The organism is Methylomonas sp. MgM2 (assembly GCF_054172045.1).
The window spans coordinates 229,792-345,134 of the sequence record NZ_JBSYXO010000001.1 but is presented as its reverse complement, the minus strand read 5'-3'; the positions used below and the strand labels follow the sequence as shown (position 1 = coordinate 345,134).

At 52.0% G+C, this 115,343-nt stretch carries 103 protein-coding genes (1 of these 103 running past the window's edge); 46 read left to right on the top strand and 57 right to left on the bottom strand.

From position 1 onward, the window contains the following. The 3 genes from ACW73I_RS01555 to ACW73I_RS01545 form a co-directional block, all read right to left on the bottom strand. On the bottom strand, positions 1-4,523 hold the 5' portion of the coding sequence (locus tag ACW73I_RS01555) for an RHS repeat-associated core domain-containing protein (RefSeq protein ID WP_458027435.1). 496 nt of this gene lie to the left of the window's left edge; only the first 4,523 of its 5,019 coding nucleotides appear in the window; the start codon lies at positions 4,521-4,523; its stop codon lies beyond the left edge, outside the window. Positions 4,524-4,623: 100 nt separating this feature from the next. Next, positions 4,624-5,415, bottom strand: a complete 792-nt coding sequence (locus ACW73I_RS01550; RefSeq protein ID WP_458027434.1) for a hypothetical protein — start codon at positions 5,413-5,415, stop codon at positions 4,624-4,626. A 637-nt stretch (positions 5,416-6,052) separates the two neighbouring features. Continuing rightward, positions 6,053-6,646 carry a DedA family protein gene (locus ACW73I_RS01545; protein ID WP_458027433.1) on the bottom strand — a complete coding sequence of 198 codons (594 nt, stop codon included), beginning with the start codon at positions 6,644-6,646 and terminating at the stop codon, positions 6,053-6,055. 115 nt (positions 6,647-6,761) lie between these two features. On the opposite strand from ACW73I_RS01545, the gene ACW73I_RS01540 reads away from it, so the two are divergent. Together ACW73I_RS01540 and ACW73I_RS01535 are read left to right on the top strand one after the other, a co-directional pair. Continuing rightward, a complete protein-coding gene (locus tag ACW73I_RS01540) occupies positions 6,762-7,277 on the top strand; it encodes a hypothetical protein (RefSeq protein ID WP_458027432.1) in 516 nt (171 codons plus the stop codon). 29 nt (positions 7,278-7,306) lie between these two features. Beyond that, positions 7,307-8,572 carry a cation:proton antiporter gene (locus ACW73I_RS01535; RefSeq protein WP_458027431.1) on the top strand — a complete coding sequence of 422 codons (1,266 nt, stop codon included), beginning with the start codon at positions 7,307-7,309 and terminating at the stop codon, positions 8,570-8,572. Here the strand turns inward: ACW73I_RS01535 and ACW73I_RS01530 are convergent. The 4 genes from ACW73I_RS01530 to ACW73I_RS01515 all read right to left on the bottom strand — a co-directional run bounded on the left by ACW73I_RS01530 (position 8,554) and on the right by ACW73I_RS01515 (position 11,909). Further along, the gene (locus ACW73I_RS01530) at positions 8,554-9,132 is read right to left on the bottom strand and encodes a YqaA family protein (RefSeq protein WP_458027430.1); all 579 of its coding nucleotides are present in this window, start codon (positions 9,130-9,132) and stop codon (positions 8,554-8,556) included. The two genes, ACW73I_RS01535 and ACW73I_RS01530, sit on opposite strands and share 19 nt — an antisense overlap. A 440-nt stretch (positions 9,133-9,572) precedes the next feature. Further along, positions 9,573-10,106, bottom strand: a complete 534-nt coding sequence (locus ACW73I_RS01525; protein WP_458027429.1) for a hypothetical protein — start codon at positions 10,104-10,106, stop codon at positions 9,573-9,575. A 35-nt stretch (positions 10,107-10,141) separates the two neighbouring features. After that, a complete protein-coding gene (locus tag ACW73I_RS01520; protein WP_458027428.1) occupies positions 10,142-10,873 on the bottom strand; it encodes a hypothetical protein in 732 nt (243 codons plus the stop codon). A 79-nt stretch (positions 10,874-10,952) separates the two neighbouring features. Continuing rightward, positions 10,953-11,909: a hypothetical protein gene (locus tag ACW73I_RS01515; protein ID WP_458027427.1), complete on the bottom strand. Its 957-nt coding sequence runs from the start codon at positions 11,907-11,909 to the stop codon at positions 10,953-10,955. Between the two features lie 571 nt (positions 11,910-12,480). On the opposite strand from ACW73I_RS01515, the gene ACW73I_RS01510 reads away from it, so the two are divergent. Beyond that, positions 12,481-12,648, top strand: a complete 168-nt coding sequence (locus ACW73I_RS01510; protein ID WP_458027426.1) for a hypothetical protein — start codon at positions 12,481-12,483, stop codon at positions 12,646-12,648. 60 nt (positions 12,649-12,708) lie between these two features. Here the strand turns inward: ACW73I_RS01510 and ACW73I_RS01505 are convergent, their stop codons facing one another. Beyond that, positions 12,709-13,524: a YEATS-associated helix-containing protein gene (locus tag ACW73I_RS01505; RefSeq protein ID WP_458027425.1), complete on the bottom strand. Its 816-nt coding sequence runs from the start codon at positions 13,522-13,524 to the stop codon at positions 12,709-12,711. Between the two features lie 337 nt (positions 13,525-13,861). On the opposite strand from ACW73I_RS01505, the gene ACW73I_RS01500 reads away from it, so the two are divergent. After that, positions 13,862-14,122 (top strand): hypothetical protein, encoded by a 261-nt coding sequence (locus tag ACW73I_RS01500; protein WP_458027424.1) that lies wholly within the window; start codon positions 13,862-13,864, stop codon positions 14,120-14,122. A gap of 19 nt (positions 14,123-14,141) precedes the next feature. Here ACW73I_RS01500 and ACW73I_RS01495 read toward each other — a convergent pair whose 3' ends face one another. The 10 genes from ACW73I_RS01495 to ACW73I_RS01450 form a co-directional block, all read right to left on the bottom strand. Next, positions 14,142-14,360, bottom strand: coding sequence for a hypothetical protein (locus tag ACW73I_RS01495; protein WP_458027423.1), 219 nt, complete (start codon positions 14,358-14,360; stop codon positions 14,142-14,144). A gap of 391 nt (positions 14,361-14,751) precedes the next feature. Then, the gene (recD, locus tag ACW73I_RS01490) at positions 14,752-16,761 is read right to left on the bottom strand and encodes an exodeoxyribonuclease V subunit alpha (RefSeq protein ID WP_458027422.1); all 2,010 of its coding nucleotides are present in this window, start codon (positions 16,759-16,761) and stop codon (positions 14,752-14,754) included. 17 nt (positions 16,762-16,778) lie between these two features. Then, a complete protein-coding gene (recB, locus tag ACW73I_RS01485) occupies positions 16,779-20,471 on the bottom strand; it encodes an exodeoxyribonuclease V subunit beta (RefSeq protein ID WP_458027421.1) in 3,693 nt (1,230 codons plus the stop codon). Beyond that, positions 20,468-24,010, bottom strand: coding sequence for an exodeoxyribonuclease V subunit gamma (gene recC, locus ACW73I_RS01480; protein WP_458027420.1), 3,543 nt, complete (start codon positions 24,008-24,010; stop codon positions 20,468-20,470). The genes recB and recC overlap by 4 nt, the downstream gene beginning before the upstream one ends. 190 nt (positions 24,011-24,200) lie before the next feature. Next, a complete protein-coding gene (locus ACW73I_RS01475; protein ID WP_458027419.1) occupies positions 24,201-25,208 on the bottom strand; it encodes an NAD-dependent epimerase in 1,008 nt (335 codons plus the stop codon). Positions 25,209-25,210: 2 nt separating this feature from the next. Beyond that, the gene (gene tviB, locus ACW73I_RS01470; RefSeq protein ID WP_458027418.1) at positions 25,211-26,482 is read right to left on the bottom strand and encodes a Vi polysaccharide biosynthesis UDP-N-acetylglucosamine C-6 dehydrogenase TviB; all 1,272 of its coding nucleotides are present in this window, start codon (positions 26,480-26,482) and stop codon (positions 25,211-25,213) included. A gap of 51 nt (positions 26,483-26,533) precedes the next feature. Then, positions 26,534-27,136 (bottom strand): TetR/AcrR family transcriptional regulator, encoded by a 603-nt coding sequence (locus tag ACW73I_RS01465; protein WP_458027417.1) that lies wholly within the window; start codon positions 27,134-27,136, stop codon positions 26,534-26,536. Between the two features lie 64 nt (positions 27,137-27,200). Beyond that, on the bottom strand, positions 27,201-27,764 hold the full coding sequence (gene pgsA, locus ACW73I_RS01460; protein WP_458027472.1) for a CDP-diacylglycerol--glycerol-3-phosphate 3-phosphatidyltransferase: 564 nt from the start codon (positions 27,762-27,764) through the stop codon (positions 27,201-27,203). Then, the gene (uvrC, locus tag ACW73I_RS01455; protein ID WP_458027416.1) at positions 27,748-29,595 is read right to left on the bottom strand and encodes an excinuclease ABC subunit UvrC; all 1,848 of its coding nucleotides are present in this window, start codon (positions 29,593-29,595) and stop codon (positions 27,748-27,750) included. The genes pgsA and uvrC overlap by 17 nt, the downstream gene beginning before the upstream one ends. Continuing rightward, positions 29,592-30,236, bottom strand: coding sequence for a uracil-DNA glycosylase (locus tag ACW73I_RS01450; RefSeq protein WP_458027415.1), 645 nt, complete (start codon positions 30,234-30,236; stop codon positions 29,592-29,594). Before ACW73I_RS01450 ends, uvrC begins: the two co-directional genes overlap by 4 nt. Before the next feature lie 348 nt (positions 30,237-30,584). Here ACW73I_RS01450 and ACW73I_RS01445 point away from each other — a divergent pair, with 348 nt between their 5' ends. The 4 genes from ACW73I_RS01445 to ACW73I_RS01430 all read left to right on the top strand — a co-directional run bounded on the left by ACW73I_RS01445 (position 30,585) and on the right by ACW73I_RS01430 (position 32,770). Then, positions 30,585-30,989, top strand: coding sequence for a gamma-glutamylcyclotransferase family protein (locus ACW73I_RS01445; protein ID WP_458027414.1), 405 nt, complete (start codon positions 30,585-30,587; stop codon positions 30,987-30,989). Between the two features lie 139 nt (positions 30,990-31,128). After that, a complete protein-coding gene (gene dtd / locus ACW73I_RS01440) occupies positions 31,129-31,569 on the top strand; it encodes a D-aminoacyl-tRNA deacylase (protein ID WP_458027413.1) in 441 nt (146 codons plus the stop codon). 83 nt (positions 31,570-31,652) lie between these two features. Continuing rightward, positions 31,653-32,126 carry a transcription elongation factor GreB gene (gene greB, locus ACW73I_RS01435; RefSeq protein WP_458027412.1) on the top strand — a complete coding sequence of 158 codons (474 nt, stop codon included), beginning with the start codon at positions 31,653-31,655 and terminating at the stop codon, positions 32,124-32,126. Between the two features lie 236 nt (positions 32,127-32,362). Continuing rightward, the gene (locus tag ACW73I_RS01430; protein WP_458027411.1) at positions 32,363-32,770 is read left to right on the top strand and encodes a DUF2750 domain-containing protein; all 408 of its coding nucleotides are present in this window, start codon (positions 32,363-32,365) and stop codon (positions 32,768-32,770) included. Between the two features lie 105 nt (positions 32,771-32,875). Here ACW73I_RS01430 and ACW73I_RS01425 read toward each other — a convergent pair whose 3' ends face one another. Together ACW73I_RS01425 and ACW73I_RS01420 are read right to left on the bottom strand one after the other, a co-directional pair. Continuing rightward, complete coding sequence (locus ACW73I_RS01425) at positions 32,876-34,957, bottom strand: carbon starvation CstA family protein (RefSeq protein WP_458027410.1); 2,082 nt, start codon at positions 34,955-34,957, stop codon at positions 32,876-32,878. A 567-nt stretch (positions 34,958-35,524) separates the two neighbouring features. Next, a complete protein-coding gene (locus ACW73I_RS01420; protein WP_458027409.1) occupies positions 35,525-36,061 on the bottom strand; it encodes a YgjV family protein in 537 nt (178 codons plus the stop codon). Positions 36,062-36,204: 143 nt separating this feature from the next. Here ACW73I_RS01420 and ACW73I_RS01415 point away from each other — a divergent pair, with 143 nt between their 5' ends. Further along, positions 36,205-36,861, top strand: coding sequence for a DUF1614 domain-containing protein (locus ACW73I_RS01415; protein WP_458027408.1), 657 nt, complete (start codon positions 36,205-36,207; stop codon positions 36,859-36,861). Positions 36,862-36,998: 137 nt separating this feature from the next. On the opposite strand, the gene ACW73I_RS01410 is transcribed toward ACW73I_RS01415, so the two are convergent. Both ACW73I_RS01410 and ACW73I_RS01405 read right to left on the bottom strand, forming a co-directional pair. Then, complete coding sequence (locus ACW73I_RS01410; RefSeq protein WP_458027407.1) at positions 36,999-37,280, bottom strand: DUF5710 domain-containing protein; 282 nt, start codon at positions 37,278-37,280, stop codon at positions 36,999-37,001. A gap of 102 nt (positions 37,281-37,382) precedes the next feature. After that, positions 37,383-37,535, bottom strand: a complete 153-nt coding sequence (locus ACW73I_RS01405) for a hypothetical protein (protein WP_458027406.1) — start codon at positions 37,533-37,535, stop codon at positions 37,383-37,385. Positions 37,536-37,742: 207 nt separating this feature from the next. Here ACW73I_RS01405 and ACW73I_RS01400 point away from each other — a divergent pair, with 207 nt between their 5' ends. Further along, complete coding sequence (locus ACW73I_RS01400; protein ID WP_458027405.1) at positions 37,743-38,057, top strand: non-heme iron oxygenase ferredoxin subunit; 315 nt, start codon at positions 37,743-37,745, stop codon at positions 38,055-38,057. A 69-nt stretch (positions 38,058-38,126) separates the two neighbouring features. Here the strand turns inward: ACW73I_RS01400 and ACW73I_RS01395 are convergent, their stop codons facing one another. The 6 genes from ACW73I_RS01395 to ACW73I_RS01370 all read right to left on the bottom strand — a co-directional run bounded on the left by ACW73I_RS01395 (position 38,127) and on the right by ACW73I_RS01370 (position 47,223). Beyond that, complete coding sequence (locus ACW73I_RS01395; RefSeq protein ID WP_458027404.1) at positions 38,127-40,331, bottom strand: diguanylate cyclase; 2,205 nt, start codon at positions 40,329-40,331, stop codon at positions 38,127-38,129. A gap of 16 nt (positions 40,332-40,347) precedes the next feature. Further along, positions 40,348-42,456, bottom strand: coding sequence for an ATP-dependent DNA helicase RecG (gene recG, locus ACW73I_RS01390; RefSeq protein ID WP_458027403.1), 2,109 nt, complete (start codon positions 42,454-42,456; stop codon positions 40,348-40,350). A 35-nt stretch (positions 42,457-42,491) separates the two neighbouring features. Then, the gene (locus ACW73I_RS01385) at positions 42,492-42,893 is read right to left on the bottom strand and encodes a RidA family protein (protein WP_458027402.1); all 402 of its coding nucleotides are present in this window, start codon (positions 42,891-42,893) and stop codon (positions 42,492-42,494) included. Further along, positions 42,890-45,070, bottom strand: a complete 2,181-nt coding sequence (locus tag ACW73I_RS01380) for a RelA/SpoT family protein (protein ID WP_458027401.1) — start codon at positions 45,068-45,070, stop codon at positions 42,890-42,892. The genes ACW73I_RS01385 and ACW73I_RS01380 overlap by 4 nt, the downstream gene beginning before the upstream one ends. 9 nt (positions 45,071-45,079) lie before the next feature. After that, positions 45,080-45,319, bottom strand: a complete 240-nt coding sequence (gene rpoZ / locus ACW73I_RS01375; RefSeq protein WP_458027400.1) for a DNA-directed RNA polymerase subunit omega — start codon at positions 45,317-45,319, stop codon at positions 45,080-45,082. 455 nt (positions 45,320-45,774) lie between these two features. After that, positions 45,775-47,223, bottom strand: a complete 1,449-nt coding sequence (locus ACW73I_RS01370) for a M48 family metalloprotease (RefSeq protein ID WP_458027399.1) — start codon at positions 47,221-47,223, stop codon at positions 45,775-45,777. A 128-nt stretch (positions 47,224-47,351) separates the two neighbouring features. On the opposite strand from ACW73I_RS01370, the gene tusD reads away from it, so the two are divergent. The 9 genes from tusD to ACW73I_RS01325 all read left to right on the top strand — a co-directional run bounded on the left by tusD (position 47,352) and on the right by ACW73I_RS01325 (position 56,006). After that, positions 47,352-47,741 (top strand): sulfurtransferase complex subunit TusD, encoded by a 390-nt coding sequence (gene tusD / locus ACW73I_RS01365; RefSeq protein WP_458027398.1) that lies wholly within the window; start codon positions 47,352-47,354, stop codon positions 47,739-47,741. Positions 47,742-47,746: 5 nt separating this feature from the next. After that, positions 47,747-48,103, top strand: coding sequence for a sulfurtransferase complex subunit TusC (gene tusC, locus ACW73I_RS01360; protein ID WP_458027397.1), 357 nt, complete (start codon positions 47,747-47,749; stop codon positions 48,101-48,103). Positions 48,104-48,158: 55 nt separating this feature from the next. Then, positions 48,159-48,743, top strand: a complete 585-nt coding sequence (locus ACW73I_RS01355) for a PilZ domain-containing protein (RefSeq protein ID WP_458027396.1) — start codon at positions 48,159-48,161, stop codon at positions 48,741-48,743. A 41-nt stretch (positions 48,744-48,784) separates the two neighbouring features. Further along, positions 48,785-49,777, top strand: coding sequence for a bifunctional biotin--[acetyl-CoA-carboxylase] ligase/biotin operon repressor BirA (gene birA / locus ACW73I_RS01350; RefSeq protein WP_458027395.1), 993 nt, complete (start codon positions 48,785-48,787; stop codon positions 49,775-49,777). After that, positions 49,774-50,514 carry a type III pantothenate kinase gene (locus tag ACW73I_RS01345; RefSeq protein WP_458027394.1) on the top strand — a complete coding sequence of 247 codons (741 nt, stop codon included), beginning with the start codon at positions 49,774-49,776 and terminating at the stop codon, positions 50,512-50,514. Before birA ends, ACW73I_RS01345 begins: the two co-directional genes overlap by 4 nt. Further along, positions 50,511-51,290, top strand: coding sequence for a hypothetical protein (locus ACW73I_RS01340; protein WP_458027392.1), 780 nt, complete (start codon positions 50,511-50,513; stop codon positions 51,288-51,290). The genes ACW73I_RS01345 and ACW73I_RS01340 overlap by 4 nt, the downstream gene beginning before the upstream one ends. A gap of 385 nt (positions 51,291-51,675) precedes the next feature. Further along, the gene (locus ACW73I_RS01335) at positions 51,676-54,780 is read left to right on the top strand and encodes a hypothetical protein (protein ID WP_458027391.1); all 3,105 of its coding nucleotides are present in this window, start codon (positions 51,676-51,678) and stop codon (positions 54,778-54,780) included. Next, a complete protein-coding gene (locus ACW73I_RS01330) occupies positions 54,773-55,606 on the top strand; it encodes a mechanosensitive ion channel family protein (RefSeq protein WP_458027390.1) in 834 nt (277 codons plus the stop codon). The genes ACW73I_RS01335 and ACW73I_RS01330 overlap by 8 nt, the downstream gene beginning before the upstream one ends. 253 nt (positions 55,607-55,859) lie before the next feature. Continuing rightward, positions 55,860-56,006, top strand: coding sequence for a hypothetical protein (locus ACW73I_RS01325; protein ID WP_458027389.1), 147 nt, complete (start codon positions 55,860-55,862; stop codon positions 56,004-56,006). A 25-nt stretch (positions 56,007-56,031) separates the two neighbouring features. On the opposite strand, the gene ACW73I_RS01320 is transcribed toward ACW73I_RS01325, so the two are convergent. The 7 genes from ACW73I_RS01320 to ACW73I_RS01290 all read right to left on the bottom strand — a co-directional run bounded on the left by ACW73I_RS01320 (position 56,032) and on the right by ACW73I_RS01290 (position 64,183). Then, entirely contained in the window at positions 56,032-56,499 is a 468-nt protein-coding gene (locus tag ACW73I_RS01320; protein ID WP_458027388.1) for a hypothetical protein, read from the bottom strand. Between the two features lie 592 nt (positions 56,500-57,091). Beyond that, complete coding sequence (locus ACW73I_RS01315; protein ID WP_458027387.1) at positions 57,092-59,308, bottom strand: primosomal protein N'; 2,217 nt, start codon at positions 59,306-59,308, stop codon at positions 57,092-57,094. A gap of 382 nt (positions 59,309-59,690) precedes the next feature. Next, on the bottom strand, positions 59,691-60,200 hold the full coding sequence (locus ACW73I_RS01310) for a disulfide bond formation protein B (protein ID WP_458027386.1): 510 nt from the start codon (positions 60,198-60,200) through the stop codon (positions 59,691-59,693). Continuing rightward, the gene (locus tag ACW73I_RS01305) at positions 60,181-60,885 is read right to left on the bottom strand and encodes a potassium channel family protein (RefSeq protein WP_458027385.1); all 705 of its coding nucleotides are present in this window, start codon (positions 60,883-60,885) and stop codon (positions 60,181-60,183) included. The genes ACW73I_RS01310 and ACW73I_RS01305 overlap by 20 nt, the downstream gene beginning before the upstream one ends. 3 nt (positions 60,886-60,888) lie before the next feature. Beyond that, positions 60,889-62,484 (bottom strand): NAD-binding protein, encoded by a 1,596-nt coding sequence (locus tag ACW73I_RS01300; protein WP_458027384.1) that lies wholly within the window; start codon positions 62,482-62,484, stop codon positions 60,889-60,891. 5 nt (positions 62,485-62,489) lie between these two features. Further along, positions 62,490-63,203: an SDR family oxidoreductase gene (locus tag ACW73I_RS01295; protein WP_458027383.1), complete on the bottom strand. Its 714-nt coding sequence runs from the start codon at positions 63,201-63,203 to the stop codon at positions 62,490-62,492. Beyond that, a complete protein-coding gene (locus tag ACW73I_RS01290) occupies positions 63,191-64,183 on the bottom strand; it encodes a spore photoproduct lyase family protein (protein WP_458027382.1) in 993 nt (330 codons plus the stop codon). The genes ACW73I_RS01295 and ACW73I_RS01290 overlap by 13 nt, the downstream gene beginning before the upstream one ends. Positions 64,184-64,284: 101 nt before the next feature. On the opposite strand from ACW73I_RS01290, the gene ribF reads away from it, so the two are divergent. The 5 genes from ribF to ACW73I_RS01265 all read left to right on the top strand — a co-directional run bounded on the left by ribF (position 64,285) and on the right by ACW73I_RS01265 (position 70,629). Next, a complete protein-coding gene (gene ribF / locus ACW73I_RS01285) occupies positions 64,285-65,223 on the top strand; it encodes a bifunctional riboflavin kinase/FAD synthetase (RefSeq protein ID WP_458027471.1) in 939 nt (312 codons plus the stop codon). Next, positions 65,220-65,447 carry a DUF1289 domain-containing protein gene (locus ACW73I_RS01280; protein WP_458027381.1) on the top strand — a complete coding sequence of 76 codons (228 nt, stop codon included), beginning with the start codon at positions 65,220-65,222 and terminating at the stop codon, positions 65,445-65,447. Before ribF ends, ACW73I_RS01280 begins: the two co-directional genes overlap by 4 nt. A 335-nt stretch (positions 65,448-65,782) precedes the next feature. Further along, positions 65,783-67,702 (top strand): PrkA family serine protein kinase, encoded by a 1,920-nt coding sequence (locus ACW73I_RS01275; protein ID WP_458027380.1) that lies wholly within the window; start codon positions 65,783-65,785, stop codon positions 67,700-67,702. A 132-nt stretch (positions 67,703-67,834) separates the two neighbouring features. Next, on the top strand, positions 67,835-69,094 hold the full coding sequence (locus tag ACW73I_RS01270; protein WP_458027379.1) for a YeaH/YhbH family protein: 1,260 nt from the start codon (positions 67,835-67,837) through the stop codon (positions 69,092-69,094). Then, positions 69,091-70,629 carry a SpoVR family protein gene (locus ACW73I_RS01265; RefSeq protein WP_458027378.1) on the top strand — a complete coding sequence of 513 codons (1,539 nt, stop codon included), beginning with the start codon at positions 69,091-69,093 and terminating at the stop codon, positions 70,627-70,629. Before ACW73I_RS01270 ends, ACW73I_RS01265 begins: the two co-directional genes overlap by 4 nt. A gap of 40 nt (positions 70,630-70,669) precedes the next feature. Here ACW73I_RS01265 and ACW73I_RS01260 read toward each other — a convergent pair whose 3' ends face one another. The 5 genes from ACW73I_RS01260 to ACW73I_RS01240 all read right to left on the bottom strand — a co-directional run bounded on the left by ACW73I_RS01260 (position 70,670) and on the right by ACW73I_RS01240 (position 79,122). Beyond that, on the bottom strand, positions 70,670-71,854 hold the full coding sequence (locus ACW73I_RS01260) for a DUF3322 domain-containing protein (protein ID WP_458027377.1): 1,185 nt from the start codon (positions 71,852-71,854) through the stop codon (positions 70,670-70,672). A gap of 20 nt (positions 71,855-71,874) precedes the next feature. Further along, positions 71,875-75,252 (bottom strand): ATP-binding protein, encoded by a 3,378-nt coding sequence (locus tag ACW73I_RS01255; RefSeq protein WP_458027376.1) that lies wholly within the window; start codon positions 75,250-75,252, stop codon positions 71,875-71,877. Then, positions 75,249-75,863 carry a DUF4194 domain-containing protein gene (locus ACW73I_RS01250; RefSeq protein WP_458027375.1) on the bottom strand — a complete coding sequence of 205 codons (615 nt, stop codon included), beginning with the start codon at positions 75,861-75,863 and terminating at the stop codon, positions 75,249-75,251. The genes ACW73I_RS01255 and ACW73I_RS01250 overlap by 4 nt, the downstream gene beginning before the upstream one ends. Continuing rightward, entirely contained in the window at positions 75,863-77,323 is a 1,461-nt protein-coding gene (locus tag ACW73I_RS01245) for a DUF3375 domain-containing protein (protein ID WP_458027374.1), read from the bottom strand. The genes ACW73I_RS01250 and ACW73I_RS01245 overlap by 1 nt, the downstream gene beginning before the upstream one ends. Before the next feature lie 431 nt (positions 77,324-77,754). Then, on the bottom strand, positions 77,755-79,122 hold the full coding sequence (locus ACW73I_RS01240; RefSeq protein ID WP_458027373.1) for a cytochrome P450: 1,368 nt from the start codon (positions 79,120-79,122) through the stop codon (positions 77,755-77,757). Between the two features lie 423 nt (positions 79,123-79,545). On the opposite strand from ACW73I_RS01240, the gene ACW73I_RS01235 reads away from it, so the two are divergent. The 3 genes from ACW73I_RS01235 to ACW73I_RS01225 all read left to right on the top strand — a co-directional run bounded on the left by ACW73I_RS01235 (position 79,546) and on the right by ACW73I_RS01225 (position 82,381). Further along, entirely contained in the window at positions 79,546-81,324 is a 1,779-nt protein-coding gene (locus ACW73I_RS01235; protein ID WP_458027372.1) for a hypothetical protein, read from the top strand. A gap of 93 nt (positions 81,325-81,417) precedes the next feature. Continuing rightward, on the top strand, positions 81,418-81,924 hold the full coding sequence (locus ACW73I_RS01230) for a DUF1993 domain-containing protein (protein ID WP_458027371.1): 507 nt from the start codon (positions 81,418-81,420) through the stop codon (positions 81,922-81,924). A gap of 13 nt (positions 81,925-81,937) precedes the next feature. Then, the gene (locus tag ACW73I_RS01225; protein ID WP_458027370.1) at positions 81,938-82,381 is read left to right on the top strand and encodes a dirigent protein; all 444 of its coding nucleotides are present in this window, start codon (positions 81,938-81,940) and stop codon (positions 82,379-82,381) included. A gap of 74 nt (positions 82,382-82,455) precedes the next feature. Here the strand turns inward: ACW73I_RS01225 and ACW73I_RS01220 are convergent, their stop codons facing one another. The 7 genes from ACW73I_RS01220 to ACW73I_RS01190 all read right to left on the bottom strand — a co-directional run bounded on the left by ACW73I_RS01220 (position 82,456) and on the right by ACW73I_RS01190 (position 85,696). Then, positions 82,456-82,899 carry a DUF1499 domain-containing protein gene (locus ACW73I_RS01220; protein WP_458027369.1) on the bottom strand — a complete coding sequence of 148 codons (444 nt, stop codon included), beginning with the start codon at positions 82,897-82,899 and terminating at the stop codon, positions 82,456-82,458. A gap of 273 nt (positions 82,900-83,172) precedes the next feature. Then, positions 83,173-83,769 (bottom strand): MarR family winged helix-turn-helix transcriptional regulator, encoded by a 597-nt coding sequence (locus ACW73I_RS01215; protein WP_458027368.1) that lies wholly within the window; start codon positions 83,767-83,769, stop codon positions 83,173-83,175. A gap of 283 nt (positions 83,770-84,052) precedes the next feature. Then, a complete protein-coding gene (locus ACW73I_RS01210) occupies positions 84,053-84,253 on the bottom strand; it encodes a carbonic anhydrase (protein WP_458027367.1) in 201 nt (66 codons plus the stop codon). A 176-nt stretch (positions 84,254-84,429) separates the two neighbouring features. Then, the gene (locus ACW73I_RS01205; RefSeq protein WP_458027366.1) at positions 84,430-84,690 is read right to left on the bottom strand and encodes a DUF2024 family protein; all 261 of its coding nucleotides are present in this window, start codon (positions 84,688-84,690) and stop codon (positions 84,430-84,432) included. A gap of 207 nt (positions 84,691-84,897) precedes the next feature. Beyond that, positions 84,898-85,257 (bottom strand): hypothetical protein, encoded by a 360-nt coding sequence (locus tag ACW73I_RS01200; RefSeq protein WP_458027365.1) that lies wholly within the window; start codon positions 85,255-85,257, stop codon positions 84,898-84,900. Between the two features lie 3 nt (positions 85,258-85,260). Continuing rightward, positions 85,261-85,449: a hypothetical protein gene (locus ACW73I_RS01195; RefSeq protein WP_458027364.1), complete on the bottom strand. Its 189-nt coding sequence runs from the start codon at positions 85,447-85,449 to the stop codon at positions 85,261-85,263. 10 nt (positions 85,450-85,459) lie between these two features. Beyond that, a complete protein-coding gene (locus ACW73I_RS01190; protein ID WP_458027363.1) occupies positions 85,460-85,696 on the bottom strand; it encodes a thioredoxin family protein in 237 nt (78 codons plus the stop codon). A 273-nt stretch (positions 85,697-85,969) separates the two neighbouring features. Here ACW73I_RS01190 and ACW73I_RS01185 point away from each other — a divergent pair, with 273 nt between their 5' ends. After that, positions 85,970-87,271, top strand: a complete 1,302-nt coding sequence (locus ACW73I_RS01185; protein WP_458027362.1) for an NAD(P)/FAD-dependent oxidoreductase — start codon at positions 85,970-85,972, stop codon at positions 87,269-87,271. Between the two features lie 25 nt (positions 87,272-87,296). After that, the gene (locus ACW73I_RS01180; RefSeq protein ID WP_458027361.1) at positions 87,297-87,818 is read left to right on the top strand and encodes a YcxB family protein; all 522 of its coding nucleotides are present in this window, start codon (positions 87,297-87,299) and stop codon (positions 87,816-87,818) included. Here ACW73I_RS01180 and ACW73I_RS01175 read toward each other — a convergent pair. Continuing rightward, positions 87,810-87,992, bottom strand: a complete 183-nt coding sequence (locus ACW73I_RS01175) for a hypothetical protein (protein ID WP_458027360.1) — start codon at positions 87,990-87,992, stop codon at positions 87,810-87,812. The two genes, ACW73I_RS01180 and ACW73I_RS01175, sit on opposite strands and share 9 nt — an antisense overlap. A gap of 121 nt (positions 87,993-88,113) precedes the next feature. Here ACW73I_RS01175 and ACW73I_RS01170 point away from each other — a divergent pair, with 121 nt between their 5' ends. From ACW73I_RS01170 to ACW73I_RS01140, 7 genes are all read left to right on the top strand, one after another. Next, entirely contained in the window at positions 88,114-88,662 is a 549-nt protein-coding gene (locus ACW73I_RS01170; RefSeq protein WP_458027359.1) for a FlgO family outer membrane protein, read from the top strand. 439 nt (positions 88,663-89,101) lie between these two features. Next, positions 89,102-90,979, top strand: coding sequence for a cytochrome c peroxidase (locus ACW73I_RS01165; RefSeq protein ID WP_458027358.1), 1,878 nt, complete (start codon positions 89,102-89,104; stop codon positions 90,977-90,979). A gap of 91 nt (positions 90,980-91,070) precedes the next feature. Continuing rightward, entirely contained in the window at positions 91,071-93,269 is a 2,199-nt protein-coding gene (gene rlmKL, locus ACW73I_RS01160) for a bifunctional 23S rRNA (guanine(2069)-N(7))-methyltransferase RlmK/23S rRNA (guanine(2445)-N(2))-methyltransferase RlmL (RefSeq protein WP_458027357.1), read from the top strand. Beyond that, on the top strand, positions 93,266-93,538 hold the full coding sequence (locus ACW73I_RS01155) for an acylphosphatase (protein ID WP_458027356.1): 273 nt from the start codon (positions 93,266-93,268) through the stop codon (positions 93,536-93,538). The genes rlmKL and ACW73I_RS01155 overlap by 4 nt, the downstream gene beginning before the upstream one ends. A 425-nt stretch (positions 93,539-93,963) precedes the next feature. Further along, positions 93,964-94,629 (top strand): hypothetical protein, encoded by a 666-nt coding sequence (locus ACW73I_RS01150; RefSeq protein ID WP_458027355.1) that lies wholly within the window; start codon positions 93,964-93,966, stop codon positions 94,627-94,629. A 155-nt stretch (positions 94,630-94,784) separates the two neighbouring features. Beyond that, the gene (locus ACW73I_RS01145; protein ID WP_458027354.1) at positions 94,785-95,336 is read left to right on the top strand and encodes a hypothetical protein; all 552 of its coding nucleotides are present in this window, start codon (positions 94,785-94,787) and stop codon (positions 95,334-95,336) included. A 100-nt stretch (positions 95,337-95,436) separates the two neighbouring features. Next, positions 95,437-95,781, top strand: coding sequence for a hypothetical protein (locus ACW73I_RS01140; RefSeq protein ID WP_458027353.1), 345 nt, complete (start codon positions 95,437-95,439; stop codon positions 95,779-95,781). Positions 95,782-95,986: 205 nt separating this feature from the next. On the opposite strand, the gene ACW73I_RS01135 is transcribed toward ACW73I_RS01140, so the two are convergent. Continuing rightward, a complete protein-coding gene (locus tag ACW73I_RS01135) occupies positions 95,987-97,465 on the bottom strand; it encodes a VPLPA-CTERM sorting domain-containing protein (protein WP_458027352.1) in 1,479 nt (492 codons plus the stop codon). A gap of 445 nt (positions 97,466-97,910) precedes the next feature. Here ACW73I_RS01135 and ACW73I_RS01130 point away from each other — a divergent pair, with 445 nt between their 5' ends. The 4 genes from ACW73I_RS01130 (at position 97,911) to ACW73I_RS01115 (ending at position 101,585) form a co-directional block, all read left to right on the top strand. After that, positions 97,911-99,983: an ATP-binding protein gene (locus ACW73I_RS01130; protein ID WP_458027351.1), complete on the top strand. Its 2,073-nt coding sequence runs from the start codon at positions 97,911-97,913 to the stop codon at positions 99,981-99,983. A 347-nt stretch (positions 99,984-100,330) separates the two neighbouring features. Continuing rightward, the gene (locus ACW73I_RS01125; protein WP_458027350.1) at positions 100,331-100,543 is read left to right on the top strand and encodes a transposase; all 213 of its coding nucleotides are present in this window, start codon (positions 100,331-100,333) and stop codon (positions 100,541-100,543) included. Between the two features lie 229 nt (positions 100,544-100,772). Continuing rightward, on the top strand, positions 100,773-100,916 hold the full coding sequence (locus ACW73I_RS01120; RefSeq protein WP_458027349.1) for a hypothetical protein: 144 nt from the start codon (positions 100,773-100,775) through the stop codon (positions 100,914-100,916). Between the two features lie 297 nt (positions 100,917-101,213). Further along, a complete protein-coding gene (locus tag ACW73I_RS01115; RefSeq protein WP_458027348.1) occupies positions 101,214-101,585 on the top strand; it encodes a group II intron maturase-specific domain-containing protein in 372 nt (123 codons plus the stop codon). A 510-nt stretch (positions 101,586-102,095) separates the two neighbouring features. Here ACW73I_RS01115 and ACW73I_RS01110 read toward each other — a convergent pair. Next, complete coding sequence (locus tag ACW73I_RS01110; RefSeq protein ID WP_458027347.1) at positions 102,096-102,305, bottom strand: cold-shock protein; 210 nt, start codon at positions 102,303-102,305, stop codon at positions 102,096-102,098. 472 nt (positions 102,306-102,777) lie between these two features. Here ACW73I_RS01110 and gltA point away from each other — a divergent pair, with 472 nt between their 5' ends. From gltA to ACW73I_RS01090, 4 genes are all read left to right on the top strand, one after another. Further along, positions 102,778-104,094 (top strand): citrate synthase, encoded by a 1,317-nt coding sequence (gene gltA / locus ACW73I_RS01105; protein WP_458027346.1) that lies wholly within the window; start codon positions 102,778-102,780, stop codon positions 104,092-104,094. Between the two features lie 1,091 nt (positions 104,095-105,185). Next, entirely contained in the window at positions 105,186-106,634 is a 1,449-nt protein-coding gene (locus ACW73I_RS01100; RefSeq protein ID WP_458027345.1) for a UbiA family prenyltransferase, read from the top strand. Then, positions 106,631-106,996 carry a hypothetical protein gene (locus tag ACW73I_RS01095; RefSeq protein WP_458027344.1) on the top strand — a complete coding sequence of 122 codons (366 nt, stop codon included), beginning with the start codon at positions 106,631-106,633 and terminating at the stop codon, positions 106,994-106,996. Before ACW73I_RS01100 ends, ACW73I_RS01095 begins: the two co-directional genes overlap by 4 nt. 23 nt (positions 106,997-107,019) lie before the next feature. Then, positions 107,020-108,603, top strand: coding sequence for a glycosyltransferase family 39 protein (locus ACW73I_RS01090; RefSeq protein ID WP_458027343.1), 1,584 nt, complete (start codon positions 107,020-107,022; stop codon positions 108,601-108,603). A 191-nt stretch (positions 108,604-108,794) separates the two neighbouring features. Here the strand turns inward: ACW73I_RS01090 and trpC are convergent, their stop codons facing one another. The 4 genes from trpC to ACW73I_RS01070 form a co-directional block, all read right to left on the bottom strand. Continuing rightward, the gene (gene trpC, locus ACW73I_RS01085; protein ID WP_458027342.1) at positions 108,795-109,592 is read right to left on the bottom strand and encodes an indole-3-glycerol phosphate synthase TrpC; all 798 of its coding nucleotides are present in this window, start codon (positions 109,590-109,592) and stop codon (positions 108,795-108,797) included. A gap of 70 nt (positions 109,593-109,662) precedes the next feature. Further along, a complete protein-coding gene (trpD, locus tag ACW73I_RS01080; protein ID WP_458027341.1) occupies positions 109,663-110,679 on the bottom strand; it encodes an anthranilate phosphoribosyltransferase in 1,017 nt (338 codons plus the stop codon). 29 nt (positions 110,680-110,708) lie between these two features. Then, entirely contained in the window at positions 110,709-111,170 is a 462-nt protein-coding gene (locus tag ACW73I_RS01075) for a DUF411 domain-containing protein (RefSeq protein WP_458027340.1), read from the bottom strand. Positions 111,171-111,235: 65 nt separating this feature from the next. Further along, positions 111,236-111,655: a secondary thiamine-phosphate synthase enzyme YjbQ gene (locus tag ACW73I_RS01070; RefSeq protein ID WP_458027339.1), complete on the bottom strand. Its 420-nt coding sequence runs from the start codon at positions 111,653-111,655 to the stop codon at positions 111,236-111,238. Between the two features lie 318 nt (positions 111,656-111,973). On the opposite strand from ACW73I_RS01070, the gene ACW73I_RS01065 reads away from it, so the two are divergent. Next, the gene (locus tag ACW73I_RS01065; RefSeq protein WP_458027338.1) at positions 111,974-112,240 is read left to right on the top strand and encodes a hypothetical protein; all 267 of its coding nucleotides are present in this window, start codon (positions 111,974-111,976) and stop codon (positions 112,238-112,240) included. A 109-nt stretch (positions 112,241-112,349) separates the two neighbouring features. Next, a complete protein-coding gene (locus ACW73I_RS01060; protein ID WP_458027337.1) occupies positions 112,350-112,787 on the top strand; it encodes a hypothetical protein in 438 nt (145 codons plus the stop codon). A 33-nt stretch (positions 112,788-112,820) separates the two neighbouring features. On the opposite strand, the gene ACW73I_RS01055 is transcribed toward ACW73I_RS01060, so the two are convergent. The 3 genes from ACW73I_RS01055 to ACW73I_RS01045 all read right to left on the bottom strand — a co-directional run bounded on the left by ACW73I_RS01055 (position 112,821) and on the right by ACW73I_RS01045 (position 115,338). Beyond that, a complete protein-coding gene (locus tag ACW73I_RS01055) occupies positions 112,821-114,341 on the bottom strand; it encodes a fumarate hydratase (protein ID WP_458027336.1) in 1,521 nt (506 codons plus the stop codon). Positions 114,342-114,598: 257 nt separating this feature from the next. Beyond that, positions 114,599-114,838 carry a glutaredoxin family protein gene (locus tag ACW73I_RS01050; protein ID WP_458027335.1) on the bottom strand — a complete coding sequence of 80 codons (240 nt, stop codon included), beginning with the start codon at positions 114,836-114,838 and terminating at the stop codon, positions 114,599-114,601. Beyond that, positions 114,838-115,338 (bottom strand): TIGR00645 family protein, encoded by a 501-nt coding sequence (locus ACW73I_RS01045; RefSeq protein WP_458027334.1) that lies wholly within the window; start codon positions 115,336-115,338, stop codon positions 114,838-114,840. The genes ACW73I_RS01050 and ACW73I_RS01045 overlap by 1 nt, the downstream gene beginning before the upstream one ends. Positions 115,339-115,343 lie beyond the last annotated feature (5 nt).

The following is a 115,343-nucleotide window of genomic DNA, read 5'->3' as shown; positions in this document are numbered from 1 at the left end:
CATCCTCGGTCTTCTGATTTTAAGTATGGCCCAAACCACTTTGTCGGTGATTCATCAACAGATACCCCCTCGATATGTTTCCACCCCCAGATCTTTTTTAATCCATATGGGTCAACCAAAGTTGCGGGTCTTCCTTGAATGTATTCATAAAGATTAACCCCGCCAAAATACCCCAACGGATCCCTCCCCAAAAACCTCCCCTTAAACGGATCGTAATACCTCGCCCGGTAGAAATAGATCCCCGTCTCCTCATCCCACTGCCGGCCGGTAAACATCCACGGACTGGCTATCGCGCTATGCGCCGTGCCCCAGGCATTGGGCGGCACCGCCACGCCTGATCCGTCCGTGATGATCGGATACCCGTAGGCGTCATAGCTGTAGCGCTCCACCGCATTACCGAGCGCGTCCGTCACCGCCGCCACCGACCACAACGCATTCTGGTGGTAGTAATAATCCTGCCCGCCCCGCGCCATGCTCAGCACCTCGTCGATGTAGTTGCCGTAGACGTAAGTCGCGAGCGTCGCTCCACCGATGTCCTGCTCCTCGACGATGCGGGCGTCGTCGTAGAAATAATGAGTTTCAATCGGCACCGACGGCAACAGGGCCGGGTTGGCGATCTTGGTGATCCGCCGCGACAGGGCGTCGTAACGGTATTGCCCCACCGGCTTGCCGTCGGACTTGCGGGTGACGCCGGTCAGCCGGTTCTCCTCGTCGTAGGCGTAGCTGTAGCGCTTGTCCTCCTCCAGGTTGCCGTTGTCGTCATGACCGATCGGCACGAGCGGGTTGCCATCGACCTGGATCGAGGTGATCTCGTTGACCGCGTTGTGCTCACGGGTCTGGGTGACGCCGTCCTTGACCTTGTGGTCCCAATTGCCCAGCTTGTCCAGGTCGTACTGGCTCTGGGTGAGCGGCACCGGCACGCTGCTGCCGATCAGAGTGCCGACCTTGTAGTCGATCAGGCGGTAGACCTCGTCGTACTGGTAGGCCTCCGAATGGCCGCCGTCATGGGTTTTGTCCTCGTACAGCTTGTTGCCCTCGGCGTCATAGTCGTGGCCGAAGCCGGCAATGAGAGTCGAGCCAATCGTGTGCTCCAGACCGGTGATCCAATTGTTGGCGTTATATGTATAGTCTGCAATGACGCCGTTCTCGTACTGGCGTGTCTGGACCCGGTTGCCGAGGTCATAGTTGTACAGCGCGATCTGTGTGATCGGAAAGACCGGTCCGGGACCCCGGTTCACGCTGGATAAACGCGCGCGCGGGTCCATGGACTCGGTGACCACCCGCCCGCCAGGATAGGTGATGGTGCGGGTGCGGCCGGGGATGTCGTGGACGTAACTGACGACACGCCCGTTCTGGCTGGTCTCGGTGACTCGGTTGGCGCCGTCGTAGTCGAAGGTGACCAGCCAACCGTCGCGCTCGGCACTGAGCATGCGGCCGGACAGGTCGTAGCTCAGCGTGTCAGCCGGGCTGACCGGATAGATCCTTTCGGTCAGGAAGTACAGGTCGCTGTAGCGGTACTGAGTGACCTGGCCTTTCTGGTCGGTGCGGGTCAGCAGGTTGCCGACGCCGTCGTAGCTGAACTCGCGGATATTCGGTGCCGGATCCGGATAAGTTTCCCGCAGCAGCCGGTTGACGCCGTCGTAAGCGTAGCTGGTGGTCTCGCAGTCGGCGGGCGGGCTGGCGCCATTGCAGGCGGCCGGCGAGCTGCCGTTCTTGGCTGTGGTCAACGCCGTGACGTTGCCCACATGGTCGTAGTCGGTCTTGGTCCAGATATCGTCGACATCCACCTCCGTGCAATCGGTGTCTCCCACTTTTTGCACGGCCAGGATGCGGCGGTTGATGTCGTCATAGTGGTAACAAGTCGCATGGAGCGCCCGGTCGGTTATCTGCAGCAGATTGCCCACCGCATCGTAGTCGTAGAAGGTGTTATGGCCGAGAGCGTCGGTGACCTGGATCAGGCGGTAAATGCTGTCGTAGACATTGTCGGTGCCGTTGCCGTTACCGTCGCGTTCGCTCAGACGGTTGCCTTCCGGGTCGTAGCCGTAGTTGGCCACCCGCCCGACGCTATCGTTCACCTGAATCAGGCGGTCCAGGGCGTCGTAGGTATGGGTGGTGACGTTGAAGTTGGGGGCGGTGACGGTGATGACGTTGTCCACGCCGTCATAGGTGGTTAGGGTTTGGTCGCCGGCGGCGTTGGTTTCCTGCACGAGCCGGTTGAGGCCGTCGTAGACGTAGCTGGTGGCGTTGCCGTTGGGCTCGGTCAGGGCGAGCCGGTTGCCGTTGGCATCATAGCCGTAGCGGGTGACGGCGTCGTCGGCATCGATGCTGTCGGCGGTATCGATCTGCTTGCGAATCTGGCAAACCAGGCGGTCCAGGCCGTCATACTTGAAGTAGCTGACTTTGCCGTTGGCGTCGATCTGCCGGGTCACCAGGGAGGAACCCCGGCTCGGTCCGCTGATGTCGGGACAGCGCGGGTTAGGCACGATCATGCCGACCCGGTCGTATTCGAGCTGGGTCAGGTCGCTTTCCGCATCCAGGGTGGTCAGGCGGCGGTTCAGCGCGTCGTAGGTGTAAGTCGTGCAGTGGCCGTTGGCGTCGCAGTCCTCGATCAGGTTGCCCACCGGGTCGTAGCCGCGGGTACTGATGTTGTTCAGGGTATCGGTGCTCTTCACCAACCGGTTCTGCAGGTCGTAATCGAACTGGCTGCTGTGGCCGTTGCGGTCGGTCATGTCGACCCTGTTGTCGTTGCCGTCGTAACTCTGAGTACTGAAGTTTTTAGGCGCGGGCAGCGGATAAATGGTTTTGACGAGCCGCTGGCGCAAATCGTACTGGAACTGGGTGGGATTGCCGTTGCGATCGACAACCCGGACGCGGTTACCCTCGCCGTCGTAGTCATACCGGGTGAAATTGCCGGCGGGATCGGTTTCCTTGAGCAGCCGGTTCAAATTGTCGTAGTCGTAGCGGGTGGTGTGGATGTTGTCGTCGGTGCGGGTCTTAAGGTTACCCACAGCGTCATAGGTGTAAGTGGTCTGGCGCTGCTCCGGCTTGCCCACCGCGTCGGTGGTCTTGATGCGGTTGCCGAAGGCGTCGTAGTCATGCCGGCTCAGATTGCCGTTCTTGTCCGTTTCGGTCAGCACGTTGCCGTGGCTGTCGTAAGACCATTGCCTGATGCCGCCCAGGGGATCGGTCTCCCTGAGCCGGTTGCCGTTGGCCGGATCGATGTCGTAGCTGGTCAGCCGGCCGTTGGCGTCGGTCATGCCGGTCATCCGGTTGAAGACCGGATCGTAGGTCCAGGCCGTTTCGTAATTAAAGGGAACGGGGTCAATCTGTTTGATGCGGTTACCCAGCGCATCGTATTCGTAACGGGTGGTATGGCCGTTGGCGTCGGTGACCGAGGCCGGCATCAATGTGGCGGGATCATAGGTATAGCTAGTTTCGGCGCCATCCGGGGCGGTGATCTTGGTGATATAGCCATGGTTGTCGTAATCGTAGAGCCAGACGTGACCGAGTCCGTCGGTCTTGCGGGTGGTGCTGGGCACGTACACCCGTTGCAGATTCAGGAACAGGGCGGCGACGTCGGTGGCCCAGTTGACCGGGTTGCTGAGCCGGAACAGGTCGTGGCCGGCACCGTCCCGGATGGCCACGGGCTTGTTGCTCTGATAGAGGTAGCGGAACGTCCGGTCGTCCTTGTCCACTTTTTGGGTCATCTGGTACAGGCTGTTGTAACTGTAGCTGACGCTTTTGCCCGCGGCGTCGGTCACGCGGACGAGTTTCCTGCCGGTGGTGTCGTATTGCAAGGTGGTGATCCGTCCCAAAGGATCCTGGATGGTCGTCAGCTTGTTCCGGCCGTTGTAGCCCAAGGTCAGACTGCGGCTGTAGGTATCAGTGACCGCGGTCAGTTTGCCGCCGGCATAGCTCAGCGTGGTGATATTGCCGTTACGGTCGGTGATCTCGGTGAGGCGCCAGACCGGCCCGTTCACCATGAAGGGCGTGCCGGGTATGGATTGGAACTGGAAGCGGGTCTGGTCCTTCTGGGTCAGAGTGAAACTACCGTCAGGATTTTTTACAAGTGTCTCGAAATAGCCGGGAGCCGCGGTATAAGTGCCGCCAGGGCCTAGCTTGTAGGTGGTGACCCGACCGTCTGCGTCGAAGCGGAACATGCTGCCGCGCTGGGCGAACAGGAAGATGTTGTAGCTGTGAGTCCAGCCGTAGCCCATCACGGTATCGACGTTGGCCCTGGATCCGTCGGCATTGTAACTGTTGTAGGCCAAGTCCATCGCCAGCGTGGGACCACTGCCACTCATGACCCGCGGACCGGTGTAGGCCTCCCTCAGGTTGCCTTCGCTGGCACTGATGGCGCTGCCGGAGCCGGTTCCCGGCAATTCGGGGCATCGTTTGCCGGTTTCACAGGTGCAGCACCGAGGGGGATCTTCGCCGATATAGCCAGCATGGCCAATCTGAGGGGCGAGGTACAGCATTAGGGCGGGCAGGAAAACGCTCAAAAGACCGGAGAATCGATTCATGACTACCTCTATCAATTCTTATTGAGAAACGACTAGCCGGTCGTAAACGCGGACGGCCACCGTTAAAATACAGGAAAGCTAACTTGGTTTATTTAGGTTCTCAAACTTTACCGTCATCCGTTACTGACTGTTTTATGCCTCTTCCGAAGAGCGGGGTAAAGCCGGCCAGTCCTATCATGATCAGGATCAATGTGTCTGGTTCGGGGAGGTTTTGATTCCGCTTTGATTCGGCGTCGGCTTCGATATAAATGTAGTACGGAGTGTCGAACGACAGATTTACGATATTACTCAGCGTCTTGCTTACCGTCGTGACGGTATCCGGGGTATTGCTACCGCCGATCATCATATCGTAGTCGAACAGTATCGGATTTGGGGCGAAGTCCAAAAACAGGCTTGCAGTCCAGTCCGGATCGAAGCTGCCTACTGCATCGGTGTAGCCATGCAAGGTAGCCATCACGTCCATTGAAAATAGTACGTCAACTACGCCCGCCCCACCGGTAATCATAAACGAGCCGTAAAGACTGCCTCGACCCAATGAAGATGCCTGATTGTTGTAACCCGTTAGGTTTACGCTAGTGGTAGCACTCAACGTCATCGCGGCAGCATCTGCTTGACCGCTTCCCGCGGCCCACGTCGTAGCGGCGATTTGGGAAACAGCGCCTCCCATACTGAAGTCGTATTGCTGGTCCAGCTCGCCCATGCTATTGGCGGCTTGGGTAAAGACTTCCGCGATCAGCGGGTCTTGAAACACGACACTGCCGCTGGTGGGCGTAATCTGAATATTGGAGAGCGTCAACGAGCTGTCAGTGATGACTACTGCAAACGCGTGGGAGCTCTGTAATGTCAGGCTTGAGAACAGCAGTACGCGAAGCCAATGCCGGGTACGGTTCATATTTCTATCTCCGCTGATCGATTGATGCAGATGCGCAACTATCGGCAATCTTTTGTTGCCTTCTTTTATCAACGAGTTCGAGACGCCAAACTGTCGGTATCAGCAAGCAAGAGTTACGCCATGGTTTAGTAATCAAACTACGCGGCCGGTAATGCTGGAAGTTAGGTGCAGTGCTGGTTTGATGGCCTTTCACTATTTGAAAGGTGATTGTAAAAAATACTGACAAATTCTGGTTTGTATCCGGGCTTTAAATACGCACCAATCGCTTATCCGGCAAGAAAACCAGGATATTAGGGGCGACGATTTGGTGTAAAAATTACTGACATCCTCGCTCTCGATAAATTGTTTGTCTGAATTCGATTGCCAAAGGTCACAAGGTCACTCGCTAATTGCGAGTGGCTTCTGCCACAAACCGACGCTAAAAAACCAAGCTAACAAATCGGTGGCTCACTTTGAAGAAGAACAAGTACCGGTTTTGAATCAGAAAAGTTGGCAGGTTTAGGGTGGAACACTCAGTTCGAATTCTATTGGTTATCAAACGAATCAATTCGATCGTAACGGGGGGGTCTACGAAACAAGCGTTTAGCATTCGATAGTTTTCACTGGTGTCGCTGAACTTACCACGAGGCGAGCGGCATCAGTCTTGTCGTGTTTTGCGCTTACGAAAGTATAAAAAGCCGACGATAGTAAGCGCCGCGATAAAGATGACCGTATTGGCTTCCTTGACGAAATCGATGACGGATGCGCCATAGCGGTAATACAGCGTGAAATAGGTGACCGAAGAAATCGTGCAGGCCAACAGATCCGAGAGGGCGAATTTAACCCAGCTCATCCGGCCGAAGCCGGCAGTCAGGAACAGGCCGTTACGGACGCCGAAAGGAATAAAGCGGCCAAAGATCAAAGTGACCACCCCGTAACGTTCGTAATAGTCGTGTATTTTTTTAATGCGTTCCGGTTTTGCAATGCCGGCGAAGAATTTGATCTTCAGTAATTTAGGACCGACGATTCGCCCCAAGCCGTAGCAAATCAAATCCGAAAGGTAGGCACCTAAATACACGCCCGCAAACAACTGCGGCAAATATTCCGGATTCCGGCTCGCCAACAAGGCCGAGACGAACAGCATGCCGTCTTCCGGTATAGGGATATTGAAACCGGCTAATAGCAGCAAGCCGAAAATAAGGTAGGGGGCGTATTCGATGTGATTTTGGATATAAATAAGGAGTTCGGGCATGGCGTTAAACAGAATGTCGATAATTGATCCGGATTTTCATTTGATAGTAATTTTTAAATTTCGCGATAAACTGGCCTAAGGTTACGATTTATCCAGTCTCTAAGAAGGTTAAGCCATGGTAGATATAGACTATAACACCGAAGCCGAGCACTTTCCTTTAGTCGAGCCTGGCCGGCTGTCCCATAATCATCCGCTTTCTGAAAACGGGGCTAAAGCGCGCAAGCTTATCAATAAATATGCCCTTATAGCCGGAAGCACAGGTTTACTTCCTTTCGCCACGATCACGGATCAAGTTGCGGTCGCAGGACTATTGCTGAAATTATTGCGGGACTTGTGTGCGACGTACGGTGTTTCATTCAACGATCAGCAAGGCAAAATTCTGATAGCCGCCATTCTAGGCGGGGCTCATGCAGGCTGGGTCAGTCATTATTTGATCAGGTTTCTGCGCGATTACACCCCGGTTTTACCTGCATCCGGCGCGCTCATTTTGCGTCCGGCTGTTTCCGGCTTATTGGTGTACTACATCGGCAAATTGTTTTTGGTTCATCTCGAGTCCGGCGCTTGGCACGCTACGGCAAATAGACGGGCGATAGGCAAACGATATTACCAATCTCTGAAAAACCGCGCGTAAAATTCCGGCGCTATCAAAGGGACTTCAAATTGGATGCACAAGCGGTTCACGAATTCTTCTTCCAGTTAATGGTGATGCTGCTGACGGCGCGGATATTCGCCGAGTTTTTCGCCCGTTTACATAGTCCGCCCGTGGTCGGCGAGCTGATCGCCGGCGTCGTGTTAGGGCCCAGTTTGCTCGGATGGCTGGATGCCACTCATATTGTCAGGCTGCTGGCCGAAATCGGCATTATTCTATTGTTGTTCGAAGTCGGGTTGGATACCGATATTCGGCAGTTGGCCAAAACTGGCTGGAAAGCGCTTTTTGTCGCGATCAGCGGCTTTCTGTTGCCTTTACTGCTGGGGTTCGGTGTCAGCTATTTTGCGTTCGAACGCGACCCGCTGGCGGCATTATTTATCGGCGGTACGCTAACCGCGACCAGCATTGGGATCACGATACGCGCGCTGACGGACTTGAAACGCCAACACAGCCGAGAGGCGCAGGTCGTGTTGGGAGCCGCCGTCATCGACGACATATTGGGTGTCGTACTGTTGGCCTTGCTGTACGATTTCTCGCTTTCCGGTCAAGTCAATCCGAAGGATATCGGCCGTGTTGTGGCTTTCATCACCTTATTCTTCGTGCTGGCGCCGGTATTTGCCCGAGTAATCTCCGCAATCATCCGGCAGTTTGCCAAGGTGAGCCAAACCGACGGTTTGATTCCAACCTTGATCATCTCCTTGGTGTTGTTCTTTGCATGGCTGGCCCACCGCATGGGCGCGCCGGAATTGTTGGGCGGTTTTGCCGCGGGATTGGCGCTATCCAGGCGATTTTTTTTACCGTTCGGACTGGCCTTGCATAACGATTCCGATTTTACCCATCGCATCGAGTCACAGATGCAGCCCATCATTCAACTGTTTGTGCCGATCTTTTTTGTCACGGTCGGGCTTTCGTTGAATTTACGAAGCATAGATTGGCATTCGTCTTTCATTTGGTTATTGTCGCTCAGTCTGTTTAGCATTGCGATGCTGGGTAAAGTCTTGGGCGCGCTGTTACTGCAAGAGACTTGGACTTCACGTTTTGCGATCGGTCTTGCAATGATTCCGCGCGGCGAGGTCGGTTTGATTTTTGCCGAACTGGGCCGTACGTCCGGCATCATCGATAACGAAGTCTACGCCGCGCTGATCATTGTAATCGCAATGACGACCGTGCTGGCGCCATTGCTGCTGAAAGGTTTCTACCGTATTTTCGATGTCGATGTCGATGTCGATGCCGCGCCCAGCGCCAACCGCATAGCCGATCAGCGCAAAAGCCGGTAAGCCAGGCCGCCGACTACAACGATGGCCAGCAAACCCCAGCCCAAACGATCGATGTATTCGCGCAGTTTCGATTCTAACTTTTCCCCGCCGGCCGCTATTAAAATAGCCACCAGAAAAAAACGCCCGCCGCGCCCTAAAAACGAAGCCAACACGAACGGCGCGAAGATCATGCTTAGAGCGCCCGCGGCAATGGTAAATACCTTGTAGGGGATAGGCGAAAACCCGGCCACTAGGACCGCCCAAAAGCCCCACTGGTTGAACCATGCAATTGCGGTCAGATAGCCGTTCCAGTAATGTGTGGTTTTTAACCACGGTTCAATATTTTCGAACAAGAAAAAACCAATGCCGTAACCGAACATGCCGCCAAGAACCGAGGCTAACGTGGTCCATAATGCAAAGCGCAATGCTTTTTTAGGTTGTGCCAGTGCCATCGGCGCTAACATTACATCCGGCGGCACCGGAAAAAAAGACGATTCCGCAAAGCTTAACGCAAACAGATATTTGACGGCGTGGCGATGCTTGGACCAGAGAATGACGCGATCGTACAGTTTCTGAAACATAGGGATTTTGATCTCTTAGGGTTGTCGGTTTCGAGTAATCAGCGTCAGATTATAAGCTTTGCGACAAGCGATAGCTTGATTTGTAAATCGGTTGATTATAGAGTCCGGTTTGAATTGTGCTTTAGACGAAGAATATAAACTTAATCTTACAAGGCTTCGAATTACGCTTGATCGGGTATCGCACTGACTGTCTTATTGCGACCCACTGCCGTCATTCAGGTATGGATTTTAGTTTCCCCAAACCTGCCATTTGCGAAGTTTAGCAAACGGCAATAGCAGGTAGCCAAAAGATTAGACAGTACGTATCGAAATGTCTGATGTTGTTAACGACAACGCTAACCGGTGCGCATTGGGAAGACTGCATCAAAAAACCATAACCTGTCGCTCGCTCGAGGACGTGCAAGACCTACCACTGCTTCTTTGATCCCTCTTCGAATCAATCACCGAACTTGCTGGACCTTGCCCTGGCGAAATATCCATACCCTTTTGGATATTGGCTTGTCACCATCGGCAAGCTTAGACGCAGGTAAAACCACATATACAGCATCCTCCGTTACCGATATGATGGGGAGGGGACCACCACAATAGTCGATGGCGTCGGAAACCAGAAAAGTGCCCTCTTCGCGAATCCCCAGAAACCAAATGGGTCCGCCATTGCAAGCGTTGCCCCAACTGAATTGCTGAAACACAGCTACCGCTGAGAAAGGCGGCATCCTCTTTGCCACATAAGCGATAACCCGAGGTTCCGGAAAGTCGGGGAAAGATCTTCTGTTATTGCCTTCCTCGGTATGCAAGACTTCGTGCTGGCCCAATATGACGACGAATTCAGCGCCCAGAAGCCACTGATCCAGTTGTCGGATAATCAGTGTGCCGCCTGGCGTCGTTATGTTTTCCATGTACTGCCCATCTGAGGCAATACCAAGCGATGCCCAACCCAGGAAAAATGCCAGCATAGTCCCTTGTAACCGTTTCATTTGTACTCGCTTTGGCGGTATATACCCACCGAATCCTAACCGATATTATTTGGCCGCTTTCCTTTATCGAGCTTGGCCTGGACCTTCGCGCTTGCTTCGGCCTTAGTCACCATGCCATCACCATTGCTGTCTAGGCCCTTGTTCTGTTTATAGGCCGCTGAGGGTAATTTAAACAGCACATAATCGTTGGATTGACCCACAGCTGCCGGCCATAGAATGGCCATATAGACATCTTCCAGGGAATTCAGTCTGCCTTTCTTGCCCTCAAAGTATTTTGCGACGAAATCCAACTGGCTCTCAGCAGTCATGGTCGCCAACATATCTGTCGTCGTCCCAAGGTGCACCGCGGTATTTGGCATGAATTGAATCAACCCGGTGGCTCCGCTCAATGGATTCCTTATCCTCGGGCTGAAGCTTTCCCCTGTCTCAAAGGCCATCGCCGCCATTAGAAAATCCGGGTTGCAGCTTAAATCCGTAGCAATTTTCCGCAGCTTATCGCGGAATGTGCTGGATACTTTCGCACCCCAGGCCAGACCGGTCGATGTGGATGATGTGGATGGTGCTGGGCTTGCTACAGAACGCGTGCCCATATCTACATCATCACCTGCGGCCTCGGAATTATTAGGAGGAATTAGAATCAATGTTACCGATCCGTCGTCATTGTTGATTTCTCGTATAGCGAATCCGGCTTGGTCACGTCGCTGTTTTTCCTTCTCAAGTTCATCCATCTCATCTTGAGAAAAAGTAATGACTCGAATTTTAGACATGGCGGTACTCCTGAAATCGTTAAAGTGTGTCTACTACTAATATTTGGCTGACCTTCCAAATATAATAATCGGCAAAGTTTTAGTATTTTTGCTTCTCTAGGCACTGCCTAACTTTCGGTATATCTGACGCAAATGGTTCTTGGAACAAGTCAGTTGCATCATCAAAAGCATCTGGCTGTGGGGTGCCAACTTCCTTCCAACATTTGAGTATTTTTTTCTGATTTTCCTTGCTTTCAGAAAAATAATTATGAAGCCAGTCTTTATCGGCGGACTTTTTGCTAGGCCGTAAGCGTAATATCTCTTGTTGGATATTATCCTCCACATTGACTTGCTTGGCGCCAGCATCTTTTGAGATCGACGCAATGGCTCCTAACAAAGTACCAGTGGCATAATAATCCGTAAGATCGTGGATCGCTTCGAACCACAGATAGTCTCCTGGGTTTTTGCAGGTCTTCAGGCGCTTGATGATTAACAACTGCTGGGCTTTGCGGTCGGCATTCATTTTGGCGATCAGCGCGGGAATGGTTTTTTCGTAGAAAAAGTTCTTGTCAATAGAAGTATTTGTCGCAGCAATGCCCGCAGACAGGGCATTAAAGACCGTTTTCGCTCCTGCCCCGCCCACGGCGGTGCCCGCTAAACCCAGCCCAGTCAGCGCGATATCGGTCGCTGTGGCCCTGATCTTGCCTTCAAAGCTGATATCGTCGACGAACTCGGCATATCGTAAATCGATAGCTGTCATCACATTATTCGTAGCGTCCCTAATATCCTTACATTCACTAGGTGGCTTTTCAGACCATTGCTGCAATTTCCCTTTTTTTTCCTTATCTGTTGATATCAAGGATTCGACAACGGCATCCACATCAACGATGGCTTTTGGGGCACCACTGTATGAGGCGCATCCCGAAAGCACCAGGGTGACCGTGGTAAAGGCCAGCCATGCTCGTCCTTGGCGTTTGGCGAGTACAAACTTATCTGGGTTATATAAAAAGGCTTGGGGCGCATATTGGCCCCTACTGAAATGGTTGTCTGAAAACATGGACATCTCCGTTCTGCTAGAACTTATTGGTTATGGGTTCCTCAGCAGCAGCTTGCCAGATATTTTAACGTGTCACATGAGCTGCATCTTAACTATATTCTCATCACTTATTCCAGTGTAACTACAAATTTTTTACTTTTTCCCTATCAAAAATAGCTTTTTTCCCGCTGCTATCTTTGACTTCTATTAGATAGATTATTTCGGTATTCGGTTGAATAGTAAACATTGAACAGTGCGGATTACAACTATCGTGAACACGGTTTCCCGGTTTACCTGACCAACCCAGCATCCCGCAGAAAGACCAAATCAGCCGCCCGCGCAAAGCTCGGATCGGCACCGAACAAAAAGGCTTAATCATTAGCGAGGGCACCATCGGCGCTCTGGTCTACGAATGAGAAGAGGTAGAGGAACGCATCGTAAAGCTATTCCTGTCTGGCCTCAAGCAGGCCGCGGGAATCAGCAAGGCAGGTTTGGCAGTATTCGAGTTGGTGTACCACGCGCTACGTGAGACGCCGGGGCAAGATACCGTCCGGCTTTCGGTAATGACAACCAGCATGAAGAAGACTTCCTATTGCAACGACTTGTGGGAGGGGGGGTATACCGCAGCCAGTGGGATGGGGTGTTTATCGTCAATATTTGCTATGTGTTCAATGGCGACCGGTTGGTGTTCGTCAAGGCTTATCATTTGAAAGAAAACGCTGGCAAGCCCCCCATCCGCGCCCGCTGTGCCGAAGACTGAATAAGGCGTAGGGACAAAAGCGGCTCCGATTATCCCGAATTCCACTGCGTTGCATCCGGGCTACTTGCTTTGGAAAGTATCGCCGAATTTGCTAACCGTCATAGTTATAAGCGCTTCCCCGGATATTCCGGCTAGCACACCCCAGCTGATTATTGTCACATAATCAATAGCGTGCGCTATATTAGCAAGTGGATTTTTGGCTACGAGGGAAAACAAAAACGGTAAAAGCAAGCTTGCGCCAATACCGATAAAAACAGAGGGAAAAAACTCCTTCGGCTCAGGTGCGGTAGTTGCCATCCTGCTATAGAAATAATTAATAATACCGCCGAACATACCTGCAGAACCCATGATAATTAGCAGACGTAGGGTCTTATTGTTGCTTATGGTGCTTACATCGAATGTTATTTCAAAAATTTTTAAGTATTCAGGTGGTTGTTTGATTACCGGATAAATGAGCATTACCGCGATAACAAGGAGAACTATACCCATAACCCGATGTAAGTCCATCCTTAACGCGTCAACCTTTATCCTTTTTTCCGCCTCGACCAGCTTTGCCGCTGCTGCCTCCGCCGACGTCTTGACATCGTCCCGCTTTTTTACCGCCGCCTGGTTATCGGACTCAGCTTGAGCCAACTCCTGTGCCTTCGCCTGCTTCTCGTCTGCACTTAAATTCCCCGCCTTAGCATCCTCCTCTCTAACTTTGGCCAGTTTCTTCGCCGCATCCTCCACCTCTTTCTCGGCCTCGACCAGTGCTCCAGCCATCGCCTCCACCTGATCCTTGGCATTATCTAAATTATCCTTCTCCGCCTTGGCCAGCGTGGTCTCCGCATTTTTAACCAGTCTAGCTGCTACCGTACGTTTGTGTTTTGCAGTCATATTTATACCCGCTTAAATTCTTAAGGAAGTTCGTAGCCCGTAGGTTGGGGTTAACTTGCGAGCCCCAACATCCTCGATCCATACACTTTCCGCCGGTGTTCCGTATACCGTGCCTTTATCCACAGCCTTTGCAAAACGGCGACGGTGGAATAAAGAAGATTAAAGAAAAATTAGCGAAATTTCCCGCAACGCCTGAAGCTTCGCAGTGCAAGGCCTACGGCGTTTTTTTACGTGTCTTTCAGTATCTCTAGTCCCGTGCCTTAAGAGCTTTAATTTATAGCTCGTCGATAACCCGCAGCTTTCCATCCCTGGCGCTGGATGTCCGTTCCCGGCTGGCATGACGCTCACAACCACCGAAACCTATTCTATTTCCACTCGCTGGCATCAATCAACCCCCCTTGTAATATCCAGTTCATTCGAAGAAAAACGGGCTGTATTCGCCGCCCCAATACCGGGTGAGCATCGCTGTGCCGAATCAGCCCAGCACAAACACACCGGCAAACTAGGGGCTGTTGCCATTTCATTGCAAGCAGTTGATTTGATTAGCTTTTTGCGCGTGTTGTGGCGAGCAATATCTTTTTACATTTCAATGAGTTAAAACGAAATGGCAACAGTCCCTAGTATTCGTCCATTTGCCCGGTCTGGAACCGCCCGTCGAACAAGTGAAAGCGCGCCGGGCCGAACGCTAAGCCGAGCAGCCAGTAGGCGACAAAATGCGTGTCGATTCGGAGTGCGATGCGGCGGCCGGTCGAGCCTAAGACTGCCAGCGGCACCAGTTCTGGACGACAGACGGCTGTAACAGCGGCGTCAATGGCGACTTGATTTACCCACTTCATTTCGCTGCATTAGACAAAATGAACCAAAATGTCTAATGTTCGAATTCCGTATCCCTTGATTTTAGGGCTTTCAAGGGTGTCAAAACACCAAAACAGTAGACAATACGATAACACCATCGGAATTACTGCTCGTTATGTAAGTAATGCCAGAGCATTGCATTGAAAACCTTGGGGGGTTGTGGCTTAACGGTAAAAGCACATGACAATACATTCTTAACGAGCAGTAATAGCACATTGCCTATCTTCCTTACGACATATTCATCGCCACAAAGCCGCCAGTCGTGACAGACCGCAATTGGCCGAAATTCGTCATTAATGTCGGAATTAGTTAAAGCCCTTTTGTCAAACTGACAGATCGAGTTTAGGTTTCCAAATCTTGAACGTTTTTTGTTTATTTCAAAAACAGCCCGCCGGATCTGATTGCGGTCCGGGTTGCAGCCTCGTGCAAGGCCATGGCGTTGCCGACGTTAACCAGCGTAAACCAGGTTTTCGCCCGGGTAATCCCGGTATAGACCAGTTCCCGAGTCATCACGGGATTGCGCTTAGGCGGTAGTATCAGTGCGCAGTGTTCGAATTCCGAACCTTGGGACTTGTGTACGGTCAATGCGAATACCGTTTCAACCGACAGCAGGCGGCTGGGCAAAAGCCAGTGAATGCCGCCGCTGCCGTCATCTTTAGGGAAGGCTACCCGCAATACCCATGAACGCCCGCCGTTCTTTGCATCGGCTTGAGGGAAACTCAAGGCGATACCGATGTCGCCGTTCATCAGTCCTAAACGGTAGTCGTTTTTAGTGACAAGTACCGGACGGCCTTCATACCAGGCCGATGTCGCGCGGATTAGGCCTTGTTTATTGAGGATCTCGGCGATTTGCCGATTCAAGCCGCTGACACCGAACGGCCCGTTCCGTAACGCGCATAACACCTGAAAGCGGCTGTATGCGTTCAATATCTCGACAGCCCAGCGATCGAACTCGGTTTTTTCGGCTTCCAAAGGCGGGCGCCGTTCGAGCAGGGACAAATAATACCCGTAGCCTTTTTTCTCCGTATCGCTACCGACCAATAAGGATTCCAGCTCGACGTCGCTCATGCCGGTCAGGTCGAGTCTGGCCAAATCGGGGTATCCGCCGCGCCAAACCTTATCCATCCGGCCGGGGTCGCCGGCGTTGACTGCCGCAGCCAGTTGGCCGATGCCGCTTGCCGACGTGAAGCGGTGGCTTTTTCGCAGCATCACGATATGTTGATCCAAAGTTAAACCCCGCTCGTCGACGAGATCGGCGCTAATCGTTTCGTCAGTGACGGTCTTGAGCCAAGCTGCCGTAGCGTTCGTGAAATGGGCGCCTTCGGCACGGCTGCACAATTGGCCAAGCACCGAACCGGCTTCGACCGAAGCCAACTGATCCTTGTCACCCAGCAAAATCAGGCGGGCATGATCGGGCATGGCCGATAACAAGGCCGCCATCATTTCCAGGTCCACCATCGAGGCTTCATCGACAACCAACACGTCCAGCATCAACGGATTTCTGGCGTCGTGCTTGAACTGCCGGCTGTTCGGACGGCCGCCAAGCAGCCGGTGTAAAGTGATGACGTCGGTTGGTATGCTTTCGCCCAGGCCTTGGCTAAGAAAACCGGCCGGCAACTCATCGATTTTACCGGAAATCGATTCCCGCAACCGTGCCGCGGCTTTGCCGGTAGGAGCCGCCAAGCGTATCCGTAACGGGCAGGCGGGGTCTTGGGTTAGCGCGAGACGCTGTAGCAAAGCCAATAGCTTGACTACCGTGGTGGTTTTGCCGGTACCGGGGCCGCCGGTGATAATGGTGAACGCGCCGGCGGCGGCCGACGCGCAAGCGACTTTTTGCCAATCGGTCCCGGCGCCCGCGCCTGCTGTAAATAATGCGGACAGATTATGCCTCAGCTCGTCGTGCGGAAGGCTTTGGCGGATTTGTAGGCTTCGATCCAGACGCTGCCTGATGGCCGATTCGACGCAGCGCTCGTATTGCCAATAGCGTCTCAAATACAGACGCCGGCCGTCCAATACTAAAGGACTCTTGCCGTGGCCGCCGCCGACTACGTCGGCATGGCGAATCTTGTCGGCCCATAGTTCCGGACTGAGTCCCGCCAGTAAATCCGACGGAAGGGCGACCGTCTCGGTTGCCGCGTATGCATACCGATCCGGCGGCAACGACAGCGCCATATAAGGGTCGGCCAATGTCGCCGATATGTCCAAACAGACATGGCCGCGTCCCAACTGGTGGCTGGTCAGTGCGGCCGCCAGCAGCAATTCAGGCGTTACATCGGGGCTTTCTTCCCAAACAAAGCGGGTAAACGCCAAGTCGACGGCCCGCAGCCAATTACGTTCAATCCAGATTTCCAGCAAGGTCAGCAAGGACCGCGCGTCTTGCATAGGGTTTGCCGTATCGTTCACGCCTTGCACCGTTCTTGTCCCTTAAAAAGGCTGTCCAACTGCTCCATCACGATTTTGGGCGGGCGCTCGAAGTGGATGCCGGCCGTGTCGGCTTCGATGCCGCGCATGAACAAATACACCGCGCCGCCGATATGGCGCTCGTAGTCGTAGTCGGGCAAGCGCGATGTCAACAACCGGTGCAAGGCAAACAGGTAAATGCAGTACTGCAGCTCGTAACGGTGGCCGCGGACCGCTTCGTCCATGCTGGTTCGGCTATAACTGGCATGATGAGGGCCGAGCCAGTTGGACTTGTAGTCGGCGACATAGTATTTGCCTTGATACTCGAACACCAAATCCATGAATCCTTTCAGCATACCGTTTATGATTTCGTTAGCCAGTTTCGGGCGCGGCCGGCCGCCCAAGGTATAGTCGGTGACGGTGGCGTCCAGTCGTTGCAGGTCGACCTCACGCGCTTCGAACCAGAACTCCATCTCCGCCTTGTAGCATTGCAAATCCTTCAGCGTAATACGGGTCGGCAATGAGGGATCGGCGTCGGAAATAGGCAATGCGGTCCGCAGCATCGTCAGAATCCATTCGTGCAAGGGTTCTATCCAGGCTTCCCATTGCCGGTTTCGGCAGCGGGCGCTGATTGTTTGATGCAGTGCTGCGGGATCGGCCAGCACGGATTGAAAGCTCTGTTCGGCGGCCCATTCCATCAATTCATGTAAAAACGTGCCGGCCTCGGCGCCTTTCGGGAACCGATGAATAGGCCCGGCAGCTAATTCGGCGGAGGGAATGACGGGCTGAACCTCCAGCAGCGCTTCTTGTAGGTTGGCCGCTTGCGCTGTGTCTTCGACAGCCGGGGGCGGGCTCGCCGCGGCCTGGCCTTCGGTGCGCAGACTGGAATAACTGGCGATCCACCAACGTTCCGCAGCGGAGCGGTTGGGAAGGCGCGCCTCGGCCGGATCGGCTTGTTCGGTCGCATCGATGAATTGATCGCTGCTGCTGTCCGGTTCGGAAACGACGGCAATCGCGTTTTCTTTCGCGGCGAAGGCCCGGATTGCTTCCGGTAATCGGTCGGCCGGAATATCGGCTAGTCCTAATAAATGCCCGATTGCGCCGTCGCTGTTTTCCTTCAGGGCGGCCAAGCCTAGCCAAGTCGCATAGCAGGCCCGGGTTAGCGCCACATAAATCTTGCGGATGTCCTCGCCGAGCCGGTCGCGGTCGGCGAGGCGCAGCTCTTCGTCGTTCGCCTCCAGGCCGATGTGCAATTCGCCGTCTTCGCCGTGCCATTTCAGTGGTTTGTCGGTTTTTTTTACATGACGGGTCGCGCAGATAAAAGGCAAAAACACGATGGGATATTCCAGCCCCTTGGATTTATGTATCGTGACGACTTTGACCAGGTCGGCATCGCTTTCCAGCCGCAATTTTTGGGCGTCGCTGTCATTGGCCGGAGAAGCTTGCCGTTCGGCCAAAAATCGAATCAAGGCATGCTCGCCTTCCAGGCTGTAACTGGCTTTTTGCAACAGCTCGGCTATATGCAGTATATCGGTCAGTATGCGTTCGCCACTGATGCCGTCATCGTCGGCGGGTCGCTGCAGCAAGCGTTCCATGCAGCCGAAGTCGAACAAGATGTTACGCAGCATAGGCAGCACGCCTTGGCTCCGCCGGATTTCCCGATAGTGCTTGAATTGAATGACTCGGTCTTCCCAGGCCGACTCGTCGTGATTGAGTTCATCCAATTCGGCAAAAGACAGGCCCAGCGTCGGGGTCGACAAGGCCGCGCGCAATACTCTATCGTTATCGGGTTCGGCGCATGCCGCCAGCCAGCGGTAGATTTCGGTGGCTGGCGCGCCCGAATAGACCGATTCCCTGTCCGACAGGTAAACCGAGCGCAGGCCGCGCCGCGACAAGGCCTGCCTGATATGAGCCGCTTCGTCGCGGTTATTGACCAAGACGGCGATATCGTTCGGTTTGACGGGCTTTAAACGGCCTTCATTATCGATGAAGCCGGCCTGATGCCGTTGGCCTTGGTTCAACCAGTCGACGATTTGACTGGCGCTGATTTCGGCCATCAGTGCCAAATAGTTTTTTTTGCTCAAGTCCTCGGCCAACACCGCAATGGTCAGCGCGGGCACCTTCGAGGCGTTCGCAAAGAATTCGTCATCGCGGCCTTTGGCGAAAACAGGATGGAACGGCACCGGATTGCGCCGGTTGCCGCGGAATAAAAAGGCGCCGGCCGAATCCACTCGCCGTTCGCTGTAATTAAAGCAGTGGTTGGTCGCATCGACCATGGCTTGCGTCGAGCGGAAATTGGTATTCAAGGTGTATAGCCGGTCTTGCACGGCCTCGCGGGCTTTCAGATAAGTGTAGATGTCGGCGCCGCGGAACGCGTAAATGGCTTGTTTAGGGTCGCCGATCAGGATCAGCGCGCAGTCGTTCCGGTTGTCGGCGATCCGATAAACCCGCTGGAAGATGCGGTATTGCCGAGGGTCGGTATCTTGAAATTCATCGATCAGCGCGACCGGAAACTGGCGGCGGATGACTTGAGCCAAGCGCTCGCCGTGCTCGCCGTATAAAGCCGCTTCCAATCCGGTGATCAGGTCGTCGAAACCCATTTGCGCGCGCTGTCTTCGAGCCGCATCGAAGGCATCGGCTATCCAATGCGCCGCGTGCCGCAAGATGCCTTGCTCCGGGCCGGGAAGTTCCGCCAAAGCCCGGCGCAAGGAGGCGATTGCGCTGAATGCGGCGTGCTTGGGCGGCTTGTCGTCTTTCCAAACTTCGGCGATGCCTTCGGCGCTCAAACGATACCAAGCGGAATCGCTCAAGCTCAGGGCTTCGAGTGCGTCGTCGCTTGCCCAGGCGTGGATGCTATCCAGCCAGGCGTCATACCAGTTTGATTTTAATTTTTGGCCATTGAATCGCTTTTTCGCTTTCGCATCGTCCAGCAGTTGTTTGACTTCCAGCGTCCATTGCGGCCAGGGTTGTTTCAGTTCGGCCAGCTTCGCTTGTTTTTGCCGCCGGTTTTCTCGCAAATGTTCTTTGGGAATAGGGGCGGCCGGCAGCAATTCGGTATGGTTCACCAAGGGTTTGACGGCGGCTTCGAGCTCGCCGGGTTGTCGCCAGAACGTCAAGACCTGCACCAGATCTTCGATTTCCAAAACATAAAAATGATTGCGCCAATAATCGCGGACGATTTCGGAAAACAGCTCGGTTTGGTCGGTTTCCAGATTTTGCGTGAACAGGCTTTGGCTGTCGAAAGCGTGTTCCTGCAACATACGGTTACACCAGCCGTGTATGGTCGATACGGCGGCTTCATCCATCCATTCCGAGGCGAGTTGCAGCTTGTGTGCGCAGGCCGCCCATTGCCGTACTTCGTAGTCTGCGCGCAAATCGTAGAGCAAGTCCTCGCCGGGCGGTTTAGGCTTGATCGATGCCGGGTCGGCGCGAAAATAATCGGCCGCTTCGCCGAGGCGGGTGCGAATCCGGTCTCGCAATTCCTTGGTTGCGGCGTCGGTGAAGGTCACGACCAATATTTCCGGCGGTGTCAGAGACTGGCCTTGCAGAAACGCCCGGTCGCCGCCATGGCCGAGCACCAGCCTGGCATATAGCGCGGCGATGGTGAAGGTCTTGCCGGTGCCGGCACTGGCTTCGATCAGGTGGCTGCCTGTCAGCGGGAAACTGAGCGGTTCCAGTGGATTCGGTGTCATGATACGCCTGCCCGGCTTTGGCCGTTATCGGCGGGTGCGCCGACATTGTTCCAGATCGGTTTTAACAATCGGTCCGTCCAAACCGTAAAATCCCCGCGGCTCCACAGACAGTCGAAACTCGGAAACACCCGCTGCAGGTAGTAATTGGATGCCAATTCGCCGGAAAAATAGCCGCCTTCATATGCGGATAGCGCGGCGCCGACGGCTTTTTCGTAGGGGCAGGTGTCTACCGGCCCTTCGAATGCTTCGCCGTGGTTCGCCAACCAAGCGAACGACGTTTTGACCGCAAGCGGCAACGGCGCGCGCAGGCCGGCGGCATAGGCCGCTATCAGATCCTGAAAATGTAGTCTAGCGAATTCGGGATCTAAGGGAGGCAGCACGACCCGACCGTTTTTGCCGATCAAATGGCTGGTCATGGGCTGGCCGAATAGATGACCGCTAAGATGGTATATCCAGGCGGAGATCAGTTTATCGTGCCGATATTTGTTTTTCTCGATCAAATTGCTGCTGTTGATTTCGATGCGGCAGCGTTGCTGTTGGCCGTTGCTGAATATCTGGCCGAGCCGGCCCTGGATTTCGACGGTTTGGCCGTCGATAGTGTGCGCAAAGCGAATGTCCCGGTCTTCCACCGGCTGCGGCCAGGCGGCACAGGTCTCGTCGTAGAGTTCGAACAATTGATCCAAAGGGTCGATCAAGGCCGCTTGCGCTAAGTCGCTCGAGGCGCCTACGGGCAGCACGCCTTGACGGCGCAATCGGTCGAGTTGCCGGTTGATTGCGCCGGATTCGGTTTCGCCGCGTTGTTTGGCATCCAGCCTGATGCGGATCAATTCGTCTTGCATGGCCCATTGGCTCAGCGCATCGATCGCGAAGGGTTCTTGATCCTCGGCGGCCAAGTCGTCGATTTCGTAAAAAACCCCCAATTTTTCGCGTAAAAAGGTTTTCACCGGATCTTTCAAAAACGCAATCAACTGCTGCAAGGGGATCGGCGCATCGAATTGAGGTGCGGACAGTTTGGCGGCCGGCGCCGGCTCGAGCCGGGCGGCCGCCGGCGCCGGCCGCCATTCGCGCGCATAGGTGAATAATCCTGAAGCAGCCGTTGTAAAGTAGTCTTTGCTGAAGGCTTGCAGCCTATGTTCGACCGTCAGTGCGTCGATCAAGGATTTTTCCCCGGCGCTTTCCGGCACGGACCAACAGGCGGCGATATGGTCGCGCAACTGGCTGACTAATACCGAAGGCGGCCGTTCGCTATTGTCGTTTACGCTGCGGCCGACCCAACTGATGTGCAGATGTTCGCGGGCGGAAAGAATGGCTTCCAAAAACAGGTAGCGGTCGTCTTCGCGCCGGGAGCGGTCGCCGGGCCTATAGTCTTTGGCCATCAAATCGAAGTCCATCGCGGCGAACGCGCGCGGATATTCGCCGTCGTTCATGCCGAGCAAATAGATGCGGCGGAACGGTATCGCCCGCATCGGCATCAATGTCGCAAAGGTCAGGTTTCCGGCGAAGAAGCGTTGCGACAAGTCGCTTTGGTCGATCTGGGACAGCCAGAAGTCCCGGACGACCGACAACGGTAAGGCTTCCGTCAGGTCGGCGGCGTCGCAAGCCGATAGCCATTGGTCCAGCGAGGTTTGCAATTGCAGCAACAGAATGCCTTCGTCACTGTCGGTCGCTTCGAAAAAATCCGATAACAGCTGGCGCAAGCGGAGCGACCATTCGCCCGGCGTTGCCGGTCTGGATAAGGTTTCAAACCAGGCTGACAGCCGAGCCAATAACAAAGCCAAAGGACCGACCAGTGCGGCGTCCAGGCCGGCGATATCGCCGTAGGGTTCGATGCCGTGCCAGTCGCTTTCCCGGCGGCCTGTCGGGTCGCTGCCGACCGCGTAGCCCAGCAGCATGCGTTTTAAACCGAACAGCCAGGTATTTTGCGCGTTGCGATCGTTAAAATCGATGCCCAGGCTTTTACGATGTCCGGCGTCCAGGCCCCAGCGGATGTTAGCGTCGGTAATCCAATGCTGCAACAGCGGCAAATCGGATTCTTCGATGCCGAAGCGCAGGCGCAGGGCCGGCACGTTCAGCAAATCCAGCACCTCGCTGACCGCCAGCCTGGATTCGCATAGTTTGAGCAGGCATTCCAGCGCATACGCCAGGGGTGCTTGCCGGCGTTTGCCGAGATCGGCGATCGAGTAGGGGATGTAACGCTCGTCCGCAGACGCGATCTGCCCGAACACGGCCTGAATGTGCGGCGCGTACTGGTTGATATCCGGTATCATGACGATGATCTGCCGCGGTTTCAAGGTCGCATCGGCGTCGAAAGCCGCCAGCAGTTGGTCGTGCAGCACTTCGACTTCACGCTGAGGGCTGTGGCAGATATGGAAGCGGATGGAATGGTCTTGCGCCGGGTCGATCGCGCTCCAGGTGTCGCGGCTTTCGGCGACCGGCCGCAGTTCCAGAATATCGTCTTGTAGTTGGTTCAGTAAACAGCTATTGCCGTGGCTTTCGAACAGGTCTATGCGCTGGCCATGCTCGGCAAACAAAGACTGGTACTGAGCAGGATCGTCCATTTCGTCCAGCAGACCGATGTAATCGCGGCCTTGCTTGCCCCAGGCGGCCAGTAACGGATGGGCGTGCAGATGGAGTTCTTCCTCTTTGAGCCGTTCCGGCATGCCGGGTTTTTGCTTATGGCGCCGTTGCAGGCGGCGAAAATAGTCCTTCTCGGTCAGGATATCGGCCCAATAATGCCGGCACGGATTGTTGACGTACAACATCACTTGGGTCCAGCGGGATACGGCTAGCAGTACTTCCAGCGATTGCTTGGGTAAGGATGACAATCCGAAGACGACGACGCGCCGCGGCAATCCGGTCGGGCGTAGTTCCAGATTTGTCGCGGTATCCAAAAAGCGTTGGTGCACTTCGGCGCGGCTGGTGTTGCCGTCGGTACCGACATCGTCGTGCAAGGCGCGCCACAGCATGGGTTGCCAGCTTTGTTCGGCGTCTAACGGGGTCGGATTTGCGTGGTAATCGAGCATGACATCCTGGCCGCGATGCCAAGCCGTCAGCCAGTCGGCCCGGTAAACCTGATACTGATCGAACAGGTCGGCCAATCGCTCGGCCAGTTGGTAGCGTTTTCTCAGGTCGTCATCTTGCTTCAAAAAGCGCGCCAAAGGTTCGTAGCCTTGGGAGCCGACTAGGCTGGGCAATAGACGCATCAGACGCCATGTCAATAAGCGCTTGTCGAAAGGCGACGATTCCGGAATTTGCTCTTGGCCGAGTACGCTCCGGTAAACCTGCCAAACGAAGCGCGACGGCAGCGTGACGTGCAGAGCCGCCGCTATGCCGCAGCCGCGGCTCAATGAATCCGATTCGTCCGCGGCCAGTGCCTGTTTCAGCCATTGGGATACGCCGTTACTTTGCACCAGAATGACTTCGTCTTCCAGCGGTTCCAACGGATGAGCCTTCATCCAATCGACCAACAATTGGCGTAGCAGCTCGGCCTGGTTGCTGTGGATGACCATGAAACCCGCAGGCAAAGAGGATGTCGTCATAACGGCCTTAGTCGGAAGTCCGAAAAATGCTTCTGCATCAGAACTGTCGATGTTCGAATATTAACCGCCGCCGGCGGCGTGCTTGTCAATAGCCGGATAAGAAGCCGTACGATAGACTGATCATGGCAAAAACAATCGTTTTCCAGCCGGTTTGTTCGGCTAGCGCAGAAGTCGCGCCGGCACACCGAATTTATACTTGATAGTATTCCCGGTACCAGTCGACAAAGCGCTCGATGCCTTGTTCGATGCTAGTGCCGGGTTTATATCCGACATCGCTAACCAACGCTTCGACGTCGGCATAGGTATCCGGCACGTCGCCCGGTTGTAACGGCAGTAAGTTCTTTTCGGCGGTCTTACCGAGGAATCGTTCCAAGGTTTCGATATAGCTCAATAATTCCACCGGATTTTGATTGCCGATATTGTAGACCCGCCAAGGGGCTCTGCTGGTGCCCGGATCGGGTTTTAATCCGCTCCAATCCGGGTTGGCCTCGGCATTGCGATCCATGGTTCTAATCACGCCTTCGACGATGTCGTCGATATAAGTAAAGTCGCGGCGGTGCTTGCCGTAGTTGAATACGTCAATTTTTTCCCCGGCCAGGATGGCTTTGGTGAACAAAAACAGCGCCATATCGGGCCGCCCCCAAGGTCCGTAAACCGTAAAGAAGCGCAGGCCGGTGGTCGGCAAGCCGTAAAGATTGCTGTAGGTGTGCGCCATCAGTTCGTTGGCTTTTTTCGACGCGGCATACAAACTTAACGGATGGTCCACGTTGTCGTGCACGGAAAACGGCATCGATTCGTTAGCGCCGTAAACCGAACTACTGGAGGCGTAAACCAAATGCTCGACATGATGGTGACGGCAGCCTTCCAGGATGTTCATAAAACCGACGATATTGCTGTCGATATAGGCATGCGGGTTTTGCAAGGAATAACGCACGCCGGCCTGGGCCGCCAGATTGACGACTTTCTGCGGTTGATATTTTTTAAATGCGGCTTCCATGCCCGCGCGGTCGCCGATATCGAGTCTGACGTCGGTAAAGTTGTGATGGTCCTTGATTCTGGCCAGGCGGTCGATTTTCAAACTGACATCGTAATAGTCGTTCAGATTGTCGATGCCGATTATTTCGTCTCCGCGCTCGAGTAGCCTCAGCGCCAGTTGATTACCGATAAAGCCGGCCGTGCCGGTGATCATTATTTTCATTGTTACAGTCTTGCGTCGGTTTGGTCGGCCGGGAACAGGTACTTCAGGTCGTAAATAATCGACGAATCCTTTCCGAGCGCGCGAATTTCGATGATGGGCATACGTCTAAACTGCTCGTGGGCCACCGCGAGTATGATCGCGTCGTATTTGCTTTTATTCGGTTGTTCGATGGGGTGGATGCCGTATTCTTCGATGACTTCTTCCGGGTTGACCCAAGGGTCGTAAACATCGACATTGACGCCGTAGGTTTTTAACTCGGCGACGATGTCCACGATCCGAGTATTCCGGATATCCGGACAATTCTCCTTGAAGGTCAAACCCATGATCAACACATTGGCGTCTTGCACTTGTATGCGTTTTTTCAGCATCAATTTGATCAACCGGGTGACGACATAGGCACCCATGCTGTCGTTGATACGGCGTCCGGACAAAATGACTTCGGGGTTATAACCGATCGCCTGTGCTTTATGGGTTAGATAATAAGGGTCGACCCCGATACAATGCCCGCCTACCAAGCCGGGACGAAACGGTAAAAAGTTCCATTTGGTGCCGGCCGCCAATAGCACTTCCTCGGTATCGATGCCGAGCTTGTTGAAAATTAGCGCCAGTTCGTTGATCAAGGCGATGTTGACGTCGCGTTGGGTGTTTTCGATGACCTTGGCCGCTTCCGCGACTTTGATGCTGCTGGCTTTGTGGGTTCCGGCGCTAATGATGCTTTTGTATAGCCGATCGACTTTTTCGGCGGTTTCCGCTGTCGATCCGGACGTGACTTTTAAAATATTAGTAACCCGGTGTTCTTTATCGCCCGGGTTAATGCGCTCCGGGCTGTAGCCGACGAAAAAGTCCAGATTGAAGGTCAGGCCCGAGACCTTCTCCAATATCGGCACGCAGACCTCTTCGGTTGCACCGGGGTAGACGGTCGACTCATAAATGACCACGTCGCCTTTGTTGATGACTTTTCCGAGTGCGGTACTGGCTTTTTCCAAGGGGGTGAGGTCCGGTTGTTTGTGCTCGTTGATCGGTGTCGGCACCGTGACGATGTAAACATTGCAATCGGCGATATCATCGAGTTTCGCGGTGTAAGACAAATGAACGGCTCGGCCGAGCTCCTCCGAGCTGACCTCCAGCGTGTGGTCGTTACCCGCTCTTAACTCGTCGACACGCTGTTGATTGATGTCGAAACCAACCGTCGGGTATTTTCCGCCGAATTCCACCGCCAAGGGTAAACCCACATAGCCTAGGCCTATCATGCCGATTTTGATGTTACTGAGCATAAATGTCACTCCTGTCCGTTTCGCGCGCCAAAAACTAAATATAGATCGAAATTATTTTTTCACGATACATCCCCATGCCGCCAGCCACGCTTGCGATTGATAGCTATCGGCGGTCTTCGGGAGGCTTTTTTGTAACACTAATCCTAAGGTTTGGTTGATGATGCCGAAGAAATAGCAATACGCCAAAAGCGGGTCTATGGGTTTGATTTCCCCTTCCTTAATGCCGTTTTGGATGATGCGTTTTATTTTGATAAAAGCCGGCGTTTCCAATAAAGGAGGCGAGTCCGGCAAGAAGTCTTGGGTTTTTATGAAAAATAAGAACTGAATGATTTCGGGCGCATCGTCCGCCAGTTTGAACAGCAGATCGACCAGTTCACGCAATTGCTCGGAGGCTTTGCGGTTGCGGCGCCGTATATCGTCAATTGAGATGCTCAAGCTGTCGAGTATGTTTTCACGTAGCGTTTCCGCAATGGCTTGTTTGGTTTTAAATAATTGATAGATCCCGCTGGTGGTTTTTAAACCAACCGCCTCTTTGATATCGGTGAGCGAGGTATTAAAAAAACCTTTTTGCGCAAATAGTTTTAAGGCGGCCTGTAAAACTTGATCTTGGCTCAGGGCGGTATTTGGCGTTGATTCTATTTCTTCTTGTTCCATGCTTTTATATACAGCTTTACCTGCTGTTTTGTTCTTGTAGTGAGCGCGGAATCTAATTCCGCATTTATGATTCCGAGATGGATGAAAAGGCTGCAATCAGGTAATGCACCATAGACCACAATGTCAAAATCGCAGAGAAGTATAACAGCCAGTAGCCCATATCGTTGATAGGTAAACTGAATAGATCATCCCGGTAGAGCAGTAGACTGATCGCGGTCATTTGCGCGGTTGTTTTCCATTTGCCTAATTGCGAGACCTTGACTTTGGCGCGCTGGCCTATTTCGGCCATCCATTCCCTCAGAGAAGCGATGGTGATCTCGCGGCCGATGATAACAGCCGAAGCAATCGCCAGATAGGCGTTCGCTTCGGCTTGCACGACTAAAACCAATACAAAAGCGACCATCAATTTATCGGCAACAGGATCCAGGAATGCGCCGAAGTCGGTTTCCAAATCTAGTTTTCGAGCTAGATAACCGTCCAGCCAATCGGTGAATCCGGCCAGTAAAAAAATGGCCGTGCATAGTAGTCGGTTATATTCCCACGGCAAATAAAACACGATTGCCAGCAATGGGATAAGGGCAATGCGTAATAAGGTTAGATAGGTGGGTAAATTAAATTTGACTGCCATCTTGATGGTGGAAAGTATCGTATATTCGTTGAGCCAACTGTTTACTGATGCCATTGATGCTCGCTAATGCATCGACCCCTGCGTTGGACACTCCTTGTAATCCGCCAAACTGTTTCAATAAGGCCTGGCGCCTCTGGGGACCTAGCCCGGCTATTTCTTCGAGCGTTGAGCGCTTTTGCGTCTTAGCTCGGCGCTGCCGGTGTCCCGTAATAGCAAAGCGATGCGCTTCATCGCGGATCTGTTGGATCAGAAGCAGGGCGCTTGCACCCGGAGTCACAGCCAAGGGTTGATCCCGGTCGGGCAAAATAATTTTTTCCATGCCCGCCTTGCGATCCGGCCCTTTCGAAACGCCGACTATCATAACATTGTTTATCGCTAATTCCGCCAATGCCTTTTGAGCGGCAGCGACTTGGCCCTTGCCGCCGTCTATCAGCAAAATATCCGGTGCGGCATGTTCGCCTTGTTTTAGCCTCTTGTAACGGCGCAAGACCGCTTGATGCATGGCCGCATAGTCATCGCCTCCGGTGACGCCTTCGATATTAAAGCGTCTGTAGTCCGATTTTACCGGGCCTTCACGATTAAAGACGACGCAGGAAGCAACGGTTTGTTGGCCCTGAATGTGGCTGATGTCGAAACATTCCAGGCGTTTCGGTACGTCCGCGCACGCCAGTTCTTGCTGCAAACTCAGAAAACGTGCGTAAAGATTTTGCTTGTCGGCCAGCTTGGCGCTCAACGCGTTTTCGGCGTTTGTAACGGCCAACTGCAGCCATTTTAGGCGTTCACCCCGCACATTTTGGCTAATGAGCACGTTATGTCCGGCCTGGCTACTTAAAACATTCACTAATAAATCGCTTTCGGGTAGCGTGTGGCTGACGATTAATTCTCGGGGCACGGTTTTGTCCAGATAATACTGGCTGATAAATGCCTGCAAAATTTCTCCGGCGTCATTATCCTGACCCAACTTGGGAAAAAATTGCCGGTTTCCGAGATTTTGGCCGTTACGCACGAAAAAAACCTGCACGCAGGCCATTTCCAGTTTGGTGGCGCAGGCGATGATGTCAACGTCGCCTTTTTCGCCTTCGACGAAATACTTTTCCAGCACGGCGCGCAGACGCTGAATTTGATCTCTGTATTTGGCGGCTTGTTCGAATTGCAAATTCGCCGAGCAGGCTTCCATTTTTTCAACCAGTTGGTCTATTAATTGGCCGCCGTTGCCCTCTAAAAATAAAATCGTGTCGTCGACATCCTGCCGATAGGCTTCTTTCGAGATCAAGCCGACGCAGGGAGCGGTACAGCGTTCGATCTGGTGTTGCAAACAAGGCCTGGAGCGGGCGTTGTAATAAGAGTCTTCGCATTGACGCACCGGAAAAATTTTCTGCAGAAGTTTCAGCGTTTCCCTGACGGCGCCGGCGCTGGGGTAAGGGCCGAAATACTTGCCTTTGCGTTTTTTGGCACCGCGGTGATAGGACAGCTGCGGAAAGTCGTGCAACGTGGAAATGAAAACGTAAGGGTACGACTTGTCGTCGCGCAGGCTTATGTTATATCGGGGCTTGTGTTGCTTGATCAGCTGACTTTCCAGCAGCAGCGCTTCGCCCTCCGTATGGGTGACGGTCACCTCTATCGCCGTTACTCTAGCCACCATGGCTTGTTGTTTCGGCGAAGCGGCTTGCTTGCGGAAGTAGCTCGAAACCCGTTTTTTTAGATTTCTAGCCTTGCCGATATAAATAATTTGACCCTTGTCGTTGAGCATTTTGTATATGCCCGGACGTTGGGTCAGCGTTTTTAAAAACGCCTTGATATCGAATTTTGATGTGGCGGCAGTATCGGTCACTGGGATTGCGCTAGCAGATGGCGGACGGTCGTAAATACTTCGGCAAGCATTTCCATGCTTAGGCGTTTGGTTTGCACATTGTAACGGCTGCAATGGTAGGAGCTGATCAAATGATTGCCGTCCGGTAGCGCGAATTTGCGGTGATGCCCGAATGGAGCGGCGTTGATTTTCAAGCCGTAAGCCCGTAGTACGGCCTGGTGGGCGATATTGCCTAAAGCCAGAATGACCGAATGCTCGGGGAGCGTGTTAATCTCGGCTGCCAAATAGCGATTACATTGCTTGATTTCATTGGTGCTTGGTTTGTTTTGCGGCGGCAGGCATTTGACCGCATTGGTTATGCGGCAGTTTTCGAGCTTCAGACCGTCATTCAGGTCGGTCGACTTCAACTGATTGCTATAGCCGAAGTCGTATAAGGCCTGATAAAGCAATATGCCGGCATAATCGCCTGTAAAAGGCCGTCCTGTTGCATTCGCGCCATGCATGCCGGGCGCTAGGCCCACGATTAAAAAACGCGCGTTCGGGTCGCCGAACGGCGCGACCGGCTGCGCATGGTAATCGGGATGTTTGCGCTTTACGTCGCATAGGAAATCGGACAGCCTTGGACAGGCCGTGCAATTGGAATCGAAGCAGTGTTCTACCATGTCAAAAACTGAAATTTAATGCATTCGGGACTGAATCGTTTAGGTTTAGTACACGTGGATTTAATGAACTGAATGTTATGATTGATCCACCGGTCGATGTATTTTCCTTAGGGAGGTTTAAATGAGTCATTTAAAACCACGCTACCATGTTAACGTCGTGAGCGCCTATGCCTAGGCCGTCATTGTTCTGGCGTGCCAAATGGATACTGGTCCTCGCTGTTTTAATGGTCATCGATCTTGGACCTATTCCGGTTACGGCCTCGATTTGCGTTTATATCATGGTGTTTCGGCCTCGATGGTTTAAACTGTTTTTCGAGCGTCTATATTCATAGTGGGGTTGCCTATTCTATGCTGAATCATCTTTTTGTTTACGGCACCTTGCGTAGAGCAAAAGGCGGCGATTTTCATCCTTATTTAAAGGATAAAGCAACCTTTATCCATAGTGCCAGCGTACCGGGAAAACTTTATCAAGTCGATCGTTATCCCGGAGCGATACCGGCGCCATACGGTAGCAAGAGTCGAGTTTACGGTGAAGTTTACCGCTTATTCAAGCCTGAAGGGCTTCTGCGTGTCGTGGATGAATATGAGGAATGTACGGAGCATTTTCCTCAACCTCACGAATATCAACGCTTAGCCGCGACCGTGACTTTGGGCGACGGTAAGACTACCAAAGCGTGGGTTTATTGGTTTCGCCGTTCCGTCTATGGCCTTCGCCAGATACCGAGCGGCGATTATTTCGATTGCCTATCGTAACCGTATCGCCATGCCGCCGTCGCTGGTTTTTATTCTTAAGGCAACGACGGAATAGTCGCGTTCCCATCGGTCGCCGCCCGAATTCGACCGGTTTCGATTGAACTTTGTTTATTCCGGTATAAATACCTCTACCCAGCCCATGATTACGATTATACAACGTGTTAGCGAAGCCAAAGTGACTGTGGACGGCAGCGATATCGGCGTGATAGGCAAAGGCATTTTGGCCTTGGTGGCCGTGGAGAAACAAGATACGCGGGCGCAAGCGGATAGACTGCTGGAGAGAATTCTGAATTATCGCATTTTCGCCGATGCCGACGGCAAGATGAATTTGAGCTTGCGCGACATCCAGGGCGGCTTATTGATAGTGCCGCAATTTACTTTAGCGGCCGATACGCGGAAAGGCAATCGGCCTAGTTTTACCTCCGCCGCCTCGCCCGAACTCGGACGCGAGATGTTCGAATATTTCCAGCGGCAAGCCACCGCAAGTTATGACGGTGTACAATTCGGCCGATTCGGGGCCGATATGCGGGTTTCATTGATCAACGACGGGCCGGTAACCTTTACCTTGCGTTGTCAATGATCGCGCAAGGCATCGGTTCGGCGGGAAGGGCGTTTCGAGGTTAAAGCGCCGGGCGTGTTAGGAATTATCGAGGAAATGGGTATATGAGAACGCCGCTGATCACACGGCAAGGTTATGAAAAACTTCAACAAGAATTAGATCACTTATGGCGCGTTGAAAGACCCGAAGTGACCAAAATGGTCACTTGGGCGGCTAGTTTGGGCGACCGTAGCGAGAACGCGGACTATCAATACAACAAGAAACGCTTGCGCGAGATCGATAGACGGGTCAGGTATTTGCAAAAACGGCTCGATATCGTAAAAGTGGTCGATTACCATCCGGACCAGGAAGGAAAAGTTTTTTTCGGCGCTTGGGTAGAAATAGAAAATGACGCCGGCGAAACCAAGCGATTCCGCATTGCCGGTTACGACGAAATCTTTGATTGTAAAGACTATATCTCCGTCGACTCGCCCATGGCCAGGGCTTTGTTGAAAAAGGAGGTCGACGATGAGGCCGTGGTAAAAACGGAAGCGGGCGAATTCGTTTGGTATGTCAATCGAATCGAATACCAAAAATGAGTCGGTTCAGAATCGGATGCGGGGAAGTCGCCGATTCAACGCAACTCCTCTGGATGGGGCGGACGGCATTCTAGTCGCTTTTGCGACAATGCCGAAGGGTGTTCGATACAATTGTTTGAAATTCCGACGCATTCAAACCATGCGTGGCGTCATATAAGTCAGACGCTTGGTTTGCCGTTTAAGCTATGGCTCTATTTTTGCATCGTTGACTTTGTCGAAAACACGCGGGAATTGATATGCGCTACGAACCTCATAAAGACGAATATGCTGCGGTCCCTACGATGACCGACGACGAGTTGCTGGAATATTTTCTGTATCGGGCCTTCGAGACGGATGAAGTCTGGACATTGCGAGACGGGCCGCAAGCGGTCACGCGTGAATCGGGAGGTCGGGAAAGCTTGCCTGTCTGGCCCTATCAGGGTTTTGCGGAAGAGGCCGCGGTAGGCGAATGGTCCGAGCTAAAAGCCGTGGCGGATTCGGTGGAGTTTTTCGCTTATCAAACCTTGAACAAGATCGCCCGCCAAGGTTTGGCGGTCGAAGTCATGCCCCGCCGGGATCGGCCCGGTTGCCTAATTAGCCCGCAGCGTTTATTCGGCATATTGGAAAACATGATGGAAGCGCGTGACTACTCCGTTGGCGATTGACGCTCGCTTGGCGCAAGCGCGAATCTGAGCGGACACATCGTCTTCGCGATCTCATGTTATCGGCCGAATTGCCCGGCTACTCGGTGCGTGCCGATAGCTATAGCCTTAGTCTCTAACCCAGCTCTCCACCAGACGGCTGGGTATATGTTCCGATTCGGTCGATTGCGGGTGAGGTTTGCCGGCAATCACGCAATAGACGATGCGTAGCATGTCCGCTACCAACAGCCAGGTGATCAACATAAACATGCCGGTGAGGCCGGCATTCAAATAGTCGTTGAAAATCAAATGCGGCGCTTTGGCCGCCATATCGGAATTTAAAACACCGCTGGCCGATTTGCCCGCCAAGTCGCCGGCATGTGCCAAAAAGCCGACCCGCAAGTCATCCGAAAACAGTTTTTCCCAGGCCGCGCTGCTGGTGATCACGATCAACCAGGTCAATGGCACGCCGGTTACCCAGACGTATTTGAGTTTGCCGGATTTGACCAGGATGGTTGTGGCCACGGACAACGCAATCGCCGCCAGCATTTGATTGGCGATGCCGAATAAAGGCCACAGGCTGTTGATGCCGCCCAAGGGATCGATCGTACCCATGTAAAGGAAATAACCCCAGGCACTGACCACGATGGCGCTGGTTGCCAGCACGCTCGGGTAGCGCGTCGTATTGCCCAGGCCGACATTGAAGGTGCGCAGCATGTCCTGCAGCATGAAGCGGGCCACGCGTGTGCCGGCGTCCAGCGTGGTCAAGATGAACAAGGCCTCGAACATGATCGCGAAATGATACCAAGCCGCCAACAAATTCGCGCCGAATACTTGGGCGAACAGGCTGGCCATGCCGACCGCCAGCGACGGCGCGCCGCCGGTGCGGGCGAACAAGGTCGATTCGCCCATGGTAGCGGCCAATTCCTGCATTTGTTCGACGCTGACCGGAAAGCCCCAAGCGCTGATCTTGGCGACGGCGTCCACGGCTTCTTTGCCGACAATGCCGGCCGGGCTGTTGATCGCGAAGAACACGCCGGGTTCCAAAACGGATGCGGCAATCATCGCCATGATGGCGACGAAGGATTCCATCATCATCGCGCCGTAGCCGATGAAGCGGGCATCGGTTTCATTGGCCAGCAGTTTAGGCGTGGTGCCTGAAGAAATCAGCGCATGAAAGCCGGAAATCGCGCCGCAAGCGATCGTGATGAACACGAACGGAAATAATTTGCCGCCGAAGATCGGGCCGCTGCCGTCGATGAACTGGGTCAGGGCCGGCATTTTCAATTCCGGGCGCAACACCACGATGGCAATCGCCAGCGCCGCGATCGTGCCTAATTTCATGAAGGTGGACAGATAATCGCGCGGGGCCAGCAGCAGCCAGACCGGCAATACGGCCGCCGCGAAGCCGTACAGTATGACCATCACCGCCAGCTGGGGCGCGTCGTAATCGAACCAGCCGCGGACGGCTTGATTTTCGTCTATCCAGCCGCCGCCGATCACGGCGAAAATCAGCAGGGACACGCCGATAAGGGTCGCTTCCGCCACGCGGCCCGGCCGCAAATTGTTCAGATAAACGCCCATTAACACCGCGATCGGAATCGTGGCCGCGACCGTGGAGGTCGCCCAAGGGCTGTGCTTCATCGCGTTGACCACCACCAGGCCCAGCACGGCAATCAGGATGATCATGATGGTCATGACGCCCAGCATCGCCGCGGTACCGCCTATGCTGCCGAGTTCGTCCTTGGCCATCTGCCCGAGTGAACGGCCGTCGCGGCGTATCGAAAAAAACAGTGTGACGAAATCCTGCACGCAGCCGCCTAATACCGCTCCTATCAATATCCACAAGGTCCCCGGCAGATAGCCGAACTGCGCGGCCAGGGTGGGGCCTATCAATGGGCCGGGGCCGGCGATCGCGGCAAAATGATGGCCGAACACCACCCATTTGTGGGTCGGCATGAAGTCGCGTCCGTCGTTAAAACGTTCGGCCGGCGTGGCGCGGCTGGCATCCAGAACCAGTACCTTGGTCGCGACGAAAGCGCTGTAGAAACGGTATCCTAAGGCATAGACGCAGACGGCGGCGGTCACTATCCACATACTGTTGATGGTTTCCCCGCGTTGCAGGGCGATTCCGCCGACAGCATATGCGCCTGTGAGCGCCAGCAAGAACCAGAAGAGAAGGGAAGTAAAACGAGTATTTGTCGCCGGCATGGTTTGGATTCGGTGGGCTAATGTAGTTTAAATCGGCATAACAGCCGCAAAATATTAGCACGGCAAGGCGTATTACGGCAGACAACTTGGTAAATGATTTCGTCGGATCGGAACCGCCGGGAGTCCGGCCGACCTTCGTTAAGCCGTTATTCTAACAAGGAGAACGCGCATGACTTACTTACGATTTCGAGTGTCATGCACGGTATGCGGGGATTAAGGATTTGGCCAAAAACCACTTCCCGTTTTGCCGGTGCGAACCCTGGGCATACCGAATGAGGAACGCCGTGAACCCTTCCATGGGGGCTTGACGGCAGCGTCCTTGCTGCCGACATCCTCACTCGGTACGTCCCCAGTGATTATTGCCATATCGGGAAGTTATTTTGGACGATATCCTTACTTACGATTCCGAGTGTCATGCACGGTATGCGGGGATTAAGGCAATCGGCTATCGGACAATGACCGGCGATGAAGCGGCTAGACCGTGCGGGATACCCGCGGCGTTCGCGTTTGAATGAGTGGCCAAGGCTCGTCGACACGGTGTTGCCGAGCAAAAGTTCTTAGTCGCCTCTACGGCAAATCGGAGCGGTCGGTTGTCGAGAAGAAGGCGCGGATCGTTTTCAGGTTAATGCCCATGGCGACCAGTTCGGCCAGTAATGCCGGCCAAGCCTGCCAGTAAAAATCGTTGCTGATCCAGGCCATGCTGGATGCCAACATCGCAATACGCATGTCGCGGTTATTCAAGTAGAACAATGCCAATGTCGTATTGATGACGGCAAAAGCCGGCAGCAAGGAAATGATCCCTTGCCAAGATGCTTGAGTTAGAACGGCGAATAACAAAACAAATGCCCACGCCGCGATGTGTTTGTGGAATCCTGCCGGTAACCGGTCGGAAATCATGGTGCGTAGCGCGGTGCATCCCATCGTCAGGCCGGCGGTCCAGGCGTTCAGCAGCATGTATTGAAGTCCCCAAAGTATTGCGCCCGCGGCCGACCAACGGCGGAACCCCTGTCCGGACGATAAGTAATAAGCTCTCCATTCCATTAGAACGGCAATGCTTCCGATGATGTAGGCTAAAGTTCGTGTATCCGATAAGTCTGCCAACATGAACTAGCCGGTGAATTCGGTTTTCTTCGGGATGCGGGCGCCAAACAGGGTGCTCCATATAGATTGCTTTGGAATTAACGGAGCTAATGATACCTTAGCCGAGACCCAGAATAAGTTTTTGATTCCAAAATCAGGAGTGCGCTATGCCGGTCATTTCAGTATTGATGTTTTTACTGATGTCATTGCTGCTTGTTGCGATGATACAGATCCATGTATTTGAAATCGCATTCGCCAAATTAGGTTTGACGCCGGAAGCAACGATAGCGATAGTCGTCGGAACTTTATTCGGCAGCGGTATCAATCTGCCGCTGTTCAAGTTGAAAACTCGCCAAACGGGGCATCTGGTTATGCGGCCGGGGGGCAGGCCGGTCTGGGAGCTGTACCAGCCCGCCAGGGAAGGTTATACCGTCATTGCTATCAACGTCGGCGGTTGTTTGATCCCGGTCAGTTTGTGCCTATATTTTATATTCCTACAAGTGGTACAGCCATTACATTGGATGATTGCGTTGTCGGCGATTACAGCACTGAGCTATAAATTGAGCCGGCCCATTCCCGGAATCGGTATCGGTATGCCTATCTTGATCGCACCTGTCGTATCGGTGATGCTGGCGTTGCTGCTGGATACCGAACACGCCGCCCATCTCGCTTATATCAGCGGCGTCTTAGGCGTACTGCTCGGGGCGGATGTGCTTCGTATCAGGAATGTCGCGGACTTGGGAGTTCCTGTCGCATCGATTGGCGGTGCGGGTACTTTCGACGGTATTTTTATGACCGGGATTATAGCCGCGCTGCTGGCTTAAATGAGCAAGAAATAATCCGTGTAATAAACATTGTGATTTCGCGTAGCGAGCGACCTAAAATGTTGAGCGGCTTTCAAGCTTTGGGGGCTAATCCAAGTCGCTAAGCTATGTGGCGTGCTAAATCGACATTGTGTCGATCAGTCCCAAGGTGGCAGGTCGCCGCTGTATGCTACGAATTCTTCGATGGTCGGATAGGTGTAGGCGCCTTCCTTGTTACTTGAAACGGCGGCGGAGTTATTTGATGTCTTCGGTTTTGCCGGTTGAGGATTTGTCGTGACGCGCCATTGTTCAAACGGAGCGGTGTTTTTGCCCGCAGGCACGTACCATTTTTTGTTGGTAGGATCCCACCGCGCTCCACGCGCTTTTGCCGCATCTTTTTCGGCGTACGGGACGTTGAGGTAGGTTTTTGATTCGGGCATGACGAGAAAACGTAAGCAAAGGTGGGGCAGAGCGTTAAAAAGATCGGCATAGCGAACTGATCGGATGCGCCGGGATCAGATTGGGACTGATCCCGGCGTCCGTCAGTGTTGGTGTTTCTTTCGGTTATTGTACATATTACTGGTATATGTTGTCGTGGCGAATAAGGCCGATGAAATAATGTATTCGCCGTAGATAATGCCGACGATTCCGGCAACAAACGCCAGCCCTGTTACAATCTTGGCTAAACTGTTCATGATGAAACTCCGATAATTTAGGACGTTTAAACTATAAGGCCGACTTATGTCATTAACAATAATGCTATGGTGACATAATTTGTTGATTTATAAGAAACAACTAGCATGGCCGGATATTGTCTTATTAGTTTGCGCGTAATCGTTCATCGCATTTAGGAAAGAGTTTTACGCTTTGGTTTTAGCAGACATAATCAGAATGGGATCGCTATGACGGATTGGATAGACGTAATGGCCGACTCGGCTTTGGCGGAAGGCGAACACGTAGTTGTCGATGTCGACGGTTACGATGTTGCGATTTTTAAAATTGACGGCGAGTTATTCGCGGTTGAGGACGTTTGTACGCATGACGGTGCCGAAATCGCCAGCGGCGTCCTGGAAGGCGACGAGATCGTTTGTCCGCGGCACGGGGCTCGCTTTTGCGTGAAAACGGGTGAAGTCAAATGTCCCCCGGCCTATGAGGATCTCGCTACGTTTCCGACAAGAGTGGTTGACGGAAGGATACAGGTAACGGACGAACGATAAATTGTTTCAGTCAGTCGTGCCGGTTAACATGAGCCAACGCGGCGAACATAAGCGATATCGCGCCGTGTGCTAAGCGGGGCCGTTTGCGTTGAGTGTCACAACCCGATTTCTGCCGGCCTTTTTTGCTTGATACAGCGCTTTGTCGGCTAAGTTGAGCAGCACGTCAATATTTTCGCCTTTGGATGTCAGTGACGAGACTCCGATCGAAACCGTGAATTGAAGCGGAAGCCAGGCGTCTGACGGTAGTTTTGCAGCAGATATCGCTATCCTTAATCGTTCGGCGGCTTCGATCGCTGCCTGTTGTTCGGTCTCCGGCAGCAAGATAGCGAATTCCTCTCCTCCCATGCGCCCGATCATATCGGCTTCGCGCAAAGATTGCCTGCAAGTCTCGGCCAGCTTTTTCAAGACCAGGTCCCCGGTCTTATGGCCGTGATTGTCGTTGATGCGTTTGAAATGATCGGCATCCAGCATCATGATGGATAGCGGGTTGTCGTAGCGTATGGACCGATTGATTTCCAGCTCGGCTTGTTCCATAAAATAGCGGCGTGTACTCACACCGGTCAGATAATCGATGTGAGCGCGTTGTTTAAGCTGTTCTTCAAGTTGTTTTCGGTCGGTGATGTCGCGGACAAGTGCGCAGTTGTACTCTTTACCGTCGTATTCGAAAAAATTCGCCACGATTTCGGTTGGATAGGTTTCTCCCGCTTTCGTCTTATGGATGGATTCAAAACGTAACGATCCTTCGGACTTAAGTTCTCGCCAATGGTTGGACCACTGTTCGATTGGGAAAACGGCATCGACATCCGCTACCGTTAACTTAAGCAATTCATCGCGTGTATAGCCCAGCTTTCGGCAGGCGTTCTCGCTGACATCGATAAACCGCGCATTCCGGTCTATCCAGTAGACTTGTTCCTCGGCATGATCCAAGCTGAATTGACGGAAATGCAGCGTTTTTTCCATTTCCCTACGCTCGGTGATATCTATCCAATAACCGACCATCTCCTGCAATTGTCCTTCGCTGTTCCGGATGATGGCCAATTCGTCCTGCATCCAGCGGTAAACGCCGTCTTTCCGTAAGAAGCGATATTCGTGCAAATGCGCATCGCCGGTCAGCGCATGTTTGAGATCCTCCAGTATGATTGGCCGGTCGTCCGGATGAATATGGTTAATCCAGAATGCCGAGTCGTCGGTGAAGTCACGCGGCCGGTAACCAAGTAAAGCCGTTATGTTTTCACTGATAAAAGTAGCCCCGAAATCGCCGGATGCATGGCATGCGTACATTACCGCCGGCGCGTGCTTTAGCAAATGTTCCAAGCGGTTTTTAACCGTTTCCGCCTCGAGCTTCGCCTGTTGTAATTGGGTTTCCGCCTGTTGGCGGGCTTGCTCCATATTATATTCGTCGAGAGCGTGACCTAAATTCGCTGCGATGCCCTCCAGCAGCGTTACGGCTTCCTCGTCGAAGACGTTTGGGTTCGCCCCGTAAACGTTCAGCAAGGCATAAGTCTTTCCGTCGACCATCACCGGAAAACAAGCCGAAGATTGCCAACCGTAGGTTTTGGCGCGCTGATGCCAAGGTTTGGTATGGGGCGCCTTCAGAAAATCTTGAACCAGAACGGTTCTTTGTTCCCTAAAAGCGGTGCCGGTTGATCCGCGCCCTTCCGGCAAATCCTCTCGAGTCGAAATCCATAGGTCGTTGATATAGCCGGTGCCCTCTCCGTAGCTTGAAACGGGCGCTATCGAATCCGTTAAGTCGTTGGGTTTGCCGATCCAAGCCATTTGCATTCCGCCGCATTCGACTGCGATTCTGGTGACTTCATTGAAAAGGACCAAAGGTTCCAGCTTTTTGGAAATCAATTTATCGGTTTCAAAGACCGCAGCGTAAATACGTTGGAGATTTTCTAATTGGGCGCTTTTATTACGCAACCTGTCAACATAGGCATGCAATGTAGTGATCGCGTATCCGATCAGAAAGGCGGTCAAATAAAAGTAGGGTAGAGAGCTGTAGCCTCTAAGCGATAATGAAAAACTCTGGTACGGCGGCAGAAAAAAATAAAAGCCCGTTAAGCCTGATAAGACCGAAATCAGCGATCCGGGTCCCGTACCCAGTAGATAGAAACAAATAATAATGACCGGATAGAAGGTGACGTAGGCAAGTCCGCCTTCGGCCGGTAAACTGACGAAGCGTAGCGCCAATGCGACTAGAAACAAGCCGAGTGCGATAGGATAACGAATATACCACGGCCAATGTTTGTATATTACATGGTAATTAATCATTTACACGATCATCTTGTTATGGGCTATACACAGTCGCAAACAGGCTATTCGGATTTTGTATCGAGCCGGTCCAGCGTTCGATCAGGGGCTGAATGGTTTCCGGATGTTCCCGGCAAATCAGCTCGGCGGCTGCCTGAACCTGCTCCAGCAACGCCTTGTCTCGCGTTAGATCGGCTATTTTGAATTGGATTTGTCCTGTTTGGCGATTACCGATGATTTCGCCGGGGCCGCGCAAGTCTAAGTCTTTTTCCGCTATTTTGAAACCGTCGTTACTTTCTCGAAGTATCCTCAAGCGCTCTCTTCCGCTTTGCGATAAAGGCGGTTGATACAACAGCAAGCAATAGCTGTCGACTTGGCCGCGTCCGACCCGGCCGCGCAATTGATGCAGTTGCGATAATCCCAGGCGTTCGGGGTTTTCGATGACCATTAAACCGGCATTGGGGACGTCTACACCGACTTCGACAACGGTGGTTGCGACGAGTAGATTGCACTCGCCGCGCTTAAACGCTTGCATGACCCGATCTTTATCGACCGCTTTCATGCGTCCGTGGACTAAACCGATTCGAACCCTGGGCAATACATCTTGCAAATATTGCGCGGTATTCTCCGCGGCTTCGCATTGCAGTTGTTCCGATTCTTCGATCAGCGTGCATACCCAATAAGCCTGATGGCCTTGTGCGATCCAATGTCCGAGGCGGGCAATCACTTCGTCCCGCCTGTCTGAAGGGATTGCGCTGGTGATCACGGGTTTGCGGCCCGGCGGCAGTTCGTCGATGATGGAAATGTCCAGATCGGAATATTGCAGCATCGCCAAAGTGCGCGGTATCGGCGTAGCCGTCATGACCAATTGATGCGGAACCCGGTTGCCGCGGTGGCCTTTGGCACGCAATGCCAAGCGTTGCTGCACGCCGAAACGGTGCTGTTCGTCGATGATGACCAAGCCCAAATTTTGGAATTTGACGTTGTCTTGAAATAAGGCATGAGTCCCGACGACTATGTTGGCGCTGCCGTCGGCTAAAGCGCCCGACGTAGCGTTACGCTCTTTGCCTTTCAGCTGGCCGGTTAACAGAAATACCTGGAAGCCGGTATGCGCGAACCAATTGCTAAAGTTGCGGTAATGTTGTTCCGCCAGCAATTCCGTCGGCGCCATCAAGGCGACTTGAAAACCGGAGCCGATAGCGGTCAAAGCGGCCAGCGCGGCGACCAAGGTTTTGCCGGAGCCGACATCGCCTTGCACCAGTCTCAGCATCGGATGCGCTTGGTTTAAATCGTTTTCAACCTCTTCGATGGCGCGTTGTTGCGCGTTGGTGAGCCGAAAAGGTAGATGGGTTAAAAAACGTTGTTTAGCGGCTTTGTCGACCGTGAAGATCGGGGCACGCCAGGATTTGTATTCGCGTTTGCTAAGTAGCAGGGCGAGGTGATGCGCAAGGAATTCTTCGAATGCCAGACGCTTTAGGGCCGGTAAATCCGCGTTCTGTAACGTTTCTGCCGATAGGTTGGCGGGCGGATGGTGTATCGTCAATAAGGCTTCGCTTAATTCGGGGAAATGATGGGTTTGCCGAATCCGGGCCGGCAGCCAATCGGTCAAGGTATCGGCGCTATGCTGGCATCGGCTTAAGGCTTGGTCGACCGCTTTGCGCAGCGTGATTTGCGACACGCCTTCGGTTAAAGGATAAACGGGCGTTAATCGGGTTTCCGTAGGCTGCGTGCCTTCGACGATAACTTTATACTCCGGATGTATCATTTCGAGGCCGTTAAAACCTTGCCTGACTTCGCCGAAACAGCTCAGATAAGTCCCGCCCCGCAGTTTATTGATTTGCTGTGCCGAAAAATGAAAAAACCGTAAAGAGAGCATGCCGCTGTCGTCGCTGATTCGGCAAATGACGCTGTTTCGGCCCCGTTGCACCGTGTCGGTATATTCGATACGGCCGCAAATCAATACGGCCATGCCCGGAACGAGGCTGGCGATGGGATGGATCCGCGTTCTATCCTGGTAACGCAGAGGTAGGTGAAATAGCAGGTCTTGAACGCAAGTGATGCCCAGTTTTTGTAGACGAATGGCGGTTTGGGAACCTATGCCCGTCAATGTGGCGACAGGCAGGTGTTGAGGCGCCTGATGGGGCATGATTCGCGATACGAGGCCGAATGTTGGGTTGATTCTTAATAGTAGTCGTCTCGTAATACCATGATGGCGTCCATTTCCACGCCGACGCCTTTCGGTAAAGCCGCCACTCCGACCGCGGCCCGCGCCGGAAAAGGCGGATTGAAATATTCGGCCATGATTTCGTTGACGATAGGAAAGTGGCTCAGATCGGTCAGAAATACGTTCAGCTTGACGATATCGGCCAGGTCGCCGCCGGCTGCCGCCGCAACCGCCTTCAGATTATCGAAGACCCGGCGAATTTGTATGCCGATATCGCCGTCGACGACTTCCATCGTGCTCGGATCCAGCGGGATTTGGCCCGACAGATACACGGTGTTGTCGACTTTGACGGCTTGTGAGTATGTACCGATGGCCTTGGGAGCCATTTCGGTCGAAATGACGGTTTTTTTGATGCTCATGCTTTGATACGAGTAATTTTTAACACAATGGAAAGTTTTTTCAGTTTACGGATGATATTGGCCAGGTGGACCCGGTCCCGGACCGCCAGGGTCAAAAGATCAACGGAAACCCTTTCGTCCTGACTGACCACGGTAATATTTTCGATGTTGGAATCCATGAAAGAAATCGTCGATGCAATGGTAGCTAAGGAGCCGCGTTGATTTAACAGTTCGATGCGGATCTCGGCAGGAAATTCGCCGCTGGCATCGGGACTCCATTCTACGTCCAGCCAAGTCGTTTGTTTCTTTCTGACTTCATTGCTGTTGCGGCATTCATGATGATGGACCACGATGCCTTTGCCCGGGTTGAAAAATCCGATAATCGGGTCGCCGGGAATCGGATGGCAGCACTTGGCCAAACTAACAACCATGCCTTCCGTTCCCTTGATAATCAGCGGTGTTTTGTTACGCGGCTCTTCCGCGTCGTCAAGCTTTACCGCGGCGTTGATATCCGTCTGGCTGATACGTTTGGCTACCAGAAACGGCATTCGATTACCTAAACCGATGTCTTCGAGTAAATCGTTCAATGAGTGCTTTTTCATGGAATGCAGCACTTGAACGATTCTCGCGCTGTCGACATGGTCTAACGGAATATTCAAGCTGAGCAATTCTTTTTCCAGCAAGCGGCGCCCCAGATTAATGGCCTCTAGTCGGTTGAAGTTTTTAAGATAGGAACGTATGCAGCTTCGAGCTTTAGCCGTGACTACGTAATTCAACCATAACGGATTTGGGCGGGCCCAACTGGCGGTGATCACTTCTACGGTCATGCCGTTTTCCAATTTGGTCTGAAGGGGAACCAGTTTTTTATCTATGCGCGCCGAGATGCAGGCGTTGCCGACGTCGGTATGCACCAAATAAGCGAAATCGACGACGGTGGCGCCGCGCGGAAGCTTGATGATCTTGCCTTTAGGCGTAAAGACAAAGACTTCCTGAGGGAAAAGGTCGACTTTAAGGTTATCGATGAATTCCAGTGAGTCGCCGGCCGATTTTTGGATTTCCAGCAGGTCGCGCAGCCATTCGTTGGCACGCGCGTGGATAGACTCGCTTTTCTCGTTATCGGATTTGTAAAGCCAGTGCGCCGCAATGCCCGATTCGGACAAGCGATGCATTTCATGCGTACGGATCTGAATTTCGACCGGCACCCCGTAAGGACCGATCAATATCGTATGCAAGGATTGATAACCGTTGGCTTTGGGCAGCGCAATATAATCTTTGAAACGGCCGGGGATGGGTTTGTATAGGTTGTGAACGCAGCCGAGCGCGCGATAGCAATCATCGACTTGGTGGCAGTAGATGCGGAACGCAAAGACATCGAAGACGTCGGTAAAGGAAATTTTTTTGGTCAGCATTTTTTTATAAATGCTGGCAATGTTTTTCTCTCTCCCGGCCACCGTGCAATCCATGCCTGTCTCTTTCAAACGGTTTTGGATCGCGTTTTGAATCGTATCGATGATTTCCTTGCGATTGCCGCGCGATTTTTTTACCGCGTTGTTGATGGCGGTATAGCGGTTAGGGTAGAGCGCCTTAAATCCCAATGACTCCAATTGGTGGCGGACGTCGTTCATGCCTAGCCGGTTGGCGATGGGCGCGTAGATTTCCAGGGTTTCCTTGGCGATACGACGTTTTTTATCCACGGGCATGTTGCCCATGGTTTGCATGTTGTGCAAGCGGTCGGCCAGTTTAACGACGATGACTCTTAAATCCTGCGCCATCGCCAGGAACATTTTTCTAACGTTTTCCGCTTGGGCTTCGGCGCGGGAACGGCTATCGATTTGGGAAAGCTTGGTGACGCCGTCCACCAAATCGGCGACTTCTTGCCCGAAACGGTCGGCCAGCTCTTCTTTGGTGACGGGAGTATCTTCAATGACATCGTGCAGGATGGCCGCCATGATTCCGTGGGTATCCATATGCATACCCGCCAATGTGATGGCGACGGAAACCGGATGGCAAATATAGGCTTCGCCGCTTTTACGAAATTGTCCGGAATGAGCCTCTGCGCTTAATCTGTATGCGCGGACGATGTTATCGATATTTTCCTGGTCGAGATAGCCGCTAAGAATTTCGCAGAGCTGGTGAAGGAGTTTCTCTTCCGGATGCTCTACGGCAAGAAAAGGGGGGGACGCAACTATTTCGGCCATTAGAAAAAGTTAGATTTCCAAGTGCGTGTCCGACACGCTGCCGGCGCGATGCAGCAGGTCTATGTTGTCTTCCGTAACGAAGCCGGCAGCAATTTCGCGTAACGCTAAAACGGTATCTTTATCTTTGCCGCGCGGAACAAACTCGTCGGCGCCTTTTTCCAGCTGTCTGGCCCGTTTGCCGGCCAATATAACCAATTTAAAACGGTTATCAACATTTTCTAAACAATCTTCAACGGTAACACGTGCCATTTTTTTAACCTTTTGCAGAATGGATGAGTGAATGAATCAAGGCCGACCATGGCGGCCGGTGTCTATAAGTGACTATTATAATTGAATAATGGCTGTGTTAGCCACTTGCCGCGGAGATGAGGGCTTTAGAATCGACGCAGAATAAAAAGCCCGCATATAGCGGGCTCGTCCTTATTTCTTATTTTTATCATATCGGACGTCTGTCGGCAAAGACAGTTTAGTCAAGCAGTTACTGTTATTGTTATTATTGTTGTGCCTTAGTTACAGGCCGCTTCCCTCCCCTCAAAAACGTTGCTCTGGCTTGATAAAAATCCCTGGCTTTCCGGCCTGTGAAACAGTCTATTTTAAAAAAAATGCGATGTCCATCAAAAAAATTAGGTTTTTTGAAAAATTAGTTTTGCGTCGAAATTAACTTTTTTGAAACAAAAGCTTAACAACTTTATTATTTTCTAATGTTATTTTTCCCTTTTACGTTCGTTTTCCTCGTTCAGAAAAAAATTCAAGCGATCGTCGAGAATGGCTTGTAGTTGGTAATTTAAGTTTTTTTCTTGCTTTGCCAATTGTATCTGCATGATGGCGGGTCGCGTCTGCCCGGCCGCGTAATAATGTTCCGCCATATATCGGTGAGATTCGGCCGGCTGCTTTAAGTCGGCGTAGATTTGAGCCAGAAACTCGTAATAAAAAGGTTGCCGTTTTTTGCTGTCCGCGATAGTGGCGAGAATTTGTTTGGCTTGTTCCGGTTTTTCGTCTTTTAACAGGCAACGGGTGTACTCAATCTTGATGGCATCGTTACTCGGGAAACTTCGCGTGGCTTTATCGAAAAGCTGATTCGCTTTTTGATAGTCGCGGCTTTCCATTGCGGTGCGTGCCAGAGCCGCTAAATATTGTGGCTGTTCCGGATATTGTTCGGTGAGTTGCTGAAAAATGTCAGTTGCTGCGGCATATTCCAAATTTTGTAAATGAACTAAGCCCATGCCGTAACGCGCAACCGCGCGTTGTGTTGCCGTACCCTGATTTTCCAGAGTCTTAAAATGGGTGGTAGCGGTATTTTTATTGTTGGTCTGCACGTACAGCTTGGCTTTTGTCAGCAGATAACCCATTGAGTCGGGGTATTGGCGGTAAGGATAAATTTCCGCGCGGCCGCGCGTGTCCGCGATCCGGTTTTCCGAAACGGGGTGGGTGCGCAAGAATTCGGGTATGCCCTGGCCGTAATAGCGAGTCGACTGTTGCAGGCGTTCGAAGAAGGTCGGCATGCTGCGCGGGTCGAAATTCGATTCCGCCAGTGTCTGCATGCCGACTCGATCGGCTTCTTTTTCGTTATCGCGCGTGAAATCGATTTGAAATTGTACGCTACCGGCTTGCACGGCCATCAATGCGGCTTGGCCCATACTCGGTGATTGCGAACCGATCAAAATAGCGGCCAAAGTAGCTGCGAGAGTAGGGATGGACATCTTTCTAGCCGCTTCGATCTGTCGATAAAGATGGCGTTGGGTAACGTGGCCGATCTCGTGAGCCATGACCGATGCCAGTTCGCTTTCGGCTTCGGTCAACAGAATCAAGCCTGAGTTGACGCCGATATAGCCGCCCGGGCCGGCGAAGGCGTTGATATTGGGGTCCATCACGACAAAGAAGTGAAATGGTGTCGACGGTGTATCGCTGTGGGCCGCTAGTTGGCGGCCTATGGATTCGATATATTCCTGAATTTCAAGGTCTTGACTTATCTCGGCTTGCGAATGCAGATTACGGAAAAACGCCGCTCCCAGTTCCTGTTCCTCTACCGGGGAAATCAATGCGCCGGCCGAATCGCCCATTTCCGGCAACTGTAGTTTTTCTATTTCTATAGCATTCGATGTTGTAATAAGAAGGCTCGAGGCTATCGCTACGGTTAAAGCTTTTAGATTCATGCAAAGTCAGACAATGCTGCGGATGTTTGGTTTCAGGCTACGAGTGGACGAAAAAACCGATAAAGACGAATACGCTGAAATAAAATAAGCCGATTATATGTTAATTACTGTTCGGACTTCGTAAAGTTATGAAATTTGCCATTCAAGTCAATACCAGCCCGTATGCGTCTGATGCCGGCGTGACCGCCTACCGATTTATTCAGGCTGCATTGCAGACGAACCATCAAATACTCCAGGTATTTTTTTACCGGGAGGGCATCTCTCACGGCTTGCGTTATGCGCTGCCTCCCGACGACGAGACAAATCTCACTTCAAGTTGGACGGCATTGGCAAACGATCATGCCGTCGATCTACTCATTTGTATTTCCGCGGCGCAAAGGCGGGGATTATTGTGTCTCGATGAGGCGAAACGGCAGGGCGCGCACGATGACAATCTGGCCGACGGTTTTCGGATAGGCGGCTTGGGCCAGTGGCTGGAGGCCACGCTGAAAGCCGATCGTGTGATCGTGTTTGGGTGAATCGGATGAAAAATTATCTATTTGTCATGCGGCAGCCGCCGAATTTGAATAGCCGCGTGCAAGAGACCTTGGATCAAATGCTGACAACAGCCGCTTTCGATCAAAGCGTCGGCGTGTTGTTTGTCGATGACGGCGTTTATCAGCTAAAACGGGGGCAAGACTCGGAGCATATGACCTTAAAAAATACGGCTGCGATGTTTTTGGCCCTGGAGCTGTACGACATCGGCAACCTTTTTGTGGAAGCCGAATCTTTATTTGATAGGGGCTTGAGTATTGATGATTTAATATTGGCGGTCACCGTTGTGAGGCGGACGGAGCTAAACGATTTGCTAAAAAGGCACGATGTGTTGATTTCCGATTGATGCCTATCGCATCGGCTAGCATTAAAATAAAGCCTTACCGGCTGGAAGAATCGATATGACGGACGAATTTGAAGAGAAACGGCGCTATTTCAGAGTCAACGATAAGATACATTTGCTCCATCGCGCCTTGGGTGAGAACGATCGGGCGGGGCATAGTTACGTATCCGCCGATGTGTTGGGCGACTACGGTGTGACCGCGGCGCTGGATGTGTTGAACCAAGAAGCGGCGGCCTTAACGCCGCGCCTGGAACGACGCGATCCTGAATTACTCGAATATCTCAAAATCATAGAAAGCAAAATCAATCTGCTTACGCAAGCCGTTGCCGGCCAGGATAACAAATTTTCCGGGCATGATAAGCGGGATGTCAATTTAAGCGCATCGGGCCTCGCATTCGGCGATAAACAGGAAATTCCGGTCGGCACCGTATTGGAACTGCGGATGCTGTTAACCTCGTCTCTCGCCGTTGTCGTCGCTTACGGCCGTGTCGTGTCTTGTAAGGACGTTTCCGGGCACAACCCGGAGCATCCTTTCGAGATCTGTGTGGATTACATCAATATGAATGAAGATGATCGGGAGTTGTTGATCAAATATGTCATCAAAAAACAAATGCAACAACTTCGGGAGAAAAAGGAGCGTTAATCCAATAGCCGCCCAACTTAGCGTTTGCCTGCCGTATGAATATGCTGATTTCCGATAATCTTAAGCGCCTGCTGAATTTATTGGGCGATGGCCGGTTTCATTCCGGAACCGATTTGGCCGGCGTATTGGCCGTCAGCCGCACGGCCGTTTGGAAACATTTGCAGGTTTTAGCTCAGTTAGGCGTGGAAGTCGTCGCTGTCAGCGGCAAAGGCTACAAATTGCAGCGCCCGTTGCAGTTGCTGGACAGGCGGCAACTCGACGCTTATCTCGACGAATCGGCCGGCGCCTTGATCTCCCTGCTCGAAATACACGCAGTGATGCCGTCCACCAACGCCTATTTATCCGAAATCGCTTGCCGAACACACGAGTCCGGCAGAGTGTGCCTGGCGGAATATCAAACGGCAGGCAAGGGCAGGCGAGGGCGCTCATGGGTTTCCCCTTTCGGACATAATATTTATCTCTCCGTTCTTTGGCATTATCCCGACGGACCGGCGGCAATCGCCGGTCTGAGTTTGGCTGTAGGCGTTGCCGTCGTAAAAGCCTTGCATCGGATCGGAGCCACGGATGTCGGATTGAAATGGCCGAACGATATTTATTGGCAGGAGCGTAAACTGGGCGGGGTTTTGATCGAGGTGTCCGGCGAAAGCGGCGGGCCGTGCGATGCGGTGATAGGACTCGGTTTGAACCTTTACCTGCCCGAACAGCAGGCGGAAACCATCGATCGGGTTTGGGTCGATCTGGAGCAAATTCTCGGTGAAAGCGTCGCCGGCCGGCGCAATCGTTTGGTTGCGCTTTTATTAAATGAAATGCTGCCGCTAATTGCCGGTTTCGACCAACAAGCCTTACCGAAGGTCGTCAATGAATGGCGCGATTTCGACTGCATGCAAGGGAAGGCCGCGACACTTTTTATCGGCTCCCGGCGCCATGACGGCATAGTCAAAGGTATCACTGACCAAGGCTTGTTGTTGCTGGAAGACGAAAGCGGACAAATTCGCGCCTATGCTTCCGGCGAGGTCAGTTTCAGCGCATCATGAATCTACTGATCGATATCGGCAATTCGCGGCTGAAATGGAGCGTCGAAGACAAGGGTACTTTGATAAAAGCCCGCTGTTCGGATTATCGTCAACCCGATTTCTTAAACAATTTGAGGTCGTGCTGGCAAACGCTCCCGATGCCGGAAAAAATCGCCATTGCATCGGTTTCCGCCAAGTCGGCAACCAGCATCGTCATTGAATGTTGTAAAACGCTGTGGCCGAATGCCGGTATGTTGATAGCGCATAGCGCCGGCGACGCGTTTGGCGTGACAAACGCTTACGGCTCGCCGGAAAAGCTTGGCGTGGACCGTTGGCTGGCATTGATAGCCGCGCGCAGGCATTACGTTGGCGATGTCTGCGTGGTTGATTGCGGTACCGCTATCACGGTAGATGCGCTCCGCTCCGACGGCCGGCATCTCGGCGGCTTGATTTGTCCCGGCTTGGCGACGATGAAAAAAGCGTTGGCATTCGATACGGCCGAGCTGTCGTTCAACACTCAACCTTATCGAACCGGACTGGCGGCGGAAACAAACGCGGCGATCGCTAACGGGGTACTGCAGGCGGCGGTGGGCTTGGTTAGTTACGTCATGCAAAACTTTACCAGCAATTATCTATTGGTTTTAACCGGAGGCGATGCCGAAATCCTGGCCGCAGCGTTAGCGATGCCGGCTGTCGTCGACGTTGATCTGGTATTGAAAGGCTTATCGATTTATTGCTCCGGAGAGCAAGGCGCATGAAACGATTGTTTTTTTTGCTCTGCTTGGCAAATCTGATATTCGCGCTTTGGCATTTCCATATCGGCCGCTTGACTTTCGAAACCGAAAACAGCGTTTCCCCGTCTCCGATATTGTTGGTCTCCGAATACCGGCGCGCCAGGCGCGGAACCGATATTGCCCGGATCGTTGATCAGGACATCGATCGTTGGCGCGCCGACGATATTCGATGGATGCTGGCCGACTTGGAGAAAGAGAAATGGGAATTGAAGCCGGCGCCGTCCCCGGCAGTCAAGAAGGACGATAAACCGGCGAAAACGACGAAAGCGTTCGAGCCGCCAAAGCCCGTCATTCGGGCCGCCGAGAAGAAATGCTTTGAAGCCGGCCCGTTTAGCGACGAGACCGGCGTAAAGGCATGGCTGACCGAAAATGCCTTAAAAGCCAACGAGGTTATTCAAAAAGACATAGACGTTCCAAGCGATTACCAGGTTTATTATCCCGCAGCAAAAACGCCCGAACAGTCGCGCATCAACAAATTGATGCTGAACGCCAAGGGCTTAGAAGATGTTTGGCAGATATCGTCCGGCGACATCAAAGGCAGCTATTCGTTGGGGGTATTCCGGGAAAAGCAGAGAGCCCTTACCTTCAAAAGCCAATTGACCGAAAAGGGCATTAAGGCCGAAATCAGGCAGCGGGAAAAATCGTTACCGCAATGGTTTGCAAGAATTCAATTGGAGCAAGCCAAAACGAAACAATACGTATCGCCCGGCCTTAACCTTACTCCCTGTTCCGCTGATTAAGCGCAGGACTCCGACCTAATCCGGCAGGTCCGATAAACGCTATAGGCGTGGTCGAAAATAATGCTGGTCGAGAGGCCGGGAAGGAGTAAAAAAGCTTCAGCTTTTTTAAGCAAATGCTGAAGCCTTTGCACTCCCCAGGCTGTAACTTCATTTTTACTGCGGGAGGAGCCGAGGACGCGCTTTGCAAGCTACGACCCTGTGGTTGACTGGTGATATTGCGCTAACGAATTCGGGAACTTGTTTATAGCGCAACCCTAAGGCAGTTGCGAAATACCCAAATTGGTCTATCCGGCATAAACTCGATGACAATTCGGGGTCACTACGAGCACAATATGATTCTTTGTCGCTCATGCCGAATCTGCGTTCGTTTTAACCATCCACTCCCATGAAAAAAAAACCGAGACCTTATCTGTTCCGTTCATTCGCAGTCGGTTTGGCGATGCTGATGGTTTTTTTCGTACCGCCGGTATGGGCTGGACAGACGGCCGATGACTTATCGTGCCCGTCTTTCGTCGAAATTCAAGACGAGCTGGCCCAGCGCAAAAACAAGCTGGAAAAGATGCAATGGGGTTTGCGGCAGTTGATCGACGGCAAAGTCGTCACGGACATCGCGTTGAATGCCTTGTTCATGATCGATATTAGCGACAACGAGGCCGTCGCCAAACGCATCATAGACTTACAACGGGAAATCGATGCGACGCAGCCGCAAGATCCCTTTCTGATTTGCGGATCGTCCTTGGATAATCTCCGGTCGGTAACGGACGAGGTCTGGAATTTGCAGCGGACGGTCGCCGAACTACGTTTACAGATTCTCAGTCTGCCGCAAGACAAAAGAAGCAGTATCTTGCGTCCCCAAATCGAGGCGTCGGTTCAGGCCGATACCGTCAAGCAATTGCGGCAGGAGCACCAATCGGCGCTGCAAGAACAAAAAGAAGCCGCCAAATCGTTGGCCCGCGTCGAACAGGCCGTGCTTCAACAAGCTGCCGGAGCGAGTGGCGACCTGGCCACCGAACGGGCCGAGCTGGAACGCATCCGCAGCGAGTTGACCATCCTTCAGGTCAAATGGGTGTCGGATCTGGAACAACAAGCCACTTTTTATAAAGATATCAGCCAAAAACTGGCCCAATTCGCGCGCTCGATATTGCAACCGGAATCGTTGCCGGAGATAAAAGAAGAATACGAAAATGCCGTGCGGATATGGCGCACTTTAGTCGATAAAACCGGCAAAGTGGTTTCGGGGCGTTATGCTTTGGCGTTGCCGAAATTGCCGGATTATCCGCAGAAGCTGCTCGAACAAATGGGCGATACCGCCGAAGCTAGAACCTATGCCAATGCCTATGCCGAGGCAAAAGAATTTCGGGACGGCTTGCAACAGAAAATCGAAAGCCGCCTGCAAGACAGTGTCGATCTGCACTATCGCTTATTGTTGCAAAGCGGTGAAATCCGTTCGCAATTGTTGAATCAGTTGCTGGACCGCGGTGACTTATCGCCGTTGCAACTGTCCAAGGACTGCCTGCTCGACATCCGGCGCGAATTCACCATCGTTCCCTACCGCTGGAGCGCAACCTTCTATCTACGGTCGCTTGAAATTCGGCGGCAATTGCATCAAGGCTGGGAAGGTTTGATGCAAATCGCCTCCAGCCTATTGGCCTTACTGGTGTTTTTATTGATTCCATGGGGGATTTGGATCGCCACCCAGCAACTGAAGCAGCGATTGGATCAATGGCGCCTGGTGTTGGTGACGCAAAGCAGAAAATTCCACTCGGCGCGTTATCTGGCCCTGACCATCCAAAAACTCCTGCCTTATGTGCAATGGCTGGTGATGCTGTTGGCTTTGCAACTCGTTCAACAATTGCTGGCCGTCACGGTATTTTCCGAGCTGGCGATGTTGCTGCCTTACCTACGCTACTACATCTACTATCGCTTGCTGCGGCAGTTGTTTCAATGCGACTTCATCTGGATCAATCGGCAGATTCGGATCGCCAAATTGTGGGATTTGAGGCGTAAAGCCGATAGGGCCGTGAAAAGCTTCGGCTTGACCGTGTTCTTCATTTTCTGCGTATTAGCCTCGATAGAAGGGCTGATACGCCGAGGATTGATTTATCATTTCGCCACCCGAACGCTATTCGTTTTGACCGTAGCGATTGCGATGGTATTCGCTTATCAATGGCGGGGCATCATCGGTGCCGGCCTAATCAAGTTGATTCCCGGCGCGGTCGGGCAAAAAATCGCGCAAGTTTGTAGCGGCCGCTGGGGAATCCTATTTGCGATACCGGCGTTTTGTTTGATTGTTTTGCTGATGTTGCTGCGGCAGGCTACGATCTGGATCGGCCGCTTCGAACTACCCAAGCGTATAGCCGCCGAGATTTTCCGCTACCAACTCGAAAGCGCGCTGGATAGAGGCCGGTTTATCGCGTCATCGCCGCCGCCCGCCGATTACAAATCCGCGTTTTCGCTGATCGGTGCCTTCACTCCCGAGCAATTACTCAGCCCCGCCGAGCTCGGATTGAACGAAATCCATACGCAACTCAAATCGTGGGGCAGCGAAACCGATACCGTTCGCTCGGTGGCCATCGTCGGCCACAAGGGCGGAGGCAAAACCTGTTTGTTGCAATATTTGGAAAAAGCATTCGCGGCCGAACACATCATTCGGATCGCGGTGCCGCCTAAACTCACCAGCCGGGAGCAGGTCTTGCATTTGTTTGCCGGCATTCCGACCTTGCCGTGCGACAGCGAATCGAACTCGAATCATCCCAAGGCCCCGATAGAAGCCAAGACCCTGCTGTTGGTGGACGATGCCCATAATCTGTTTTTGGCCAAGCAAGATGGATTTGTGGGCTTCGATACCTTTTTGGAAATAATCAATCAAGCCAATCCCAAGCTGTATTGGGCAGTGGCCTTCAATGTCTATGCCTGGGCTTACTTGAATAGCGTATATGGCAATCACCAATATTTCGACGCCGTCATCCGTTTGAAACCCTGGTCCGAGCGGGCGATACAAGCATTGATCATGACTGCCCATACCCGTACCGGCTACAGGATTTTCTACGACGACATCATCGAAGCGGCCGGCATTCAAGGCGACAGCGAACATGCCGCTTACATCGAGAATCGTTTTTTCAGCCTGCTGCGGCAGCAATCGCGCGGCAACCCAAGGTTAGCCGTGCATTTGTGGTTAAGCGCACTGCATCAGATCGGCGACAACTCCCTCAGAGTCGGCTTGCCCGACGAACCCGAAATCGCCAAGTTATCCGAGATACCGCAAGACGTATTATTCGTGTTTGCCAGCATCGCCCGCCATGAAAATTTAACGCCGCATCAGGCGGTGTTGACCACCCGCTTACCGGAAGGCGTGGTCAAGCGCGCGATGGAATTCGGGCTGCGCATTAACCTTTTGGACTGCGGGCAGGGGCAAGTCTATCGCTTGGCCGCGCTCTATCAATATCCCTTGTTGAACTACCTTCAAGCCAAACATTGCCTTTATGAATGAACAAGACATTAGCCAGCTGACCAAAGCCGTCGAGCTATTCGAGGTTTGGCGTATCGCGCTGTTATTGGCCGGGATAGGTTTGCTGGTGTTGACCGCCAGTATTCTGAACCGCTTTGCGACCCGCGCCTCGGACGATTTTCCGTCGTATCGCCTGTTGTTTCTACAAATCGTCACGACGATCAACTTCTGTATCTATATCTTCGGCGGCGCATTCTTGATTTACGTGTCGTTAAGCTCGGCCAAGGAACTGCTGCTGGCCTTGGGCGGCGGCGCCGCGGTAGCGATCGGCCTATCGCTGAAAGACTTGGTCGCCTCGCTGGTAGCGGGCTTGACCCTGTTATTCGACCGGCCGTTCCTGGTCGGCGACCGCGTACAGTTCGGCGACGTCTACGGCGAGATCAAAAGCATCGGACTGCGCTCGGTCAAACTCCTGACGCTGGACGACAGCCTGGTGACCATACCGAACGCGCGCTTCATCAGCGACGTGGTGTCGTCCGGCAATGCCGGCGCGCTGGATATGATGATCGTCGTCCCGTTTCATGTCGCATTGGACGCCGACATAGAATTGGCGCGGCGCCTGATTTACGAAATCGTCGTGACCAGCCGCTACGTCTACCTGGCCAAACCCGTCAAGATCGTCGCGTCCGAAGCCGTCATTCCTTTGGGCCTGGCGCTGAAGCTAACCGTCAAAGCCTACGTATTGGACGTCCAGTACGAAAAAGACTTTCAAACCGATGTCGTCGCCCGGGTTGCCGAAGCTTTTGTAAAGCACCAAATCAAACGGCCGGTTTTTGTCGATCCCCGAGACTTTAACCAAGCGGGCTGAAAAATCGATACCGATTCCACGAAACTATGTTCGATTAAATCGAATCGAACGTTCATGAAGATAATAAGGCCTTGAATTGATTGACTGCCAAGACTTGCTTTTCGGTTGCCGGAGCATCTTAATTATGTTGATAAACTGTTTTAAAATGTTTATACAACACATTGAATTTTTGAACTTTATTAAATATGAGCTATGCTGTTAACCGGCATAATTAAAATGCCGATCACCAGTCCACAAGAAATGGAGGTATATCATGGCAGCAACACAAATCGCCACTGCCAAAGCTCTGTCGAATCAGTGGCCGTTACTTTCAAAAATCAACCTGATAACAATGGTCGCCACTACGCTTAACGTATCGTACGAGCAAGCGCAAGCGATATTAGATAAAGCATTGGCTTGAGATTTAGATCGATGCACAGCAGATGCTAAATATTTGCTGTGCATTTCTTAAATTGTGTTTTGCGCGTAATTTGTTTACGATCAGATTTCACTCGACCACTTGCCAAGCTATTAGCTCTCTCAATCGCATGAATGTACTGAAGACATTCGACTTTGGACAGTAGGACAGAATCATGCGCTAAGCGATTGCGTTTTTCTCGCCCCTCCGCTATAAGGTTATAGTCCTGCCAAGAAATTGCAGTTACCGACGCCTCCATCTTCTTACCAAGCATCCATGATCTACATGTAAATACACCTTGCTGGATGATTTCGCTGAGAACACCGTCCAAGACTGAATAGGCAAGAAGGAAGGGTAAGTTATGGAAGCTATTTGGTGCCGCAGGATAAATAAAATTGATCCCCGGGATTGAGTAGTTATCTGGAATTCTTGCCATTTTTCGGATTTCATCCCAAAGAGATTGAAATTCGTTCTTAATTTCTTGGTCCGCAATCAATATATTTTTCCTCGTGAGCCGTTGTCGTTTGCCTTGGTAAAAAAGCATACGGGTCGGACCGAATAGCAAGCCTGTCCGTATATTTCTGGTCTCCCATGCGGCATGGCCACGCGTTGCTATGCCGCGATTCACGGAGAGCAATAAAGTCTTTACACCATTTCGGCGCTTTATCCAGGTGGGCGTGTCATGCCTCGCTATGAAATGATTCTGGGTAACTCAAAAGCTTGGTCAAAATAACCTACTTGCTTACGCTGCGAAACCTTGGAAACGAAGCGCCAGCGAGTGAAGGTTGAGTAGTCCCTGGAAGCCGTAGCGCCGGGCGGTTTTTCGACTAGAAAAACTGCAAGGCATCGCGGAACGGCGTCGAGTCATGCGAGAGCCAAGGCTTTGATCCCCTTGCTGGGTCAAAGCCGAGGTGACGCGGACGGCCAGGGCCGCCGCAGGCAATCACGTGGCGGTGTAGGCGCGATTGCTAGCCAGGGATGGCTAGCAATCTTTCCCGCCGGAAGCCGACACTCTCCGGTTTCATGGAAGCGAACGCCGCGGTCGCGGCGATCATGATGACGGCCAGCTTGACGCTAACAGCCTGAGATCAATACAAGTCCACCGGATCGACGTCCAAAGACCAGCGCACCTTGCTCGCCTCTTTTAGTTTTGCGATTTCCGGCAATACGGCATCCAACAGTCGATGCAGATCTTTTCGATCCGGACTTTGCAATAACAACTGAAAACGGAATTGGCCGGCTCTGCGAGTCATCGGAGCGGGAACCGGACCAAACACTTTGGTTTTGCCGGAATTGAATTGGCCGATCAGTTGAACGGCGGCTTTCAAAAACTGTTGCGGCGGTTGCGCATTACCGGCGTGTGCCCGGAACAGAGCCTGATGACTGTATGGCGGCAGGCCCGCTTGTTTGCGCTCCTGCAAAGCGGTTTCGGCAAAAGCCTGATAGCCCTTCTCTATCAATGTCGTCAGCAAGGGATGCTGAGGCTGACGGGTTTGCAAAACGACCCTGCCGGGTTTATTGGCGCGGCCGGCGCGGCCGGCTACCTGAATTATCATCTGTGCCAGTTTCTCGCCTGCATGAAAATCCACACTGAACAAACCGCTGTCGATGTCCAGGATCGCCACCAACGTCACATCCGGAAAATGATGACCTTTGGCCAACATCTGCGTACCTAAAATGATATCGGCATGACCGCTGTGAATCTGTTCCAGATAGGCTTCCAACGTGCCTTTACGCTGCGTAGTATCCTTATCCAACCGGATAACGTTTTTTCCGGGAAACAAATCAGTTAAGGAATGCTCAATACGCTCCGTGCCCATGCCCAGAGGTTGTAGCTCGCCTACATTGCAGGCCGGGCACTGCTTGATCAAGCTTTGCTCGAAACCGCAATGATGGCAACGCAAGCGGCGCTCGCCGACATGAATCACCATATTCGCATCGCAACGAATGCAGCGTGATACCCAGCCGCAGCCGTGACAAATCAGAACAGGCGCAAATCCTCGCCGATTCAGGAATAACAAAATCTGATGGCCCCGGTCCAAGGTCGCACGAATACCGGCAATCAATGGAGCGGACAATCCGGCTTTCAATGGCTTGTTACGGATATCCAACAGCTGGAATTCCGGTTCGATGGCATTGCCGGCCCGCGCTGAAAGTTGCAACAAACGGTAGCGCTGCCGCTTGACATTGAATAAACTTTCCAACGAAGGTGTCGCCGAACCCAATAGCACCGGAATATTCAACATCTTGGCTCGGGCGATAGCCACGTCCCTTGCCGAAAAGCGAAAGCCTTCTTGCTGTTTGAAAGAGCTGTCGTGTTCCTCGTCCAGAATGATCAAACCGGGCCGTTGCATCGGCGTGAATAGGGATGATCGCGTACCGAGCATGATCGCGGCATCGCCCTTTTGCATACTCAGCCAGGCATGCATACGCTGACTCTCGTTCAGTTTGGAATGAAAACAGACGATAGGCACGGCAAAGCGCAGCCGGAAACGCCGCTCCAGCTGCGGAGTCAAGGTGATTTCAGGCAGCAATACCAACACCTGCAAACGTCGCTCCAGTGCGTGAGCGATAATCTGCATATAAACCTCGGTCTTTCCACTCCCGGTAACCCCTTGCAGCAGCGATACCGAGAATTTGCCCAGTTCCGCAACAACCGCCTCGATAGCTTGCCGCTGCTGCGGGCTAGGCGACAGTGCCGATTGGTTTTGGATGGCGTTACTCGCGACCGGCTCAGGTTCCTGCTGCCGAACCAAGCCCTTATTCAATAAGATTTTCAACGCCGGTTTGTGTTCGGTCAGCTGGTGATCGGCCAGGGTCTGATTCTGGCTTTGCAGCAGCTTCAGCAGCGCTTTTTGTTTGGGTGCGCGCGCGAGATGGTCTAAATCGGCCTGCCGGCCTTGTTCAGTCAGGCCGTAACATAACTCGCGTTGCAAATTGGCCGGCTTTCCTTTGCGCAAGGCTACCGGAAACGCTGTGGTAACGACTTCACCGATCGCATGATGATAATAACGGCTAACCCAATGCAACAGCGTTAAATCGACAGGTGACAGCAAAGGCTGTAGGTCGAGCAACTTGCCGGCTGATTTTATACGCTCCGGTTCGATACTTCCGGCATCGGCATCCACGATGTCCAGCACCACGCCGATTTTCGTGCTCTTGCCGAAAGGCACCGATATCCGCATGCCGGGTTTGATTGCTTGGATATCGGCCTGCTGCGGCGGCCAATAATCGAACACGCGGTCCAATGGGACAGGAATCGCAACTTGCAAAATTGTATTTGAGAAAGCACTGCGCTTAGCCATATTTGACGAGGTAGTTTTAATGTTAAAGCCCTAAGTAGTTATGGCTATTATAGGAATTGGAGTTATCCACCAAAGCTGTGGATAACTCTGTGGATTAAGATGGAATAAACGCGCTTAGTATTGGTTTTTATTACAAATTTGTTAATTTGACCTATTTTCGATCAAAACCATTTATTTAATAATATCAATAAGTTAGCCAGGAAAATTGAGCTATGTTAAAAATCGCGGCGGATTATTAACGTTGGCCGATACGTCGTAATCCAATTTGTGAATAACGTTAAATGAGATACATCGATCCGATACTTATCTTTCTATGTTATGTACCCTTCGATACGATAACGACAACCGCAACAAAGTGTTGCCCCTCGGTACGGATGACGGCTTATTGAAGCGCGTTCTCATGCAACTTCTTAATCCAGATCGTCGCCAAACTAAAGGCCGCCAACATCAGGAATGCAACCAGTGTCCACGCCGGCAAGGACAGGCCCAGGAAAACGCCTTCTATTTCCGCGCACTCGCCGGTACCGCTCAACATTAGTTTTATCGTATCGGTCAAAGGAAAATGCTTAAACACATATTCCAGTCCGGGACCGCACTCCGGGACCTGATCCGGCGGCAAATGTTGCAGCCAAACATGACGAGTCGATACCCCGGCGCCGATTAGCGCGGACACGGCGCCACCGATGGCGTACGCTTTATGCGCCCGGTTGTGGATAGCCGCCAACAAAAAGACGGTGCCGGTGGCCAGAATCGCCAGTCGTTGAGAAATGCATAGCGGACAAGGCTCCATTTCCTCTACAAACTGCAAATAGGCGCCGAAAGCCAGCATGCCGCAACAACCCAAAAAACCCAGAAAAAACCAACTGCGCGGACTAAATATCGCAAAATTCATTGTTTACATCCTTTTTAAAAGCTCTTATTTCCCGTGAAGGACCTAAAATAACCAAGGTATCGCCCGGATTAAGTTTTCTATCCGGCTCCTCGGCGACAAAATACATTCGATCGCTCATTTGCGGATTAATGATACCGATCAAAATCAAATTATAATGGGTATCGATTTCCAACCGGCTGATATGTACATCTTGTAAAAAACTGGTTTCGGGTACCACCACTTCAGCCAAGTTCAGATCATGCCGGCCGAATACGGTATGATCGAACAAATCCGTAATATCAGGCCGTTTTAGCATATCGTGAATCTTGCGTCCGCAAATCTGGTACGGGTCTATAATCTTATTGGCGCCGGCCGCCAATAGCTTTTCCGCGGCTTCAGGGTTTTCGATGATGGCAATGATTTGTAAATCCTTATCCAGCGCTCGCGCCGACAGGGTTAAAAACACATTCTCGGAGTCTTCATCCAAACAGCAAAACAGCGTATCGATAGTACTGCCTATTCCGATGCCTTTTAGATCCTCATCGCTGCGAAACTCGATCATCGCTGCGTTAATGCCTTTTTCCAGCGCTATTTCAATGTTGGCCGATTTATAGTCGAATACCATAATCATATGGTCTTCAGTGTCTATTCGGCTGATGGCCTCGTAAGATAAGCGGTTATAGCCGAATACTGCGATATTTTTCATCTACTAGCCTTTCAACAGCCGCTGCCGCTCTACTTGATTACGGAAATGTTCGATACCGTATTTTCTACCTAATATCACTAAAATATCTCCGTGATGCAATATAAAATTTGCTTCCGGGTTGAAGTAAAAGTGCTGCTGCTTAACCCGATATTTGTTCTTATGTTTTAAATGGACGGTATTGGCACTAATGACGCCTAGCAAGGTCAGTTTATGCTGTTGTAAGTCGAGCTGCTCAATTTTCTGGCTATCCAACGGCGAACTTTCCCTGACCAACACCGTTTCCATAATAATATCGCTCTGTTCGCGCAATATGCCGGAAATGGCTTCGAATGCGACAGGTTGTCCTAAAAATTCCGCCGCAAGCAGTCCGGCAACTTCAAACGGCAAAATAACGTTATTCGCTCCCGCCTGATATAATTTATCGACGTTTTCATGCCGGTTTGCCCGGGAAATGATCTTAATATCTTTATTCAAATACCGGCTGGTCAATGTGATATAAACATTAACAACGTCGTCGCCGGTAATACACAATATCGCTCTAGCTCCGCGATTTATGCCCGCCATTATCAATACATCATTGCGGCTTGCATCGTTCAGAATTGCCAAACATTTTCTTTTTCTAGCCAGATTAACATTTCCCTCATCCCTATCGATAATGACGAATTTTTCTCCATCCTTGTGCAACTGCTCCGCAATTTCCTGTCCGACACGGCCAAACCCGCAAATAATAATAAACGATTTATAAGCTTCCAGGTCCGCGTTCATTTTATTTTCGCGTAACTCAGGCATTTTTTCGTTAAACGCCGAGATCAAAATTGACGTGAAAAAGGCCACAATGCCGACACTAGTGAAAATTAATATCATCGCCACAGTGCGGCCGGCGGCGGTATGCGGGGTAATATCGCCGTAACCTACGGTCGCCAAAGTGACGATAGACCAATAAAATGCTTCGAACAAATTATGGATATCGGTTCCTGATTCCGGATATTCGAATATATAAACGGATACGCTGGCAATAAATAGGAAAAATCCCGTAAAAACCAAAAGAGTTAATAATTCGTAGCGCTTGCTGGCTAGGATTTCGGCGAACAGCTTGATGCTGTTCGAATAACGAACCAATTTGAATAATCTAAATATTAAAAAGATGCGTAAAATACGCAAAGGCCGGTAGCTGGGAAGAATGGCCAGTAAATCAATAATGGCATAAGGCGAGATTATATACTCTATTTTTTTAGCCAATGCCTTATTCAAGGCGCGTATTAAGTTGAATTTTATATTTAGATAAAGCGCTCTTTCGTACTCTTCGATAATAATGTTATGCGTATCTGAAAAAATCCACAACCTAAGTAAATATTCGCATGCAAATATAATCAGAATACCAATTTCGGCATATCCGCCCATTATACTGGAGTCATGTTCGACATCGTAAAATAGTAAAAATATGCTGGATATGATCAAAGCGATCATCAGCATATCGAAATAAGATTTTAATTTACCACTCTCGTCTTCCAATAAATGCCAAAAAAAATGTTTACATTCGTTATATGCATTGCATGATTTTAGATAATAGGAAAAATAAACAATAAATCTACTCAACATGCCGCTTATTTCTTAAATTCAATGACTTTATTAAGCGGGCTCAAATTAAGCTCGTCCACCGCGCAAAAAGGACCTGCAGTCAATATATAGACGACGGCATCCGCCACGTCGTCGGCTTGCAGGACTTGCTCCGGCTGACGGCCCGGTATAAAGTTCAGCGCTTCGAAAAAGGCCGTGTCGACCATACCCGGATTGACCAACGAGACCCTCACCCCCGTTTTTCCGCATTCATCCCTTAGCGCTTGGGTAAAACCGCGCAAGGCGAATTTACTTGCGCAATAGATGCTGCCGTTACGACTGCCTTTTAAGGCGGCTTCCGATCCGATGTATATCAAGTTACTATGCGGCTTTTTTTTGAGGTTGGACAATAAAGCCCGGGTTAACAAGGCTTGTGCGGTGAAATTCACTGTGATTTGTTGCTGTATCTGGGAAAAAGACCACTGCTCTAAAGAGCCGAATTGGCCGTAGCCGGCCGCAAATATCACCGCATCGAGTTCGGGAAAATCCTTTTGCAGTCGCTTGGCAACAAACGCAATATCGTTTAAGCGCGATAAGTCGAGTTCGATTGGGATGAAGGCAGGATGCGTTTTCTCGAACCGGCGGGTATCTCGGGACGATCCGATTACAACATGGTTTTGTTTTAACAAGCTTCTGGCGATTGCCCTGCCTATGCCGGAACTCGCTCCAGTGACCAGTACCGTTCTTTTTATCGCGCGCACGGGAAAAACCGCTCTTTCGAGATATATTGCAGCAACATTTCACTGCAATCGGCCATCATAGCCTGCTCAAGATCGCCGCGATAAGACACCATACCCGACCCTGTTTCCAATGGACCGGCGAGTAATCTCTCCTCCGGATACAACTTATGGATTTTTTTGAAGAAATGCTCGGGTAAACGGAATACTCCTAAACTGACGGAATGCAGGGTATCAGGGTCTATGCGGGAGAATACCTGTTCGAATAAGACTCGATATTGCTTTCGGTAATCATGTTGATAAATCAAGGGATCGAAACGCAAGCCTATCGGCCACCCTTGTTGCTGCAACTTGGCTATCGACTCGATCCGCTTAGCCGTCGAAGGCGCCTTCGCTTCCACTTTGGCCGCCACTGTTTCCGGTGACAAGCTGAACGCCACCACACATTGCGGTAACGGGGCGCGCTGAAGTAATCCTCTGATCTGAGTGCTTTTAGTCCGTAATTCCAATCTGGCATTGGGTAGTTCGGCGAAGAACGGCAAAAAAGTCTCGGCAAATCCGGTCACCGGCTCGAAAGCCAAACTGTCGCAGTCATAACCGGAAAAAAAATAAACCGGCTCTTCCGGCGTTTGCCGGCAGATGTCGCGTATCGGTTGAAAAAAATCTTCGTAATTTACGAACAAGACATAATTGGCCGACTGGTACATGCCCTGTAAAAAACAATAGCGGCAGTCATATAAACAGTTAAGCATGTGCGAAAAATAAAAATTCCGTTGACCGCCAATTCCGTAACCGGCCGGGGCCGGCAAAACGAACTTTTGGTGCTTGCGGGCCAATATCATGGCAGGGCGCCGCTTTTGTAAACGAAAATTTTGTGCCTTCGGGTTAAACACTTCACCGAAACGCTCACATTCGACGACGCGCGCATGGGAAAAACGCCGACGTATGCTCGATACCCGAGGATGCCCGGATATCGCTGATTCGATGTACAGCGTGTCTATCATGCAACAAAAACAATGGCTGATTTCATAAGAAGCATTATAAATGACGATAGGTTGGAATGCCTGTTGCTGATAAAATCGGTCATTTTCACCGTTATCGAAACATGCGTTTAATTCGTGGTTTGAATCACCTTGAGCCGCTACGTAGAGGCTGCATACTGACTATCGGCAATTTCGACGGCCTACACTTGGGACACCAACGGGTAATCGAACGGGTAGCCGAGCATGGCAGGCGCTTAAAACTTCCGACGGTGGCTATGGTATTTGAACCTCAGCCCTTGGAATATTTTCTGGGCGATCACGCGCCGTCTCGCTTGACCCGTTTGCGAGAAAAAGTCATTCAGTTCGCCAAATTGCCTATCGACGAATTGCTGGTCCTGCCTTTCAATCGTACCCTAGCCGACTACGACGCCGAAAAATTCATTCTCGATATTCTGGTGAAAAAACTACAGCTAAAGCATTTAGTCATCGGCGACGATTTTCATTTCGGCAAAGCCAGGCGGGGTAACTTTGCTTTATTGCAGCATCGCGGCGAAGAATACGGCTTTAGCGTAGAATCCACCGATTCGTTTGAATTAGAGGGCCTCCGCATTAGCAGCACCTTGATTCGCGATGCATTGGGAGAAGGCGACTTGGCCCAAGCAAAGCTGCTTTTGGGCCGGGACTATTCGATTTGCGGCCGGGTGGCTCACGGCGACAAACGCGGGCGCCAATTGGGTTTTCCAACGGCGAACCTGCAAATGTTTCGTAAAAACACGCCGTTAGTCGGCGTATTCGCCGTAACGATGACGGGCGTGGGAAACCGGGAATTACACGGCGTCGCCAATCTCGGCAATAGACCCACTGTCGACGGCGGGGAAAAACCGGTGTTGGAAACCCATTTATTCGATTTCGACCAGGATATTTACGGCCACTACGTCGAAGTAAATTTCAAAGCCAAACTGCGCGACGAAAAACGTTTTTCTTCATTAACGGACTTAAGAGACCAAATCGCATTCGACGTCAAAGCCGCTCGCAATTTCTTCGCAGGCTTAAATGCATGATTGATGACACCGAAAACATTCCTTCGCCTTGCATCCGAAACTGCTGTTTAGACAAGCAAGACGTTTGCCTTGGCTGTTTTCGAACGCTACGAGAAATATGCGATTGGTCAAAAGCCGGCAATGAACAACGGCGGGAAATTCTGGTCAACGCCAAACATCGGCGCCTTCAACGGACGCATCTGGCGCAGTCCTCAGAAATCGACTTGAAGTTGAACGGATTTTGAAGTACATGTTTTTATCAAAGCCGGCCTTAAACGAGAATCCTTAATAAACCGTTGCCGCTTTATCGAAAAACACAAACTACTCGCGCGTTGAAGATTTCCGAAAAAATCAGTTTCGCTTAAGTAATCCTAGGTATAAACCTAACAAAACAGATTTCGCACCATGATTGCACAGCATTGACCCTGTTATGTGCATGGATTTTATTTTCCTAAATCGTGGCACCAAAATGGCGCAATAGGGTCGTATAAATAGGCCAAATGGCCGATTGCAAATTGGCATGGCCATTGCGTATAAACCAGTTAACGGATCGTTATCTTATCCAACCGGAGGTGAAACTATGACATTATTTAACCACTATACCGCCCGTTACCGCCGGGAAGAAGAGGAATACAGCCTCGAAGAATACCTGAATCTGTGTAAAAGCGATCACATGGCCTACGCCAGCGCGACCGAGCGGATGCTATCGGCAATCGGCGAACCTGAATTCGTGGACACTCGCAAAGACCCGCGCCTGTCGCGCATCTTCTCCAACAAAGTAATCAAGATCTATCCTGCCTTTAAGGAATTCTACGGCATGGAAGAAACCATCGAGCAGATCGTTTCGTATTTCCGCCATTCCGCCCAAGGTTTGGAAGAGAAGAAACAAATTCTCTACCTGCTTGGGCCGGTAGGCGGCGGCAAGTCCTCACTGGCCGAGAAGCTCAAGCAGTTGATGGAGGGTACACCGTTTTATGCAATTAAAGATTCGCCGGTCAATGACTCGCCGCTCGCCTTATTCTCGACCGTAGAGGACGGCGATATATTGGAGCAGGAATACGGCATTCCGCGTCGCTATCTAAACAAGGTGCTTTCGCCTTGGGCCGTTAAACGCCTGCACGAGTTTAACGGTGATATCAGTAAATTTCGTGTGATCAAGCGCTGGCCGTCGATATTGAGCCAAGTTGGAATTTCCAAGACCGAGCCGGGCGATGAGAACAACCAGGATATTTCCTCATTGGTGGGCAAGGTCGATATCCGTAAGCTTGAGAAATATTCTCAGGATGATCCGGATGCCTATAGTTATTCGGGGGGGTTGTGTCTTGCCAACCAAGGTCTGATGGAATTCGTGGAGATGTTCAAGGCGCCTATCAAAGTCTTGCATCCTCTGCTCACCGCGACCCAGGAATGCAACTACAAGGGTACGGAAGGTTTCGGCGCGATCCCGTTCGACGGCGTTGTGCTCGCTCACAGCAACGAGAGCGAATGGACCACCTTCCGCAACAACAAGAATAACGAGGCGTTCTTGGACCGCATTTACATCGTCAAGGTGCCTTATTGTTTACGCGTCAGCGACGAAGTGAAGATCTATGACAAGCTCCTGCACAACAGTTCCCTCTGTGAAGCGCCGTGCGCACCCGGCACTTTGGAAATGTTGGCCCAGTTTTCGGTATTGACTCGACTGAAAGAACCCGAGAACTCCAGCATCTATTCCAAGATGCGCATCTATGACGGGGAAAATCTAAAGGAAACCGATCCGAAAGCCAAAAGCTATCAGGAATATCGTGATTTTGCCGGTGTCGATGAAGGTATGACCGGTATCTCCACCCGTTTTGCTTTTAAGATCCTGTCCAAGGTGTTCAATTTCGACCATGTCGAGGTAGCGGCCAACCCGGTTCATTTGCTGTACGTATTGGAACAGCAAATCGAGCAGGAACAGTTTCCTCCCGAAGTCGAACAGCGCTACATCAACTATCTAAAGGAGTATCTGGCGCCGCGCTATGCCGAGTTCATCGAGAAAGAACTGCAAACCGCCTACTTGGAATCCTACTCCGAGTATGGGCAAAATATCTTCGACCGTTACGTTACCTATGCCGACATGTGGATCCAGGATTTGGAATTCCGAGACCCGGATACCGGCGAGATCCTTGATCGCGCCCAGCTTAATGCGGAATTGGAGAAAATCGAAAAATCCTCCGGCATCGCGAATCCGAAGGACTTCCGCCACGAGGTGGTCAACTTCGTGTTGCGGGCGAGAGCACAAAATCACGGCAAGAACCCGGCTTGGACCAGTTACGAAAAGCTGCGCGTAGTCATCGAGAAGCGGATGTTCTCCAATACCGAGGACTTGCTGCCTGTGATTTCTTTCAATACCAAGGCTTCCAGCGATGAACAGAAAAAACATCACGAATTCGTTGACCGGATGGTGGCCAAAGGATACACGGAAAAACAAGTACGCCTGTTGGCTGAATGGTTTTTAAGAGCAAGAAAGTCGTCGTGAGCCGGAACTTGATCGCACTTCAATTCATCTTGGTTAGTAAAGTTAGAGGTGTAATATCAGACGGTGGCAGCCATGTTTTTTCGCCTTACTACTTCTTTTTTGAAGGGGCAATAATTTTTATACAGAAACATTATGAATCAATTCGTCGATCGCCGTCTTTCAGGTAAAAACCGCAGCGCCGTCAACCGGCAGCGCTTCCTTCGCCGTTTCAAGGATCAAATCCGCAAAGCGGTGACGGATGCTGTATCCGGCCGAGACGTGGCGGACTTGGAGCGTGGCGAGAAAATTTCGATTCCTGCCAAGGACCTCCGCGAACCCTTATTCCAGCACGGGCCAGGCGGTAGCCGCAGCATCGTTCACCCCGGCAACAAAGAATTCGTGACCGGCGACCGCGTGAAGCGTCCGGAGGACGGCTCGGGTCAAGGCAGCGCCTCGCCGGACGGGGAAGACATGGACGAGTTCGTCTTCGAATTGTCCAAAGAAGAATTCATGAACTACTTCTTCGAAGATCTCGCTCTACCCGACTTGGTCAAGAAGCAGCTCTCCGCCGTGCCCGAAGTCAAACGGGTACGCGCCGGTTTTACCAGCGATGGCACCCCTTCCAGCCTGCATGTGGTGCGCTCGATGAAACAGGCGATCGGCCGGCGTCTGGCGATGGCAGCGGGGCCGCGACAGCAGCTTAAAGAGGCTGAGGAACTTTTGGCCGAACTGGAAGCGAAGGGACAGACCGACAGCCCCGAAGCGGCAGAGCTGCGAAAGGAGATCGAGGTACTGAAGGCTCGTATTGCTAGCGTACCGTTTTTAGATACCTGGGATTTACGTTATGCAAACCGAGTGGACAAACCGCAGCCCACCAGCCAAGCAGTGATGTTCTGCCTAATGGACGTGTCCGGCTCCATGGACGAAGAACGAAAAAACATCGCCAAGCGCTTTTTCATGCTGCTTTATTTGTTTCTGACCCGCAGTTACGAACGCATCGAAGTCGTATTCATTCGCCACCATACGATGGCCAAAGAAGTTGACGAACAAGATTTTTTCACGTCGAGGGAAACCGGCGGCACGGTCGTTTCCAGCGCATTGGAGCTGATGTATGAAATCATTCAAGACCGCTATCCGACCTCGGCTTGGAATATCTACGCGGCTCAGGCCTCCGACGGCGATAACTGGAACGACGACTCGCCTTTCTGCCGAGACTTGCTGATCAACAAGCTTCTACCTTTGGTGCAATATTACGCCTATGTCGAAATCCAGGCCGAGAATCCGCAGAGCCTATGGGAGGAGTACGAATACGTTAAGTCGGTAAGCTCCCATTTCACGATGCAGCGTATTCTGACACTGGAGGATATTTATCCGGTATTCCGCGAACTGTTCCGGAAGAAGGTCGCAAAATGACAGAAAAATCATTCGAAGTACCGGCCGATAATCAAGCGGTCAAATGCCGCCAACCCCTTTCCGAAGACTCCGAATGGACCTTCGACCTGCTGCGCCTTTACGACAGGGAAATCGGCCGGGTTGCCGCGCACTACGATCTGGATACCTATCCTAGCCAAATCGAAGTCATTACCTCCGAACAGATGATAGACGCCTATTCCTCGGTCGGCATGCCGGTAGGCTATCATCACTGGTCGTTCGGCAAACAATTCATGACCACTCAAAAAAGTTATAAACGGGGCCAAATGGGTCTGGCCTACGAAATCGTCATCAACTCCAATCCTTGCATCGCCTACTTGATGGAAGAAAACACCATGACCATGCAGGCTTTGGTAATCGCCCACGCCTGCTACGGCCATAACTCTTTCTTCAAAAACAATTATCTATTCCGTACCTGGACCGACGCCGAAGGTATTCTGGATTATCTGGTGTTTGCGCGTAATTTTATATCGGAGTGCGAAGAGCGGCACGGCGAAGTCGCCGTCGAAGAGATTCTGGATTCCTGCCATGCATTGATGAACCATGGTGTGGACCGCTACAAACGCCCGGCCAAACTTTCCATCGCAAAGGAAAAAACCCGCCAGCGCGAACGCGAAGCGTATTTGCAATCGCAGCTGAACGATCTTTGGCGGACATTGCCGCCCAAAGAAGATACCGAGGAACAAAAAAACGAACGCCGCTTCCCGGCCGAACCGCAGGAGAACTTGCTGTATTTCATCGAGAAAAATGCGCCTTGCCTGGAACCCTGGCAACGGGAAATCGTCCGCATCGTCCGAAAAATCGCCCAGTATTTCTATCCGCAACGCCAGACTCAAGTCATGAACGAAGGCTGGGCCACGTTTTGGCATTACACGCTATTGAACCATTTGTACGACGAAGGCAAGCTGACCGACGGCTTCATGATGGAGTTTCTGCAATCGCACACCAACGTCGTTTATCAACCGCCTTTCTATCACCGCGGCTACAGCGGCATCAACCCCTACGCGCTCGGTTTTTCCATGTTCCGCGATCTCCGCCGCATCTGCGAGGAACCGACCGGGGAGGATAAACGCTGGTTCCCCGATATTGCCGGTTCCGACTGGGTCAAAACGCTGGATTATGCGATGCGTAATTTCAAAGACGAAAGCTTCATCGCCCAATTCCTGTCGCCGCATTTGATCCGGGAAATGAAATTGTTCACCGTACTCGACGACGACCGGGACGACAAACTGACCATCGCCGCCATACACGACGACGCCGGCTACCGGCAAATTCGCCAAACCCTCGCCGAACAATATAACTTGGGCAATCGAGAGCCCAACATTCAAGTCTGGAATGCGGATGTTTACGGCGACCGCTCGCTGACCCTGTGCCACTACATGCACAATCGCCGGCCCTTGGGCGATACCACCGAGGAAGTATTGCTCCATGTCGCCCGACTTTGGGGTTACGACGTGCATCTGGAGAGCATAGACGAAACCGGCCATGCCGAACTGGTTGGCGAATGTTTGACGTAAAGACAGACGCTTGCTGAAAACGGTCCGATATGCTTCAAGACTATACAATAAGCTTTGCCAATGCCTTTTCGAGCCAGCTAAAACCGACAAATTCCTGTTCCAGGCGTAAGTTTTTCCTGATTCGGTTGTAACGCAGCGCGTCAAACAAACTTTGTTCGTCCGGCGTCAGAAACGGCAAGTCCTGCAATGCTTGGTCTTTTTCGTATCCCCATGACGCTTCATGTGCCGTCAAAACTTCCTGATCCATCAACAAGGATTCCACGTGGGGAAAGCGGGTACGTAATTGGTTCAAAATCGCGAAACCGTGAGTGTCGATATCGCCCCAGTAATATAGTTTGCAATTCGCCATCCAGCCAGCCTTGGCCAAGCTTTCCCAGCCGTACCCGGCACCGAAAACGACCACACTGCCGGGTACGGCGGGAAAAGCTAAAAAGTTGGTTTCGTTTTCGGTGATGAACACACGGCCGGCCAAGGGCGGCAATGCAGCGAAACTGTTTGTGTCCAGTGCGACGTCGGCCATTCCCGCGCCTGCTAGTGGCGATATTAAACCGTCCGGAATCCGAAAGCGTATGCGTTCGGGTTTTTCGCGGAAACCGTAACGCGCTGCAAAGCGGCTCACGCCAATGGCATCGGTGTTTATCGCTTCCTCCGGTAGACAGAGATCCAACCATTCCGCCAATACCGCCCGGTGCGCCTCGATGAATTTGCTGTGCACTCCGGGAATATCGACTTGACGCAGATAAATGTCGGGCCGCGGGTGCGCCTGCAGCCAAGCGACCACGTCCAGCAGCAGCGGCCAGGCATTCGCCAGCTCGAAAGCTTTCAAGGGCTTCTTGGCCAGCCAAGCCAATAACAAGGGCTGCCGGGTCCGGGTCAGACTGACCAAGCCCTGAAAAACTTCGGCTTCGCCGCGCTTGCCCAGCCAGCTAAACGCGTCGTCCGGGTCATCCAGCCAGGCCTCGGCCGGCAGGGAATTAGTGCCGAACACCCGGTGCGAAAACGTCTTCATTTCTATCCGGCAATGGCGGACGTTTACCAGCGCTTGCGCCCAGGCCCTTACCTCATCGAAGCCTTGGGCGATTTCGCTCGAAGTCGGACATTTCAAGAGCAAACGCCGGGGAAAGCGGGACTCGGTGTCCAGCAAAGCCGCCAGCAATTCGCCCTTGTCCCACAGTTTTTGCACTTGCGCGCGCAAATCGGCGGGGCGGGTCCAGTTGGATTTCATCGTCTTGTCCGTGCCGCGAATCAAACGCCATCGACTGCCGCATTCCGGCGCGCGGCTTCTTCGCGGTATTCTTCTATCGACAGGTTGCGCAATTGCGTGGCGCGGCCCTGTTCGTTGAATACGAAACCGACGTTGGAGACGAAGGGCTCGATGATGTGTATCTTCTGCAAGGGCGTGACGATCAACAATTGCAGGTTGAGCTTCTCGAACAGGCGCAAACCGTACTGGGCGGATTCGTCGGAACCGCGGCCGAAGGCTTCGTCGATGACGACGAAGCGGAACGAGCGCGAACGCAGCGCGCCCCACTCCAAACCGAATTGATAAGCCAAGCTGGCCGCCAAAATCGTGTAGGCCAGTTTTTCTTTCTGTCCGCCGGATTTACCGCCGGAATCGGAATAATGTTCGTGCTCGCTATCGTCGGCCCGCCAGCGTTCGCTGGCGGCGAACACAAACCAATTCCTGACGTCGGTCACCTTGGTCGTCCAGCGCTTATCCTGGTCGGTCAAGCCTTCGCGGCCGCGGAAGCGGTCGATGATGGTTTTGACTTGCAGAAATTTGGCTTCCGAATATTGCGCATCGTCCGACCCCGTGAGCGCGCCTTCGGTGCAGGCCCTAAGATCGCTCTGGAAATCGCGGATGTCGGCGTCGGGGCTGGGCTGCGACACCAGCACGATGTAGCGGCCCTGGTTGTAATCGATTTGCGTCAACGAATCGTTGATGCGGCCGATGCGCTCCCTGATGGTCTCGCGTTCGCGCGACAATTGAGAATTGAAGTTGGCAATCTCGCGAATGGTATTTTCGTTCAACAATTCCTTAAAGCGGGCTTCGAAGCGCGGCAGGTCGTCGCCGGCCAGTTTGTCCAGCAACTTCCGGTACTCGAAGGCCGCTTCCAGGCTGGCGTCGAATTCGGCGGTCTCCAGTTTGAATTCGTCCTTGAAAGTCATCATCGCCTGGATGATTCGGTCGCGCAGCCGGTTTAGTTTGGCTTCTTCGTTGTTGATGCGCGTCTGCAGCCACGTCCTTGTATCCTGCTCGCGGTTGTCGCAAGACTCGACCGTCAATTGATGCTCGCCCAAAGCTTCGGCGCGTATCGCATCCAATTTGGCAAGCAAGGATTCGGCGTCGGCTGTTATTTGCGGCAGCGTTTGTTCTTTGAGTTCTTCGGCGCTCTGGCGTTTTTGCTCGGCCTTGGAGCGCTTGTCTCGGGCTTCCTCCAACGCGGCTTCGGTCCGGCTCAGCTCTTCTTCGACCTCTTTCAACTGATCGGTCAACTGGCGTAACAAATCCGATGCCGATTCCAGCCGGCGGAGCTCTTCTGCCAAATGGGCGATGTCGGCGGCCACGCTGGGCCAATCCAAGTCTTCGAATTGGTCGAATTCTTCCAATCTCGCCAACACCGCCAAGCCGTCGAGCAGGGCTTTGCGCTCGGCTTGCAATGCGCCGATTCGGCCGCCGATATCGGCGATTTGCTTTTCCTGCCGTCCGGCTTGGCCTTCGAGCGCGGCAATCTTGGCCGCGTTACTCCAGCCCAGCACATAGCGGCCGCGGTCGTCTATACGGTGGCGGTCGTCTTTTTCGTGGCGACCTGTCGGATCTTTGATCTGACCGGTTCGGGTGACCGCCCGCTGTTCTCGGCGAAACTGCTCCTGCGTTTCGCAGCAAGCCACGTCGAAACGGTGAGCCAATTCGCGTTCCAGCCAAGCGTAAAACGGCGAATCCGGTTTGATCGCCAGTTTGCGCACCAAGGAATCACGGTGCAAGTCGGGCAGCTCCGTGCGCCGCGGCGGCCGCACATGAAAATAAACCAAGCGTCCCTTCAAATGGTTACGGTCGACCCAATCGGCCACGGCCGCATAATGCCGGTCCGGCACCAGCATGGACAAGCCGAAATTCCGCAACAAACGTTCGGCCGCGCCTTCCCAATCCTTTTCGTCGCCGTGCACTTGCAATAATTCGCCGGCGAAAGGCATATCGTCTTCGGCCAAGTTCAGAGCCTGACACAAGGCCGCCCGTATCGCGATTTGCGCCTGCTCGATGTTGCTGCGCCGGGTTTTCAAGGCGGCAATCGCTTCCAACAAATCCTTGTGTTGATCACGGATCGTTCGAAAGTTGAAATCGTACTCGCGTTCGCGGTTTTCCAATTCCGCACTTTCTTGTTTTAGGCTTTCCGCTCTCGCCGACCATTGCTTGCGTTGCAGCAAAAACGCCGCATCATCGGCGGCGGGTCGTTCTCCGACTTGCCGCAACAATTCCGCATAGCGGTCGGCCCGTTGTTTGCGCCAATCTCTGGCTTTTTCCTTAGCTTTGATATCGGCCTTCAGGCGTTCCAAACGGTCGCCGCCGTTTTGGGCTACGGCCTGTTTTAATTCCGAGACTTTCAGGTTTTGCCCGCCGCGCTGCGTTTCCAAGCGCTTGACTTGGGCATTCTGCCTGTCCCAATCGTCTTGCAGCAAAACCAACCGCTTTTCGAGCAAGGCCAGTTTCAAGCGGGAAAAATAGCTTCTGAGCGCATCGCGGGCCTGGCGCAGCCGGGCGATGTCGGCGCCGAGCTCGTCGTGCCGGCCGCAATCCGACGTCAACGGCGTCAACAGTTCCACTTGGCGCTTGGCTTTCAATACCGCTTCGTGGGCCCGGTTCAGGTCGTCGAAATGAGCGATCAACGCATGGATGCGCGATACGGTATCGAAAGGTTCCAACATATGGCTGCGCACGAAGTCGGTCAAATTGCCGACCGATTTCATCGATACGGTTTGATGAAACAATTCCATCGCCTGTTCGTTGTCTATGCCCAAGCGCCTGCGAAACCAGGCGCCGTATTTGCTGAAGCTGTCTTCTATGCTCGCACCCGAATCGCGCAAACGTTTCCGCAATCGATTGATGTCGGAGCCGAAACGGGCAAAGTCGTCGGCGATGGTCAATTCGCGCTCGGCGCCGACGTAAAATCGGGCCGGCTGGCCTTGGCTGTCTTTCAACCAGAACACCTGCGCCAGCGTGACGGTCTTGTCATAGCCGGCGTTATGGAAAACGCCAAGTATCACCGAATAGCTGCCGGCTTCGCGCAAGGCTACGGGCTTGGCAGTGCCGGTGACTTCGTTGCGCTCGGACTTGTAATGGCCCAACACGTAGGAGCGCAGGCTGCGTTCCTTGGCATCGGCGCCGGCGGCTTTGTTGTATGCCACCCGGTGCGAGGGCACCAGCAAGGTCGTCACCGCATCGACCAGCGTCGACTTGCCGGAACCGATATCGCCGGTGAGCAGGCCGTTTCTGCCGTCCAGTTTCAAGGTCCAAGCCCGGCCGTCGAAGGTGCCCCAATTCAGGACTTCCAAGCGCATCAACCGAAAACCGGACAGGGCGTCTTCGGCTACGAAATCGAGTTCCAAGGTGTAAGGTTCGTTCACTGCTTCTCCTCTCCGCCGCCACTCAATTCGGCCCGGTAAGCCTCCAATTTGGCGTCGAAATCGGCCAGCCATTGGGCGTCGACGTAGGCTTTCAAGATGCGCCTGACTTCGTAGCTGTTGGCCGAACCGGCTTTGAGTTTACGCAAGAAACCCAGTTCGGCGACTTTGTTGATTTGGGTTTCGATTTGGTCGATCAAGCGCGCCTCGTTGCTGCTGTCCGGCAAAAACACCCGGATCAGCTCGACGATTTCGTCTCGCGTAAGCACCAGTAATGTGTCGCCGCCGGCGGCGTCGAACTCGGCCAGCTTCTTGCGCAACAAGGCCAGCAATAAACTGACCGAAAACGATAACGGCCGCCGCGCGATTAAGCGCGGCAACGTTTCGGCTTCGTCACCGGCTTCGGTTTTTGAACGCAAAAAGGCGTAACCTTCGGCTTCGTCCAATACCAACTCCAAGCCGATCACCGCCATATAATCGCGTACCCGCGCCTGCAATTGCATCAAGTCCGACCATAAACGCGCGTTGCTTTCCCGATAGACGACGCTTTTCAGCAAGGTGACCGCCAACGCCGGCAAATTGCTTTCTTGTTCCGTTGTAATATGGTTATCCATCAACTTCTGACATAGATGATACGCGGCAGGCGGGCACGGCGTTCAATAACGGTTTCGCCGTACGCGTCGGGGATTTGCCAAGTGATCGACTCTTCCGTATGTTCGTCCAATACCGTTTTAAATTGTTCGCTACCGAGTTGCAAATAGGCCACCAGCTCCGCCAAACCTTGCCGCAAAGGCCGCGATTTTACCAAATCGCTTAGCGTGACTTGCGATTTATCCTGCAGTGCGTGGCGGATATGGCTGGCCAATTGGGTTTTGTCTATGACGACCTGGGAATACAAGGCGTCGACGTTAACGTCGGCATCGCCGGTTTCGACGGCGATCTCGCTTATCGTTGGCTTAACCGAAGGCGTGAACAAGGGGCGCTCCATCGGCAACTCCGGCTTGGCCGCCATGTCCGGAATGTCCGTGATTGCGGCGGCCGGAGGCGTTTCGCGCATGGCCAGGGCCTTGGTCTCTATGCCGCGCAGGATATCCATGATGCGGCGGTTTTCCAGCCAAGCCTTGTCGTCCAGAAAACGCCTGAGTTGCTGGGAAAGCTGGGCGACGGTGCGTTGCGTGTGTTCGCCGGCCTCCAGCCAATCGTAATGCACGCGCCAGGTACGGCCGTCCGGTTTCAGTGTTTTGATGGCTTCCAGCGACAATACCCGTTCCAACAACTCCGTCAATTCCTCCTGGCGGCGGCTGGACATCAGAAAATCCCAAAACGCCCTGAAGCTTCTGCCTTGATCGGAATCGGCAATCGCATCGCGCTCGCCCATGATTTCCTCCAGCAATTCGCCCTTGGAACCCTCCCACAACGCGATGCGTTCCCTGACTCTTCTGTCCAGCATCCGGAAATTTTGCTCGACCTCGCGAAAATCCGCCAAGAGCTCGCGCGCCATCTGCATGAATTGCTGGAAGCGGTCTTTCAATGCCGTGTCGTCCAGCAGAACTACCTCGCCGGCCGTTATGCCGGCGATTTCGGCATCAATTTCGTCGCGTTTTTTCTTCAGTTCGGCGATGCGCTTTTCCGGGTCGGTTTCGCTGCCTGCGCTCATTTGTTTCAGGAGTTCGAACAGAGTCAAAAGCCGCGATTCGGTACCGACGAAACTGCGCTCGCCTAGGCTTTCCAGCCAGGCGATGGCTTTTTCGGTGGCCGGCGTCAAATCGAATTGGGCCTCGTCCGAACCCTGTCGGTAAAACTTGCGCAGCCAGCCTTTGTCCGGGCCCGACCAGTCGTTCAAGTATTCGGCGGCTGATTTGGGAAAGGATTCGGGACCGAGACTTTCGCGCAAGGCGTAAAGCTGGTCTTCCAAGGCCTCGGCCAAATCGGCTGCGGCAATGACCCGTTTATTAGGAACGACGAAAGCATTATGCAAAAACGCGGCAATCAACGGCGCATGGTCCGACCGCAGCAATCGCCAGGCCGGATGGTGGCTACGGAGGGCTTCCAGAGCGGAGTAGTTCAAAACCATCGGTCTACCACCAAATCGCTCCGATAACCGGATAACGTCAATCTTATTGACTGCCATACGCAATGTTTCGGTTTCGCCGGAAAGACGAACCAATTTTCGGTGCCGCCGACGCGCCTAACAGAAGTTGCCGCGACTGTCGCCCGCGGCCTGACCGGCTGTCGCCGGTTCCAGGCGATGATGATTTCGAGCGCCTTCGATTGCGCTACGATTTGGACCGGCCGCGATAACGATGGCTTTAACTGAAGCAAGTTAACTGTTTGCACTGCATACTCCGAAATAAATGATACTTTTCGCGCCGCCTGGTCCAGCGAATCATGAAAATCGAACCGGTTTCCGGCTTTTGCAGCTACCGGCTCGGCGATTTTAAAACCCATTGACCCGCTTGTGACCGATGAAACCCGATCGAATCGCGTACGGCCGGGCCGGAATGTTTATTTGTTGCCTTCGTTGGAACGACGCGCCCATATTCTAACCGGCACGCCGCCTTTGGGCCGGAGGCTGACCATCATCTCGATTTCGGCTTCCGCCGGGTTCAGTAATTCGAAGTCGTACTCTCGAATGATCATGGCCAGTAATACCTGGCTTTCCAGCATCGCAAAATGATTGCCGATGCAGATGCGTTCGCCGGCGCCGAAAGGCATGAAGGATAATCGCCGGCTTTCGCTGCTTAAGAAGCGCTCGGGATCGAAGCGTTCCGGTTCACGCCATAAACCGCCGTGATGATGGACATTGTAAACGTTGAAAATCACCAAGCTGCCGGCCTTAAGGCGATAGCCGCCGACTTCGGTATCCCGGTTTGTTTTGCGCATCATGATCCCGACCGGCGGACGTATGCGCAAGGATTCGTTCAGAACGGCTTTGGTATAGTTAAGCTTCGCTAGATGGTCGAAAGTCAATTGTTTTCCGCCGAGCGTATCTTGGATTTCACGGCGCAGTGCGCCGAGAACCGGCGGGTGTTTTGCCAGCAAATAAAATGTCCAGGTCAGAAGATTCGACGTGGTTTCATGGCCGGCGCTGAAAATCGTGATCACTTCGTCGCGAATCTGTTTAGACGCCGTCGGTTCGTTGCTTTCCGGTTTGAGCGCTTGCAACAGCATATCCAGCAAATTGGGGCGTTCGGACGGTCTGCTGCGGCGCTCCCGGATAATGCGAAAAATAATTTCGTCCAAGACGCCCATCGCTTGCTTGAATTTAAGATTGGACGGTATCGGTATCGCCAACGGTACCGCGACCGGGCTGATCATGGATCGGGCGGCGAATCTAAGTGCCGTATCCAATGCTGACGCAATCCGCTCGACTTGGTCGAGCACGCTGGTCCCGAACATGGTCTGAGTGATGACTTCCAAGGTCAAACACGTCATTTCATCGGACAAGTTAACTTCGGCGCCGTTGCCGAGTCGTCGCCAACGTTGCAGCATGTCCTCGCCGGCCATCCCGAACTGCGGTAACAAAGCGCTCAAATTCTTGCGCTGAAATACCGGCTGCATAAGGCCCCGTTGCTTTTGCCACAATTCGCCCTTGCTGGTAACCAAGCCTTCCCCCAATACCAGTTCCAAGCCTCTGGGCTTTTTGGGATCGTACATTTTGACGAAGACGTCCGCTTGCTTGATCAGCGCTTCTTCGATCAGGGCCGGATGGCTGAACATATAGAACTGTTGAGCGCCGATCCTGAATCCGACTAAATCGCCGTATTCGCGCTGCCATCGGCAAAGAGCGCCAAACGAATCGGCTTTGAGCTGGCGAAAATTGCCTAAAAGAAAATCACCTTTGGCTTGGGGAACGAATTTATATTTCGGCATGTCGGCGGGACATTAAAAAATTGCGGCTACATTAAGTTGCGGATTCGTCAATGGCTTGGTATTGCGGAATACTAAATCTTTGAACATACGGCGTTCGATTAAATCAAAAAAACCTATCTAAACGCTACCACGAGTTTAAGGCGTAACTTGTCGGTAGCCGGTATTGATTGACACACCCTATCGGAGTGGTCGATTGACTCAAACGTCATGTATTAAAGTAAGAATTTGGCCAAAAACCACTTCCCGTTTTGCCGGTGCGAACCCTGGGGCATACCGAATGAGGAACGCCGTGAACCCTTCCATGGGGGCTTGACGGCAGCGTCCTTGCTGCCGACATCCTCACTCGGTACGTCCCCAGTGACTATTGCCATATCGGGAAGTTATTTTGGAGGATATCCTAAACGATAGTAAAAAGGCGCATCCATGGCTATCAAAGTTAAATTATTTCAACATTTCCTTGCCTGCTTGTTATTGTCGTTTAACGCTTCGGCGGCGTTCGTTGCGAATGATTCATGCGGTGAATCCGGCGAAACTCATATTTGGATTTCTCCGCGGAATCCCGCAATCGATAGCGTGGTCAAGATCATGGCCGTATCCACCGACGGTCCCTTGTCCGAACTGAGCCTTACCGACAGAGACGGCCGGCATGAAAACCTGAAGTTCAAACGCCTAGGCGGACCGCCTTGGAGCTTGGTCGCCGAATTGGCGGGACTGAGCAAGGGCGTATATTCAATATCGGCCGGCCGAGACGGACAACGTACGGCTTGCCATCGTCTCGTCGTTGGCGGTTCGAACGCGCCGGAGAGCCCCATGACATGGGGGCTGGCCACCGAAGCCTTTTATTCCGCCTGGATCGAAGCGCTATTCGACGCACCGCCGAAACAAAATCTGAGTTTTCCGTCCTTGGAGCCGGTGTTGCGCAATGCCCAGCGTAATTTTTTATACAACCACCTCGGGTTTAACGAAGACAAAAATCTGCCGTTAAGCCCCGACTGCGCCGATTTGCCTTACATTTTGCGAGCTTATTTCGCTTGGAAGGTCGGCCTGCCCATCGCTTTCCGCAATTGCGGGCGAGGCTCGGCCAAAGCCGCGCCGCGTTGCGGGGCGGCTACGGTCAAGTCGGAGTTCGTCCGCCGCTCCCGCCCGCAATCCACCTTTCGCGAAATCTACAATCAATTGGTGAATGCGGTTCATTCCGGTTCCGCCCGAACCGGACTTGAGGATGAGTCGAGCGATATGTATCCCGTAGCCCTCAGCCGCGAAACCTTGTGGCCGGGGACAGTCTATGCGGACCCTTACGGACACGTGCTGGTGCTCGTTAAATGGTTGCCGCAGTCGGAAGACCGGCCCGGCATGCTGTTGGTGGCCGATGCTCAACCGGACAATACCGTCGCCAGAAAGCGGGTCTGGCAAGGGACATTGCTGTTTGCCCAAGTGAAGAACGCCGGACCCGGATTCAAGGCTTTCCGCCCTTTGGTTCGCAATCCGGCAAACGGATGGCGGCTGCTCACTAACGAAGAACTGACCGATCATCCGGGTTTCTTTCCGTTTTCGTTAGCGCAGCAGAAACTTTCGCCGGACGATTTTTACGCAAAACTGGCCAAACTGGTCAATCCCAGCGGGCTTGATCCGATTCAAGCTTATGAAGCTACTTTGGACGCTTTGCTAGAGCAATTGCAAACCCGGGTAAACTCCGTGAGCAACGGCGAGGCCTATGTCCGTAAAAATCCCGGCAAAGTGATACCGATGCCCGGCGGCGGCGCTATTTTTCAGACGGTCGGGCCTTGGGAGGATTACTCTACGCCCGCACGCGACATGCGCCTGCTGATTGCGATCAAGGTACTGAACGACTTTCCGCAGTCCATCGTACGTCATCCGGAACTATTCGTGATGCCCGGCAAAAATCCCGAACAGGCAGCGGCCGAAGTTCTGCGCGCTCACGCCGGATACATTCGGGATCGCAGTATCGATTACACTCGCTCGGACGGGAGTACATGGGAGCTGAGCGTAGCTGAAGTATTGGCAAGGAAACCGGCGTTCGAGATGGCCTATAACCCCAATGACTGCCCCGAAATCCGCTGGGGCGCCAAACCGGGAACCAAGGAATATGCATCCTGCCGGCGCCATGCGCCGGCGGAGCAGCGGGCAAAAATGGAACGATACCGGGCTTGGTTCCGCGAAACGCGAAGACCGCTACCTTGATATGACCGATAACTCATGCAAGGGAATTTCATCGGGCCATGCTAAAGTCGCTTATGTTTACTTACGATGCCAATCGCTAAGGTGTAAAGCCAAATGACTATTTCCATGTACCAGGCGTCCATTCCCCAATTTATCCGTATGCTGGGCAATTTATGCTTGATGATCGATAAAGCCCGCATTCACGCTGACGGCGGAAAAATCGACGAAAGCGTTATGTTGAATGCCCGGCTGGCACCGGACATGTATCCGCTAAGCCGGCAAATTCAGATAGTCGCCGATATGGCCGGAACCTGCGCTGCCCGCTTGGCCGGAATCGTGACGCCGTATTATGCAGACAACGAAATCACCTTTTCCGAGTTAAAGAACAGAACCAGCCGAACGATCGAGTTTTTGCGGGAAATCGATAGAGCGCCAATCGACAACAGCTACGACAAGCCGATCAAGTTCAAGGTGGAGGATAAAGAAGTCGTCTATCCGGGACAGGATTATTTATTGGAGAATATCCTTCCGCATTTCTATTTTCACCTGACCGTGGCCTATGCCATACTCCGGCATCATGGTGTGGAACTCGGTAAAAAAGACTACCTCGACAATGAATAGGGGGAACAATCGGATGCCTAACCTTTTTAACCGTACTCTATTAACCGGTTTTGCGGTCATGGCTTGCGCCTGCACGGGAGACGAACTTCAAACGCTTGTGACCATAGCCGATGCGAGAAGTCATAAAGCAAGCTTGGTCGACCTCGGCGGCCCCGGAGACTCTGCGGGCGATATGCTGACATTCGACCAGCCGTTACGCGATAAACAAGGTCGGCAAATTGGAAATAACAGCGGTGTTTGCATACGTACCAAGGTCGGCGAATACTTCCAATGTCAATGGACCTTGACCTTAGACCAAGGCAGCATTCAGGTTGCCGGACGGGAAACAGATAGAGGCAAATCGGACATTGCGATTATCGGCGGCACCGGCCGATATCAAGGCATTAGCGGTCAAATGCAATCCGTCAACAACGGCGACGGTACATTTACGCAAACTTTACGCTATAGGATCAGGTAGTTGCGGGATCTGGCAAATCGGTTTGAAAAAAGCAGGGCACAGCTCTTAAAGGCAAAGCGCAACAGACCGGTGCTCTAATCGTTGAATTTGCCCCGAATCCGCTCGATTCGCTCTCGGTTGGTCCCGAGGTCGGAATATCCGATGCGGGAAGCCGATCGTATCTGAACAAGCGCCTGTTCGGTTTGTTTTTCCGGAAGATAAAACTCCACATCGTCGACAAATCGGAACACGGCGGAGGTAAACTCGGCCCGAATGTAATCTTCGTTGAAGGCCAAAATCCTCGTACGCTTTTCGGACTTGATGATCTGCAATAAACGATTTCGCGCCTCCTGCCGAGTCCCACCGTAATGCAACGGTTCAATAAAATGCTCGTCATCGGCAGCCTGACTGCTTACACAATTCGGTGTTTTCGGGCAAGGCAACAGCTTGCCGCTATTGACACCTAGTTCGGGTATGGTGCCGGTACATCCCGTTAGCGTAATAACGCCGACCATGGCAATTAAAATTCGTGTATTCATTGCTTTTGCTTACCGAAAACTAAGAGGCCCGGCTATCTTGTAAACCGCAAACCGGGCTTTGTCTATCACTATCGGATATCTGAACGAATAAAATGATTGAAGGGCCGGTCTTGAGGATGGCGTTTTCTCAGGGCGGCTTCCGGCATTTCTATTGGCTCGCCATTCAGCGGCTTGTTTAAAGCGGTGGGGTTTGTCTGCCGCTGACGACGAGTTACAACTCAAAGCGCGGCTTTGCCCCATGCGTTCGGAAAAGTGTTGACCGTTACAATGTATTCAATTAGTCGCGTCGATTTTGGATACATAATCCTGGCAAATTTTCTCCGAATCTTCTTGGCTTAAGGGTTCTCGTATCAAGCGGCAATAAAAGCCATCTTGCACTCCGGAGAAGCTTTGACAGTTTTTACACGTGCCAAAAGCCTGAGATGCATTCGCTTTTTGCAACTCAATGAGGGTTTTCCGGAAGAAGTCCTTAGGCGTCACATTACTCATTGTTTCCTTTTTCCATAAGGAATTAATGCTCTTGAACAAGTTTACCGGCCTTGCGCGTTTTAAAAATTCGATTCCCTTGGGTAGTAAACGTAGGTGCACAAGGCGCCTATCTTCAGGGTCTGCAACCTTTTCGACCAACCCTTTCTTTTCCAGGACGATCAACGATTGTGACGCCGGGCCCCGGGTAATTCCCAAATAGCTAGCCGTGGCGCCCGGCGTATTGTTGTAATCATTGGCACGAAACAAGTAGTTCAGAATCTGAAGATGGATGGGTTGCAACCCGAGTTCCACACACTTTTTCCTCTCCTCGGCCCGGATTAACGCGGCCAAATTGTCAAACAAATCATAAAGTTCCAAGTCTGGTTCGATTAGATTTTTCATCAGTTCCCTAGATAAAGTTGACAAAGTAGATACTGTTTTATAATATCGAATCGAAATTATTTCATAGCACTCGGCCTGGAGTCAACTCTAACTCTTCAATAATCAATATCGGATTTGAACGTTTTTTGGATCCGGTTAATTTGAGGCAAGGAGTTGACTCTTTTTTTTGAATGGATTTTATTCAAGGACTTGTTAAAAACCGGCGCTCTGAATAGTATGAAACAGCAGACTTAGCTGTTATGTCGGAAATTTAGTGTCTAACTTTCTGATTACGCCGCCCATTTCAACGGTTCATATCGGTCAACATAAGGATAAATCGACTCGATTCTTGTTGCAAAGCGGCCTTTATGCCGCCGCATCCATAATGACCGCTAACAATGATATGTTTATTTTTCAGTTTGCGGCACGCGTAGGCAATTGAAATCGGTGAAGATGAATTGGTTGGCGATATTGCGGTGAACAAAAATTTCTCAGGGCTTGGCATTAATAAGCGTATATGCCGGTACTTCCCTATTTGAACGGCCAATCCAAAGCAATTCCGGATGTTATTCTTTCGCCGGAGCCGAAAAGAAACCTGGGTTTCTGTTAATCAAGTCCTGAGACCCGGGCCTTGTGATGTAGAAGCAACTTTTCGGCTTTGTTCGTCAGAATCGGTCTGCGTTAACCGGGACAGCCTTCCATTTGATAAATGAAATAGCCCTGTTTTGTGATTTGATCGACCAGATAATCAGGCGATTCTTCGAAGTGGCAAAACCGGCATTCCCGGCTGGTGACTACCGCATCGTGTTCTCCAACCGATGTTAGCCATTCTTTGGCAAACTGAATGGCTTTTTCGATATCGTTTTCCGGCAGGAACACATCAAAATGCATGGTGTGAGAATCATGCGCCTGAACGTAGGTATCAAAAACATATATTTTCATGGCAGGCCTCTTTTATTTAATTGAGCCAAATAACGCTGGATAGAAAGCGCTTCATTTCTCTATCGCGCAATCGGTTCCGGTTGAAGGTGATGACGGGGTGTGTGCCCGGCATCACCAAAAACGTCCGCAAATCGCCTTGGGGGCAACGACTTGCGCGCAGCGGACCGATTGCTTGCACGGGGCATGCGGCTGGTGCTTTAAAATACTCTAGCCCTTACCGGGTAGCATGCCTACAGTTCCAGGCTTAATGCGTTTGCATGCAACCACAACGTCCTCTTGATGACATTTCTGTTTGTCGTCACTATCCGGGCAAACGCTACATTCCGTATTTCCGTTTTCTTTTACCGAATCGAGATGCCAACCATATCCTTGGGTTTGACAAAACCGCTTGCCATAGCGTTGTAGTGTCGAATCCTTGCTCGCCACGTCTTTTGCGACAGATTCGATATTGCACTGGGCAGTGGGCAATGTGTTAGCCATGATGTCCCGATAAATATATTCGGTTGCATTTGCGGAAAGATTGACGGCAAAAACCAACCACAATCCGCTTATTAGTGACTTATACATAATCTAGTCCTCGTATTCTTTAACGACGCGAATATTCATTTGCTGCTGCTCTTCGGCAAGTTGTTGTTTGATAGGCTCAAACTTTTCGTTTTCATTCAGTTTGACTGCGATAATCACGCCTACCAAAGCGATTGCTCCAATGGCGAGATAAAGTACAAAATGATCTTTTTCGGGTGCAGTTTGTTCAGTCATGATTAATCCTTTATGGTTTTAAATCGGACAGGTCGGCGCCGAAATTAATGTGAAATACTTGATCGTCAACGACGAGTGCGGGTACGGAGCTAACGCCGATCGATTCGGCTTCGCGAATGCGGCTTGCATCTTCACCCAAATGAACGATTTCTAATGAATATTTACTGTTATCAATGGTGTTAAGAATCATTTGTTCGGCTCCCAAACACACGGGGCAGCCGGCATGATAAAAGGTCGCTCTCGACATAAGATTACCTCCGGTTTATTAAGTAGCGAATCGCTATAATAAAACAAAATCGATGCCTGTCAAAATATATTCGAATCGCTATTAATAAAATCGCTATAACGGTTAGCCTTTTTCATTTGATTCGATTGCAAATCGATGAGCTTAAAGCGCTTGTCAAAATCGTCTCGCTATAGCGCTATTGGTTATAATGCCGAGCGAAGGAGATGAATAATAAAAATGGAAGACGTACTGGCAGCCGTCACGCGGCATTGATTTTAGGCGGGGAGACCAATAATGGCTGATGATAAACACAATATTTTGATTGTCGGCGGCGGCGCGGCGGGTTTGGAATTGGCGACGAATTTGGGCAAGAAATTAGGCAAACCCGGTTTGGCCGAGGTGACCTTGATGGATGCGGGCTCTACACATATTTGGAAGCCTTTGTTGCATGAAGTCGCGGCCGGTACCATGACGGAGTCGGAAGAAATCGAATATCTGGCGCAAGCGCATGACAAACATTTTCGCTTTCTGCGCGGCAGAATGGTCGGCCTGAACCGCGCCGGCAAGGAAGTCGTCGTCGCGCCTATCGTCAATAAACAAGGCATAGAACTGGTTCCGCGCCGCGCTTTTAAATACGATACCTTGGTGATGGCCGTCGGCAGCATCAGCAATACCTTCGGCATAAAAGGGGTGGACGAACACTGCATGTTCATCGATACCACAAAGCAGGCCTACCGTTTCCAAAAGCACTTGGTAGAGACCTACTACTTAAAATGTTACGCCAATCAAAGCCGTCCGGGCGAAAAACCGCTTTCGATCGTGATAGTCGGCGCCGGCGCCACGGGGGTCGAACTGTCCGCGGAACTGCGCCATGTCACCAAGTTGTTGGCAACCTATGGCTTGGAAGGCTCCATTAATGTCGACATCACTATCATAGAAGCCTCTAATCAACTACTCCCCGCTTTGCCGCCGCGTCTGTCCAAGGCGACCCAAGAGCAGTTGCTCAAGCTCGGCATTAATTTGAAACTGGGCCGGCGCGTCGTCGAAGTCACCGAAACCGCGGTTCATACTCACGACGGCGAGATATTCGACGCCGACCTTAAAGTCTGGGCGGCCGGCATCAAGGCGCCCGATTGGATGAAAAATCTGGACGGCTTGGAGACCAACCACATCAATCAATTGGTGGTCGATCAAACCCTAAAAACCGGTGACGATCACATTTTCGCGATCGGCGATTGCGCTGCTTGCGCCTGGGTAGGGCATACCGGCAACGTGCCGCCGCGCGCGCAGGCCGCGCATCAACAAGCCTCGACGCTGGCAAAGACGATCGTCAACCGCCTGAAAGACAAACCGGCGGTGCCGTTCGTTTATCATGACTACGGGTCGCTGGTCTCGCTGGGCAAATTCAGCACGGTCGGCAGCTTGATGGGCAGTTTGATGGGCACCGTCAGCGTCGGCGGTTTTATCGCCTACGTCGTGTATTTGTCCTTGTACAAAATGCACCAAGTGGCCGTCCACGGTTACTTCCGTACGGTGATGCAAACGCTGTCCAATTTGTTCCGGCGCAGTACGCACGCCAAAATCAAAATGCACTAATCATTAACCCCAGCGAGTAATTTGAATGTTTGAAATCGAATACGAATTCCGAGAGAAAGATCTAGTTCACTTCAACGAACTAAGATTGGCCAATGACCCGGTCATGCAAAAAAAAATCCGGCAGAACCGGATGCTCGTACCCGGCGTTATGCTGGTATTCGGTCTATTCTATTATGTCTACTACACGGATATGATGACCACTGCCTACATCACTCTGCTAGCCATCGGCTGGGGCATTGCTTCCCCGTTCATCATGAAAATAGACATGCGCCGGCAGTTTTTCAACCAATACACCGAGGCCGAAAAAAAAGCCATGTTCGGCATACACCGTTTGGTGATAGAGCCGGAAAGTCTTTATGAAAAATCGCCGGGCGGCAAGCACCGTACGCTGTGGAGCGAGATGCTCAGGGTCGAAAAACATAAAGATTACGTCTACATTTATGTTGATATCGATGCCGCCGTGGTCATTCCGCGGGAAACCGTCAACAAAGGCGACTTGAAGGCTTTCGTGAAGCAAGCGGAAAGCATGATAGAGCGCTTAGGGTAAAACGCCGTCGCGGCGTTGAATATATAAGCGGCACGCATCGATACAATCCGCCTTGGTCTTATAAGGTCCGCTAATTTTATCCATGGTGTAAAACCACCAGCCTTGTTCGTTAACAAAATAACGATCTTGCGGTTTGAATAATGGATTTTTTGGTTGTCCGGGTTTCGTACTCATTTGCTTAAGTTAAAAAGAGAAGATTACTTATAGATAAAAAGATACTTAGTACTACTTTAGCAGCATTGACTACCAAACATTTTGAGGACTTAATACCCATACTTTAATTAGGAGATGTCTCATGAAATACCATCAGCTGTTCGTTTCCGCGCTATTGGCGTTAACTTTACTCAGCGGCTGCGGGCCCCGTGCCTATTACGATTCCGTGGAAGATGAAGATTTGGTGGAAGTCAGCTATTCGGCAATCGATCAGTTATTGCTTAGCTTAAAACAACCTCTACCCAAGGGCAGTCTGCTGGTGATTAACTCATTGGTTAACGTCGACGACTTGGGTCAAACGCTGCCATTTGGCCGTATCGTTTCCGATCAATTAACTTCGGCGCTGAGCCGTGCCGGTTATAGGGTAATAGGAATGGAACTGCCGACCGAAATTTTTGCGAAAAATGACGCCGGCATATTAGAACTTCCGGAGGCCACCAAACAAGCCTTAAACGACGTCCATGCCGCTGCTTTTGTTTATGGAACCTACGCTGCCGGCCGCAAAACCGTCTACGTATCACTGCGAGTAGTGGACATTTCCACCCAAAACGTGATTTCGTCTGTCGATTACGCGACCCCAATGGGGCCGGATGCTAAACGCTTTGCAACTATTCCGGCAACAAAAGAATAAACGTAGGTTAATTGGCGGCAGTCTGCTGTTATTTTCGCTGTCGCCCAATCCTTTGTTTCCGAAACGATGTTTTCCATGGGTTAAACCGATCGCCCAAACCTTCTCCGCATATCGATAAGCATTGCACCGATTAAAGGCCGGCGAAGCTTTCAAACCGGTAAACACTTAGCTCTACCGCTGTGTCCGCCGAACTAGAGTGTCTTTTGCATCGACGATGCTCAGTTTAATCAAGCCGCGTGCAACCGAAGCGCTAGTGTTTCCGATAGCGCACGCAAGGGGGAACCAAAGGCGAAATGCTGTTGCCATAAAGCATGGCCTATCGATAGGTACAAAATGCGTGTATCGCATTCGAATTGACGCCATGCGAGGTAGCGCCGCTCTGTCGAATGTTCGTGATGCGCTACAGTAGCGACCGAGTTATATTAAGGCAATAGCAGTCATGAAATTCTCTATTTTTTTTGGCATTCTTTTTAGTCTGATCGGCATTGCGGTTCAAGCTCAAGATACAAAACCGCTGGCTCCCGGTTATTCCGCACTTCCCTTCGAACAAACCAAGCCCGGCAGCTATGCCTTGCCGCCTATCGGTCCGGCCGCGGACGGCGAAATATTGACCAGCGACAACCGGCCCAAACGCCTCCACGATTTGATGGGCGACAAAGTGGTCTTGCTGAGTTTCATCTATGCGGCTTGCAACGATGTCAACGGTTGCCCGTTGGCGACGCAAGTGCTGCATAAGATAGCCCGGCGCCTGCAGACGCAACCCGAATTGGCCGACAAGCTGCGCCTATTGACGCTGAGTTTCAATCCGGAGAACGACACGCCGGAGATGATGAAGCACTACGGAGCCGGCTTTAAGACCGGTGCGTTCGACTGGCAATTTTTGACCACGGCCAACGAAGAAAAACTACAGCCGATATTGGACGCCTACCAGCAAAACATCCAGAAAATCTACGACGACCAAGGCCGCTTTACCGGCACTTTTTCGCATCTGTTGCGCGTGTATTTGATCGACACCGACAAACGCATACGCAACATCTACAGCGTCGATTTTCTGCATGCCGACACTGTGATCAACGACGTCAAGACCTTGCTGGCGGGCGGTGCGGAGCAAGCCGCGCCGCAACCGGTAACGGCGGACAGTTTGTATCGGGCTGGCGACAATAAGCAAAATTATCAACACGCCGAATATCAAACCCAATCTTTGGCGCTGGCGCAACGCCAGGGTAAGCCGGCCAAGCTGATCGAGTTCGCCAACAAGCCGCCCTTAGGTTTGCCGAAATTGCCGGTTCCGGCCGACAACTCCCTGACGCCGGCCAAAATCGCGCTGGGCCGCAAGCTGTTTTACGACCGCCGCCTGTCGTTGAACAATACCTTCTCATGCGCGATTTGCCATGTGCCGGAGCAAGGCTTCGCCAACAACGAAATGGCTACCGCAGTCGGCATCGAAGGCCGCAGCGTCAGGCGCAACGCCCCTTCGCTGTATAACGTCGGCTACGCCCAGCTTTTGTTCCACGACGCGCGTGAAAACACCCTGGAGCAACAAGTTTGGGCGCCGTTATTGGCCCATAACGAAATGGCCAACCCGTCCATAGGCAACGTCATCGACAAATTGAAAAACAGCCAGGATTACGACGGCTTGTTCGAAAAAGCCTTCGACAAAGGCCCGACCATGGAAACCGTCGGCCAGGCGCTAGCCAGTTACCAGCGCACGCTGAATTCGGCCGATTCGCCGTTCGATCGTTGGTATTACGGCAAGCAAAGCCGGGCCTTGAACGACGATGCCAAACGCGGCTTCGAATTGTTCACCGGCAAGGCCGCTTGTAGCAATTGCCACTCGATAGGCGATAAATCGGCTTTGTTCACCGACCAGAAACTGCATAACACCGGCATAGGATATGCGGATGCGATGCAAAAAACGCCGGAAAAACGGCAGGTGACGGTAGCGCCGGGCGTGGTGTTGAATGTCGACAGCGAGAACTTGCGAGGCCTGAACATCGACAAACCGAACGATCTGGGCTATTACGAAATCACCCAAAACCCGGCCGACCGTTGGGCCTACAAGACGCCGTCGCTGCGCAACGTCGCGTTGAGCGCGCCCTATATGCATAACGGTTCCCTGGCCGGCCTGGCGGACGTCGTGCGTTTTTATAACCAGGGCGGCGTCGCCAACGAAAACCTGTCGCCGCTGATCAAACCGCTGGCGCTATCGGAAACCGAGATAGCCCAATTGGTGGCGTTTTTGCAGGCGCTGACCGGCAGCAATGTCGAGACCTTGGTTTCGGACGCATTCGCCGCGCCGGTGGGCGAGATGCGTTGACACTATCCGCGTCGCACGAGCATCAAAAAACCGCCGCGGTTTTGCCTTAATCTTGTATGCTACGCGACCAATCTTTAGATAGTCGCAAATCATGACGCAATACCAACTCTTCGCCACCACGCCGAGGGCGATGGAAGGCATTCTAGCCGCCGAAATTGAAGCGCTCGGCGGCCAAAACGTACAGCAAAAATTGGCCGGCGTGGCCTTTCAGGGCGACTTGGCCCTGGCTTATCGCGCCTGTCTGTGGTCGCGCACCGCCAACCGGGTGTTTTTGCCGTTGAGCAGCTTCGAAGTCAAATCCCAGCAGGATTTGTACGACGGCGTCAAACGCATCAACTGGTTCGAACACATGCCGCCCGACGCCAGTCTGGCGGTATCCTTCAGCGCCAAAAACAGCCCAGCCATCAACAACACCCATTTCGGCGCGCAAAAGGTCAAGGACGCCATCGTCGACCAGATGCGGGCCAAGTTCAACAAACGCCCGAGCGTCGATACCGAACGGCCCAGCCTGCGCATCAACGTCTATCTGCATAACGAAACGGCACAACTGAGCCTGGACTTGTCGGGTGAGAGTCTGCACAAACGCGGCTACCGCGACGTCGGCATCGCCGCGCCGATCAAGGAAAACCTGGCCGCGGCGATCTTGCTGCGGGCCGGCTGGCCCAAGATCGCCGAGCAAGGCGGTTCTTTGCTGGATCCGATGTGCGGCTCCGGCACCATGCTGCTGGAAGGCGCGATGATTGCCGCCGATTACGCGCCGGGCTTGCTGCGCGACTATTTCGGCTTTCTGGGCTGGAAGAAACACGACGCGGCCTTATGGCAAAGCTTGCTGGACGAAGCCGAACAGCGCCGCGAAGCCGGCCTTGCAAAATTGCCGGCCATCGTCGGCTTCGACCAGGACAGGCGCACCGTGGCGGCGGCCTTGCAGCACGTCGGGAACGCCGGCTTAACCGGCAAAATCCATATCGAAAAGCGCGACATAGACGACGCATCCGCCGCCGAAAGCTGGCCCAAGGGCTTGATCGCCTGCAACCCGCCCTACGGCGAACGCTTGGGCGACGAAGAACAAACCGCCGCGCTGTACCGCCGCTTCGGCGAGATTTTGAAACGGCGCTTCGCCGGCTGGCAGGCGGCAATGATCATCAGCAATCCGGAACTCGGGTTTAGGTTGGGCATACGCTCGCAAAAGCCCATCACCCTGTTCAACGGCGCGCTGGAGTGCAAATTGCTGCGCTTCAATATCGACGAAAAAGCCTTTTTCGAACCCAAGGCCAAGTCGCAGCAGGAAAGGGTCGAGCAAATCAGCCGCAAGGCCCAGGCGGCCGAGCAGATCGATCCGCAGGCCGAGATGTTCGGCAACCGCTTGCGCAAGAACCTGAAAAAACTTTCAAAATGGGCCAAGCAAAGCGGCGTGCATTGCTATCGGCTGTACGACGCCGATTTGCCGGAATATGCGGTGGCGGTGGACGTTTACCAGGGAGAAAAGCTTTGGGTCAACGTGCAGGAATACGAGTCGCCCAAAACCATAGACCCGGCCAAGGCCAACCAACGCCTGGCCGGCGTCATGGCCGAGATCCCGAAAATCTTGCAAATTCCGGCCGATCAAGTGTTTTTGAAAATCCGCCGCAAGCAAAAGAGCACGGATCAATACGAAAAACTAGGCGAGCAGGGCCATTTTCATGTGGTCGACGAAGGCGGCTGCAAATTTTGGGTCAATTTCGAGGATTATCTGGACACGGGGCTTTTCCTGGATCACCGCCCGATCCGCTTGACGTTACAACAGCAGGCCAAAGGCAAGCGCTTCTTGAACCTGTTCGCCTATACCGGCAGCGCCACGGTGCATGCGGTCATAGGCGGCGCGATTGCCAGCGTCACGGTCGACATGTCAAATACCTATCTGGACTGGGCCAAACGTAATTTCGACTTGAACGGCATCCGCGGCGACCACCAGTTGGTGCGGGCCAATTGCGTCCAATGGCTGGCCGAGCAGGCCGCCGCCAAGCAAAAGCCGCAGTTCGACTTGATATTTCTGGACCCGCCGACTTTTTCCAATTCCAAGAAAATGGACGAAGCCTTCGACGTGCAAAACGACCACGTGCAATTGCTGAAAAACGCAACCGCTTTGTTGGCGCCGGATGGCGTATTGTATTTCTCGACCAACTTCCGCCGTTTCAAGATGGACACAGACGCGTTGCAGCATTTGAACATCGAAGACATCAGCGCCGCGACCATCCCCGAGGACTTCGCCCGCGACCCGAAAATTCATTACTGTTGGAGGATCACCCGATGAAGGAATGCTTGCACATCATCGTCAAAGGCAAGGTACAAGGCGTGTATTTCAGAGCCTACACGCAAAAACAGGCGGTCAAGCATAACTTGAACGGTTTTGTCAGAAACCTGCCGAACGGCGACGTGGAAATCGTCGCCGAGGGCGACAGGAACGATTTGCAGGCCTTGGTGACTTGGTGTTACAGGGGGCCGCTGCTGGCCCGGGTACGACAGGTCATCGCCAATCCGCATCAGACCGGCGAGATTTTCGAGGGGTTTGAGATTAGGTAGCGCTTGATTCGTCGCTGATCCCAAAAAACGCGATAGGCCTTGGTTCGGAAAATAACCGAAGATTATCGTGCTTCCCCGTAGTTATTGCCGGTGCTTGTATACATTACTACGTGTGTGGTGCTGCCGGTCTCTATGCCCGATTTACCGGTGGTAACTCGATTTTACCTGTTGTAGAGTCATATGCGGCCGAGTGATGATATACGGAAAGAAGAAGTCTATGCGATTTAACGGTTTATTGTGGTGACGCAGGTTTCATGGTAGATATACAGAACTATTTAATTCTTTGATGGCTCCGCTCCGCGGAGCCATCGGGTCAGATAAGGAGCGCGAGCGTGACCAAACGAAATGCAGGATCAAACGTAACGCCATCAATCAGATCAAGCAGTCGCTTAGGCGCTCCTTATCTGACCCGTTAAGCATAAAAAATGATCAGCAAAGAAGCATATTTAGCGCAAACTGAGCACGCTATGAAATCTCTTTTCGAATCGCTCAATGAGTATCGAGAAGTAATAAACCTATCCGTGCCACCAATCTACGTTGATGATGCAGGTAGCTTTTCTGAGATTAACGAAAAATATACGAAGTGGCGCTTTAATCATGAAATTGCCGAAGCACATGAGCTTGCAACTTACGCATACGAAGAACATCAAGCCCATGCGTTTTCACAAGCTGTTATCTCAGGCTCCATATTACAAATTGCTTCAAAAGCAATAGACCTTTATGGGGCAAACAACGTTCTAAGTACCGAAGCAAGTACATTATTGAATGGACTTAAAGACAAACTAATTTCGTCAGTTACAAAGTATGCTAGTGGCCGCCTGATCAGAAATGTGCCTCTAGGGTTAGTAATTTATGCTGGCCGAAATCAATACAACCATATTGAGGCGGGCGATGATCTACATGAGGTCAATGCTAGAGTATTTAAAGCATTGTCTGAAAATCATGGTTATGGTGACGTCATTGATCCTGCATTTGATCTTAAAAACGGTCAAATTGATAGCTATTCATCAAATATTGTTGCGCTAATAGACTGGAATAGATACGACGAATACTATGCCGATATTCAAGAAATATTAGATCAAAATGCTTAACAAGCGCATAAACACGGACGGCAAAAAGCTGCGCGGCTCGTTCCTCGCTGCGCAACTTTTTGCCGCCGGTTATGCTTGGCGTTGGGCGTCTTGAGAATGTCTCTATAAATGCCCAGTGTAGTCAAATAATCTTGCAAATAAAATCAAGGAATTTTATGGTCGAATTATTAATAAAGCTATGCGAAAAACTAATTGAGCTAATCCAATACCGTGAAACAGTAAAGAAATCTATATTTGAAAGTCATATAGATCCAATTTACCAGTCCATAAAACAGATCGTTAGCGATTATAGGCAGGTATTAGATGATGCTGAAGCAATGTTGCAACTATCACCCGAGAGACTATCTGATGTTACAAAATTACTTTCTGATCGTCGTAAAGTACTTTTGCAGGCACGCGAGGAGTTAGCTGCCTATTCCAATGCCCTATCAACCGTTTCAGAAGAGACAGAGGTGGCTAAGTTTGCCTCAATTTGTGCGAATGTGATAAACGTCGTGGTCGACAAGCCCACATATCCATACCCACAGAAATCTATTTTATCGAGCCTACATAACGCTCTTTCAATCCTTGAAAAGAATCCTCCTTCATCAGATAGAATAAAGTTTGCGCTTTTTGAAGTTAAGAAATACCGCAAAAAAGTCGATATGAATTGGAATGCAGTAGTCAGTGATTACCATGAGTTAAAAATCAAATGTTTTCCAATCTAGCAATTGATGGTGTATCCCTTTTTCACCGCCCAACCCAACGCTCAACCGTGACGCTCGCTATCGCTCGCGCCGGTTAGCTCCGCGTTAGCATTCAACGGTAATGAAGACATTTGCGCTTATTTTCTCGATAACACTAAACTTCATTCTCGGTGGGTTGCTGCTTTATGTTGTTCTCCAAGGTTGCGCCGAAGTCGCCAATGGGAAAATCGGCGTGTTGTCCCGGGACATCAAGGTTGGAATATTTGGTTCAAACAAGCCGCTGTTTACTCTTCCCAAAGGCTTGGTAGTTCGAGACGCGTCGGCAACAGGCGCGGGTTGGTTTGAGGCAAACCGGTTCAGAATCGTTGTCACATCAGACAACCCAGAGCTTGTGGACTATAGCTTGAAGGTTGAACCACTTTCCGATCAACACACTGAACAATATTCAGCAGAGGTCGCGAAATGAGTGCTAACCCGTAAGGCGGATTCGCCAGCAGGCAATCCGCCATAGTTGAATATCTGTGGCGTTTTGCTATCGCGAAAACGCCCTACGACCTGTTCTTTTGAGTTAGTTTGGCGATAGGCATACGGTTGGTGCGGGCGCTAGATTCGATGCCGTTTGCCTAACGGCACAAAAGGCCGAGTCGGCGTGACGGCATGATTATCGCTATCTACAAATGCCGGCGGCGTTTTGACAAGCCAGCCATTGCCGCGCAGCCGCCGAGCATCATCCACAGCGCGGACGGAATCGGCACCGCAGCCAGCGCGAAAGCGTTGCCCTGAATTTTCTCAAAGCCGTTCAACGCGAATACGTCGTTGAAAATCCCGATATCGAACAAGGGCAGCGATTGGCGGTTCGTATACGCCGGATTACTAGGCCTGTCGTAGCCGCCGCTGGCGACTCCGAAATCGTAATTGGCGCTGATGTAAAAATCCAGCATGTCCACGCCGAATATCGCATCGAAAACCAATTTTGAATCGTTGGACAACGTGGCGTCGACCCAGTAGGTAGGCGTGACTTCGACGATGTCGGACAATAAAGTGATGGCTGGCAAATCGCTCAATAGGCCCGAATATGATTGGGTTTGACCGATACCCTGCAAATCGACCCAGTCGGAAAAAATCAAATCCACCATCAAATTCGACTGCAATGAAAAGTCTTGCTGCAGCCCCATTTGCAGGCCGGCGGTCACATCGATCAATTCGTAGCCCATCTCGAAATCCACGAGTCCCCAGTCAAAACCCACGCCCGTGCCTAATGCAGGATTGCCGGCCAATATCAGCTGATCCACGTCCATCTCGGCCGTCAACAGTGTACCGGTATCCGAGCCCTGTAATAATGCACCGCCGTTGACCGCGCCAACCGCGTTGACGCTCCAATCCGGTCCCACGCTGATGGTTGTAGCCCCCAAACTGTACTCCAGCCCTTGGTCGATACCCAAAACCCGGAAAACTCCCGAATTATTGCGGTTGAATGACGCAATTTCCGGCGTGTAATCGATATTGACCAGAGTTTTATAGGGGGCATTCGTGGTGTTATTGTCCGTATATCCTTTGTTACCCATGCGGTAATCGTGGTCAGCCAGTATGCTGGGCTGAACCACATCGAAACGGGCGTAGGCGCCGGCATAATAATCCAGAACGCCGTCTATCCAGGCGGAAGCATTGGGGCTTTGGGTGTTGAAGCTCGAAGAACTCAACAGACTGGCGTTGCCTAGCAGGTTAAACGGTTGCCCTTTGACAATCGTGTCCGGAGCCGAAAAGCCCGCGCTGTAGCTGACTGTGGCGTTAACCGAGCCGCCGTCGACCTTTGCGCCGACGTTGATGCCCGTGCGTAAATCGGTTGAAAACAAAAAATAAGGATCGACGCTATAACCGCTCCGGGAAAATTGGCTGGGGTTAACCGTCAAACTTTTCGATCCGGTATCGATACCTATGAATTTGTTGTAATTGAACAAAAACGCGTCGCCTTCACTCCAGATGCTTTGCGGCGTCGTTGTGGAAAAATTTAACGTTCCTGAGCTGAACTCCACGGCCTGAACGTTGCCGGCAAACGAGCCAGTTGCGATTACCAGACCCGGCAAAGCCAGTATGCGGAACGAATCGCGCAACAGCAGGGAAACCGACGCCTGAGGGATAGCGATGTTCATAGTCCTCTCCAAAAATCAAGCAATTAAGCGGCTAAAGAGTTTCGGGTGCGTCACAGAGATAGCATTAGTCGGTGGCAGGGTCAAGCATATTCCGAACGAATTTTATTGTTTGGAGCTACCAAATCAACTAAGCGGCTAGACTATATCCCCAATCTTGCTTCGCTTTTATCGACGCAACATCGATCCGGAAGATGTCGAATCGATGGATAATAAACCGTAGATCGAAGAGCAAATGAAATACCTTCAACTATTCCTTGCCCGCCTCATTAGACCCGACTTGTGATTGAACACCCATTCCGATAGAACTGTAGCTTAGTTTGAATGTTTGCTGATGGTGCTTCGCCGACCTTTCGGCGAATCCAATATTTTGTACCGTAAAAGCAAATTCGGAGTACATTTTACCTAATCTTATTGCAGTTATTTAAGCCTTATATTGGATATCGATATGACATGGTTTAACACAAACGGCTTTATACCGCACGGCCATTGCTACTTGTGGACACCAGAGTTGCTGTGGACTCTGGTGATCGCCGAAGCCGTTATCACGTTGGCCTATTTTTCGATTCCGTTCGCGCTGCTGTGGTTTGTCAGAAAACGTAAAGATCTTCAATTCAACTGGATATTCTATTTATTCTCACTGTTTATCTTCACTTGCGGCGTCACGCATTTGTTGGGGATATGGACAATCTGGTTTCCGGATTTTTGGCTCGATGCGCTGGCAAAAGCCGTTACTGCAATCGTCTCTCTGATCGCCGCAATCATGCTGTGGCCGCTGATTCCGAAAGCCTTACGGCTGCCCAGTACCAAACAATTGGAAGAGCTTGTCAGCCATTTGGAGAATGAAGTCCATCAACGGAAATTAGCCGAAGCCGAATTAACCAGATTGAAATCGGAAAGCGACCAACGCTTTCGGATTCTGTTCGAATCTTCTCCCGACGCGTTGATTTTTGCGACTACCGACGGCGATTTCCTCGACGGCAATCCGTCGGCTGTGGAAATGTTCGAATGCCTAAATGCGGCGGAATTTCAAACTTTGAACCCGGGACTCGTTTCGCCGGAATATCAATTGGACGGGTGGCGTTCGGACGAAAAAGCAAAACATATGATTCGGATGGCCGTCGAAAACGGCTCGCACTTTTTCGAATGGGAACTGAAAAAAAAGGACGGCACGACCTTTCCGGCGGATGTTTTGTTGACCAGTTTGCCGATCGGCGAAGAAGCCGTTATTTTGGCTAATGTCAGAGACATTACCAAACCCAAGCAAGTTAAACAGGCACTATTGGAAGCCAAACAGATTGCCGAAAACTCGACCCGCCTGAAATCGGAATTTTTGGCCAATATGAGCCATGAAATCCGCACGCCCATGAATGCCATCGTCGGTATTTCGGAATTGGTACTCAATCAGGAAATATCGCCCAAAGTCCGTTTCTATCTGGAGAAGCTGCAGAACGCCTCCAAGAGTCTGATTAGTATCATCAACGATATTTTGGACTTCTCCAAAATCGAATCGGAGTCGATGACGGTCGAAAAGCGGAGGTTCAACCTCGACGAGATTTTAGATAACCTCAGCAACCTGTTTGTCCATTCGGCACTCAATAAGGGCTTAACGTTGAACATCGATGTTTCGCCCGACGTTCCGCGTCAGCTATTGGGCGATGGCTTACGCATTCAGCAGATCTTGAGCAATCTCTTGAGCAATGCCATCAAATTCACGGAAAAAGGAACGGTTGGGTTGAGGGTTAACCGGACCGAAGAGACCGATGCCGATGTCGTTCTGGAATTTGTCGTGGCGGATACCGGCATAGGCATGTCGCAGGAGGACAGGGCGAAGCTGTTTCAGCCTTTCGGCCAGGCGAATACCTCGATTACGCGCCGCTTCGGCGGTACCGGATTAGGGCTGGCAATCAGCAAGCGCCTGTTAAAGTTGATGGCAAGCGATTTTGAGGTCGTTAGTAGTCCGGGAGAGGGTAGCCGGTTTTCCTTTAGCCTAGCTTTCGATAAATGCTCAAACTTAGAAACGGACGATTGCGCTGCCGAACCAGCGGTGAAAGAAGCGGTAGCGCCGAATCCATCCTTGTGCGCCTCCGGAAAAAATTTATGCGGAGTCAGCGCCTTGGTAGTGGAAGATAACGAAACCAACCAGCTCATCATCAAAGATATGTTGGAGCTTTTCGGTATCAACGTGACAATGGCCGGCAACGGCAAAGACGCATTGGCATTATTGGATAGGAGTCAATTCGATGTCGTATTGATGGATATCCACATGCCGGTCATGAACGGCATCGAAGCCGCGCAACGGATCAGGCAGCAATCTCGGTTCTATCATCTTCCGATTATCGCGCTTACCGCCGATGCGACGCTTAAAGAGCAAGAAAACTATCGTGCCAACGGCTTTAACGGTCTTATCATCAAGCCCTTCCGTTCGGAATTCTTGGGCGCTACGCTGAGTCGCGTCTTGAACGCTCAGTCGATTAATAGGACTTTAGGCGATCAGCGATTGACCTTTCCGGCTAAATGACGGTCTAGCAAGTGTTGGCGGAACGAGTCAAAGTAAGGGAGTAATCCGAAGGCTTGAAGCGGTTTGAATTCGGCATTTGCCCCGTTCTTTGAACAGACAACCAACTTGACCGGGCGCCGAACTCTCGATCAAACCCGTAAGGCGGATTTGCCAGCAGGCAATCCGCCATAGCGTTTGAATATCTGTGGCGTTTTGCTACCGCGAAAACGCCCTACGACTTGTTGTTTTGAGTTAGCAAGTAGCCTAGATGGAACGGAGTGGAATCCGGGCTTAAATGAATCCCTTATTCCGCGTTGCTTCATACCGGCTACGAAAAGACCGGTAAAACTGGAAAGGGAGAAGCGGGCATGGTTTTGTATGGGCGTAACCGTGTGCCGGGTGGGAAGTATTTTTTCACCGTGACCTTGCGTGATCGTTCTGCCGATTTGTTGGTGCGGCAAGTGGATTTGTTGCGGGCGGCTTTTCGCTCGGTGCGGACTGAACGGCCGTCCGCGATCGACGCAATTGTGGTTCTGCCCGATCACTTGCATACGCTATGGACGTTGCCGACGGGCGATTAAATCCTGTTTTGCCCATACATGCCGGGCCGGCGGTGCCGAGTTGACACCTGACCGCCGGGGCGAATACAGGCTTTGGCAACGGCGCTTTTGGGAGCATACGATACGCCCTGCCGTTCGCAGACTAAGCCTTCGATGCCGTGGTCTGTCAATTCGGCATCATGTTTTTCGACCGAGACAAAGTCTTTCGCGAGGTGTACCGCACCTTAAAACTTCGACCCCTTCCCGAAGTTTGCAAGCCGACTTCAGCGCCGAAGGCAACGCCTTCCTGGCCGAAGCACGCATGGCCGAAAACGGTTGGTTCAAAGGCCATGCGGAACGGGAGACTTTGGTGAGATTTTTATACGTCGCCGAGCATAATCCGGATTTGGTTTGAGCCGCTGAATCGCTAAGGTCGCAAGTCGAAGCGGCCGCGCAGAGAGCCGAAAGGCGCCCTTCAATTGCTCGGTGCGGCATTGGAGGAGAAAAAGTGATCGGATATCGCTAACCAGCGAACCGGGATGGACAAATTCAGCCAATTCATCGAAAACAAGCTGAAACTGAAAGTGAACCGGGAGAAAAGCCAAGTGACCAATCCGATGCGGTAAAGTTCTTGGGCTTTACCGTGGTCGATGGGACGATAGCGATGGCGCATTTATTTATGCCCTGTGGGTACAAAACCCTGCAAACGGCCATGAGTAAAATCAAAGCTTTAACCCCGCGCGGCACCCGTCAGGCGCCGGCACACACCATCGCCGACCTTAACCGATGGTACGCGGGCCGGGCCAACTATTACAGCCTGACCCAATATCCATCCCGGTTGAGTAAGATCGAAGCCCATATCCGACGCCGGTTACGGGCGAGGCTGATGAGTCAGCAGAAGCGAAAGCAGCATCTGTATCGACATCTGGTCAAACGGGGCGTACCGCGAAAGCAAGCCGCTCAACCGGTGTTTTCCAACCAGAAACAACGGGCGCTCTCGGCGACTCGTGCGGTGACGATAGCCTATCCGAACAGTTGGTTTATCAACCTGATAGGACAGGAAATACGATCCGACCGGACTTAGCGCATTGGTGTTTCTCACAGTGGATTCGTTTTGCGTGGGGAGCCGTGTACGGAGCCGTACGCACGGTTCTGTGGGCATTGCGAGAGCTTGTATGCCAGAATAGGCGGATTGACGTTGAAGCACGATTAGAGTCCTCGCTCGCCTAGCTGGGATTGTTGACAAATCACAGCGGTTTGGATGCCACGCAGTTGACACCGCACGAAACCCTCGGAAAGCTCGCCGAAGTCTCCCGCGACAGCTGCAATAATTGGAACCGAAGTTCATGCGGCACCGAACCCCGATCACGCGGAATTCAACAAAAGACCTTACAAGTAGGCTGTCCCGCTGAATAAAACAAGCGCATAAACGAATCAACCAAAGCGACCACCAGCTTGAAATGTTCCGGTTGAAGAAACCGCCTAACCGACAGCAGAAGTATTACATAACCGGCTGTTCGGTTTTCGCTTGTAAAAATAAGCTTTTTGTCTGATTAAGTCGGACATGTGCCGCACCAATGATCGGCAATGCGGACTAAAGCGGGGTGACGTTTTCGGCTTGCAGCCCTTTTACGCTTGAGGTTACTTCCATCGTCACTCGTTGACCTTCCGTCAAGGATTTGCGCCCGGTGCCGTTGATGGCCCGGAAATGAACGAATACATCTTTGCCGCCTTCTTGCTGGATAAAACCGAATCCTTTCTCATCGTTAAACCACTTAACTTTACCTTCTACTAGTGTTGTCATAGATAAATCTCGAAATGTTATTACGCCTAAAGGCTAGATATGGCGGAGTTTCTGTATATTCAACCGGATTAGCAAGCGCGCGTTACCAAAGTCCGTACACAGTTACGCTGTTGATTTTGCTGGGGCAATCCATCAATTCAACTTCGGCTACATACTGATTTATCGCCATGCGCTTATCAATTCGTATAAATACCGACATCCTCTCCGGTTCCGCACCGGCATACCGGTGGTTTTATCTGCGTGCGGATACCGAAGAAGTTAGGCAACGTCATTGATTAATCCGCGATAAGTTCTTGATCCAAGCATTTCCTTACCGGGCATTCCGATCGGGGAACCTTACCGAAATCTTCACGCCAAAGCTTCTAATACTCTTTATAAAGAGGATCCATTGCCCCGACCGACAAAGAATTGAATTTTGAAACACTGACGCCGTCGTGGCTCTTGTCTGTTAATCAATACGGAGGAACTAGCCATGAACATAGAAAGAATAATCACGCTGGTCGACGAGACCACAGCGAATAGCTATCCGCTGCCTATGTTACGCGGCTCGATAGGGCCCGATGTCATCGATACGCGTGCGCTGTACAAGGAAAGCGGTTTGTTTGCTTACGACCCGGGCTTTACATCGACCGCCAGTTGCGCGTCGAAAATTACTTATATCGACGGCGAGGCCGGCATTCTGTTATATCGAGGGTACCCGATAGAAGAACTGGCGGAACATTGTACATTCCTTGAAGTTTGTTATTTGATATTGAACGGCGAACTGCCTGCGCAGGAACAATTGGATCGTTTTATCAACGACATCACCTATCACACCTTGTTGAACGATCAACTTAGCTATTTCTTTAAGGGCTTTCGCCGCGATGCCCATCCGATGGCGATCATGGTCGGCGTGGTGGGTGCGTTGTCGGCGTTCTACCATGATGGATTGGACGTGCGCTCTGCAGCGGATAGGGAGCTGAGCGCGGTTAGGATCATCGCCAAAATTCCGACCATTATTGCGATGAGTTATAAATACAGTATCGGCATGCCGTTTCTGTATCCGCGGAACGACCTCGGCTATGTCGAGAATTTTATGCGTATGATGTTCGGTAATCCTTGCGAGGAATATCGGCAGAATCCCGTGTTGGTTCGCGCGTTGGACCGCATTTTGATTCTGCACGCGGATCACGAGCAGAATGCCTCGACCTCGACAGTGCGCTTGGCCGGTTCCAGCGGCGCCAACCCCTATGCCTGCCTGACGTCCGGCATCGCCTGTTTGTGGGGGCCGGCGCACGGCGGCGCGAACGAAGCAGTTTTGAACATGTTGCTGGAAATAGGCGATGTTTCTAATATCGGTCGCTACATCGCCAGAGCCAAGGACAAGGACGACCCATTCCGGTTGATGGGTTTTGGGCATAGGGTTTACAAGAACTACGACCCAAGGGCCAAACTGATACGGCAAACTTGCCACGAAGTGCTGGAAGCGCTCGGTCTAAAAGACGATCCGCTGTTTAAACTGGCGCTGGAGCTGGAACGCATCGCGCTGGAAGACGATTATTTCATCAACAAGAAATTGTATCCGAACGTCGACTTTTACTCCGGTATCGTACTCAAGGCTTTAGGAATTCCAAGCAATATGTTTACGGCGATGTTTGCCATGGGCCGCAGTGTGGGCTGGATAGCGCATTGGGACGAAATGATCGCCGATGCGGAACAAAAAATCGGCCGACCGCGCCAGCTTTACATCGGTGAGCCGCAACGATCCGTCGTGCCGATCGGGAAACGTGAGCCGCGCGAGCGGAAATAACTGAGTCAACCGAACGAATACATTTGGAAACCAAGGTTTTTCCGGGCTCAAATTCGCAATAAAAAACAATGAGCCGGCATGAAAAGGTCGAACGGTAACCGAGAGATGCGTGTAATTCAACTCGCAGGACAGGCGGCTCGGCGTTGCGGCGAAGACAACATTAAGATGCGTGAATCAGATAAACGCTTTTCCAATCTCAAGATCTAATTGGAGAAGCGGGCTACAACAGCTAGAATAGCTCGATGTGCTGAAATTGGTTAGCGCCAAAGTTCATCGGCGAATGCGGATTGGAGCTGACGAGAGTAAAACGGGGTTTGGACGAAGTGAAAATGGAGCGTGACTAGCCCGACAACTGCTTGGCCTGCTTGTGGTGGGAAGGACAATGGTGGAGTACGGTCCGGTAAGGCAGCGACCCATAGTCAGTTGACGCCTTGACTGCCTTGGTCAGTGGACCTCCGGTTTGCAATGCGTTCGAAACGCTTGAACATCGACGGCATGACAGGCATCCAGGGTAATAGGCATCCTGACGGCCAATATCTTACGGCCGGATCAATCGGCCGTTGCGCTAAGATGCGCAAAGTCTTTTGACCTGGGAATATAAGTCCCCAGCCCTCGACCGGGTCGGTGCGCTTGATCGCCATATCGCACGGCAAGTAAGGGAAGACTCCATGCCGACATTGTTTTCGCTGGTATTGGGTTTGCAGTAAATGGCGTCGATACCCACTGTGTCGCATCGCGGTTTTCACTTTATAATCGATCGTTCAATTTTTCGGTTCCGCCGCGCTCTTTGGACGCTGCAATTCCGCCGTCGTCTCGACATCCAAAATACAAGGACATGGCGCTTTCGAACGTTTGAAAAAATTCTATTGTCGGCGGAACAAATAGCCGAATTTACCAATGGCGGAATGGTAAGTTTTTAAAAATCTCGAATGTGATGCGTGCTCCTTTAGTAGCGGCAGATTCAGACTTTATAGTTACAATGTGCACTTAAGATGATAGGTGATACTTATATGCGGCCAAATTTTCTACTTTTCCGTCGTTATCATGCTGTTGCGCCGACACGGTGACCATTAAGGTTTTCAGGAGTATCTATGACCGACCTAACGAACCTACCATTGGTTGTTGATCTGGACGGAACGCTTACACCAACCGACACCTTGTTGGAATCACTCATTAAAGTGGTGAAGCAATCGCCGATGAACTTAGTCCGCCTTCCGCTATGGCTCATGTTAGGTCGGGCTGGTTTAAAGGAGTCGATCGCGGCCCGCGTCCGCATCGCCGGCGAACTGATACCGTATCGGGCCGACCTGTTGGAGTATCTGCGTGCGGAAAAGCGGAAGGGGCGGAAAATTATTTTGGCTACGGCGGCCCATCATTCAATTGCCGAAAACGTTGCTAAGCATCTGGGGCTTTTTGACTTGGTGCTGGCCTCGGATTTGAGCCGTAACCTCAAAGGCGAAGCGAAGCTGCAAGCTATTCAAGAACGAGTAGGCGAGAATTTCGTTTACGCCGGAGATAGCCAAGCCGATTTGCCTATCTGGAAAGCCGCCCGAGCTGCAGTACTAGTGAATGTTTCGCCTAACACGTCGAAGAGGGTTCGCGGGAAGATTACGGTTGAGCGTGAATTTCCAAGAGATGATTTGGGGCTATTGGTTTGGATAGATGCGCTTCGCATTTATCAATGGCTAAAAAATCTTTTGCTATTCGTGCCTTTATTAACGGCATTCTCTTTCTTAGATATCGACAAGCTGACTTCCACGGTTATGGCTTTCCTAGCCTTTTCCTTTGCGGCTTCGGCTACTTACTTGATCAACGACTTGTGGGATCTGGATAGCGACAGAGCTCATCCTCGAAAAAGGCTTCGTCCTTTTGCGAGTGGGAAGCTGCCTATAATAAATGGAGTCATGGTTTCCGCCGGTGCTTTGCTATTTGCTCTCGCTCTGGCTTTTTATATCTCCAAGGGATTTTTTCTAATGCTGTTGCTCTATGTTTTGCTAACGAGTGTCTACAGTTGGGTATTGAAAGAATATGTACTAATTGATGTGCTCATGCTTTCGCTTCTTTACACCCTTCGCATTGTGGCTGGTTCCGTGGCAATCAGCATTGCGACCAGTTCTTGGCTTTTGGCTTTTTCGGTGTTCATGTTCTTGAGTCTGGCGCTGGTGAAACGCTGTGCGGAATTGGTTTCACTTGAACAAACCGGCGTAACTATGGCACGCGGCCGGGATTACAGAGTGTCCGACCTGGTTGTGTTGTGGCCATTAGGTATCGGCGCGGCGCTTTCGGCGGTGGTGGTATTCGGGCTGTTCATAAGCGCGCCGGAAACGCAGGCTCGATATGGTACCCCGCAAATGTTGTGGTTGATGGCTATCGGATTGATATACTGGCTCGCCCGACTTTGGATCAAAACCTCTAGAGGCGAAATGCACGATGATCCTATTATTTATGCTCTCAAAGACCCGGGAAGTCGTAAGACTGTATTCGCCATGGTTGCTGTTATGCTGGCGGCGCATTTTTTGTCGTTAGGTGTTTACCTATGAAAACGCTGCTGATAGCCATCTTGAGTATTGTTTTATCAGTGACTGCTCAGTTTTTTTTGAAAGCCGGCATGTCCGGCGAAGGGGTTAAAGGGCTTCTAGCTCAGCCCTATTCGGTTCGGACCCTAATTTGCGTTCTCATGGACAAGTACGTGCTCGGAGGGTTTTCGCTATATGGTTTGGGTGCGGTGATTTGGCTTGGCGTACTTTCCAAGTGGGACGTAAGCAAGGCTTATCCTCTGGTCGGTTTAGGCTTTGTGTTCACCGCCGTCGTTGGTTATCTGTTGGGCGAGCAGGTCACTCTTTCTCGTTTGATGGGCGTGGCGTTGATTTGTGTCGGCGTATTCCTGGTGGGTAGGAGTTGAATAATCAAATCGGGGTTCGGGCAATGATAAAGAGAATAAGTTCCGCTTATTGGCTATGTCTTCTGATTGTCAGCTCAATTGTGTTGACGCATTTGATCATGCGTTCTCCCGCCTATCCGTTTTCGCCGGATAGCGCAAGTTATATCGAACAAGCTCGATATTTAGTGACAGAAGGCGCTGCCCTGTCGCGGGCATACGGCCTGGGAGGCCTGGGAGAGGGAGACCCGGCAGCGCCTTCTTCGTTATTTCCTATCGGGTTTCCATTGGTGTTGGCATTTTTTGAGTTCGCTGGGGTGGGCGCAGGAGATGCCGCAGTCATTGTAAATTGGATTTCGTCAGTAATATTTCCGTTTGTTTTGTATTTCAGCTTTCGCGGTTCTCTCGGTCAATTCGGCGCGTTTCTGGTTGCTGCACTAAGCGTGTCTTCGCCCGGCTTCCTTTCCTATGCGGGAATGGGTGTGACAGATGTGTTTTCCATGCTAGTGGCGTCCATTTCGATAGGCTTGGTATTAAATGCTAATTCGAAGCCGCTTATGGTCGGCGCAGGATTATTAGCGGGCGTTGCTTATTCGGTAAGAAACGCGCATGTGGCTCTGTTGGTATCATTTGTCCTTTATTTTTTCTTTATGTGGCATGCAGATAAAGAAAATAGGCGTAAGGCCGTGTCTAACGCGGTTGTTTTCGCGCTTGGGGCTGCCGTTGTTATTGTTCCACTGTTTGCCAGGAACTTAATTATTTTTGGCTCGATAAATCCGTATGAAATGGCACCGTCTACCATTGGTGTAACGGAGAATATTAGAACCTATCTGCAAGAGTTTGTATACGATGTTACGGCGTACCGAGAATTAGGGCGCATCGCCGCATGGTCTATATCTGGCGTGGCGATTTTGGTTTTAATATTTTGCCTTTTCGTTTGGGCGGCCTTTTCGTTTCGTCCGCAGTTGAAGGATAAACAGAATCGGTTGCTGCTTTTTTGTTCCATTTATTTATTAATTGGAGCATGTGTCGTAATTGCGGCGCGCTCTCGCTACCAGTGGGGGGAACCGATAAATATTCGCCATACTTTGCAATACATGCCCTATTTTATGGCTGTTTGTATGTTATTCGTTTCGGTACGGGCAAAAAACTTATTGCAGATAACGGTGAAATATTCCTTTGTATTTTCTGTGGTCATACTCTCTATTCTTCATTCGCTATATGCGGCCGAGCTGGATTCGCAATCGCGCATTCGTTACGAACGAAGCGCTGCGGCGGCGTCCGCATTTCAGCACGGAAAACAGCAACTTTGCGGAGCCGAGAACGGGGCATTGCTCATTTCAAACTGGTCATTCGTTTTTAGAATAAGTTGTAATTCTCCTGTGCGCCATTGGTCTCCGGTTACTGAAGGCGCAACGGCGAATTCGCCTTTTTCCGAACTCCTGCTTGATTCGCTGGCTAAGCTGTCGTCGGATTATCCTAATAGACAGATAGTCGTGGGCCTATACCCTGGTCGCGATGGCGTAAGCCAAGAAAACCTTCCTATATCTGGCGCCGATATTGCGAAGCTGCGCGTTTCAGGATGGAGTACTGTGAATAACAGTGACCGGGGACTGTTGTTTGCTCGCTAAATGGCGCATACCAATACAACTGGCCGATACTGCGAAAGAAACAACCTGTTTTTGCTTGACCGAATAGACGCGAACGAAAACGATGAACTTTGGTAGTTACTCGTAAAAGTCAATCATATTTTCGGAAACGCACAGCGCCTCAGGAAAACGCTCTCAGCAAACTTTTTTACATATTGTAAGGCGAAAGAGGATCAAAAAAACAACTCCCGCATCTTCAAGCCGGGGCGCTCGGCACGCATGAAGGCTTCGCCGACCAGAAACGTGTAAATACCGTTGTCTTGCATCAGTTTGACGTCGGCCGGGGTGTGGATGCCGCTTTCGGTGACGATCAACTTGTCGGCCGGGACGGCGTTTTTCAAGTCCAGCGTGGTCTGCAAGCTCACGTCGAAGGTGCGCAGATTGCGGTTGTTGATGCCTATCATGTTGCCGTCCAAATTCAGCGCCCGCTCCAGTTCTTCGGCGTCGTGAACTTCGACCAGCACGTCCATGCCGAGGCCGGTCGCGGTGTCGTGCAATTCTTTCAGCATCGCGTCGTCCAGGGCCGCCACGATCAGCAGCACGCAGTCCGCGCCCAGCGCTCGGGATTCGTGAATCTGGTAAGGATCGATCATGAAGTCCTTGCGGATCACGGGCAACGGACATTTGTCGCGTACCATTTGCAGATTGGCTTCCGAGCCTTGGAAAAATGCCTTGTCGGTCAAAACCGATAAACAACTGGCGCCGTTCATCGCGTAATCGACCGCGATGTCGACCGGTTTGAAGTCTTCACGGATCACGCCTTGGCTGGGCGAAGCTTTTTTGATTTCGGCGATGATGGCCGGCTTTTGTGCGTCGGCCTTGCTGCGTAAGGCTTGGTAAAATCCGCGCGGGCCCTGCACGCTGCCGGCGATTTCCTGCAGCATCGAAACCGGCGTGTTGGCCTTGCGGCGAGCCACTTCTTCGGTTTTTTGAGCCAGTATGGTTTTTAAAATATCGGGGGTATCGGTCATGGTTTTTCTGAAAAATAAAATAATGTAGGTGGGATTAGCGTAGCGTCATCCGACAAGATAATTAATGAAGCTAACCAGCCTTGGAATAGGCAATCAAGGCCTCGAACTTGGCCAGCGCGCTACCGTCGGCTATCGCCTGTTGCGCGCGCCGGATACCGTCTTCCAATGTATCGGCCAAATCCGCCGCATAAATCGCAGCGCCGGCATTCAAGGCCACGATGTCCAACGCCGGGCCGGGTTGATTATTCAATACCGAGCGGATGATCGCCAAGCTGGATTGGGCGTCGGTGATTGCAAGGCTAGCCAGGCTGGCGCGTTGCAGGCCGAATTGGTCAGGCGTCACTTTATAACTGTTTATGGCGCCGTCTTTCAACTCGGCTACGTCGGTCGGCGCGGCAATACTGATCTCGTCCAGGCCGTCTTCGGCATGAACGACCAAGACGTGGCGGCTGCCTAATTTTTTCAACACTTCGGCGACCGGCACCAGCCACTGCTTGTCGAATACGCCGATCAGCTGGTGCGGCGCGTTGGCCGGGTTGGATAATGGACCGATCAAGTTGAACATGGTCCGGACGCCCAATGCCTTACGCGCGGCGACGGTGTGCCGCACTGCGCTATGATGTTTGGCGGCGAACAAAAAGCCGACGCCGATTTGCTTGACGCAGTCCGCCACTTGTTCGGCCGGCATGTCCAGATTGACGCCGGCGGCCTCCAATACGTCCGCGCTGCCGCAATTGCTGGATACCGAACGGTTGCCGTGCTTGGCGACCTTGCCGCCGGCCGCCGCGACGACAAAGGCCGAAGCGGTGGAAATGTTGAAGGTATTGGCGCCGTCGCCGCCGGTGCCGCACGTATCGATGACATGCTGGCCATTAACAGGCACTTTTCTAACCAATTCACGCAGCACGCCGACCGCGGCGGCGATTTCCTCGACGGTTTCCCCTTTGCAACGCAACGCAATCAGAAAACCGGCGATTTGGACGTCGCTCAATTCGCCGGCCATCATCGCGTGCATAGCGCTACTCATTTCGTCGGCGGTAAGGTTTTGTTTGTCGAGCAATTTTTGTAAAGTAGCTTGGATTTGCATAGGTTTGTTAAATTTGGAGGCGTCGGGTCTTAATTACCGCCTGTATGTTCGGCAAACACTTTTACGTTACCCGCTTTATCGAAAGATACCACGGCGTATTCGTCCGCTCTGCCGCCCATTTCCATACCGGGGCTGCCTACCGGCATGCCGGGCGCCGAAATGCCGGCGACGTCCGGCTTAGTTTCCAATAGCTTTCGGATATCGGCGGCGGGTACATGGCCTTCAACCACATAGCCATCCACGACAGCGGTATGGCAAGACGCCAAATCCGCGGGCACTCCGTATTTTTGCTTAATAGCCTGCATATCGTCGCTGATGATGTCTTTGACTACAAATCGGTTTTGTTTGATGTGCTCTATCCATTTGCCGCAGCAGCCGCAGGTTGGGCTGCGGTAAACGGTGATTTCTATATCGGTAGCGGTGTTTTCTGCCTGGCTGCCTAGGCTGCATGCCAACAGGACGGCGCTCAATAGCAATTTTACGCGTTTCATAAGTCCCCCGAGCGTATGAATGAACGGCATATTGTACCGCGCCCGGACATTCCTTGGGCAAAGTACTATTCACCGTGTAGCGTCAAAATCAGGCTGCGGCTGCCGCCGTGATTGCGATGCTCGCACAAATATATTCCCTGCCATATACCCATATTTAACCGGCCATTGCTGACCGGAATATCCAGGCTGCATCCCAATAGGCTGCTTTTTAGGTGAGCCGGCATGTCGTCGCTACCTTCGTCCATATGCCGGTAATAAGGCTGGTCTTCCGGCACGGCCCGGTTGAAGTAGCTTTCAAAATCCGTTCGGACTGTCGGGTCGGCATTTTCGTTTATGGTCAGCGAGGCCGAAGTATGTTTTATAAACACGTGCAACAGGCCGGTCTTGATATTTCGTAATTCAGGTAACTCGGCCAAGACTTCATTGGTAACAAGGTGAAAACCCCGGGTTTTGGGCTTCACGCGTATTTCTCTCTGTATCCACATAATAAAAACGGTAAATTTGTAATCGATAGCGTGATTTTACTGTGAAATCCGAGCTTATGACTGGTAGACTCCGTATGTAATAATAGATAAGCAAAGAGAGCTTAGTTTATCGGAGAGACTATAGTTCGGAGCACTAGGTGGAGCCGCCGGCGTCAATCATTGAAATAAGGACGAGGCGATTTGGTTTGGTAAGCCATGCAATGCGTTTTGCGGCATTAGCGGTAAACTATTGAGGAAGAAATTAAGAATTAAGCGATCTTTCTATCCGGCAATTATCTGTTGTCGCCGTCGGTTTCAAATAAATTAACGAGGTGAGTCATGTCAATACAAAACGATTTTGAAAACCTATTTTCAAAGCTGAACACCGAACGTGAAAAATTACAGCTAAAACTTAAGCTTGCCAGCATGGAAGCCAAAGAGGAGTTTGACGAAGCCGAAAAGCAGTGGCAAGAGATCAAAAATAAAGCATCGGATATTGCTGACGATACGATCGAAACATCGGAAGAATTTATCGCCAAAGCTAAAATCGTCGGCGAAGAATTAAAAGATACTTATCACCGTATCGCCAAAAGGTTGTCAGAATAAACTTCAATGACTAGATCGGGTTTGCAGAACCGCAAACCTGACTAGTCTGATCTGAAGTAAGACTGTTCCAATTATGTTATTTGAATACAATTAGGGTTGAAAAAGTAAGATGCTTCTGATTTTGAAGAGAATTAGCCCTTCGACTTTGGTTTCCGACATTGAAAACTTTATCGCTCCCGCGCTCAAGGGCGGTTTAATTCGAAAAACCGGAAGTTTGGAAAATATTACGATCCAAATCGTCGAAGAAGCGAATACTCAAAAAACCGAATTCAACGCCCTGGTTCGGGTCGAGCCCGATAACGTAGGTAAAAGGGTTATTAAGCTGTTGAATAGAAAAAGTCTTAGTGGCAAATTCGTCAACATTTCCGAATACCAGTTCAGAAATCGAGACAACGACCGCAGAATGAGTCGCTATCGGAAAATAGACGACAGGCGGCGTCAAGACCGCAGACGCTTGGGTTTGCAAATTAACGATATCACCGACCAACGCAAAAGCAAGCCGCATGATCTTGATGGGTTTGGCTGGAAAACCGATAGCACGATCTAAACGCCGTCTTTCTTGCAGGGCTTGAATCCCGATTTATTCGACTGCGACAGGGATCTTGCCGATTTTTGCCTGCCAATGTTTAGGCGCGGTCTCGTGTATCGATGCGCCGCGGCAATCCACCGCAACGGTGACCGGCATGTCTTCGACCACGAATTCGTGGATCGCTTCCATGCCCAAGTCGGCAAAGGCCACCACGCGGGATCGGCGTATCGCTTTCGACACCAGATAAGCGGCGCCGCCGACCGCGATCAGATATACGGCTTTGTGTTTCTTGATGGCGGCAATCGCGCCCGGTCCACGCTCGGCCTTGCCTATCATGCCGAGTAATCCGGTTTTTTCCAATACCGTATCGGTAAAGCCATCCATGCGCGTTGCGGTCGTGGGGCCGGCCGGGCCGACCACTTCGTCCCGCACCGGATCGACCGGGCCGACGTAATAGATGAATTTGTTGCTGAAATCGATGCCGTCCGGCAGTGGCTCGCCCTTGGCCAGAAGGTCGACGATGCGCTTGTGCGCGGCATCCCGCCCGGTCAGCACGGTTCCGCTCAACAGCAGGGTGTCGCCCGGTTGCCAGCTTTCGATGTCTTGCTTGCTCAGGCTGTCGATGTTGACCCGGTGTGCCGAGGCGGCGGACCGGGCGATGTCCGGCCAATCGCTCAATTTAGGCGGCGTCAGCAATGCCGGGCCGGAGCCGTCCAGCGTGAAATGCACATGGCGGGTGGCCGCGCAGTTGGGTATCATCGCGACCGGTTTGTTGGCGGCGTGGGTGGGGTAGTCTAGGATTTTGACGTCCAACACCGTGGTCAACCCGCCCAAGCCTTGGGCGCCGATACCCAGTGCGTTGACTTTTTCGTAGAGTTCCAAACGCAGCTGTTCCAGCGCGTTATCGGGGCCGCGGGCGATCAAGTCCTGTATGTCTATCGATTCCATGCAGGCCTGCTTGGCCAGAATCATGGCTTTTTCCGCGGTTCCGCCTATGCCTATGCCCAATATGCCGGGCGGACACCAACCGGCGCCCATGGTCGGGACGGTTTTCATGACCCAATCGACGATGCTGTCCGACGGATTCAGCATCGCGAATTTGGATTTGGCTTCCGAGCCGCCGCCTTTGGCCGCCAGTTCCACGCTGAGTTTGTCGCCAGGCACCAGCTGCATGTGAATGACGGCCGGGGTATTGTCTTTGGTATTGGCGCGCTTGCCGGCCGGGTCGGCCAGGATCGAGGCCCTCAAAATATTATCGGGATGGAGATAAGCCCGTCGTACCCCTTGGTTAACCATGTCTTCGACACTCATGTCCGCGTCCCAGCGCACGTCCATGCCGATTTTCAGAAATACGGTGACGATGCCGGTGTCCTGGCAAATAGGGCGCTTGCCTTCCGCGCACATCCGGGAATTGATCAAGATTTGCGCCATCGCGTCTTTGGCCGCCGGACTTTGTTCCTTTTGGTAGGCGGCATACAAGGCGTCGATAAAGTCCTTGGGGTGATAGTAGGAAATGAATTGCAAGGCATCGGCGATGCTTTGGATCAAGTCGTCTTGGCGAATAGTGGTCATAGGGATGTCCTGAAATATTTGGGAATTCCAAAAATATTCAAATGTTTACGCCGTGGGATGACGTATGTTGCATCGAATTGCCTTAGTCAACAAACATCGTCAGGCCGCAAGAGTGGAATGAAAAAGCTTTAGCTTTTTTCTGTGGCCCACAAAAACCTATGTCATGCAGTGCAATTTAGCAATAGCTGAAGCTATTGCGCTCCGTACGCGTCCGTCAGCTTAGCCCATAGATTCATCGAAGTATTGGCATCGGCTTTTTATGGCGATGTGCTTTGAGCAACAAAATGCATGAGTTGCTCGATACTAAACGGCCACCCCAGCTCCATTCGGCTGCTTTTATGCAATAGCACCGGGATACGAACGGCATAGCGTAGCAGCAATTGCTCGTCGCCCGCGATGTCTTGCTTTTCATAAGGCAAGCCCGTTTGCGACAGCGGTACTTCCGCTTCGTCGCATAAATGGCAGCCTTCGGTGCCGAACAATATGAAATCGGCCATCAATGTTTGTTGATTTTATCCAACAAGCCCAAAAAGAATGCGGACGACACCAAGGTCAGATGGATGATCACATACCATAGCAGTTTATCGTTTTCGGTGCTTTCCACTTCCATGAAGACTTTGAGCAAGCGGATGGACGAAATCGCCACGATGGATGTGGCGACTTTCAATTTCAAGGAACCGTAGTCGTGCGTGCCCAGCCAGCCCAGCTTTTCGGCCGTGCTGTCGATGTCCAGGCGGGATACGAAATTTTCATAGCCGCTGAACATTACGATCAAAGTCAAGCTGCCGACCAGGGCCAGATCGATGAAGGTCAGCAACTTCAGAATGATCTGGCTTTCGTCGATCTCCAGCATATGCGGTACGAAGTGCATGAGTTCCTGAAAGAATTTGACGGCCAATACCAGCAATACCAGGCTCATGCCGAGGAAAACCGGCGCCATGATCCAACGGCTGGCATACATGAGGCGTTCCAGAAAATGTTCCAGTCGTCGTTGCATAAACC

Excerpts from the sequence above, each read along its gene's own strand:
- ACW73I_RS01140 (WP_458027353.1), top strand. The coding sequence starts at position 95,437 with ATGAAGACATTTGCGCTTATTTTCTCGATAACACTAAACTTCATTCTC.
- ACW73I_RS01445 (WP_458027414.1), top strand. The coding sequence starts at position 30,585 with ATGCTGAATCATCTTTTTGTTTACGGCACCTTGCGTAGAGCAAAAGGC.
- ACW73I_RS01205 (WP_458027366.1), bottom strand. The coding sequence starts at position 84,690 with ATGAAAATATATGTTTTTGATACCTACGTTCAGGCGCATGATTCTCAC.
- ACW73I_RS01045 (WP_458027334.1), bottom strand. The coding sequence starts at position 115,338 with ATGCAACGACGACTGGAACATTTTCTGGAACGCCTCATGTATGCCAGC.
- ACW73I_RS01420 (WP_458027409.1), bottom strand. The coding sequence starts at position 36,061 with ATGTTGGCAGACTTATCGGATACACGAACTTTAGCCTACATCATCGGA.
- ACW73I_RS01195 (WP_458027364.1), bottom strand. The coding sequence starts at position 85,449 with ATGACTGAACAAACTGCACCCGAAAAAGATCATTTTGTACTTTATCTC.
- ACW73I_RS01270 (WP_458027379.1), top strand. The coding sequence starts at position 67,835 with ATGAATCAATTCGTCGATCGCCGTCTTTCAGGTAAAAACCGCAGCGCC.
- ACW73I_RS01220 (WP_458027369.1), bottom strand. The coding sequence starts at position 82,899 with ATGAATACACGAATTTTAATTGCCATGGTCGGCGTTATTACGCTAACG.
- ACW73I_RS01540 (WP_458027432.1), top strand. The coding sequence starts at position 6,762 with ATGGTAGATATAGACTATAACACCGAAGCCGAGCACTTTCCTTTAGTC.
- recD (WP_458027422.1), bottom strand. The coding sequence starts at position 16,761 with ATGCAAGACGCGCGGTCCTTGCTGACCTTGCTGGAAATCTGGATTGAA.
- greB (WP_458027412.1), top strand. The coding sequence starts at position 31,653 with ATGAGAACGCCGCTGATCACACGGCAAGGTTATGAAAAACTTCAACAA.
- gltA (WP_458027346.1), top strand. The coding sequence starts at position 102,778 with ATGAACATAGAAAGAATAATCACGCTGGTCGACGAGACCACAGCGAAT.
- ACW73I_RS01135 (WP_458027352.1), bottom strand. The coding sequence starts at position 97,465 with ATGAACATCGCTATCCCTCAGGCGTCGGTTTCCCTGCTGTTGCGCGAT.
- ACW73I_RS01545 (WP_458027433.1), bottom strand. The coding sequence starts at position 6,646 with ATGCCCGAACTCCTTATTTATATCCAAAATCACATCGAATACGCCCCC.
- ACW73I_RS01165 (WP_458027358.1), top strand. The coding sequence starts at position 89,102 with ATGAAATTCTCTATTTTTTTTGGCATTCTTTTTAGTCTGATCGGCATT.
- ACW73I_RS01250 (WP_458027375.1), bottom strand. The coding sequence starts at position 75,863 with ATGGATAACCATATTACAACGGAACAAGAAAGCAATTTGCCGGCGTTG.
- ACW73I_RS01265 (WP_458027378.1), top strand. The coding sequence starts at position 69,091 with ATGACAGAAAAATCATTCGAAGTACCGGCCGATAATCAAGCGGTCAAA.
- ACW73I_RS01060 (WP_458027337.1), top strand. The coding sequence starts at position 112,350 with ATGCTTCTGATTTTGAAGAGAATTAGCCCTTCGACTTTGGTTTCCGAC.
- ACW73I_RS01385 (WP_458027402.1), bottom strand. The coding sequence starts at position 42,893 with ATGAGCATCAAAAAAACCGTCATTTCGACCGAAATGGCTCCCAAGGCC.
- ACW73I_RS01330 (WP_458027390.1), top strand. The coding sequence starts at position 54,773 with ATGAATGAACAAGACATTAGCCAGCTGACCAAAGCCGTCGAGCTATTC.
- ACW73I_RS01355 (WP_458027396.1), top strand. The coding sequence starts at position 48,159 with ATGACGGACGAATTTGAAGAGAAACGGCGCTATTTCAGAGTCAACGAT.
- ACW73I_RS01235 (WP_458027372.1), top strand. The coding sequence starts at position 79,546 with ATGGCTATCAAAGTTAAATTATTTCAACATTTCCTTGCCTGCTTGTTA.
- dtd (WP_458027413.1), top strand. The coding sequence starts at position 31,129 with ATGATTACGATTATACAACGTGTTAGCGAAGCCAAAGTGACTGTGGAC.
- ACW73I_RS01335 (WP_458027391.1), top strand. The coding sequence starts at position 51,676 with ATGAAAAAAAAACCGAGACCTTATCTGTTCCGTTCATTCGCAGTCGGT.
- ACW73I_RS01075 (WP_458027340.1), bottom strand. The coding sequence starts at position 111,170 with ATGAAACGCGTAAAATTGCTATTGAGCGCCGTCCTGTTGGCATGCAGC.
- ACW73I_RS01410 (WP_458027407.1), bottom strand. The coding sequence starts at position 37,280 with ATGCCCGAATCAAAAACCTACCTCAACGTCCCGTACGCCGAAAAAGAT.
- ACW73I_RS01550 (WP_458027434.1), bottom strand. The coding sequence starts at position 5,415 with ATGAACCGTACCCGGCATTGGCTTCGCGTACTGCTGTTCTCAAGCCTG.
- ACW73I_RS01325 (WP_458027389.1), top strand. The coding sequence starts at position 55,860 with ATGGCAGCAACACAAATCGCCACTGCCAAAGCTCTGTCGAATCAGTGG.
- ACW73I_RS01475 (WP_458027419.1), bottom strand. The coding sequence starts at position 25,208 with ATGAAAATAATGATCACCGGCACGGCCGGCTTTATCGGTAATCAACTG.
- ACW73I_RS01100 (WP_458027345.1), top strand. The coding sequence starts at position 105,186 with ATGACCGACCTAACGAACCTACCATTGGTTGTTGATCTGGACGGAACG.
- ACW73I_RS01425 (WP_458027410.1), bottom strand. The coding sequence starts at position 34,957 with ATGCCGGCGACAAATACTCGTTTTACTTCCCTTCTCTTCTGGTTCTTG.
- ACW73I_RS01370 (WP_458027399.1), bottom strand. The coding sequence starts at position 47,223 with ATGAATCTAAAAGCTTTAACCGTAGCGATAGCCTCGAGCCTTCTTATT.
- ACW73I_RS01210 (WP_458027367.1), bottom strand. The coding sequence starts at position 84,253 with ATGCCAAGCCCTGAGAAATTTTTGTTCACCGCAATATCGCCAACCAAT.
- ACW73I_RS01230 (WP_458027371.1), top strand. The coding sequence starts at position 81,418 with ATGACTATTTCCATGTACCAGGCGTCCATTCCCCAATTTATCCGTATG.
- ACW73I_RS01240 (WP_458027373.1), bottom strand. The coding sequence starts at position 79,122 with ATGCCGAAATATAAATTCGTTCCCCAAGCCAAAGGTGATTTTCTTTTA.
- ACW73I_RS01215 (WP_458027368.1), bottom strand. The coding sequence starts at position 83,769 with ATGAAAAATCTAATCGAACCAGACTTGGAACTTTATGATTTGTTTGAC.
- ACW73I_RS01065 (WP_458027338.1), top strand. The coding sequence starts at position 111,974 with ATGTCAATACAAAACGATTTTGAAAACCTATTTTCAAAGCTGAACACC.
- ACW73I_RS01515 (WP_458027427.1), bottom strand. The coding sequence starts at position 11,909 with ATGTTTTCAGACAACCATTTCAGTAGGGGCCAATATGCGCCCCAAGCC.
- ACW73I_RS01400 (WP_458027405.1), top strand. The coding sequence starts at position 37,743 with ATGACGGATTGGATAGACGTAATGGCCGACTCGGCTTTGGCGGAAGGC.
- birA (WP_458027395.1), top strand. The coding sequence starts at position 48,785 with ATGCTGATTTCCGATAATCTTAAGCGCCTGCTGAATTTATTGGGCGAT.
- recC (WP_458027420.1), bottom strand. The coding sequence starts at position 24,010 with ATGACGACATCCTCTTTGCCTGCGGGTTTCATGGTCATCCACAGCAAC.
- ACW73I_RS01495 (WP_458027423.1), bottom strand. The coding sequence starts at position 14,360 with ATGAAGTGGGTAAATCAAGTCGCCATTGACGCCGCTGTTACAGCCGTC.
- ACW73I_RS01305 (WP_458027385.1), bottom strand. The coding sequence starts at position 60,885 with ATGAAAAATATCGCAGTATTCGGCTATAACCGCTTATCTTACGAGGCC.
- ACW73I_RS01260 (WP_458027377.1), bottom strand. The coding sequence starts at position 71,854 with ATGAAATCCAACTGGACCCGCCCCGCCGATTTGCGCGCGCAAGTGCAA.
- ACW73I_RS01310 (WP_458027386.1), bottom strand. The coding sequence starts at position 60,200 with ATGAATTTTGCGATATTTAGTCCGCGCAGTTGGTTTTTTCTGGGTTTT.
- ACW73I_RS01405 (WP_458027406.1), bottom strand. The coding sequence starts at position 37,535 with ATGAACAGTTTAGCCAAGATTGTAACAGGGCTGGCGTTTGTTGCCGGA.
- trpC (WP_458027342.1), bottom strand. The coding sequence starts at position 109,592 with ATGACCGATACCCCCGATATTTTAAAAACCATACTGGCTCAAAAAACC.
- ACW73I_RS01050 (WP_458027335.1), bottom strand. The coding sequence starts at position 114,838 with ATGGCCGATTTCATATTGTTCGGCACCGAAGGCTGCCATTTATGCGAC.
- ACW73I_RS01185 (WP_458027362.1), top strand. The coding sequence starts at position 85,970 with ATGGCTGATGATAAACACAATATTTTGATTGTCGGCGGCGGCGCGGCG.
- ACW73I_RS01175 (WP_458027360.1), bottom strand. The coding sequence starts at position 87,992 with ATGAGTACGAAACCCGGACAACCAAAAAATCCATTATTCAAACCGCAA.
- ACW73I_RS01115 (WP_458027348.1), top strand. The coding sequence starts at position 101,214 with ATGAGTAAAATCAAAGCTTTAACCCCGCGCGGCACCCGTCAGGCGCCG.
- ACW73I_RS01530 (WP_458027430.1), bottom strand. The coding sequence starts at position 9,132 with ATGTTTCAGAAACTGTACGATCGCGTCATTCTCTGGTCCAAGCATCGC.
- tusC (WP_458027397.1), top strand. The coding sequence starts at position 47,747 with ATGAAAAATTATCTATTTGTCATGCGGCAGCCGCCGAATTTGAATAGC.
- ACW73I_RS01340 (WP_458027392.1), top strand. The coding sequence starts at position 50,511 with ATGAAACGATTGTTTTTTTTGCTCTGCTTGGCAAATCTGATATTCGCG.
- rpoZ (WP_458027400.1), bottom strand. The coding sequence starts at position 45,319 with ATGGCACGTGTTACCGTTGAAGATTGTTTAGAAAATGTTGATAACCGT.
- ACW73I_RS01125 (WP_458027350.1), top strand. The coding sequence starts at position 100,331 with ATGGTTTTGTATGGGCGTAACCGTGTGCCGGGTGGGAAGTATTTTTTC.
- ACW73I_RS01430 (WP_458027411.1), top strand. The coding sequence starts at position 32,363 with ATGCGCTACGAACCTCATAAAGACGAATATGCTGCGGTCCCTACGATG.
- ACW73I_RS01280 (WP_458027381.1), top strand. The coding sequence starts at position 65,220 with ATGATTGATGACACCGAAAACATTCCTTCGCCTTGCATCCGAAACTGC.
- ACW73I_RS01225 (WP_458027370.1), top strand. The coding sequence starts at position 81,938 with ATGCCTAACCTTTTTAACCGTACTCTATTAACCGGTTTTGCGGTCATG.
- ACW73I_RS01465 (WP_458027417.1), bottom strand. The coding sequence starts at position 27,136 with ATGGAACAAGAAGAAATAGAATCAACGCCAAATACCGCCCTGAGCCAA.
- ACW73I_RS01110 (WP_458027347.1), bottom strand. The coding sequence starts at position 102,305 with ATGACAACACTAGTAGAAGGTAAAGTTAAGTGGTTTAACGATGAGAAA.
- ACW73I_RS01245 (WP_458027374.1), bottom strand. The coding sequence starts at position 77,323 with ATGGTTTTGAACTACTCCGCTCTGGAAGCCCTCCGTAGCCACCATCCG.
- ACW73I_RS01505 (WP_458027425.1), bottom strand. The coding sequence starts at position 13,524 with ATGACTGCAAAACACAAACGTACGGTAGCAGCTAGACTGGTTAAAAAT.
- ACW73I_RS01070 (WP_458027339.1), bottom strand. The coding sequence starts at position 111,655 with ATGTGGATACAGAGAGAAATACGCGTGAAGCCCAAAACCCGGGGTTTT.
- ACW73I_RS01055 (WP_458027336.1), bottom strand. The coding sequence starts at position 114,341 with ATGACCACTATTCGCCAAGACGACTTGATCCAAAGCATCGCCGATGCC.
- ACW73I_RS01095 (WP_458027344.1), top strand. The coding sequence starts at position 106,631 with ATGAAAACGCTGCTGATAGCCATCTTGAGTATTGTTTTATCAGTGACT.
- ACW73I_RS01415 (WP_458027408.1), top strand. The coding sequence starts at position 36,205 with ATGCCGGTCATTTCAGTATTGATGTTTTTACTGATGTCATTGCTGCTT.
- ACW73I_RS01155 (WP_458027356.1), top strand. The coding sequence starts at position 93,266 with ATGAAGGAATGCTTGCACATCATCGTCAAAGGCAAGGTACAAGGCGTG.
- ACW73I_RS01450 (WP_458027415.1), bottom strand. The coding sequence starts at position 30,236 with ATGGTAGAACACTGCTTCGATTCCAATTGCACGGCCTGTCCAAGGCTG.
- ACW73I_RS01090 (WP_458027343.1), top strand. The coding sequence starts at position 107,020 with ATGATAAAGAGAATAAGTTCCGCTTATTGGCTATGTCTTCTGATTGTC.
- ACW73I_RS01520 (WP_458027428.1), bottom strand. The coding sequence starts at position 10,873 with ATGTCTAAAATTCGAGTCATTACTTTTTCTCAAGATGAGATGGATGAA.
- ACW73I_RS01300 (WP_458027384.1), bottom strand. The coding sequence starts at position 62,484 with ATGTTGAGTAGATTTATTGTTTATTTTTCCTATTATCTAAAATCATGC.
- ACW73I_RS01180 (WP_458027361.1), top strand. The coding sequence starts at position 87,297 with ATGTTTGAAATCGAATACGAATTCCGAGAGAAAGATCTAGTTCACTTC.
- ACW73I_RS01130 (WP_458027351.1), top strand. The coding sequence starts at position 97,911 with ATGACATGGTTTAACACAAACGGCTTTATACCGCACGGCCATTGCTAC.
- ACW73I_RS01290 (WP_458027382.1), bottom strand. The coding sequence starts at position 64,183 with ATGATAGACACGCTGTACATCGAATCAGCGATATCCGGGCATCCTCGG.
- rlmKL (WP_458027357.1), top strand. The coding sequence starts at position 91,071 with ATGACGCAATACCAACTCTTCGCCACCACGCCGAGGGCGATGGAAGGC.
- ACW73I_RS01395 (WP_458027404.1), bottom strand. The coding sequence starts at position 40,331 with ATGATTAATTACCATGTAATATACAAACATTGGCCGTGGTATATTCGT.
- ACW73I_RS01500 (WP_458027424.1), top strand. The coding sequence starts at position 13,862 with ATGACGCTCACAACCACCGAAACCTATTCTATTTCCACTCGCTGGCAT.
- trpD (WP_458027341.1), bottom strand. The coding sequence starts at position 110,679 with ATGCAAATCCAAGCTACTTTACAAAAATTGCTCGACAAACAAAACCTT.
- ACW73I_RS01345 (WP_458027394.1), top strand. The coding sequence starts at position 49,774 with ATGAATCTACTGATCGATATCGGCAATTCGCGGCTGAAATGGAGCGTC.
- ACW73I_RS01190 (WP_458027363.1), bottom strand. The coding sequence starts at position 85,696 with ATGTCGAGAGCGACCTTTTATCATGCCGGCTGCCCCGTGTGTTTGGGA.
- ACW73I_RS01200 (WP_458027365.1), bottom strand. The coding sequence starts at position 85,257 with ATGTATAAGTCACTAATAAGCGGATTGTGGTTGGTTTTTGCCGTCAAT.
- ACW73I_RS01380 (WP_458027401.1), bottom strand. The coding sequence starts at position 45,070 with ATGGCCGAAATAGTTGCGTCCCCCCCTTTTCTTGCCGTAGAGCATCCG.
- ACW73I_RS01525 (WP_458027429.1), bottom strand. The coding sequence starts at position 10,106 with ATGAAACGGTTACAAGGGACTATGCTGGCATTTTTCCTGGGTTGGGCA.
- ACW73I_RS01170 (WP_458027359.1), top strand. The coding sequence starts at position 88,114 with ATGAAATACCATCAGCTGTTCGTTTCCGCGCTATTGGCGTTAACTTTA.
- ribF (WP_458027471.1), top strand. The coding sequence starts at position 64,285 with ATGCGTTTAATTCGTGGTTTGAATCACCTTGAGCCGCTACGTAGAGGC.
- tusD (WP_458027398.1), top strand. The coding sequence starts at position 47,352 with ATGAAATTTGCCATTCAAGTCAATACCAGCCCGTATGCGTCTGATGCC.
- tviB (WP_458027418.1), bottom strand. The coding sequence starts at position 26,482 with ATGCTCAGTAACATCAAAATCGGCATGATAGGCCTAGGCTATGTGGGT.
- ACW73I_RS01315 (WP_458027387.1), bottom strand. The coding sequence starts at position 59,308 with ATGGCTAAGCGCAGTGCTTTCTCAAATACAATTTTGCAAGTTGCGATT.
- ACW73I_RS01145 (WP_458027354.1), top strand. The coding sequence starts at position 94,785 with ATGGTCGAATTATTAATAAAGCTATGCGAAAAACTAATTGAGCTAATC.
- ACW73I_RS01150 (WP_458027355.1), top strand. The coding sequence starts at position 93,964 with ATGATCAGCAAAGAAGCATATTTAGCGCAAACTGAGCACGCTATGAAA.
- recG (WP_458027403.1), bottom strand. The coding sequence starts at position 42,456 with ATGCCCCATCAGGCGCCTCAACACCTGCCTGTCGCCACATTGACGGGC.
- ACW73I_RS01275 (WP_458027380.1), top strand. The coding sequence starts at position 65,783 with ATGACATTATTTAACCACTATACCGCCCGTTACCGCCGGGAAGAAGAG.
- recB (WP_458027421.1), bottom strand. The coding sequence starts at position 20,471 with ATGACACCGAATCCACTGGAACCGCTCAGTTTCCCGCTGACAGGCAGC.
- pgsA (WP_458027472.1), bottom strand. The coding sequence starts at position 27,764 with ATGGCAGTCAAATTTAATTTACCCACCTATCTAACCTTATTACGCATT.